The 115,343-nt window shown below is 70.4% G+C and carries 84 protein-coding genes (1 of these 84 only partly in view); 52 read left to right on the forward strand and 32 right to left on the reverse strand.

Annotated features, from left to right (window positions below; translation table 11 throughout):
• The first annotated feature begins 7 nt into the window (after positions 1–7).
• The 4 genes from AB0L91_RS15850 (at position 8) to AB0L91_RS15865 (ending at position 26,679) form a co-directional block, all read left to right on the forward strand.
• Positions 8–7,330, forward strand: coding sequence for an amino acid adenylation domain-containing protein (locus AB0L91_RS15850; RefSeq protein WP_365010502.1), 7,323 nt, complete (start codon positions 8–10; stop codon positions 7,328–7,330).
• Positions 7,331–7,389: 59 nt separating this feature from the next.
• Positions 7,390–24,063 (forward strand): amino acid adenylation domain-containing protein, encoded by a 16,674-nt coding sequence (locus AB0L91_RS15855; protein ID WP_365010505.1) that lies wholly within the window; start codon positions 7,390–7,392, stop codon positions 24,061–24,063.
• 172 nt (positions 24,064–24,235) lie between these two features.
• Positions 24,236–25,258 carry an alpha/beta hydrolase family protein gene (locus AB0L91_RS15860; protein WP_355271732.1) on the forward strand — a complete coding sequence of 341 codons (1,023 nt, stop codon included), beginning with the start codon at positions 24,236–24,238 and terminating at the stop codon, positions 25,256–25,258.
• 173 nt (positions 25,259–25,431) lie between these two features.
• The gene (locus tag AB0L91_RS15865; RefSeq protein WP_365010508.1) at positions 25,432–26,679 is read left to right on the forward strand and encodes a TetR/AcrR family transcriptional regulator; all 1,248 of its coding nucleotides are present in this window, start codon (positions 25,432–25,434) and stop codon (positions 26,677–26,679) included.
• Here AB0L91_RS15865 and AB0L91_RS15870 read toward each other — a convergent pair.
• Complete coding sequence (locus AB0L91_RS15870) at positions 26,676–28,190, reverse strand: aldehyde dehydrogenase family protein (RefSeq protein WP_365010511.1); 1,515 nt, start codon at positions 28,188–28,190, stop codon at positions 26,676–26,678. The genes AB0L91_RS15865 and AB0L91_RS15870 overlap by 4 nt on opposite strands.
• A 295-nt stretch (positions 28,191–28,485) precedes the next feature.
• Between AB0L91_RS15870 and AB0L91_RS15875 the strand changes: the two genes are divergently transcribed.
• Genes AB0L91_RS15875 through AB0L91_RS15885 form a run of 3 tightly spaced genes read left to right on the forward strand, consistent with a single transcriptional unit; the run spans position 28,486 to position 31,150 of the window.
• On the forward strand, positions 28,486–29,487 hold the full coding sequence (locus AB0L91_RS15875) for an ATP-binding cassette domain-containing protein (RefSeq protein WP_355271213.1): 1,002 nt from the start codon (positions 28,486–28,488) through the stop codon (positions 29,485–29,487).
• Positions 29,487–30,296 (forward strand): ABC transporter permease, encoded by an 810-nt coding sequence (locus AB0L91_RS15880; protein WP_019045009.1) that lies wholly within the window; start codon positions 29,487–29,489, stop codon positions 30,294–30,296. The genes AB0L91_RS15875 and AB0L91_RS15880 overlap by 1 nt, the downstream gene beginning before the upstream one ends.
• Positions 30,293–31,150 (forward strand): ABC transporter permease, encoded by an 858-nt coding sequence (locus AB0L91_RS15885; RefSeq protein WP_365010515.1) that lies wholly within the window; start codon positions 30,293–30,295, stop codon positions 31,148–31,150. Before AB0L91_RS15880 ends, AB0L91_RS15885 begins: the two co-directional genes overlap by 4 nt.
• Before the next feature lie 49 nt (positions 31,151–31,199).
• Here AB0L91_RS15885 and AB0L91_RS15890 read toward each other — a convergent pair whose 3' ends face one another.
• The 4 genes from AB0L91_RS15890 to AB0L91_RS15905 form a co-directional block, all read right to left on the reverse strand.
• The gene (locus tag AB0L91_RS15890; protein ID WP_365010518.1) at positions 31,200–32,378 is read right to left on the reverse strand and encodes a lycopene cyclase family protein; all 1,179 of its coding nucleotides are present in this window, start codon (positions 32,376–32,378) and stop codon (positions 31,200–31,202) included.
• A gap of 51 nt (positions 32,379–32,429) precedes the next feature.
• The gene (locus tag AB0L91_RS15895; protein ID WP_365010521.1) at positions 32,430–33,611 is read right to left on the reverse strand and encodes an ABC transporter permease; all 1,182 of its coding nucleotides are present in this window, start codon (positions 33,609–33,611) and stop codon (positions 32,430–32,432) included.
• Positions 33,608–34,486: an ATP-binding cassette domain-containing protein gene (locus tag AB0L91_RS15900; RefSeq protein WP_365010524.1), complete on the reverse strand. Its 879-nt coding sequence runs from the start codon at positions 34,484–34,486 to the stop codon at positions 33,608–33,610. The genes AB0L91_RS15895 and AB0L91_RS15900 overlap by 4 nt, the downstream gene beginning before the upstream one ends.
• Positions 34,487–34,557: 71 nt before the next feature.
• Positions 34,558–35,034, reverse strand: coding sequence for a hotdog fold domain-containing protein (locus AB0L91_RS15905; protein ID WP_357346431.1), 477 nt, complete (start codon positions 35,032–35,034; stop codon positions 34,558–34,560).
• A 520-nt stretch (positions 35,035–35,554) separates the two neighbouring features.
• Here AB0L91_RS15905 and rpsJ point away from each other — a divergent pair.
• From rpsJ to AB0L91_RS15970, 13 genes are all read left to right on the forward strand, one after another.
• Positions 35,555–35,860 carry a 30S ribosomal protein S10 gene (gene rpsJ / locus AB0L91_RS15910; RefSeq protein WP_003938093.1) on the forward strand — a complete coding sequence of 102 codons (306 nt, stop codon included), beginning with the start codon at positions 35,555–35,557 and terminating at the stop codon, positions 35,858–35,860.
• A 14-nt stretch (positions 35,861–35,874) separates the two neighbouring features.
• Positions 35,875–36,540 carry a 50S ribosomal protein L3 gene (rplC, locus tag AB0L91_RS15915; RefSeq protein ID WP_019045016.1) on the forward strand — a complete coding sequence of 222 codons (666 nt, stop codon included), beginning with the start codon at positions 35,875–35,877 and terminating at the stop codon, positions 36,538–36,540.
• Positions 36,537–37,211, forward strand: a complete 675-nt coding sequence (gene rplD, locus AB0L91_RS15920; protein ID WP_019045017.1) for a 50S ribosomal protein L4 — start codon at positions 36,537–36,539, stop codon at positions 37,209–37,211. The genes rplC and rplD overlap by 4 nt, the downstream gene beginning before the upstream one ends.
• Positions 37,208–37,513: a 50S ribosomal protein L23 gene (rplW, locus tag AB0L91_RS15925; RefSeq protein WP_019045018.1), complete on the forward strand. Its 306-nt coding sequence runs from the start codon at positions 37,208–37,210 to the stop codon at positions 37,511–37,513. The genes rplD and rplW overlap by 4 nt, the downstream gene beginning before the upstream one ends.
• Positions 37,514–37,546: 33 nt before the next feature.
• Positions 37,547–38,383 carry a 50S ribosomal protein L2 gene (rplB, locus tag AB0L91_RS15930; protein ID WP_019045019.1) on the forward strand — a complete coding sequence of 279 codons (837 nt, stop codon included), beginning with the start codon at positions 37,547–37,549 and terminating at the stop codon, positions 38,381–38,383.
• 14 nt (positions 38,384–38,397) lie between these two features.
• The gene (rpsS, locus tag AB0L91_RS15935; RefSeq protein WP_019045020.1) at positions 38,398–38,679 is read left to right on the forward strand and encodes a 30S ribosomal protein S19; all 282 of its coding nucleotides are present in this window, start codon (positions 38,398–38,400) and stop codon (positions 38,677–38,679) included.
• Positions 38,676–39,089 (forward strand): 50S ribosomal protein L22, encoded by a 414-nt coding sequence (rplV, locus tag AB0L91_RS15940; RefSeq protein WP_019045021.1) that lies wholly within the window; start codon positions 38,676–38,678, stop codon positions 39,087–39,089. Before rpsS ends, rplV begins: the two co-directional genes overlap by 4 nt.
• Entirely contained in the window at positions 39,090–39,884 is a 795-nt protein-coding gene (gene rpsC / locus AB0L91_RS15945) for a 30S ribosomal protein S3 (RefSeq protein WP_019045022.1), read from the forward strand.
• A gap of 3 nt (positions 39,885–39,887) precedes the next feature.
• Complete coding sequence (gene rplP / locus AB0L91_RS15950; RefSeq protein ID WP_019045023.1) at positions 39,888–40,304, forward strand: 50S ribosomal protein L16; 417 nt, start codon at positions 39,888–39,890, stop codon at positions 40,302–40,304.
• The gene (rpmC, locus tag AB0L91_RS15955) at positions 40,304–40,543 is read left to right on the forward strand and encodes a 50S ribosomal protein L29 (RefSeq protein ID WP_071926410.1); all 240 of its coding nucleotides are present in this window, start codon (positions 40,304–40,306) and stop codon (positions 40,541–40,543) included. The genes rplP and rpmC overlap by 1 nt, the downstream gene beginning before the upstream one ends.
• Positions 40,540–40,809, forward strand: a complete 270-nt coding sequence (rpsQ, locus tag AB0L91_RS15960; protein WP_110037226.1) for a 30S ribosomal protein S17 — start codon at positions 40,540–40,542, stop codon at positions 40,807–40,809. Before rpmC ends, rpsQ begins: the two co-directional genes overlap by 4 nt.
• A gap of 98 nt (positions 40,810–40,907) precedes the next feature.
• Entirely contained in the window at positions 40,908–41,297 is a 390-nt protein-coding gene (locus AB0L91_RS15965; protein ID WP_365010534.1) for a HEAT repeat domain-containing protein, read from the forward strand.
• A gap of 62 nt (positions 41,298–41,359) precedes the next feature.
• Positions 41,360–42,544, forward strand: coding sequence for an MFS transporter (locus AB0L91_RS15970; RefSeq protein ID WP_365010537.1), 1,185 nt, complete (start codon positions 41,360–41,362; stop codon positions 42,542–42,544).
• Between the two features lie 48 nt (positions 42,545–42,592).
• On the opposite strand, the gene AB0L91_RS15975 is transcribed toward AB0L91_RS15970, so the two are convergent.
• Positions 42,593–45,079, reverse strand: a complete 2,487-nt coding sequence (locus tag AB0L91_RS15975) for a hypothetical protein (protein WP_365010539.1) — start codon at positions 45,077–45,079, stop codon at positions 42,593–42,595.
• A 113-nt stretch (positions 45,080–45,192) separates the two neighbouring features.
• The gene (locus AB0L91_RS15980) at positions 45,193–46,014 is read right to left on the reverse strand and encodes an SDR family oxidoreductase (RefSeq protein WP_365010543.1); all 822 of its coding nucleotides are present in this window, start codon (positions 46,012–46,014) and stop codon (positions 45,193–45,195) included.
• 103 nt (positions 46,015–46,117) lie between these two features.
• On the opposite strand from AB0L91_RS15980, the gene AB0L91_RS15985 reads away from it, so the two are divergent.
• Positions 46,118–46,774, forward strand: coding sequence for a TetR/AcrR family transcriptional regulator (locus AB0L91_RS15985; RefSeq protein ID WP_365010545.1), 657 nt, complete (start codon positions 46,118–46,120; stop codon positions 46,772–46,774).
• Between the two features lies 1 nt (position 46,775).
• Here the strand turns inward: AB0L91_RS15985 and AB0L91_RS15990 are convergent, their stop codons facing one another.
• From AB0L91_RS15990 to AB0L91_RS16000, 3 genes are read right to left on the reverse strand one after another with little or no spacing between them, the layout of a single operon-like run.
• On the reverse strand, positions 46,776–47,513 hold the full coding sequence (locus tag AB0L91_RS15990) for a CPBP family intramembrane glutamic endopeptidase (protein ID WP_365010547.1): 738 nt from the start codon (positions 47,511–47,513) through the stop codon (positions 46,776–46,778).
• 58 nt (positions 47,514–47,571) lie between these two features.
• Entirely contained in the window at positions 47,572–48,513 is a 942-nt protein-coding gene (locus AB0L91_RS15995; protein ID WP_365010550.1) for an RluA family pseudouridine synthase, read from the reverse strand.
• Between the two features lie 20 nt (positions 48,514–48,533).
• On the reverse strand, positions 48,534–49,109 hold the full coding sequence (locus AB0L91_RS16000; protein WP_365010553.1) for a putative glycolipid-binding domain-containing protein: 576 nt from the start codon (positions 49,107–49,109) through the stop codon (positions 48,534–48,536).
• 405 nt (positions 49,110–49,514) lie between these two features.
• Between AB0L91_RS16000 and AB0L91_RS16005 the strand changes: the two genes are divergently transcribed.
• Complete coding sequence (locus tag AB0L91_RS16005) at positions 49,515–51,356, forward strand: ABC transporter ATP-binding protein (protein WP_365010555.1); 1,842 nt, start codon at positions 49,515–49,517, stop codon at positions 51,354–51,356.
• Positions 51,353–53,089: an ABC transporter ATP-binding protein gene (locus AB0L91_RS16010; protein WP_365010558.1), complete on the forward strand. Its 1,737-nt coding sequence runs from the start codon at positions 51,353–51,355 to the stop codon at positions 53,087–53,089. Before AB0L91_RS16005 ends, AB0L91_RS16010 begins: the two co-directional genes overlap by 4 nt.
• Positions 53,090–53,140: 51 nt before the next feature.
• On the opposite strand, the gene AB0L91_RS16015 is transcribed toward AB0L91_RS16010, so the two are convergent.
• The 3 genes from AB0L91_RS16015 to AB0L91_RS16025 all read right to left on the reverse strand — a co-directional run bounded on the left by AB0L91_RS16015 (position 53,141) and on the right by AB0L91_RS16025 (position 55,831).
• Positions 53,141–53,560, reverse strand: a complete 420-nt coding sequence (locus AB0L91_RS16015) for a TIGR03667 family PPOX class F420-dependent oxidoreductase (RefSeq protein ID WP_365010559.1) — start codon at positions 53,558–53,560, stop codon at positions 53,141–53,143.
• A gap of 85 nt (positions 53,561–53,645) precedes the next feature.
• Positions 53,646–55,004 carry a hypothetical protein gene (locus tag AB0L91_RS16020; protein ID WP_365010561.1) on the reverse strand — a complete coding sequence of 453 codons (1,359 nt, stop codon included), beginning with the start codon at positions 55,002–55,004 and terminating at the stop codon, positions 53,646–53,648.
• A gap of 119 nt (positions 55,005–55,123) precedes the next feature.
• On the reverse strand, positions 55,124–55,831 hold the full coding sequence (locus tag AB0L91_RS16025) for a siderophore-interacting protein (RefSeq protein ID WP_365010563.1): 708 nt from the start codon (positions 55,829–55,831) through the stop codon (positions 55,124–55,126).
• A gap of 160 nt (positions 55,832–55,991) precedes the next feature.
• Here AB0L91_RS16025 and AB0L91_RS16030 point away from each other — a divergent pair, with 160 nt between their 5' ends.
• Entirely contained in the window at positions 55,992–57,281 is a 1,290-nt protein-coding gene (locus AB0L91_RS16030; RefSeq protein ID WP_355271734.1) for a SidA/IucD/PvdA family monooxygenase, read from the forward strand.
• Positions 57,282–57,339: 58 nt separating this feature from the next.
• Here AB0L91_RS16030 and AB0L91_RS16035 read toward each other — a convergent pair whose 3' ends face one another.
• Positions 57,340–58,005, reverse strand: coding sequence for a GNAT family N-acetyltransferase (locus tag AB0L91_RS16035; protein WP_365010566.1), 666 nt, complete (start codon positions 58,003–58,005; stop codon positions 57,340–57,342).
• Between the two features lie 254 nt (positions 58,006–58,259).
• On the opposite strand from AB0L91_RS16035, the gene AB0L91_RS16040 reads away from it, so the two are divergent.
• The 6 genes from AB0L91_RS16040 to AB0L91_RS16065 all read left to right on the forward strand — a co-directional run bounded on the left by AB0L91_RS16040 (position 58,260) and on the right by AB0L91_RS16065 (position 73,596).
• Entirely contained in the window at positions 58,260–59,012 is a 753-nt protein-coding gene (locus AB0L91_RS16040) for an alpha/beta fold hydrolase (RefSeq protein ID WP_365010569.1), read from the forward strand.
• On the forward strand, positions 59,009–60,334 hold the full coding sequence (locus AB0L91_RS16045) for a polyketide synthase (protein WP_365010572.1): 1,326 nt from the start codon (positions 59,009–59,011) through the stop codon (positions 60,332–60,334). The genes AB0L91_RS16040 and AB0L91_RS16045 overlap by 4 nt, the downstream gene beginning before the upstream one ends.
• Positions 60,327–63,470, forward strand: a complete 3,144-nt coding sequence (nbtC, locus tag AB0L91_RS16050) for a nocobactin polyketide synthase NbtC (RefSeq protein ID WP_365010574.1) — start codon at positions 60,327–60,329, stop codon at positions 63,468–63,470. Before AB0L91_RS16045 ends, nbtC begins: the two co-directional genes overlap by 8 nt.
• Positions 63,471–63,484: 14 nt before the next feature.
• Entirely contained in the window at positions 63,485–68,548 is a 5,064-nt protein-coding gene (locus tag AB0L91_RS16055; protein ID WP_365010577.1) for an amino acid adenylation domain-containing protein, read from the forward strand.
• 28 nt (positions 68,549–68,576) lie between these two features.
• The gene (locus AB0L91_RS16060; RefSeq protein ID WP_365010580.1) at positions 68,577–73,148 is read left to right on the forward strand and encodes an amino acid adenylation domain-containing protein; all 4,572 of its coding nucleotides are present in this window, start codon (positions 68,577–68,579) and stop codon (positions 73,146–73,148) included.
• 115 nt (positions 73,149–73,263) lie between these two features.
• Complete coding sequence (locus AB0L91_RS16065) at positions 73,264–73,596, forward strand: VOC family protein (RefSeq protein ID WP_355271262.1); 333 nt, start codon at positions 73,264–73,266, stop codon at positions 73,594–73,596.
• A 150-nt stretch (positions 73,597–73,746) separates the two neighbouring features.
• Here AB0L91_RS16065 and AB0L91_RS16070 read toward each other — a convergent pair whose 3' ends face one another.
• The 7 genes from AB0L91_RS16070 to AB0L91_RS16100 form a co-directional block, all read right to left on the reverse strand.
• Positions 73,747–73,980, reverse strand: a complete 234-nt coding sequence (locus AB0L91_RS16070) for a hypothetical protein (protein ID WP_365010583.1) — start codon at positions 73,978–73,980, stop codon at positions 73,747–73,749.
• A gap of 203 nt (positions 73,981–74,183) precedes the next feature.
• Entirely contained in the window at positions 74,184–74,372 is a 189-nt protein-coding gene (locus AB0L91_RS16075) for a hypothetical protein (RefSeq protein WP_365010585.1), read from the reverse strand.
• Positions 74,369–74,875, reverse strand: coding sequence for a YbaB/EbfC family nucleoid-associated protein (locus AB0L91_RS16080; RefSeq protein WP_365010587.1), 507 nt, complete (start codon positions 74,873–74,875; stop codon positions 74,369–74,371). The genes AB0L91_RS16075 and AB0L91_RS16080 overlap by 4 nt, the downstream gene beginning before the upstream one ends.
• 92 nt (positions 74,876–74,967) lie before the next feature.
• On the reverse strand, positions 74,968–76,317 hold the full coding sequence (locus AB0L91_RS16085) for a SagB family peptide dehydrogenase (protein ID WP_365010589.1): 1,350 nt from the start codon (positions 76,315–76,317) through the stop codon (positions 74,968–74,970).
• 39 nt (positions 76,318–76,356) lie between these two features.
• Positions 76,357–77,334, reverse strand: a complete 978-nt coding sequence (locus AB0L91_RS16090) for an ABC transporter substrate-binding protein (protein WP_365010591.1) — start codon at positions 77,332–77,334, stop codon at positions 76,357–76,359.
• A 108-nt stretch (positions 77,335–77,442) separates the two neighbouring features.
• The gene (locus AB0L91_RS16095; RefSeq protein WP_365010594.1) at positions 77,443–79,479 is read right to left on the reverse strand and encodes a M13 family metallopeptidase; all 2,037 of its coding nucleotides are present in this window, start codon (positions 79,477–79,479) and stop codon (positions 77,443–77,445) included.
• A gap of 100 nt (positions 79,480–79,579) precedes the next feature.
• Entirely contained in the window at positions 79,580–80,026 is a 447-nt protein-coding gene (locus tag AB0L91_RS16100) for a hypothetical protein (RefSeq protein ID WP_355271284.1), read from the reverse strand.
• A 303-nt stretch (positions 80,027–80,329) separates the two neighbouring features.
• On the opposite strand from AB0L91_RS16100, the gene rplN reads away from it, so the two are divergent.
• From rplN to AB0L91_RS16120, 4 genes are read left to right on the forward strand one after another with little or no spacing between them, the layout of a single operon-like run.
• Positions 80,330–80,698: a 50S ribosomal protein L14 gene (gene rplN / locus AB0L91_RS16105; protein ID WP_043647623.1), complete on the forward strand. Its 369-nt coding sequence runs from the start codon at positions 80,330–80,332 to the stop codon at positions 80,696–80,698.
• Positions 80,699–80,700: 2 nt separating this feature from the next.
• Positions 80,701–81,018 carry a 50S ribosomal protein L24 gene (gene rplX / locus AB0L91_RS16110; protein WP_019045061.1) on the forward strand — a complete coding sequence of 106 codons (318 nt, stop codon included), beginning with the start codon at positions 80,701–80,703 and terminating at the stop codon, positions 81,016–81,018.
• Between the two features lies 1 nt (position 81,019).
• The gene (rplE, locus tag AB0L91_RS16115; RefSeq protein WP_019045062.1) at positions 81,020–81,583 is read left to right on the forward strand and encodes a 50S ribosomal protein L5; all 564 of its coding nucleotides are present in this window, start codon (positions 81,020–81,022) and stop codon (positions 81,581–81,583) included.
• Between the two features lie 4 nt (positions 81,584–81,587).
• On the forward strand, positions 81,588–81,773 hold the full coding sequence (locus tag AB0L91_RS16120) for a type Z 30S ribosomal protein S14 (RefSeq protein WP_014981705.1): 186 nt from the start codon (positions 81,588–81,590) through the stop codon (positions 81,771–81,773).
• 97 nt (positions 81,774–81,870) lie between these two features.
• Here AB0L91_RS16120 and AB0L91_RS16125 read toward each other — a convergent pair whose 3' ends face one another.
• Positions 81,871–82,308: a hypothetical protein gene (locus tag AB0L91_RS16125; RefSeq protein ID WP_365010598.1), complete on the reverse strand. Its 438-nt coding sequence runs from the start codon at positions 82,306–82,308 to the stop codon at positions 81,871–81,873.
• A 145-nt stretch (positions 82,309–82,453) separates the two neighbouring features.
• Between AB0L91_RS16125 and AB0L91_RS16130 the strand changes: the two genes are divergently transcribed.
• Positions 82,454–82,708 carry a hypothetical protein gene (locus AB0L91_RS16130; RefSeq protein ID WP_365010601.1) on the forward strand — a complete coding sequence of 85 codons (255 nt, stop codon included), beginning with the start codon at positions 82,454–82,456 and terminating at the stop codon, positions 82,706–82,708.
• On the opposite strand, the gene AB0L91_RS16135 is transcribed toward AB0L91_RS16130, so the two are convergent.
• A complete protein-coding gene (locus AB0L91_RS16135) occupies positions 82,709–84,247 on the reverse strand; it encodes a protein kinase (protein ID WP_365010603.1) in 1,539 nt (512 codons plus the stop codon).
• Positions 84,244–86,076 carry an ATP-binding protein gene (locus AB0L91_RS16140; RefSeq protein WP_365010606.1) on the reverse strand — a complete coding sequence of 611 codons (1,833 nt, stop codon included), beginning with the start codon at positions 86,074–86,076 and terminating at the stop codon, positions 84,244–84,246. Before AB0L91_RS16140 ends, AB0L91_RS16135 begins: the two co-directional genes overlap by 4 nt.
• Positions 86,077–86,284: 208 nt before the next feature.
• Between AB0L91_RS16140 and AB0L91_RS16145 the strand changes: the two genes are divergently transcribed.
• Both AB0L91_RS16145 and AB0L91_RS16150 read left to right on the forward strand, forming a co-directional pair.
• Entirely contained in the window at positions 86,285–86,593 is a 309-nt protein-coding gene (locus tag AB0L91_RS16145) for a hypothetical protein (protein ID WP_365010608.1), read from the forward strand.
• A gap of 110 nt (positions 86,594–86,703) precedes the next feature.
• On the forward strand, positions 86,704–86,916 hold the full coding sequence (locus tag AB0L91_RS16150) for a hypothetical protein (protein WP_365010611.1): 213 nt from the start codon (positions 86,704–86,706) through the stop codon (positions 86,914–86,916).
• A 16-nt stretch (positions 86,917–86,932) separates the two neighbouring features.
• Here AB0L91_RS16150 and AB0L91_RS16155 read toward each other — a convergent pair whose 3' ends face one another.
• Positions 86,933–88,507 (reverse strand): alpha/beta hydrolase, encoded by a 1,575-nt coding sequence (locus AB0L91_RS16155; protein ID WP_365010613.1) that lies wholly within the window; start codon positions 88,505–88,507, stop codon positions 86,933–86,935.
• A 418-nt stretch (positions 88,508–88,925) separates the two neighbouring features.
• Between AB0L91_RS16155 and AB0L91_RS16160 the strand changes: the two genes are divergently transcribed.
• From AB0L91_RS16160 to AB0L91_RS16210, 11 genes are all read left to right on the forward strand, one after another.
• Positions 88,926–89,573, forward strand: a complete 648-nt coding sequence (locus AB0L91_RS16160) for a YoaK family protein (RefSeq protein WP_365011317.1) — start codon at positions 88,926–88,928, stop codon at positions 89,571–89,573.
• Between the two features lie 234 nt (positions 89,574–89,807).
• Positions 89,808–90,206, forward strand: a complete 399-nt coding sequence (gene rpsH / locus AB0L91_RS16165) for a 30S ribosomal protein S8 (RefSeq protein ID WP_014981717.1) — start codon at positions 89,808–89,810, stop codon at positions 90,204–90,206.
• 15 nt (positions 90,207–90,221) lie between these two features.
• Entirely contained in the window at positions 90,222–90,761 is a 540-nt protein-coding gene (gene rplF, locus AB0L91_RS16170; RefSeq protein ID WP_019045067.1) for a 50S ribosomal protein L6, read from the forward strand.
• A gap of 2 nt (positions 90,762–90,763) precedes the next feature.
• On the forward strand, positions 90,764–91,171 hold the full coding sequence (rplR, locus tag AB0L91_RS16175) for a 50S ribosomal protein L18 (protein ID WP_218719431.1): 408 nt from the start codon (positions 90,764–90,766) through the stop codon (positions 91,169–91,171).
• A 31-nt stretch (positions 91,172–91,202) separates the two neighbouring features.
• Positions 91,203–91,853, forward strand: a complete 651-nt coding sequence (gene rpsE, locus AB0L91_RS16180; protein ID WP_110037186.1) for a 30S ribosomal protein S5 — start codon at positions 91,203–91,205, stop codon at positions 91,851–91,853.
• A 2-nt stretch (positions 91,854–91,855) separates the two neighbouring features.
• On the forward strand, positions 91,856–92,035 hold the full coding sequence (gene rpmD, locus AB0L91_RS16185; protein ID WP_019045070.1) for a 50S ribosomal protein L30: 180 nt from the start codon (positions 91,856–91,858) through the stop codon (positions 92,033–92,035).
• Position 92,036: 1 nt separating this feature from the next.
• The gene (gene rplO / locus AB0L91_RS16190; RefSeq protein ID WP_355271302.1) at positions 92,037–92,480 is read left to right on the forward strand and encodes a 50S ribosomal protein L15; all 444 of its coding nucleotides are present in this window, start codon (positions 92,037–92,039) and stop codon (positions 92,478–92,480) included.
• Between the two features lie 155 nt (positions 92,481–92,635).
• Positions 92,636–93,958, forward strand: a complete 1,323-nt coding sequence (gene secY, locus AB0L91_RS16195; protein ID WP_365010619.1) for a preprotein translocase subunit SecY — start codon at positions 92,636–92,638, stop codon at positions 93,956–93,958.
• Positions 93,955–94,500 carry an adenylate kinase gene (locus AB0L91_RS16200; RefSeq protein ID WP_355271306.1) on the forward strand — a complete coding sequence of 182 codons (546 nt, stop codon included), beginning with the start codon at positions 93,955–93,957 and terminating at the stop codon, positions 94,498–94,500. Before secY ends, AB0L91_RS16200 begins: the two co-directional genes overlap by 4 nt.
• A 25-nt stretch (positions 94,501–94,525) precedes the next feature.
• Positions 94,526–95,323, forward strand: a complete 798-nt coding sequence (gene map, locus AB0L91_RS16205) for a type I methionyl aminopeptidase (RefSeq protein WP_355271307.1) — start codon at positions 94,526–94,528, stop codon at positions 95,321–95,323.
• 134 nt (positions 95,324–95,457) lie between these two features.
• A complete protein-coding gene (locus tag AB0L91_RS16210) occupies positions 95,458–95,754 on the forward strand; it encodes a WXG100 family type VII secretion target (RefSeq protein ID WP_365010622.1) in 297 nt (98 codons plus the stop codon).
• A 183-nt stretch (positions 95,755–95,937) separates the two neighbouring features.
• Here the strand turns inward: AB0L91_RS16210 and AB0L91_RS16215 are convergent, their stop codons facing one another.
• The 3 genes from AB0L91_RS16215 to AB0L91_RS16225 all read right to left on the reverse strand — a co-directional run bounded on the left by AB0L91_RS16215 (position 95,938) and on the right by AB0L91_RS16225 (position 100,789).
• Positions 95,938–96,210 carry a hypothetical protein gene (locus tag AB0L91_RS16215; RefSeq protein WP_365010625.1) on the reverse strand — a complete coding sequence of 91 codons (273 nt, stop codon included), beginning with the start codon at positions 96,208–96,210 and terminating at the stop codon, positions 95,938–95,940.
• A gap of 2,555 nt (positions 96,211–98,765) precedes the next feature.
• Positions 98,766–99,209: a D-aminoacyl-tRNA deacylase gene (dtd, locus tag AB0L91_RS16220; RefSeq protein ID WP_365010628.1), complete on the reverse strand. Its 444-nt coding sequence runs from the start codon at positions 99,207–99,209 to the stop codon at positions 98,766–98,768.
• Positions 99,210–99,289: 80 nt separating this feature from the next.
• Positions 99,290–100,789: a hypothetical protein gene (locus AB0L91_RS16225; RefSeq protein WP_355271310.1), complete on the reverse strand. Its 1,500-nt coding sequence runs from the start codon at positions 100,787–100,789 to the stop codon at positions 99,290–99,292.
• A gap of 256 nt (positions 100,790–101,045) precedes the next feature.
• Between AB0L91_RS16225 and AB0L91_RS16230 the strand changes: the two genes are divergently transcribed.
• From AB0L91_RS16230 to AB0L91_RS16240, 3 genes are all read left to right on the forward strand, one after another.
• On the forward strand, positions 101,046–103,037 hold the full coding sequence (locus AB0L91_RS16230) for a hypothetical protein (RefSeq protein WP_365010632.1): 1,992 nt from the start codon (positions 101,046–101,048) through the stop codon (positions 103,035–103,037).
• A complete protein-coding gene (locus AB0L91_RS16235) occupies positions 103,034–103,825 on the forward strand; it encodes an ESX secretion-associated protein EspG (RefSeq protein WP_365010634.1) in 792 nt (263 codons plus the stop codon). The genes AB0L91_RS16230 and AB0L91_RS16235 overlap by 4 nt, the downstream gene beginning before the upstream one ends.
• 114 nt (positions 103,826–103,939) lie before the next feature.
• Complete coding sequence (locus AB0L91_RS16240) at positions 103,940–104,257, forward strand: hypothetical protein (RefSeq protein WP_365010636.1); 318 nt, start codon at positions 103,940–103,942, stop codon at positions 104,255–104,257.
• Between the two features lie 4 nt (positions 104,258–104,261).
• Here the strand turns inward: AB0L91_RS16240 and AB0L91_RS16245 are convergent, their stop codons facing one another.
• From AB0L91_RS16245 to AB0L91_RS16260, 4 genes are read right to left on the reverse strand one after another with little or no spacing between them, the layout of a single operon-like run.
• Entirely contained in the window at positions 104,262–104,747 is a 486-nt protein-coding gene (locus tag AB0L91_RS16245) for a DUF6301 family protein (RefSeq protein WP_365010639.1), read from the reverse strand.
• 15 nt (positions 104,748–104,762) lie between these two features.
• The gene (locus AB0L91_RS16250) at positions 104,763–105,215 is read right to left on the reverse strand and encodes a hypothetical protein (RefSeq protein ID WP_365010641.1); all 453 of its coding nucleotides are present in this window, start codon (positions 105,213–105,215) and stop codon (positions 104,763–104,765) included.
• Positions 105,212–105,709, reverse strand: coding sequence for a DUF6301 family protein (locus tag AB0L91_RS16255; protein WP_365010643.1), 498 nt, complete (start codon positions 105,707–105,709; stop codon positions 105,212–105,214). The genes AB0L91_RS16250 and AB0L91_RS16255 overlap by 4 nt, the downstream gene beginning before the upstream one ends.
• Before the next feature lie 41 nt (positions 105,710–105,750).
• Positions 105,751–106,134, reverse strand: coding sequence for a hypothetical protein (locus tag AB0L91_RS16260; protein ID WP_365010645.1), 384 nt, complete (start codon positions 106,132–106,134; stop codon positions 105,751–105,753).
• A gap of 375 nt (positions 106,135–106,509) precedes the next feature.
• Here AB0L91_RS16260 and AB0L91_RS16265 point away from each other — a divergent pair, with 375 nt between their 5' ends.
• A protein-coding gene (locus tag AB0L91_RS16265) for a hypothetical protein (RefSeq protein ID WP_365010647.1) crosses the window boundary here: on the forward strand, positions 106,510–115,343 show its beginning. The gene runs 11,044 nt beyond the window's last position; the window shows 8,834 of its 19,878 coding nt (coding positions 1–8,834); its start codon is at positions 106,510–106,512; its stop codon lies off the right edge, out of view.

Raw genomic sequence — 115,343 nt, forward strand, 5'->3', positions numbered from 1 at the left:
TTGGTCTGTGGAAACCCCCCGCCGCACTGGCCGTGCCGGTCGCCGACGAACGACCGGCGCACCGCTGTTCGGTCAACTGCTCACGGCCGCGGTCGAATCCGCGGCCGGGTCGATAGCTGTTCGCTACAACCCGACCGGAATGCCGGGTGGTGAGCGGCAGCTCACCTACTCCGAGCTGGACGCGGAATCCTCGCGACTGGCACGTGAACTCATCGACCGGGGCATCGGCGCCGGCGACGTGGTCGCGATCGCGATCGCGCGCTCGATCGAGTCGGTCCTCGCGGTCTGGGCCATCGCCAAGACGGGCGCCGCCTACGTGCCGGTCGATCCGGCCTATCCGAGCGACCGGATCGCGCACATCGTCGCCGATTCCGGCGCGACGCTCGGCCTCACCACCGCCACCCACCGGGCCGCGCTCGGCACCGGCCTGTACTGGATCGAACTCGACGATCCGGTGGTCGCCGAGCGGATCGGCGCGCGCCCGGCACACGCCGTGAGCTACGCCGACCGGGTCCGGCAGATCGACGATCGCCACCCGGCCTATGTCATCTACACCTCCGGTTCCACCGGCAAGCCCAAGGGCGTCGTCGTGACCCACGCCGGGCTCGGCGCGCTGGTCGCCGCCGAGCGCGAACACTTCGGCGTCGAACCGGATTCGCGGGTGCTGCACGTTTGCTCGCCGAACTTCGACGTGTCGGTGCTCGAGTTGCTGCTGACCTTCGCGACCGGCGCGACCCTGGTGATCTCGCCGCCGCGGATCTTCGGCGGCTTCGAGCTGTCGGATCTGCTTCGGCGCGAACGCATCACGCATGTGCTGATCACGCCGGGCGCGCTGGAGTCGGTCGATCCGGCCGGGCTGCCCGACCTGCGGACGGTGGTCGTGGCCGGTGACCGGTTCGGCCCGGAGCTGGTCGGCCGCTGGGCGAGCGGCGGGCGCGCCTTCTACAACGGTTACGGCCCGACCGAGGCGACCATCCTCGCCACCAGCACCGCGCCGCTGCATCCGCGCGCGCCGATCACCATCGGCAACGCGGTGCCCGGCATGGGCCTCTATGTCCTCGACGCCCGGCTGCGTCCGGTGCCCGCTGGTGTCGTCGGTGAGCTGTATCTGTCGGGTCCCGCGCTGGCCCAGGGGTATCTGGGCAGGCCGGGGCTCACCGCCGAGCGGTTCGTCGCCTCGCCGTTCGGGCCGGGCAGGCTCTATCGCACCGGCGACCTGGTGCGCAGGCTGGAGCCCGACGGCACGCTGGAATACCTGGGCCGCACCGACTTCCAGGTCAAGGTGCGCGGCTTCCGGATCGAGCTGGGCGAGATCGACAACGCGCTCACCGCGCATCCCGATCTCGACTACGCGGTGACCCTCGGCAAGACCATGCCCTCGGGCGCGACCGCGCTGGTGTCGTACGTGCTGCCGCGCGTCGGGCGCACGGTCGACACCGGGGCGCTCGCGGAATTCCTGGCCACCTCGTTGCCCGCGTACATGATTCCGGCCGTCATCATGGTGCTCGACGCGCTGCCGCTGACCTCGGTCGGCAAGCTCGACCGGGCCGCGCTGCCGACGCCGGTGTTCACCGCGCGCGGGTTCCGCGCCCCGGCGACGCCCGCCGAACAGGTCGTCGCCGATGTGTTCGCCGCGCTGTTGCTGCGCGACGGCTCCGGGCGCGTTGGCGCCGACGACGACTTCTTCGAGCTCGGCGGTGACTCGTTGCTCGCCGCGCAGGCCGTCGCCCGGATCGGCGCCGCCCTCGACGTGCGGGTGCCGGTGCAGGCCGTCTTCGAGGCGCCGACCGTGGCCGCGCTGGCGAACAAGGCCGAACAGCAGCGGGTCTCGGCGCACGCGTTGCCGCTGACCAGGCAGCAGCGGCCCGCGCGGATCCCGCTGTCCTACGCCCAGCAGCGGATGTGGTTCCTCAACCGTTTCGATCCCGCCTCGGCGGTCGACAACATCCCGGTCGCGGTGCGGCTGTCGGGCCGGCTCGATCTGCCCGCCCTGCGCGCGGCCGTCGCCGACCTGATCGCCCGGCACGAAGTGCTGCGCACCGTGTACCCGGTGTCGGACGGCCTGGCCGCCGATGGCCTGGTGCTCGACGGTGAGGGCCATCAGGTGGTGCTCGCCCCGGGTGATCCGGCGGCGGCGCCGGAGTTCGAGGTCGTCGAGATCGCGGAGGACGAGCTGGGCGACGCCATCGCCGCGGCCGCGCTGACCGGTTTCGACGTCACCGCCGCCCCGCCGGTGCGGGTGCGGGTGCTGGCCCTGTCGGAATCCGAGCACGTCGTGGTCTGCGTGGTGCACCACATCGCCGCCGACGGCTTCTCCTTCGCGCCGCTGACCAGGGACCTGCTGACCGCCTACGCCGAGCGTCGCGGTGGCGGCGCGCCGCACTGGCCGCCGCTGCCGGTGCAGTACGTGGACTACACGCTGTGGCAGCGCGCGCTGCTCGGCGTCGAGACCGACCCGTCGTCGCTGCTGGCCGCGCAGGTCGCGTTCTGGCGGCGGACCCTGGCCGGGCTGCCCGAACAGCTGGAACTGCCCACCGACCGGCCGCGTCCCGCCGTCGCCAGCCGCTCGGGCGGCACGCTGACCGTGCAGATACCCGCCTCCGTGCACGCCGGCCTGTCCGGGCTGGCCCGCGACCACAACGCCACCCTGTTCATGGTGGTGCACACCGCGCTGGCGCTGCTGCTGGCCCGGCTCTCCGGCACCCGCGACATCGCCATCGGCACCCCGGTCGCCGGGCGCGGCGAGCAGGCGCTCGACGAGCTGATCGGCATGTTCGTCAACACCCTGGTACTGCGCACCCAGGTCGACCCGGCGGCGAGCTTCGGCGCGCTGCTCAGCGAGGTCAGGGCCGACGACCTGGCGGCCTTCGGCCACGCCGACGTGCCGTTCGAGCGTCTGGTGGAACTGCTGGAGCCGGTGCGCTCCACCGCGCGGCACCCGCTGTTCCAGGTGATGCTGACCTTCCAGAACCTGGCCCGCTCCGATCTGGCGCTGCCCGGCCTCGCCGTCTCGGCGGCCGACTTCGCGGTGCCGCTGGCGAAGTTCGATCTCCAGGTGGAACTGGCCGAGCGGATCGGCGCCGACGGCGCGCCGCAGGGCCTGACCGCCGCGTTCGTCTACGCCACCGATCTGTTCGACCACGCCACCGTCGCCGATTTCGCCGACCGCTGGTCGCGGGTGCTCGCCGCGGTGGTCGCCGATCCGTCGGTGCCGGTGGGCGATATCGACGTGCTCGCCCCCGGTGAACGCGAACTCGTGCTGCGCGAAGGGGATTCGCCCGGCATCGCGGTGCCCGAGGTGACCCTGGCCGACCTGATCTGCATGCAGGCCCAGCAGCGCCCGGACGCGATCGCGGTCAGGGCGGGCGGGTATTCGCTGACCTTCGCCGACCTGCTCGGCCGCGCCTCGGCGCTGGCCCGCGCGCTGATCGCCAACGGCGCAGGCCCGGAAACCCTGGTGGCTGTGGCGGTTCCGCGCACCGAGGAGCTGCCGGTCGCCCTGCTGGCGGTGCTGCTCGCCGGCGCGGGGTACCTGCCGATCGATTCCGGCTATCCCGCGCAGCGACTCGAGTACGTGCTCGCCGACGCGAAACCCACTGTGCTGCTGACGACCTCGGCTGAGCGCGGGCTGGTGCCCGCCGATCTGCCGGTCGTGCTGCTCGACGCGCAGCTGGGGTATTCGACCGCGCCGCTGCGTCCGGCCGAACGGCGCGCGCCGCTGCGGCCCGACCACCTCGCCTACGTCATCTACACCTCCGGCTCCACCGGCTTGCCCAAGGGCGTCGGCGTCAGCCACCGCAATGTGCTGGAGCTGTTCGCCAACACTCATCGGCTCTTCGAGTTCGACGTCGACGACGTGTGGACGGTGTTCCACTCCTTCGCCTTCGACTTCTCGATCTGGGAACTGTGGTGCGCGCTGGCCGGTGGCGCGTCGGTGGTCGTGGTCGACCATCTCACCTCGCGCTCGCCGATCGAGTTCCGGGAACTGCTCGCCCGCGAACAGGTGACGGTGCTGAGCCAGACCCCCACCGCGTTCGCCCAGCTCGACGAGGCCGACCGGGCCGCCCAGGCCGCCGGTGCCGCGCCGCTGCCGCTGCGCTACGTCGTGTTCGGCGGCGAGGCGCTCGACCCGCGCAAGCTCAACCGCTGGTACGCGCGCTACGGAACCGGGCCCGGCGCACCGCGACTGGTGAACATGTACGGCATCACCGAGACCACGGTGCACGTCTCGCATCTGACCATGGACGCGGGCGCCGCCGAGCTGCCGAGCAGCCTGATCGGGCGGGCGCTGCCCGGCCTGTCGGTGGCGGTGCTCGACGACCGGCTGCGGCCGGTGCCCTTCGGTGTCGCCGGTGAGCTCTACATCGCCGGTGGCCAGGTCTCGCGCGGATACCTCGGCAAGCCGGGGCTCACCGCGACGCGCTTCGTCGCCGACCCGTTCGGCCCGCCCGGCGCCCGCCGCTACCGCTCCGGTGACCTCGGCCGCTGGATCGGCTTCCGCGGCACGCCCGCACTGGAATACGGCGGCCGCGGCGATCAGCAGGTGCAGCTGCGCGGGTTCCGGATCGAGCCGGGCGAGATCGAGGCCGCGCTGCTCGGCGTGCCCGGGGTCGGCCAGGCCACGGTCGTCGTGCGGGCCGACGAGCACGCGGGCGACCGGCTGATCGGCTACGTCGTCCCGATCGACGGCGCCGCCCTCGACCCGGTGGCCGTGCGCGCCGCCGTGGCCGAATTCCTCACCGGCTACATGGTTCCCGACGCCGTCGTGGTGCTGGTGGCACTGCCGCTGACCGCCAACGGCAAGCTCGACCGGGCCGCGCTGCCCGAGCCCGAGTTCACCGCGGCCGCGGCGTTCCGGGCACCGACGACGCCGATCGAACTGAGCGTCGCCGAGGTGTTCGCCACGTTGCTCGGCGTCCCCGAGGTCGGCCTGGACGACGACTTCTTCGACCGTGGCGGCAACTCGCTGCTGGCCACCAGGGCCATCGCCCGCATCGATCAGGCGCTCGGCGCCGATCTGGTGGTCCGCGACCTGTTCGAGGCGCCGACCGTGGCCGCGCTGGCCGCCCGGGTGCGCCCCGGCGCGGTGACCGCGCCGCGCCCGCCGCTGATCCCGGCGCAGGATCGGGGTGTCATCCCGCTCTCGCCCGCCCAGCAGCGGATGTGGCTGCTCAACCGCATCGACCCGGACTCGCCCGCCTACAACATCCCGCTGGTGCTGCGGCTGCGCGGCGCGCTGGACACCTCGGCGCTGCGCTACGCGGTCGCCGACGTGCTGGAACGGCACGAGGCGTTGCGCACCCGGTTCCCCGCCGACGCGAACGGCGCTCCGTACCAGGAGATCCTGCCGGTCAGCGCGGTGCTGCCGACCGGGCTGGTGATCGAGGAGTGCGCCGATCCGCGCGATCGCGTGATGTGGCTGCTCGCGGGCGGATTCGACGTCGCCGAGCGAGTTCCGTTGCGGGCCGGGCTGTTCACCGTCCCGGATACCGATCCGCTGGCCGAGGAAGAGCACGTGCTCGCCGTGGTGGTGCAGCACATCATCGCCGACGGTGCCTCGCTCGCGCCACTGGCCCGCGACCTGGTGATCGCCTACCGGGCCAGGGTCGAGGGCCGCTCGCCGAGCTGGGCGCCGCTGCCGGTGCAGTACGCCGACTACGCGCTGTGGCAGCGCGCGGTGCTGGGCGAGGAGTCCGACGAGACCTCCACCGCCGCACGGCAACTCGACTTCTGGCGGCACACGCTGGCCGGCCAGGCGGGGACCGTCGACCTGCCGCACGATCATCCGCGGCCGCCGCACGCCTCGCTGCGCGGCGCCGATGTGACCACCATCCTGCCCGCCGACGTGCACGCGCGGCTGGCCGAGATCGCCCGCGCGCACAACGCGTCGCTGTTCATGGTCGTGCACGCGGCGCTGGCGGTGCTGCTGGCGCGCATCTCCGGCAGCACCGACATCGCGATCGGCACGCCGATCGCGGGGCGCGGTGAACCCGAACTCGACGACCTGGTCGGCATGTTCGTCAACACCCTGACCCTGCGCACCGAGGTCTCGCCGCTGCGCGGCTTCGACGAGCTGGTCACCCTGGCCCGCGAGGTCGACCTGGCCGCGTTCGCCAACGCCGACCTGCCGTTCGAGCGGATCGTCGACGAGGTGGCGCCCAGCGGCGCCGTCTCGCACAACCCGCTGTTCCAGGTGGTGCTGTCGTTCCACAACACCGAGGCGCCGGTGCTGCGGCTGCCCGGGCTCACCGTCGAGGCGATGGACCTGGCGGCCCGGCCCGCCAAGTTCGACCTCCAGGTCAATGTGGAGCCGCGCCTCACCGCGTCCGGGGAGCCCGACGAGCTCGGCGTGGTGTTCACCTACGCCACCGACCTGTTCGACGAGCACACCGTCGCGGCGTTCGCGCGCGGACTCGTCGAGATCGTCGCCGCGGTGGCGGCCGACCCGAAGGTCCGGATCGGCGACATCGACCTGCGCGACGCCAGGGAACGCGAACGCGAGCTGACCGCGGCGGCGTACGCCCCGGCCCCGTCGGCCAACGGCGCCGCACTGGCTCAGGAACTGGCCGCCGCGGTGGAGGAGGACCCGGAGGCGCCCGCGCTCGACCTGGGCGACGCCGAGCTGACCTACCACGAATTCGACGCCCGCTCCTCGCAGCTGGCGCGGTCGCTGATCGCGCGCGGCGCCGGTCCCGGCACCGGTGTCGCGGTGCGCCTCGATCGGGGCGTCGACGCGGCGATCGCCACCTGGGCGGTGCTCAAGGCCGGTGCCGCGGTGGTGCCGCTGATGACGCTGGACGCGAGCCTGCCCGACCGGCTCGAGGTGAAACTGGGCCTGACCATCGATATCCTCGACGCGCCCGACGGCCTGGACTGGTACGACCTGGCCGATCCGGCGCTGATCGCGGAGCTGGCGGCCGAATCGCCGCGCCCGATCGGCTACGCGCACCGCACCAGGGCGCTGCGCGGTGACGATGTCGCCTTCATCGGCGGCGGCCGCACGCTCAGCTACGACGAGCTGGCCGGTGCCGCCGAGCGGGTGGCCCAGCGCACCGGGCTCAATTTCGAGTCGCGGACCAGGGCGGCGGGCAGGCCGGATTCGGTGGCCGGGGTGCTGGAGATCGTCGCGGCCGGAATTGCCGGCGCGACGCTGGAGCTGGCGCCGGATGACGGCGGTGGGGACGAGGTGAGCCATGTGTTCACCGAGTCGGCGGTCGCGGTGGCCGCGCCGGGCGACGGCACCGGTGCGACGATCGTGGCTTTGAGTGAGATGATCGGCAACGCCGGGGTGCCGCAGCAGCGGCGAGCGGCGGTCGGGATGGATGGATAGGTGCAGGTGCGCATGACCGGGGAACGGCTAGTCGACTCCGTCGAGCGGAGGGAACGGGCGTGACCCGGGCCAGCAGGGCGTCCGGCGCCCGTGCCAGGCAGCGGGGGAAGTCGCTGCCGCAACTGCTGTCCGTCGCCGTGGAATCCAACCCCGGCGGCGTCGCGCTGTCCTGGGACGACGGCGTGTCCGCTCCCGTCCGCTGGAGCTACGCCGAGCTCGACGAACGCGCCAACCGGCTGGCCCGGCTGCTGATCGCGCGCGGGGTCGGCCCGGAGGACATCGTCGCCATCGGCATCCCGCGTTCGGCCGATTCCGTGCTGGCCATGTGGGCGGTCACCAAGGCGGGCGCCGCGTTCCTGCCCGTCGACCCGAACTATCCGCCCGCCCGGGTGACCCACATGCTCGCCGATTCCGGCGCGGTCCTCGGCCTCGCCGTCGGCGCCGCGCTGGACCGGTTGCCCGGCACCGTCGACTGGCTGTGCCTCGACGATCCGGCCGTGCGCCGCGCCGCCGAGGAGCAGCCCGGCGACCCGGTGACCTTCGCCGACCGGGTGCGCCCGCTGCGGCTGACGCACCCGGCCTACATCACCTACACCTCGGGCTCCACCGGCCTGCCCAAGGGCGTCGTGGTGACCCACGCCGGCCTGGCCGGATTCAGCGCCGAACAGCGCGCGCTCTACAGCGTCGAGCCGACCTCGCGGACCCTGCACTTCGCCTCGCCCTCCTTCGACGGCGCCGTGCTCGAACTGCTGATGGCGGTCGGCGCCGCGGCGACCATGGTGGTCGCGCCCGCCGGGATGCTCGGCGGCGCCGAGCTGGCCGAGGTGCTGCGCCGCGAGTCGGTGACGCACATGTTCATCACGGCCGCCGCGCTCGCCTCGCTCGACCCGGCCGGGCTGGACGACCTGGTCGTGATCGCCAGCGGCGGCGAGGACGTCCCGCCCGCCATGGTTCGCCGCTGGGCCATCGAACTACCCTCGGGCACACGGCGTTTCCACAACGGCTACGGGCCGACCGAGACCACCATCATGACCAACATCAGCGCCGCGCTGGCGCCGGGTGCGGCCGTGAACTTCGGCCCGCCGCTGCGCGGGGTCACCGAGTACGTGCTCGACGAACGCCTGGTCCGGGTGCCGGACGGGATGATCGGCGAGCTCTACATCGCGGGCAACGAGCTGGCCCGCGGCTATCACGGGCGACCGGCGCTGACGGCGGCCCGTTTCGTCACCGACCCGTTCGATCCCGCCGGTGGACGCATGTACCGCACGGGCGATCTGGTGCGCAGGCGCGCCGACGGTGCGGTGGAATTCGTGGGCCGCAACGACTTCCAGGTGAAGGTCCGCGGCTTCCGGATCGAGCTGGGCGAGATCGACGCGGTGCTCTCCGCACACGACAGCGTCGACTTCGCGGTGACCGTGGGGCACCAGCTCGACAACGGCACCACCATCCTCGCCGCCTACGTCCACGCCGCGCCGGGCGCGCGGGTCGACTCCGACGAGCTGCTCGCCCACGCCAGGGCCGGACTGCCCGCGCACATGGTGCCGACCGCGCTGACCGTGCTCGACACCATCCCGCTGACGCCGGTCGGCAAACTGGACCGGGCCGCGCTGCCCGCACCGACCCTGCGTACCGAGGAATTCCGCGCGCCGTCGGGCGCGATGGAGGAGCTGGTCGCGCAGATCTTCACCGAGCTGCTCGCCCCCGAGCGGGCGATCGGCGCCGACGACGACTTCTTCGCGCTCGGTGGCAACTCGCTGCTGGCCACCAGGGCGGCGGCCCGGCTCGGCGCCGAGCTGTCGGCCCGGGTGCCCACCGGTCATGTCTTCGAACGGCCGACGGTGGCCGGTCTGGCCGAGCTGCTCGAGCCGCTCAAAGGCGCGGGCGGCCAGTCCGCCCCGACGCGCCGTGAGCGGCCGGAGCTGATCCCGCTCTCGCCCGCTCAGCAGCGGATGTGGTTCCTCAACCAGTTCGACCCGGCCTCGGTCGCCGAGACGATCCCGTTCGCGCTGCGGCTGTCCGGCCCGTTCGACGCGCGTGCCCTGCACTCCGCGCTGACCGACCTGGTGCAGCGGCACGAGTCGCTGCGCACCTACTACCCGGCGATCGACGGTGTCGGCCACCAGGTGGTGCTGCCGATGGCCGACGCCGTGCCCGATGTGCTCGTCGACGAGCTCACCGAGGACGAATTGCCGCTGTGGCTAGGCGAATTCGCCACCACCGGCTTCGACGTGGCCGAGGGCGTCCCGCTGCGGGTGGCGCTGGCCGAGCTCGGCCAGCGCGACCATGTGCTCGCGGTGGCGCTGCACCACATCACCGCCGACGGCGCCTCGGTCGCGCCGCTGCTGCGCGACCTGCTCGGCGCCTACCTGGCCCGGCGCAACCGCTCGCGGCCGAGCTGGCAGCCGCTGCCGGTGCAGTACGCCGACTACACGCTGTGGCACCGGGAACTGCTCGGCGCCGAGGACGATCCCGACTCGGTCGCCACCGCCCAGATCGGTTTCTGGCGCGACACGCTGGCCGGGCTGCCCGACCGGCTCGACCTGCCCACCGATCGCCCGCGCCCGCCGGTGTTCACCGGCCGTGGCGCCGAATTCGGCTTCCGGATCCCGGCCGAGGTGCACACCGCGATCGCCGCGCTGGCCCAGCGCAGCGGCGCCTCGGAGTTCATGGTCGTGCACGCCGCGTTCGCAGTGCTGCTGAGCAGGCTCGCGCACACCGACGACATCGCCATCGGCACCCCGGTGGCCGGTCGCGGCGCCCGCGAACTCGACGACCTGATCGGCATGTTCGTCAACACCCTGGTGCTGCGGTCGCGCGTCGACGAGCACGCGAGCTTCGCCGAGCTGTTGCGCGAGACCAAGCGCGCCGACATCGCCGCCTTCGCCCAGGCCGACCTGCCGTTCGAGCGCCTGGTCGAGCTGCTCGACCCGGTCCGCTCGCAGGCGCACCACCCGCTGTTCCAGGTGGCGCTGTTCTTCCAGAACCTCGATCTGCCGAACCTGCGGCTGCCCGGCCTCGACGCGACGCCGGTCGAATTCGGCGGCGCTGTGGCCCGTTTCGACCTCCAGCTGACCGTCGTGCCGGGCACCGACCCGGCCGAGCCGATGGCCGCGTCGTTCAACTACGCCACCGATCTGTTCGACGCCGACTCGATCGAGACCATGGCGGCGCGCTTCACCCACCTGCTCGCCGCCGTCACGGCCGACGCCGACCTGACGATCGCCGAGATCGATCTGCTCACCGCCGCCGAGCGCGAACTGACCCTGACCGCGTGGAACGGGACCGGCCACCCGGTGGCGCCCGAGCTGATGCTCGACGCGTATCGCCGTGCGGTGCAGGCGCATCCGGACGCCACCGCGCTCGTCTACGAGGGCACCGACCTGACCTACCGGCAGTTCGACGAGCGGGTCAACGCGCTGGCCCGGCTGCTGATCCAGGCCGGGGTCGGCCCGGAAGGCCTGGTCGGCCTGGCGATCCGGCGTTCGCCGGACCTCGTCGTCGCCATGTACGCGGTACTCACCGCCGGTGGCGCCTATGTGCCGCTGGACCCGGACCATCCGGCCGAGCGCATCGCCTACATCCTCGACACCGCGCGCCCGGCCGCCGTGCTGAGTACCGAGGCGCTGCCGGTACCCGACGGCACCGAACTGCTCCGGCTAGACGAGCTCGATACGCGGGGCGTACCGGTCGATCCGGTGCGCCCGGCCGAACTGCGCGCGCCGCTGCGCGCCGACCACCCGGCCTACGTCATCTTCACCTCCGGTTCCACCGGAAAGCCCAAGGGCGTGGCGATCTCGCACGCGGCCATCCACAACCAGCTGGTGTGGATGCTCGCGAAATACCCACTGGCCCTGGGCGATGTCTACCTGCAGAAGACCGCGACGACCTTCGACGTGTCGCTGTGGGGCTACTTCATGCCGCTGCGGGTCGGCGCGACGCTGGTGCTCGCCACCCCGGACGGGCACCGCGACCCGGCCTATCTGATCGATCTGATCGCCCGGCACAACGTCACGGTGACCGACTTCGTCCCGTCGATGCTCACCGTCTTCGCCGCCCAGGCCGGGTCCGCCGGCGCGATGCCGTCGCTGCGCGAGGTATTCGTCATCGGTGAGGCGCTGCCGCCGGAGACGGTCGACGCCATGGCGGAGATCAGCTCGGCCCGGCTGCACAACCTCTACGGTCCCACCGAGGCCGCGGTCTCGGTGACCTACTGGCCCGCCCGCGCCGGCGAGCGGACCGTGCCGATCGGCCTGCCGCAGTGGAACACCCGGGTCTACGTGCTGGATTCGCAACTGCGACCGGTGCCGCCCGGGATCGCGGGTGAGCTCTATCTCGCGGGCGATCAGCTCGCGCGCGGCTACGTCGCCCGGCCCGGCCTGACCGCCGACCGCTTCGTCGCCGACCCGTTCGACGCGGGCAAGCGCATGTATCGCACCGGTGACCTGGTGGTGTGGCGCCGTCCCACCGCGACCGCGCCGCATCGGCTGGACTACCTGGGCCGCATCGACTTCCAGGTGAAGTTCCGCGGCCAGCGCATCGAGCTCGGCGAGATCGAGACCGCGCTGCTCGCGCACGAATCCGTCAGCCAGGCGGTGGCGCTGGTCGCGCCCACCGAACTCGGTGATCAGCTCGTCGCCTATGTCGTGCCCGCGCCCGGCCGCGCCGCCGATCCGGACCGGCTGCGGACCGTCGCGTCGAAGACCTTGCCCGCGTACATGGTTCCCGCGTCGGTGACCGTGCTCGACGCGCTGCCGCTCAACGCCAGCGGCAAGCTCGACCGCAAAGCCCTGCCCGCGCCGCACTTCTCGGCCCGCGCCTTCCGGGCGCCGGGCACCGAGCAGGAGAAGCTCGTCGCCGGGCTGTTCGGGGAAGTGCTCGGCCGCACCGATATCGGCGCCGACGACGACTTCTTCGCCCTCGGCGGCAACTCCCTCGTCGCGACCCGGCTCGTCGCCCGTCTCGGCGCGGCCACCGGGGATCGGGTCGCCGTGCGCGCCCTGTTCGAGACCCCGACCGTCGCCGGTCTCGCCGCGACCCTGGGGACCGGCGGCGACACCGCGGCGACCAGTGGCCTCGGCACCCTCACCCGGCCCGCCGACCTGCCGCTCTCGCCCGCGCAGCGGCGCATGTGGTTCCTCAACCGGTTCGACCAGGGCGCGGCCGCCGGTGACGGCGCCGCCGCCTACAACCTGCCGTTCGCGCTGCGCCTGACCGGCAGCCTGGACGTGGCCGCGCTCGGCACCGCGCTGCGCGATGTGCTGGCCAGGCACGAAGTGCTGCGCACCGTCTACCCCGACACCGGCGACGGCCCGATCCAGCGGGTACTGCCGGTCGAGCAGGTCGACCTCGATGTCACCGTGCGCCGCGTCGATCCGGCCACGCTGATCGAGCAGGTCGGCGCGCTCGCCGCGACCGCCTTCGACGTGACGGCCGAGGTCCCGCTGCGGGTCCGGCTGCTCGACATCACCGGCGACGGCCCCGACGCGCCCACCGAGTACGTGCTCGCGGTGGTCGTGCACCACATCGCCGCCGACGCGTCCTCGATGGCGCCGCTGGTGCGTGACGTGACCACCGCCTATCTGGCCCGGACGGCCGGGCACGCCCCCGGGTGGCCCGCGCTGCCGGTGCAGTACGCCGACTACGCGCTGTGGCAGCTGGATCGCCTCGGTGACGAGACCGACGCGGAATCCGCCGCCGCCGCGCAGATCTCGTTCTGGCGCGACGAGCTGTCCGGCCTGCCGGACCTGCTCGAACTGCCCGCCGACCGCCCGCGTCCCGCCGTCGCCTCGCTGGCGGGCAGCCGGGTGCCGGTGCGCATCGACGCCGAGACCCACGCCGGGCTCGCGCAGCTCGCCAAGGACAGCGGCGCCACCGTGTTCATGGTGCTGCACACCGCCTTCGCGGTGCTGCTGGCCCGCACGGCGAGCACCGCCGACGTCGCGGTCGGCACCCCGTTCGCCGGTCGGGGCGAGCGCGAGCTCGACGACCTGATCGGCATGTTCGTCAACACCGTCGTGCTGCGCACCCACTACGACGGCGGCGCGTCGTTCACCGACCTGCTCGCCGCGCAGCGCACCCGCGACCTGGCCGCCTTCGCTGCCGCCGACATCCCGTTCGAGCGGCTCGTCGAGGTGCTCGACCCGCCGCGCTCGACCGCGCGGCATCCGCTGTTCCAGGTGGGCCTGTCGTTCCAGAACGTCGACCGCGCCGCGCTGGAACTGCCCGGTCTGCGGATCGCCCCCGTGTCGGCGGAACTGGCCGTGTCCCAGTTCGATCTGCACCTGATCGTCGGTGACGGCTACGCCGCCGACGGCACGCCGACCGGCATCGAGGGCTTCTTCACCTACGCCACCGACCTGTTCGACGCGGAGACCGTGCTGGCCTTCGCCGACCGGCTCGGTCTGCTGCTCGACGCGGTGGTGCGCGAGCCGGGCGTCGTCGTCGGCGATGCCGACCTGCGCACGTCGGCCGAGCGCGCGACCGAGATCACCGCGGGCGCCGCCGATCTCGCGATCCCGGGTGGCACGCTGGCCGACCTGCCCGCGCTGGCGCGCCCCGAAACCGTCGCGCTGGTGGCCGATCTGCCCGAGGGCAGGCTCGAACTCACCTACGCCGAGTTCGAGGCACGGGTCAATCGCCTTGCCCGGCATCTGATCTCGCTGGGCGTCGGACCCGAGTCGCTGGTGGCGCTCGCGCTGCCGCGCTCGATCGATCTCGTCGTCGCCATGTTCGCGGTGACCCGCGCGGGCGGCGCCTACGTGCCGATCGATCCGGACCAGCCCGCCGATCGCACCGATTACATCCTCGGCACCGCGGCCCCGATCTGCGTGCTCAGCAACGGTTTCCGGACCGACGCGGCGCCGGTCGTGCGGGTCGACCATCCGGTGATCGCCTCGGCCGACCCGGCGCCGATCACCGACGCCGACCGGCGCGCGCCGTTGCGGCCGGAGAACACGGCCTACGTCATCTTCACCTCCGGTTCCACCGGCCGCCCCAAGGGCGTGGCCGTGCCGCACGCCGCCGTGGTCAACCAGTTGCAGTGGCTGCGTGGTGAATTCGGCACCGGTGCCGACGACGTGTTCCTGCTGAAGACCCCGGCCACCTTCGACCTGTCGGTGTGGGAGTTCTGGTCCGCCGCGGTCTGCGGCGGCAAGCTGGTGATCGCCGCGCCCGACGGGCACCGCGATCCCGCCTACCTGGACCGGCTCATCACCGACGCCGGGGTCACCACACTCACGGCGGTGCCGTCGCTGCTGGACGCGCTGGCCGGCTACTGGGAGGCGCGGCCGCAGCCGCTCACCCGCATCCTCGCCATCGGCGAGGCGCTGCCCGCCGCGCTGGCCCAGCGCCTGCTGACCGCGCTGCCGGACACCAGGATCGACAACCTGTACGGCCCCACCGAGGCGGCCGTGTCGATCACCGACCACCGGGTGACCTCGGCCGACGTGCTGAGCGTGCCGATCGGCACCCCCGAATGGAACTCCCGGGTGTACGTCCTCGACGAGCGCCTGCGCCCCGTCGCGCCGGGCGTGCGGGGTGAGCTCTACCTCGCGGGCGCCCAGCTGGCGCGCGGCTATCTGCGCAAGGCGGCGCTGAGCGCCGAACGCTTCGTGGCCGACCCGTTCGAGCCCGGTGCGCGGATGTACCGCACCGGCGACCTCGTCGCCCGTGACCGGACCGGCTCGCTGAACTACCTGGGCCGCACGGACTTCCAGGTGAAGATCCGCGGCTTCCGGGTCGAGCCGGGCGAAGTCGAGGCCGTGCTGCTCGGGCTGCCCGGGATCGCCCAGGCCGCCGTGCTCGCGCGCACCGACGCGCACTTCGGGGACCGGCTGGTCGCCTATGTTGTCGGCGGGGAAGTCGAGGTGGCACAGCTGAAGTCGGCGCTGCGCGACAAGCTGCCCGCGTACCTGGTGCCCGAGGCGTTCGTCGTGCTCGACACACTGCCGCGCACCGTCAACGGCAAGCTGGACCGGGCCGCGCTGCCCGCCCCGGTGTTCGAGGCCGCGGCCTTCCGCGCGCCCGCGACGCCGACCGAACAGCTGGTCGCCGAGGTCTACGCCGAGATCCTCGGGGTCGACGCGGTCGGCGCCGACGACGACTTCTTCGCCCTCGGCGGCAACTCGCTGCTCGCCACCAGGGCCGCCGCCCGGATCAGCGCGGCGCTGGACCGCGCGGTCGGGGTCCGCCTGCTGTTCGAGGCGCCGACCGTCACCGATCTCGCCCTGCGCGTACACCGGTCCGCCGAGCTCGCCGCGCTGCCGCTGGTGGCCGGACCGCGCCCGGACCGGCTGCCGCTGTCGCTGGCCCAGCAGCGGATGTGGCTGCTCAACCGGCTCGACCCCGAGGCCACCGTCTACAACATCCCGGCCGCCATCCGGCTCACCGGCACGCTCGACCTCGCGGCGCTGGCCGTCGCCGTCGGTGACCTGTTCGCCCGGCACGAGGTGCTGCGCACCCGTTATCCCGAGCACGGCGACGGTCCGGTCCAGGAGGTGCTCGCGCCCGGCGCGGTGCGGGTCGACCTGACGCCGATGCTGGTCACCGCCGACGACCTGGTCGACGAGGTGCGCCGGACCGTGGCCGAGGGCTTCGACGTCACCGCCGCGCCGCCGGTGCGGCTGCGACTACTGCGGCTGGGCGCCGACGACCACGTCCTGGTGTTCGTTGCCCACCACATCGCCGCCGACGGCTTCTCGATGGGCCCGCTCACCCGTGACCTGGTGCTGGCCTACACCGCCCGCACCGAAGGCGCCGCGCCCGCGTGGTCGCCGCTGCCGCTGCAATACGCGGATTACGCGGTGTGGCAGCGGGAATCGCTCGGCGACGAGGCCGATTCCGCGTCCACCGCCGCCGCGCAGCTGAGCTACTGGACCGAAGAACTCGCCGGGCTTCCCGAGGAGATCGCGCTGCCCGCCGACCGGCCGCGGCCGCCGGTGCAGTCCTTCGCCGGCGCCATCGGCACCGTCGAGATCGACGCGGCGCTGCACGCGGGTCTGGCCGGGCTCGCGCGCGCACAGGGCGTCACCGTGTTCATGGTGGTGCAGGCCGCCCTCGCGGTACTGCTCGCCCGGACCGGCGGCACCGACGACGTCGCCATCGGCACCCCGATCGCCGGTCGTGGCGCCCGCGAACTCGACGACCTCGTCGGCATGTTCGTCAACACCCTGGTGCTGCGCAGCCACGTGTCGGACGCCGAGCCGTTCACGGCGCTGCTGCGGCAGACCCGCGACACCGACCTGCGGGCCTTCGCGCACGCCGATATCCCGTTCGAGCGGGTCGTCGAGGCGGTGCAGCCGGTCCGGTCGGCGGGCAGGCACCCGCTGTTCCAGGTGGCGCTGTCGTTCGAGAACCTCGCCCCGGTCGCGTTCGAACTGCCCGGCATCACGGTGGGCGCGCTCGACGCGCGCACCGCCGAGGCCAAGTTCGACCTGCTGCTCACCGTCCGCGAGCTGCCCGACCACGGCGGCATGCACGCCGAATTCACCTACGCGACAGATCTGTTCGACGAAGCCACCATCGTGGCCTTCGGTGCCAGGTTCGCCCGGCTGCTCGGCGAGCTCGTCGCCGATCCCGAGATCGCCGTCGGTGCTGTCGAGCTGCTCGACGACGCCGAGTTCACCGCGCAGACCACCTTCACCGGTCCGCCCGCCGAGCCGGAGCGCACGCTGGCGCAGCTGATGGACGCCGCCGTGCTGGCCAACCCGACGGGGGTGGCCGTGCGCGGTGACGGGCGCGGCTTCACCTACGCCGACCTCGACGCGGCGGCCAACCAGCTGGCCAGGGGTCTCATCGCCCGTGGCGCCGGACCGGAAGTCGCGGTGGCCGTGGCGATCCGGCGGTCGGTCGAATCGGTGCTCGCGGTGTGGGCCATCGCCCGCACCGGCGCGATGATCGTGCCGATCGACCCCGGCTACCCGGCCGAGCGGATCACCCACATGGCCGCCGACTCCGGCGCGGTCTTCGGCGTCACCCTCGCCGCCGAGCTGACCGGGCTGCCCACCCTGCCCGGCGACGCGGGCTGGGTCGCCCTCGACGATCGCGAATTCACCGCCGAGGTCGCCGGTTACGCCTCGGTGGCGCTGCGCGAGATCGAACTGCGGGCCCAGCCGAGCACCGCCAACGGCGCGTACATGATCTACACCTCGGGGTCGACGGGTCTGCCCAAGGGCGTCGTCGTCACCCACGCCGGCCTGGCCAACTTCTGCGCGGAGCAGAAGCAGCGCTACCGGCTCGATTCCGGTTCGCGGGCACTGGCTTTCGCCTCGCCGTCGTTCGACGCCTCGATGCTGGAGCTGCTGCTCGCCCTCGGTGGCGCGGGCACGCTGGTGGTGGCGCCCGCCGGGTCCGTCGGCGGTACCGAACTCGCCGAGCTGATCCGCACCGAAGGCGTGACCCACACTTTCCTCACGCCCACCGTCCTGGCCACCCTCGACCCGGCGGGCGTGCCGGGGCTGCGGCATCTGGTCGTCGGCGGCGAGCACGTGCCCGCCGACCTGGTCGCGCGCTGGAACACGCTGGCACAGCGCAAGTTCCACAACGGCTACGGTCCCACCGAGACCACCATCATGGCCGCCATCAGCGATCCGCTGACCCCCGGCGCCGACGCGCACATGGGCGGTCCGATCCGGGGCACCACGGCGCTGGTCCTCGACGGGCGGCTGCGTCCGGTGCCCGAGGGTGTCACCGGTGAGCTGTACCTGGGCGGCATCCAGCTCGCCCGCGGCTACCACCGCCGCGCGAGCCTGACCGCGGCGCGCTTCGTCGCCGATCCGTACGGGGCGCTGGGCACCCGGCTCTACCGCACCGGCGACCTCGTGCGCCGCCGGGGCGACGTGCTGGAGTTCGTGGGCCGCAACGACTTCCAGGTGAAGATCCGCGGCCTGCGGATCGAACTCGGCGAGATCGACGCGGTGCTGGCCGCCGCGCCCGGCGTCTCCTGGGTCACCACGCTGGGCCGCGACAACGGCACCGGCGCCACCATGCTGGTGTCCTACGTGCTGGCCGAACCGGGGGAGCGGCTCGACCCGGCCGAACTCACCGCGCTGGCAGGCCGCGTGCTGCCCGACTACATGGTGCCCGCGGCGATCGTCGTCCTCGACGAGCTGCCGCTCACGCCGGTCGGCAAGCTGGACCGGCGCGCGCTGCCCGATCCGGTCACCGTGCGCCGCGAGCACCGTCCGCCGCGCACCGCGGCCGAACGCGCGCTCGCTCGGGTGATCGGCGAGGTCCTCGGCCACGACCGGGTCGGCCTCGACGACGACTTCTTCGCCCTCGGCGGCGACAGCATCACCGCCATCCAGGTGGTCTCGCGGGCCGCCGCGGCCGGGGTGGGGCTGCGGCCGCGCGACCTCTTCGACGCGCGGACCGTCGGCGCGCTCGCCGGGCGCGCCGAGATCACCCTCGACGCGGGCTCGCGGCCCGCCGCCCTGCCGCTGACCGCCACCGCGGCCCAGCTGATGGAGACCGGGGACAACGCCGTCGAACCCAGGGCCGTGCTGCTCGACGTGCCCGTCGACTGTTCCGACGACGCCGTCGCCGAGGTCGTGCACGCCGTGATGAACCAGCACCCGATGCTGTGGGCGGTGCTCGACCGCAGCGGCAGGGCCCCGGCGCTGGTGATCCCGTCGCAGGAGGAGCGCACCGGCGACGCCTTCCGCAGGCTCGACGCCACCGACGGTGAATCCTCGCTGCCGGTCGACGACATCGTCGCCGCGGCCGCCGCCGCGCTCGACCCGGACGAGGGCCGCAATATCCACTTCGTGCTCACCGGCGACGGGGAGCACAGCTCCACGCTGGTCGTGGTCGCCAACAGCCTGGTCCTGGACGAGCCGTCCTGGCGCTCGATCGTCGACCAGCTGACCACGGCGTGGAGCCGGGGCCGCCACGCGGCGCCCGCCGCACCCGACGCCGGACTCGGCGACCTGGTGCGCAGGCTCGCCGAATACCCGTCCTCGGGCCGGGCCCGCGCCGAGCGCGAGTACTGGCACCGCGCGATCCGGTCCAGGGCAGGCGAATCCGCCGATCTGCGGCAGCGCAACCGGGTCTCGCTGAGCATCACCGGCGAGGGCACCGCCGCGGTCACCACCGTCGCCGACGCCTACCGCGCCACCGTGGACGAGGTCCTGCTCACCGCCGCCGCGCTGGCTCTGCACACCGCCGCCGACACCGCCGTCGCGCGGGTCATCGGCACCGTGGTCCGGCTGCGCGCCGACCAGCGCGTGCTGGGCAGGCCCGACGCCGAGAGCGTGGTCGGCGGTTTCACCACCGATTACCCGCTGGTGTTGCGCCTGGAGGGCGTCGACATCGCCGACGCGCTGGTCGGCGGGCCCGCCGCCGGGACCGCGCTGGCCCAGATCAAGGAACTGCGCCGGACGGTGCCCGCGCACGGCGCCGGTTTCGGCCTGCTGCGCTATCTCGACGCCGAGGCCGCCGACAGCGTGCGCTCGCTGGATCGGGGCCGGTTCGCGGTGCGCTTCCGCGACCTGCGCCCGGCCAAGGTGCACACCGACGTCGCCGCCGACGATCTGGCGCTCGTGCTCACCGTCGACGCCACCGACGACGGCATGGTCGCCCGCTTCGACTACGCCACCGCGGCGCTCACCGCCGACGCGGTCAAGACCTTCGCCGAACACTGGATCCGCGCCCTGGGCGGCCTCGCCGAACACGGATTGCGGCCCGGCGCGGGCGGATTCACCCCGTCGGACTTCCCGCTGGTGCGCCTCGGCCAGACCGAACTGAGCCGGCTGGTGCGGCGCTACCCGCTGCTCAGCGATGTCTGGCCGGTGACCCCGCTGCAGTCGGGCATGCTGTTCCACGCGCTGCTCGCGGAGAACTCGGTCGACCCCTACATCACCCAGTTCGCGCTCGACCTCGATCCGGCCGTGGACGACGAGCGGCTGCACCAGGCCGCGCAGGCCGTGCTCGACCGGCACGACAACCTGCGCGTCGCCTTCGCCGCCGACGCGGCGGGCACCCCGCTGCAGGTGGTGCTCGACGACATCGACGTGCCGTGGCAGGTCATCGACGCCGACGCCGCCACCTACCAGCGGATCAAAACGGCCGACCTGACCACGCACTTCGACATGGCGGCCGCGCCGCTGCTGCGCTTCACCCTGGTGCGCACGCCCGAGACCGCGCACCTGCTGGTCACCAGCCACCACATCCTGATCGACGGCTGGTCGACCCCGCTGCTGCTGCAGGAACTGCTCACCGCCTACGCGGTCGGCGGCCGCTCGCGCCGCCTGCCGAAGATCGCGCCCTACCGGGACTACCTGGCCTGGCTGGCCGAACAGGACCTCGACGCCGCGCGCCAGGCCTGGCGCGGCGCGCTCACCGGCCTGGCCGAGCCGACGCCGCTGGCACCGGTCGACCAGGGCCGCGAGATCGCCACCGGGACCGGCGAAACCGGCTTCGAGCTGTCCACCGCCGACACCGCCGCGCTGAGCACGCTCGCGGCGGGGCTCGGCGTCACGGTGAACACCGTGGTCCAGGCCGCGTGGGGCCTGCTCATCGCGCGCCTGGTCGACCGCGACGACGTGGTGTTCGGCGCCACCGTCTCCGGCAGGCCCGCCACCCTCGACGGCGTGGAACGCATGGTCGGCCTGTTCCTCAACGCCATCCCGGTCCGGGTGCGGCTGCACCCCGGCGACACCGTCGCCGAACTGCTGCGCAGGCTGCAGGACGACCAGGCGGCCCTGCTCGAGCACCACTACCTGGGTCTCGGCGAGATCCAAGAGATCGCGGGCATCGACGCGCTGTTCGACACGCTGGTGGTGTTCGAGTCGTTCCCGGTCGACCGGGAGGGTCTGGCGCAGGCCGCGTCCGGCTCCGCCGCGGTCACCGGGATGGACGCCGCCAACGGCACCCACTACCCGCTGACCGTGCAGGTCGTCGCCGACGGCCAACTGCGGGTGTCGGTCAAGTACCTGCGCGACGTCTTCGGCGAGGCCACCGCGACCGCACTGGCGCAACGACTCTCGATGCTGCTGGCCCGGTTCACCGCCGCGCCGGAGAGCAGGCTCGCCGAGATCGATGTGCTGCTGGCCGAGGAGCGGGCCGTGCTGTCGGCGGCCAATGCCACCGACGCGCCGGAACTGCTCGACGACGCGACACTGCTGGCGCTGTTCGACGCGCAGGTGGCCGAGACACCCGACGCCATCGCCCTCGTCGACGGCGAGACCTCACTCACCTACGGCGAATTCGACGCGAAGGCCCGCGCGCTCGCCGCGGCGCTCGGCGCACGGGGCGCCGGTCCCGACGCGCTGGTCGCCGTCGCCATGCGGCGCAGCGTCGACCTGGTGACCGCGATCTACGCGGTGCTGCGCACCGGCGCCGCCTACGTGCCCGTCGATCCGGACCATCCGGCCGAGCGCACCGACCGGGTGCTGGCCGCGGCCGCGCCCGTCTGCGTGCTCACCACCACGGGCACCGGATTCACCACCGCCGCCGAGGTTTCCGTCGTCACCGTCGACACGCTCGAGCCCGGCGCGGCGCCGGTGGCGCGCGCGGCGGTCCAGGCGGACAACCTGGCCTACGTCATCCACACCTCCGGCTCCACCGGCACGCCCAAGGGGGTCATGCTCACTCACCGGCAGCTGGTCGCCCAGTTCCGCTGGGCGCAGCGCGCCTACCCGCACGGCCCGGGTGACGTGGTCCTGCACAAGACGCCGGTCACCTTCGACATCTCCACCTGGGAACTGTTGTGGCCGTTGCAGACCGGCGCGACCGTGGTGATCGCGGCGCCCGACGGGCACCGCGACCCGGCCTACCTGGCCGAGGTGCTGGCCGAACGCGCCGTCACCACGGTGCACTTCGTGCCGTCGATGCTCGACGCGTTCCTCGCCGACCGCGCCGACGGCGGCTTCCCGGCGCTGCGCCGGGTGTTCGCCGCCGGTGAGGCGCTGTCGGCCTCGACCGCGCGGCGCTTCGCGCGGGCGCTGCCCGGCGTCGACCTGATCAACTGGTACGGCCCGGCCGAGGCGACTGTCGTCACCGCGGCGCGAGCCGAAGTGGGTGCCGCCGTGAGCATTCCGATCGGCACCCCGGTCGCCAACACGCGCGTGCATGTGCTGGACCGGCAGCTGCGGCCGGTGCCGCCCGGCACCGCGGGCGAGCTGTATCTGGAAGGCGTGCAGCTGGCCCGCGGCTACCTCGGTGCCGCGGCGCTGACCGCCGAACGATTCGTCGCCGAGGCCGGCGGCGGCAGGCTCTACCGCACCGGCGACGTGGTCCGCTGGACCGAGGAACGCGAGCTGGAATACCTGGGGCGCAGCGACTTCCAGGTGAAGCTGCGCGGTCAGCGGATCGAGCTCGGCGAGGTCGAGGCCGTGCTGCTGGATCACCCCGAGGTCAGGCACGCCGCCGTGGCGCTCGTACACGGCCCGACCGGGGATCGGCTGGTCGGTTACGTCGTCCCGGTCGACGCGGCCGAACCCGCCGAGACCGAGACCGCGCCGCCGGCGGCCGGCTACTCGATCGAGAGCGGCGCGAGCGCGGACGGGCTGGACGAGGCGGCGCTGCTGGCGCACGCCAGGGCCGCGCTGCCGTCGTACATGGTCCCGTCGACCCTGGTGACCCTGAAGTCGTTGCCGCTCAACGCCAGCGGCAAGCTCGACCGCAAGGCGCTGCCGGTGCCCGCGGTCACCACCCGGCCCTACCGTCCGCCGACGACCCCGCTGCAGCGCGCGGTCGCCGAGGTGTACGCGGAGGTGCTCGGCGCGGGCAAGGTCGGCCTCGACGACGACTTCTTCGAGCTCGGCGGCAACTCGCTGGTCGCCACCAAGGCGATCAGCAGGCTGCGGACCAGGGTCGGCGCCGAGGTGCGGGTGCAGTGGTTCTTCACCGACGCCACGGTCGCCGCGCTCGCCGCCCGCATCGACGCCACCCAGTCCGACGCGGGCGACTACGACGTCGACTCCGACGACGCGCTCGGCGTGCTGCTGCCCATCCGCAACCGGGTGCCGCACGGCACCGAGGCGGGCGGACCGCTGTTCTGCGTCCATCCGATGTACGGCCTGTCCTGGTGCTATGCCGGGCTCGCCCAGTACATCCCGGCGCGGCGGCCGATCTTCGGCCTGCAGTCGCCCGCGCTGAGCGAGGCGGGCTACCTGCCCGGCACGCTCACCGAGATGGCCCGCCGCTACGTCGCCGAGATCAAGGCCGCCCAGCCGCACGGCCCGTACCGGCTGATGGGCTGGTCGCTGGGCGGTGTGCTGGCGCACGCGGTCGCCACCGAACTACAGGCGCAGGGGGAGCGGGTGGCGCTGCTGGCGATGCTCGACTCGCATCCCGACATCGATGTGCCCGATTTCCACACCGCGGTCCGGGACGCGCTCGCCGAACTCGGCGTCGACCTCGGCGCGGCGCTGCCCGCCTCCGGGGTGCGCGAACTCAGCGAGGACGCGCTGGCCGCGCTGCACGCGATCGTCCCGGCCAACATGGCCGTGCTCACCCCCGAGCGGTTGCGCCGGATCTATCGCAGCGCGGTGCGCTCGGCCGAGCTGATCGCCGAGCACCAGCCCGCGAGGTACCGGGGCAGGCTGGAGTACTTCAGCGCGCTCGGACACGAGACGGCAGCACGGAATTGGGCGCCGTATGTCGAGGGCGAGGTCCGCGATCGGCCGGTCGCGGTGGTGCATGATCAGATGACCTCACCGGAGGCGCTGGCCGAGATCGGCCCGCGCCTGGCGGAGTTGCTGGATGTCGGCGACCGGGAGTCCGGGGCACGATGACATCGGTGATGCTGGTGAGGCATGATGTGACCGCGCTGTTGTAACGATTCCTACTGTTGTATCGCCTGGGTAACCCGTAGGGTTCTGGCGTGGTGCAACCCATTCGAAACGAAGCGAAGGTGCGAAATTGATTCGTCGGCACTCCCGGCGTCGTGGCTCCCGCGCCGCGGCGATGATCGCGGCGACCGCAGTGGCCGCCGGACTGCTGTCCGGCATCGGCGCGAGCCCGGCCTCGGCTGATCCGATCATCGATTCCAAGAGCCTGCTCGCCAACCCCGTTTCCGAGGACGGCTCCAAGATCGTCAAGGCCGAGGTGAAGGACTCGCGCAGCCTGCGGCTGCACGTGTACTCCGCGGCGATGGACTCCAACATCATCGTCGACGTCCAGCGCCCCGCCGACGCCTCCGTGCCGCGCCCCACCCTGTACCTGCTCAACGGTGCCGGTGGTGGCGAGGACTCCGCGTCCTGGGTCGCCAAGACCGACGCGCTGGAGTTCCTCAGCGACAAGAACGTCAACGTCATCCAGCCGATCGGTGGCGCCTGGAGCTACTACACCGACTGGATCGCCGACGACCCGGTCGTCGGCCGCAACAAGTGGAAGACGTTCTTCACCGAGGAGCTGCCCCCGCTGGTCGACGGCGCGCTGGGCACCAACGGCGTGAACGCCATCGCGGGTCTGTCCACCTCGGGCACCACCGTGCTCGCGCTGCCGATCGCCAAGCCCGGCCTGTACAAGGCGGCCGCGGCCTACTCCGGGTGCGCGCAGACCTCCGACCCGGTCGGCTCGGAGTTCGTCAAGCTCACGGTCGAGACCTGGGGTGGCGGCGACACCATGAACATGTGGGGCCCGCAGGGCTCGGCGGAGTGGGTCGCGAACGACCCGTACGTCCACGCCGAGGGACTGCGCGGGCTGGATCTCTACATCTCCACCGGCAACGGCCTGCCCGGCCCGTACGACACCCTCGACGGCCCGTACGCCCTGCCCGGCGCCTACGGCCTGGCCAACCAGATCGTCATCGGCGGCGTCATCGAGGCGGGCACCAACTTCTGCACGCACAACCTGGCCAACCGGCTGAACGAGCTGGGCATCCCGGCGACCTTCAACTTCCGTCCCAACGGCACCCACTCGTGGGGCTACTGGAAGGATGAGCTGAAGCTGTCGTGGCCGGTGCTGGCCCGCGGCCTCGGCCTGTAAGCGCGTCGCGTTCCACGAAGGCCGCCCCGGTATCGCCGGGGCGGTTTTCGTTTCCCGGACTGCCTCTCGACGTTTGCGAATTGTGGTTAACTTAGGTTGACTGGTCCGGCGCCGCCCGGTGGGTGCGCAGCCAGTCGTCGCATAGCCCGGTTCGCGGAACGGAAAGTGAGTGCATGGTCGCCGATCGCAGTGAGGCCGAACGCGCCTGCGAGCCGACCACCGCACCGGCGCGGGTCGTGCGCCGCAGGCCCAAGGACCGCAAGATCCAGATCATGCGGGCCGCCGCGCGCGCGTTCAGCGCCCGTGGCTACTACCCGGTCGGCGTGGACGAGATCGCCGCCGAGGTCGGCATCTCCGGGCCCGCCCTGTACCGCCACTTCGCCAACAAGTACGCCCTGCTCGTGGCCGCCGCCGAAGAGGGCGCGCGCGGGTTGCGCGATTGCGCCGCGGCCGCCGACGACCCGTCGCTGCCCGCGGAGGCCCGGCTCGACGCGCTGCTCACGGCCGTCGCCGAGCAGAACATCGACTTCCGGCGCGAGGCCGGTCTCTACCGCTGGGAACGCCGCTATCTCGAGCGCGAGGACCGCGTGCGTATCCGCGCGTTCTATCGCGAACTCGAGGCCATGGTCGCGGCGCCGATCGCCGAACTGCACCCCGGCGAGAGCCCCGACAACGTCACCCTGCGGGCGGTCGGCGCGCTGAGTTCGCTGGCCAGTATCGCCGCGCACCGCACCACGCTGTCGCACTCGCGCATCCTCGCCCTCCAGCTCGACATGTCCTGGGCGATCGTGCGCGCCGACCTGCCGCCCGCCCCCGCCGCGGCGGAACCGGACCGGCAGAATCGCGGCCTGCCGGTGACATCGAAACGTGAACAGCTGCTCACCGAGGCGATCAGGATCTTCGGCCGCAACGGCTACCACGAGTCGGGCATCGAGGAGATCGGCGCCGCCGTCGGGATCAACGCCTCCAGCGTCTATCGGCACTTCGACAGCAAGGCCGACCTGCTCGCCGCCGCCTTCCACCGCACCGGCGACCGGCTCGCCGTGGCGATCGGCGAGGCACTGGCCGAGTCGGAGAGCCGGGCCGACGCCGCCCGCCGCATCGCCGACCGCTATGCCCGGCTCACCTTCGCGACGCCGGAGATCATGCCGGTGTACTACGCGGAGTTCAGCAACCTCCCGCAGGCCGAACAGCACCGGCTGCGCGCCATCCAGCGCCAGAACGTCCTCGAATGGGCCAACCTGCTCGACGGCGACCCGATCGAGGCCAGGTTCCGGGTGCACGCCGCGATCGGTCAGATCATCGATGTCGGCCGGCTGCTGCGCTTCGACTCCAGGCCCGAACAGCTCGCCCGGCTGGCCGCGCTCACCGGCGCGGTCCTGCTCGGCGACAAGGCCGAGCCGGACGACGCCCAGGGCTAGGCCCGGCCGTGGCGCAGCCGGAACAGGGCGCGCGCCGTGTGCAGATGCCGGGGATGCCGGTCGAAGGTCGAGAGCCGGACCGGGGCCCGATAGCGCCTGCGGGCGATCGACATGGTCCGGCTGAATTCGCGCAGGCCCTGCTGACCGTGGCTGTGGCCCTGCCCGTACTCGCCGACGCCGCCGAACGGCAGCGCCGGGATCCCGGTGAAGGCGGTCGACGAGTTCACCGTCACCACGCCGACCCTGAGCTGCTCGGCGATGAACTCCGCGCTGGGGATGTCGCGCGTGAAGACGGTGACGGCGATGCCGTTGCCCGCCGCGTTCACCCTGGTCACCGCGTCGGCCAGGTCGGCGACGCGATTCACCACCAGCACCGGGCCGGTGCCCTCGCCGGTGATCGCGATGCTCTCCTCCGGCACCTCGGCCAGCACGATGGGCTCCACGTACGGATCGCGGAAGGAATCGAGGCCGCCGAGCACCGCGTGCCCGCCGCGCGCGATGGCGTCGCGGACCTGCTTGCGCACCACATCGACCTGGGCCGCGTTGATCATCGGGCCGTAGGCGGCGCGGTTGTCGGCGCCGGGGCGCAGCTTCGCCGCGCGCTCGGCCACCCTGGCCAGGAAGTCGTCGAAGACCGAATCGGCGACATAGCAGCGCTGGATGCCCGAGGCGTTCTGCCCGGCGTTGGCCATCGCGCCGAAGACCGCGGCCTCGGCCGCCGCGTCGAGGACGGCGTCGACGTGCACGATCATGCTGCCCTTGCCGCTGTGCTCGACCACGACCGGCGTCAGCGTCTGCGCGCACCGGGCGATCACGTCACGCCCGGCCGCCTCCGGCCCGGCGTAGGCGATCTTGTCCACGCCGGACTTGCACAGCGCGGTCGCGGTGCGTGAGTCACCGGTGACGGCCTGCAGCACCGTTTGATCGGGCGCCACCGCGGCCCAGCTCTCGGCCAGCCAGGTGCCGACGCCGGTGGTCAGCTCGTGCGGATTGAACACGACCGCGTTGCCGGCGGCCATCGCGTAGGCGATCGAGCTCATCGGCGTGAAGACCGGGTTGTTCCAGGCGCCGAGCACCCCGACCACACCCAGCGGCAGATACCCGACCGAGGCGTGCTGATTGCGGGTGAACCAGCCGGTGGCCAGGCGCTTTCGGCCCAGCGTCCGCTCCGCGTTGCGGGCGGCCCAGTCCAGGTTCTCCACCGCCAGCATCACCTCGAGTGCGGCGTCGGCCTCCGGCTTGCCGGTCTCGGCGCGCAGCAGCTCCACCAATTCACCGGTGCGCCTGGCGATCTGCGTGCGCCAGTCCAGCAACAGCCGCTTGCGGCCCGCGAATCCCAGTTCGCTCCACCAGTTCTGGGTGGCGCGCGCGGTGCGCACCGCACGGGTGACCTCGGCCTGCCCGTGCACGGGATACTGCGCGAGCTGTTCGCCGGTGCGCGGGTCGAACGACGTCAGCACGTCGGATCGCCCCGTCGGCACGGCGGCGCCTGCCGGTGCTGAGTCGCCCATTGTCACCTCTCACGAGATCGAACACGCCCGCGCGCGGGCCGGTGAGACGAGTGTTTCCCCGTCGCCAGCGTATGGGCGCCCGAGCGCGCCGACAAGGTCGGCGCACTGCCCTTCCACTGCCCTGGTGAGCAAGACCACAGCCGCGCGGGAAACCGGCCGGGTGCGCGCAGACGCGACCCGGAAAACCGCCGGACCGGTAACATCGCGCCGAACGGTATGGATCACCTACCGAGAAGCAAATTCCGTGTGCGCTCGTCCGGTCAGGGCGCCGCACCCGGCTGATGGTGGAGAGTTGATGCCGAGTTCGATCTCAGTGGATTCGCCGGCGGGTGGCGTCGCGTCGCCCGGCGGTGAGCCCGCGGTGCTGGTGTCCGATGTGCGCAAATCCTTCGGCGATGTGCACGCGTTGCAGGGCATCAGTTTCCAGGCCGAGAAGGCCAGCGTATTGGGCATCCTCGGCCCCAACGGCGCGGGCAAGACCACCACGGTCAAGATCCTGTCGACGCTGCTGCGCCCCGACTCCGGCACCGCGATCGTCGCCGGGCACGACGTGCGCACCGACGCGGCGGGCGTGCGCAGGGCGATCATGATGACCGGCCAGTACGCCGCGCTCGACGAGAACCTGACCGGTCGCGAGAACCTGGAACTGTTCGGGCGGCTGATGGGTCTGTCCAAGTCGGCCGCCCGCAAGCGCGCGGAAGTGCTGCTCGAGGAGTTCGACCTGGTCAGCGCGGGCAAGCGCGCCGTGCGCAACTACTCCGGTGGCATGCGCCGCCGCGTCGACATCGCCTGCGGGCTGGTCGTGCGGCCCGAGGTCGTCTTCCTCGACGAGCCGACCACCGGCCTGGACCCGCGCAGCCGTCAGGGCGTGTGGGACCTGGTCACCGCGCTCAAGAACCAGGGCATCACGGTCCTGCTGACCACGCAGTACCTCGAAGAGGCCGACGTCCTCAGCGACAACATCATCGTCATCGACAAGGGCACGGTCATCGCCGAGGGCACCGCCGATCAGCTCAAGGCCAAGACCGGCGGCAGCTTCTGCGAGATCGTCCCGCTCGACCCGAGCCGCCTGGCCGCGACGGTCGAGGCGCTCGGCGACCTGGTCCCCGCCGCCGTGGCCGCCGACATCGCCGGCGCGGACAAGCTGTCGGTGCCCGCTCCCGACGGCGCCGCCACCCTCGCCGAGGCGCTGCGCAGGCTCGACAGCGCTGGCATCGACCTGGCCGACATCGCACTGCGCAGGCCCTCGCTCGACGACGTGTTCCTGTCGATCACCGGTCATTCGGGCGGCCACTAGTGAGCGCTCCCACGGTCGCGCAAACGACCCTGTTCGACGACCTACCCCAGGCCCGGCCGAGCAGCTTCGCGCAATGGCGCGCGCTGACCGGCCGCGTCGTGTGGACCATGGTCACCAAGGGCGAGCTGATCGTCGCGGTGCTCTTCCCGCTGGTGATCACCGTGGCCTTCTATCTGCCGCTGCGCTACGTGATGAAGGTCCAGGGCATCGACTACGCGCAGTACGTCATGCCGATCATCGTGCTCCAGACGATGGCGATGACGATGATGTCCAACGCCCAGCTCGCGGCGTTCGAGGCGCTCACCGGGCTGAGTTCGCGGCTGCAGACCATGCCGATCGGTTCGCTGGTGCCGCTGGTCTCGCGGATCAGCGCCGGTCTGGTGCGCTCGGTGATCTCGCTGATCGCCACCATCGGCTACGGCTACCTGATCGGCTTCCGGTTCTCCGGCGGCTGGCTGCAGGCGCTGGCCTTCTGTGGTTTCGCGCTGGCGGTCGGCCTGGTGCTGACGCTCGGCGCCGACGCGCTCGGCAGCCTCACCAAGAACCCCGAGTCGCTGAGCCAGGCGCTCACCCTGCCGATCCTGATCTTCGGGATGCTGTCCACCGGGTTCGTTCCCGAGCAGGCGTTCCCGAGCTGGGCGCGGGGCTTCGCCCGCAATCAGCCGATCTCGCAGGCCGCCCAGACCCTCAGCGACATGGCCGCGGGCCACCTGAGCTGGGCGGGCACCTGGGTGTCGCTGGTGTGGCTCGCCGGTCTGACCATTTTCTTCCTCCCACTGGCTGTGTGGGCGAGTGTGAGGCGATCATGACGACGACAACGCCCGACCAGCACACGCTGCCGGTCGACGAGACCGCGGCGTTGTTGCCGGTGGTGCACGCCAAGCCGGAAGGCTCGGTGTCGATGTGGGCGACGCACAGCGTGCTCCAGTGCAAGCGGTTGCTGATGGTGTGGCTGCGCGATCCGGCGACGACGATCCAGACCATCGTCTACCCGGCGGTGACGCTGCTGATGTTCCGCATCGTGCTCGGCGACTACATCACCGCCTACGGCGGCATGCCCGCGATCTACGGACAGGCCGCGCTGCTCACCCTGGTGGCGGCCATGACGGGCGCGGTGGTCAGTGCCCTCGGCTTCAAGCGGGAAAAAGCGGCCGGGCTGCTCAGCCGGTTCTACACGATGCCGCTGAACAAGGCCTCGTTGCTGACCGGCCGCCTGCTGGCCGAGGCGGTGCGCATCCTGATCACCACCGTGATCGTGCTGCTGGTCGCGGTGCCGCTGGGGTTCCTGTTCATGGAGGACCCGCTCACCAATATCGCGCTGGTCAGCGTGCCGGTGCTGTTCGGCCTCGGCTTCGCGGTGATGGTGACCGCGCTGGCCACCGTCACCGAGGGCGTCATGCTGATCAGCTTGATCAGCATCGTCAACACGCTGCTGATGTTCTTCAACACCGGCTTCGTCCCGATCTTCGCCTATCCGACCTGGCTGCAGACCATCGTGGAGAACCAGCCGATGAGCTGCGCGATCAACGCGATGATCGGCCTGTCCTACGGCGGGCCGGTCGCCGAGCCGCTGCTGAAGACGCTGGCCTGGACGATCGGAATGATCGCGGTCTTCGCCTACCCGGCGATCGTCGGCTACAAGCGCGCCGCGCAGTCCTCGTAAGCTACGGCAGTCGCCCCGGAGTCCGTGTGACTCCGGGGCGATTGCTGTGTCAGTGGGTCGGCGCCTCGGCCGGCGCGAACGGGTAGTCGACCCACCGATCGCGGTTGGTCCAGCCGACCAGGTCGTAGCGCCAGCGGAACGGCCAGGTGTGCGCGACGGTGTTGAACAGCACCGCGCCGAGCGCGGCATAGTCGTCGTGGGCGGTCAGCAGCGCCCGCTGACCGCGTTCGGACTCGGTGAAGAACGCCTCGAACATCGCGATCGACTGGTCGGTGGTGAGTCGGCCGAGGCCCCACAGCCCGCGCATCCGCATCCAGTACACCGCTCGGGCCCGCCATGGCCACAGCGCGGCGATCGGGTCGCGACCAGCCCGGACGGCGTCGATCGCGGTATCGATGAGGGCGAGCGAATCGGCCACCGAGTACCCGGTGCACGGGTGCATCATCCCGCCGCGCGAACCGAACGGCACGGCCACGGCGGTGCCCTTCTTCGGCGGCGGCTGATCCAGCGGATAGTGGGCGGCCTCGTGCGGCTCGTCCCCGGTGAGCCGGATGCCGTGCGCCGCGAGCCTGCTCAGCGTCCGCTTGCGTAGCTCGTGCTGCGGCATCCCGCCGCGTAAGCCGAGGCTGGTCTCCTCGAAGATCACCGTCCCGTCGCCCAGCGGCACGGCGTAGAGGAACGACGGCGGCTCGTCCGGACCGGCCCCGTTCTCCGGCCGCCAGTCCAGCAGCAGGCCCTCGCCGTCGGCCACCATCGGCGCCGCGGTCTCGGCGTCGACGAAGATCCCGTGCGCCGACGCCGCTCGGCGCTGCCCCAGCACGGGCAGGCCCCTGGTGTCGAACACCACCGCCGCCGAGATCACCGTCCCGTCCGCGAGCTCCACTTCGTGCTGGTCGACCCGGCGCGCCCGATCCGCGAACACCGTCGCGTCGTCGAGCGCCAGCGCCGCGTGCAACCCCGCCTTGGACAGCACGCAGTAGGGCCGCGCGATCCGGTGCTCGGTCTTCGTCCACACCGTCGGGGCCTCGATCCGCTGCGCGATCACGCTCGCGGGCAGCCATTCCGGCAGCTCGTCGACCCAGCACGAGAACGTCGGCGGGAACAGCCGCTCCGGCCGCGGATCCACCGCCGCCACCCGCAACCCGGCCACCGCGGCGCGATGCGCCAACCCCCGCCCGGTCGGCCCCAACCCGACCACGCAGATATCGAATTCCCGCACAACGCTCACGCCCGCATTCAAACCGCACCGGCCGTCACGGCGCAAGCACCGCTGTTCGGCTCAGTCCTCCAGGGCCAGCGCCTGGCGGAAGGTGAGCCGGCCCTGGGTCTGCATGAGGGAGCGGCGGTAGACGCGTTCGGCCACGACCACGATGCCGTAGGTGGCCACGGCCATCAGGGCGAGCGAGACGAACGGTTCCCACCAGGCGGCGGTGCCGTCGGCGAGGCGGCCCGGCATGGCGACGATGGACATGATCGGGACATAGGACGCGACGACGCGGGCGCCGCCGGTGAGGAAGATCCCGGCGAACAGCACGATCATGATCAGCATCGACAGGGGAGTGGCGGTGGACTGGAGGTCTTCGCTGCGGGTCGCCAGCGAGCCCGCGACGGCCCAGAGACTGGCCAGCGCCAGGAAACCGACCAGGAAGAAGACGATGAACCACCCCGCCGCGCCGGCGATCCGGCCCAGCTGATCGGCCTGCCCGGTCGCGGCCAAGCCGATCAGACCCGCGCCGACGAATAGGCTGAGCTGCGCGAACGCCAGCACCGCGTTGCCGGCCACCTTGCCGATCAGCAACTGCCGCAACGGCATCGCGCTGGCCAGGATCTCGACGATCCGGTTCTGCTTCTCCTCCACCACACTCTGCGCGATGGACATGCCGAACAGCACCGACGCCAGATAGAAGAGGAACGCGAACACGAACGCCACGATCCTGGCGAGCCCCGGATCGACCCCGCCCTGCTCCAGCAGCGCGTAGCTCACCCCGGCGCCGCGCGCGAGCTCCTCGAGCGACACCCCGGCGGCCTCGGCATTGCGCTGTAGGGCCAGCTGCGCGGCGGCGGCGGAGATGTAGGTGGTGGCGTCGTCGTTCTCGGCGGTCTTGCCGATGAGCTGCCAGCCGCCGTCCACCGGCACCAAGCCGACCTCGACCGTCCCGTCGCGCACCTGCTGCTCGACAGCGGCCCGATCCGGGTAGGGATAGGCGGTGAAGGAGATGTCGGTATCGGCCGCCGCGGCCAGTCCACCCGCCGCCTGGACCACCGCCACCGTCTCCGGCCCGGTGACGGCGACCTCGATCTTGTCCGGCCTGCTGCTGACGAACCCGCTCACGGCCAGCGAGGCGACGATGGCCACGATGGTGATCACCGTCGAGATGACGAAGTTGCGATCACGCAGCTTCACCACGATCTCCCTGGCGGCGACGATCCGCCACACGCCACGCGAAGCCGGAGCGGTCACGCCGTCACCTCCCGGTAGATCTCGGCGACGGTCGGCCGCAGTTCGGCGAACTCGCGCACCGACCCCCGCGCCAGCGCCTCGGCGAGCACCGCGTCGGTACTGGTGTCCGCCAGCTCGATCACCGCCGCCGACCCGTTCGTCTCGAGCACCCGCACCCCGGCGAACTCTCGCAACCAGCCCGGATCGCTGCCGACGACCAGCCGGTACCGCGCCGCGCTCGTCGCCCGCAGCGCCGCCACCGTGCCCTGCCCGACCACCCGACCCGCGGCGAGGATCACCAGCTGATCGCACAGCCGCTCGACCAGATCCAGCTGATGCGAGGAGAACAGCACCGGCACGCCTTGCCCGGCGTATTCGCGCAGCAGCTCGGCCATGGAATCGACCGCGACCGGATCGAGCCCGGAGAACGGCTCGTCCAGGATCAGCGCCGTCGGCTGCGCGATCACCGCGGCCGCGATCTGCACCCGCTGCTGATTACCCAGCGACAGCGACTCGAGCTTGTCCTTGCTCCGGTCGCCGAGCCCGAACCGCTCGAGCAGTTCGGCGGCCCGCGCCTTCGCCTCGGCCGCGCTCAGTCCGCGCAGCCTGGCCAGATAGACGAGCTGATCGAGCACCGGCTGTTTCGGATACAGCCCGCGCTCCTCCGGCATGTACCCGAACGAGCGGCGATCGAGCGCGGTCACCGCCCGTCCGTCCCACCTGACCTCGCCCCCGTGCACCGCCAGCACCCCCATGATCATCCGCATGGTGGTGGTCTTGCCCGCCCCGTTCCCCCCGACGAACCCGGTCAGCGCCCCCGGCGGCACGGTGAAGGACACCTCGTCGACCGCCACGTTGTCGCCGAAGCGCCGGATGAGTTGCGCGACTTCCAACATCGAACTCCCCGTCTGTTGTCGTCTCGCCCCAACGGTACCGATCCGACGCCGCACCGGGCTCGACGTTCAGCTCAGCGCGGCGTGACCCAGGTGGTGATGTCGGCGTGCACGACCTCGATGCCGTCCTTGTCGTAGATCGACACGGGGACGGTGAGTTCGGTGCCCTCGGTGATGGCGTCGAAGTCGGGGATCTCGGTCAGCCTGGCCACCGCGCGCAGCCCGGACTCGGCCTTGGCCAGGTACTGCACGTTCATCGACTTGGGAATCCAGCGATGCGTGGTCGGCACGGTGGCCTCGCTGAGCATGCCCATCGCGACCTCGGCCAGATTGCAGGCCGCGATCGCGTGGAAGGTGCCCAGGTGGTTGTGGATGCCGAACCACTTGGGCGAGGTCACCTCGCAGATGCCGGGCTCGAGCCGCACCACCTGCGGCAGCACCGTGCCGAAGTAGGGCACCCGGGCGACCATGCCGAGCGAGAACAGCGTGTGCCCGAGGCGGTTGTCGGGCAATTTCTTCCAGCCGCGGTACGTCGCGGTTTCCTGTGCCATGCCCGTATCTTACTCAAAAGTAAGGTAGCGCGGAACCCTCGGCGACCGGTGCGAGCGTCGCGCCAGCTACCATGGTCCGGTACAGCCCAGCCGGCGATGCGGTCCAGGTAGATGGCCCCGCAGGGGCGTGATCGATACCTCACGACCCCCGATTTGAAGAGCGTCGTCGGCATGGTGCATACTGTTCGGGTTGCCTTGCACAGGATCATGTCTTTTCCACGGAGAAGACGGGTCGAGCGAGGCGAGCAGTAGTTTGTATCCCGCCGGTTCGCCGGTGTGGATACGTCCGGGACCACGTTCCAGGCCAACGGTGAGCAAGTGACCAGGGCTGAAGAATGAGCGAAAAGGCGACACGCCCGACCGCGTGGACCGGAGAACCATGACAGATGAACAGCGGCGAAGACTGGGCGGTGCCCGGTGGCGTTCTGGCGTCTTTCGTGTGTTCGGGCTGTGCAAATGAGGGTGGTGCAGGAGCCAGCTCCTGTGACCACGAAGGAAAGCGGAGAAAAGGACACTTAGCGTGGCGGGACAAAAGATCCGCATCAGGCTCAAGGCCTATGACCACGAGGCGATCGACGCGTCTGCGCGCAAGATCGTGGAGACGGTGACCCGCACTGGCGCCCGTGTGGTCGGGCCTGTGCCGTTGCCCACCGAGAAGAACGTGTACTGCGTCATCCGTTCGCCGCACAAGTACAAGGACTCGCGCGAACACTTCGAGATGCGTACGCACAAGCGCCTCATCGACATCCTCGACCCGACGCCGAAGACGGTCGACGCGCTCATGCGCATCGACCTGCCGGCCAGCGTCGACGTCAACATTCAGTGACGGGGACTCGAGATATGACTGACAACAAGAACCGGCCCGCAGCCGGCATCCTGGGCACCAAGCTCGGCATGACCCAGGTCTTCGACGAGAAGAACCGCGTCGTCCCGGTCACCGTCATCAAGGCGGGCCCGAACGTGGTCACCCAGATCCGCACCGTGGAGCGCGACGGCTACTCGGCCGTCCAGATCGCTTTCGGCGCCATCGACCCGCGCAAGGTGAACAAGCCGACTTCCGGCCAGTTCGCCAAGGCCGGTGTCACCCCGCGCCGCCACGTCACCGAGATCCGCGTCGCGGATGCCTCCACCTTCGAGGTCGGCCAGGAGCTCTCCGCCGACGTCTTCGAAGAGGGCACCTACGTCGACGTGACCGGCATCAGCAAGGGCAAGGGCTTCGCCGGCACCATGAAGCGCCACGGCTTCAAGGGCCAGGGCGCCTCGCACGGTGCGCAGGCTGTGCACCGTCGCCCGGGCTCCATCGGTGGCTGCGCCACTCCCGGCCGCGTGTTCAAGGGCATGCGCATGTCGGGCCGTATGGGTAACGACCGCGTCACCACGCAGAACCTCTCGGTTCACAAGGTCGACGCCGAGAACGGCCTGCTCCTGGTCAAGGGTGCCATCCCTGGCCGCAAGGGCAACGTCGTGATCGTCAAGAGCGCCGTGAAGGGTGGTGCGCACGCATGACCAGCCTCGACAAGAAGGCCAACCTGACGCTGACCGTTAAGGCCGCAGGCGGCAAGACCGAAGGCACCGTCGAACTCCCCGCGGAGATCTTCGACGTGACCGCCAACGTCGCGCTGATGCACCAGGTCGTCATCGCGCAGCTGGCCGCCGCTCGCCAGGGCACCCACGCCACGAAGACTCGTGGTCAGGTCTCCGGTGGTGGCAAGAAGCCGTACCGCCAGAAGGGCACCGGCCGCGCCCGCCAGGGTTCGACCCGTGCGCCGCAGTTCGCCGGCGGTGGCACCGTCCACGGCCCGCAGCCGCGTGACTACAGCCAGCGGACCCCCAAGAAGATGAAGGCCGCCGCCCTGCGTGGCGCCCTGTCCGACCGGGCCCGCAACGAGCGCATCCACGTGATCACCGAGCTGGTCGCGGGTCAGACCCCGTCGACCAAGGCCGCCAAGAGCTTCCTGTCCGAGCTGTCGGACCGCAAGAAGTTCCTGGTCGTCGTCGGTCGCGAGGACGTCGCCGCGTGGAAGAGCGTGGCGAACCTGCAGAACGTGCTGCCGATCGCCCCGGATCAGCTCAACACCTACGACGTCCTCAACAGCGACGAACTGGTGTTCAGCGTCGAGGCCCTGAACGCGTTCGTTCACGGTCCCGCCGAGGCGGCCCAGGAGGAGAGCAAGTGAGCACCATCGCCGACCCCCGCGACATCCTGCTCGCACCGGTCATCTCGGAGAAGTCCTACGGACTGATCGAGGAAGGCACCTACACCTTCCTGGTGCACCCGGATTCGAACAAGACGCAGATCAAGATCGCCGTCGAGAAGGTTTTCGGCGTCAAGGTCACCAGCGTCAACACCGCCAACCGTCAGGGCAAGCGCAAGCGGACCCGCTTCGGTTACGGCAAGCGCAAGGACACCAAGCGCGCGCTCGTGACCATCTCGGCCGACAGCAAGCCCATCGAGATCTTCGGAGGCCCGGTCGCGTAAGCGGCTGGTCATCCAGAAAGTAGAGAAGAACTCATGGCAATCCGTAAGTACAAGCCGACAACGCCGGGCCGTCGTGGCTCCAGCGTCTCGGACTTCGCCGAGATCACCCGGTCGACGCCGGAGAAGTCGCTGCTGCGCCCGCTCACCAAGTCCGGTGGTCGTAACGCGCACGGTCGCATCACCACTCGTCACCGCGGTGGCGGTCACAAGCGTGCCTACCGTGTCATCGACTTCCGTCGCCTGGACAAGGACGGCATCCCGGCCAAGGTCGCTCACATCGAGTACGACCCCAACCGCACCGCCAACATCGCACTGCTGCACTTCGCCGACGGCGAGAAGCGCTACATCATCGCGCCGAAGGGCATCCAGCAGGGCAGCCCGATCGAGTCCGGCCCCACGGCCGACATCAAGCCGGGCAACAACCTGCCGCTGCGCAACATCCCGACCGGTACCACGATCCACAACGTGGAGCTGCGTCCGGGCGGCGGCGCCAAGATGGCCCGTGCCGCAGGCATGAGCATCCAGCTGCTGGGCAAGGAAGGGCCGTACGCGACCCTGCGTATGCCCTCCGGTGAAATCCGCCGTGTCGACGTGCGCTGCCGCGCCACCGTCGGCGAGGTCGGTAACGCCGAGCAGTCGAACATCAACTGGGGCAAGGCCGGCCGTATGCGCTGGAAGGGCCGTCGTCCTACCGTCCGTGGTGTCGTCATGAACCCGGTCGACCACCCGCACGGTGGTGGTGAGGGTAAGACCTCCGGTGGTCGCCACCCGGTCTCCCCGTGGGGTCAGCCTGAGGGCCGCACCCGCAAGCCCAACCGCCCGAGCGACAAGCTCATCGTTCGCCGCCGCAAGACCGGCAAGAAGCGCTAAGGAGGAGGTAAGAAATGCCACGCAGCCTCAAGAAGGGCCCGTTCGTCGACGACCACCTCCTCGCGAAGGTGGACGTGCAGAACGAAAAGGGCACGAAGCAGGTCATCAAGACCTGGTCGCGTCGCTCGACCATCATCCCCGATTTCATCGGCCACACTTTCGCCGTCCACGACGGTCGCAAGCATGTCCCGGTGTTCGTGTCGGACAACATGGTCGGCCACAAGCTCGGTGAGTTCGCGCCGACCAGGACGTTCAAGAGCCACGTCAAGGACGACCGGAAGAGCAAGCGGCGATGACTGAAACCAACACCGAAACGGTTCAGAACCCGACTGCCCGCGCTACCGCTAAGCACGTGCGGGTCACCCCGATGAAGGCGCGTCGCGTCGTGGACCTGGTCCGCGGCAAGCGTGTCGAGGACGCCCTGGCGATCCTGAAGTTCGCGCCGCAGGCCGCGAGCGAGCCGGTTGCCAAGGTCGTGGCCAGTGCCGCGGCGAACGCCGAGAACAACCTCGGCCTCAACCCGGCCACCCTGGTCATCTCGACGGCTTTCGTCGACGAGGGTGCCACCATGAAGCGTTTCCAGCCGCGGGCCCAGGGCCGTGCGTTCCGGATCCGCAAGCGCACCAGCCACATCACCATCGAGGTCGAGAGCGTGCCCACTGCCGGCGCTGCCACTCGTAGCCGCCGGAAGGGAGGGGCAAAGTAAATGGGACAGAAAATCAACCCCCATGGCTTCCGCCTCGGTATCACCACCGACTGGAAGTCGCGTTGGTACGCGGACAAGCAGTACGCGGAATACGTGAAGGAAGACGTTCAGATCCGCAAGCTCCTCGCCACCGGCATGGAGCGGGCTGGTATCTCGAAGGTCGAGATCGAGCGCACCCGTGACCGCGTGCGTGTGGACATCCACACCGCGCGTCCCGGCATCGTGATCGGTCGCCGTGGCGCGGAGGCCGACCGCATCCGCGCCGAGCTGGAGAAGCTCACCAAGAAGCAGGTTCAGCTGAACATCCTCGAGGTCAAGAACCCCGAGTCGGATGCGCAGCTGGTCGCTCAGGGTGTCGCCGAGCAGCTCAGCAACCGTGTGGCGTTCCGTCGCGCGATGCGTAAGGCCATTCAGTCGGCCATGCGTTCGCCGAACGTCAAGGGCATCCGCGTGCAGTGCTCGGGCCGCCTCGGTGGCGCCGAAATGTCGCGCTCGGAGTTCTACCGCGAGGGTCGCGTCCCGCTGCACACGCTGCGCGCGGACATCGACTACGGCCTCTACGAGGCCAAGACCACCTTCGGTCGCATCGGCGTGAAGGTCTGGATCTACAAGGGTGACATCGTCGGTGGTCGTCGTGAGCTGACCGCCGCCGCTGCTGCTCCGGAGCGCCCGCGCCGCGAGCGTCCGAGCCGCCCGCGTCGTTCCGGTTCCGCCGGCACCACCGCGACCTCGACCGAGGTCGGTCGCGCCGCCACCGCTGTGGCGGACGCACCGGCAGAGAACCAGGAGGGCTGACGCATGCTGATGCCCCGTCGCGTCAAGCACCGCAAGCAGCACCACCCGTCCCGCTCCGGCATGTCCAAGGGCGGCACCGCGGTGGCGTTCGGTGAGTACGGCATCCAGGCTCTCGAGCCCGCCTACGTCACCAACCGTCAGATCGAGTCGGCGCGTATCGCGATGACCCGCCACATCAAGCGTGGCGGCAAGATCTGGATCAACATCTACCCCGACCGCCCGCTCACCAAGAAGCCTGCCGAGACCCGCATGGGTTCCGGTAAGGGTTCGCCGGAGTGGTGGGTCGCGAACGTGAAGCCCGGTCGGGTCATGTTCGAGATGTCTTACCCGAACGAGGAGATCGCTCGCGAGGCCCTGCGTCGCGCGATGCACAAGCTCCCGATGAAGTGCAGGATCGTGACCAGGGAGGAGCAGTTCTGATGGCTACCGGAACACCGGCCGCAGAGCTCCGCGAGCTCAACGAAGAGGAGCTCGTCGCCCGCCTGCGCGAGTCGAAGGAAGAGCTGTTCAACCTGCGCTTCCAGATGGCGACGGGTCAGCTCGACAACAACCGACGTCTGCGCGTCGTCCGTCATGAGATCGCGCGGATCTACACGGTCATGCGTGAGCGCGAGCTCGGCCTGGCCACGGCACCCGCTGGCAAGGGAGATGCGGCATGAGCGAGAACAAGGAAGAGCGCAACAGCCGCAAGGTACGCAGCGGCTACGTCGTCTCGGACAAGATGAACAAGACGATCGTCGTCGAGCTGGAAGACCGTCACCGGCACAAGCTCTACGGCAAGATCATTCGCACCACCTCCAAGGTGAAGGCGCATGACGAGAACGAGATCGCCGGCGTCGGCGACCGCGTTCAGCTGATGGAGACCCGCCCGCTGTCGGCCACCAAGCGCTGGCGTCTGGTCGAGGTCCTGGAGAAGGCCAAGTAAGGTCCCTCCTCGATCCATCGAGATCGTTGCCACGAAGGCCCGTTTCCCCTGGGAAGCGGGCCTTCGTCGTGTCTGTCCTGGGAAGAGATGGGGAGAAGTTGGATCGCGATCAGGCGTTGGCTCGGATTCAAGCGTCGGACTGGGACGTGCGGCGCGATGCGGTGGTGGCACTGGGTCGGTGGCTGCCGGCGGAGGACGCCTTCGCGGCTCTGGTCGCCGCATTGAACGATGCGGATACTGCCGTGCAGCAGGACGCTGCCGAGCAATTGGTGCGATTCGGTCGGGGTGCGGGGCTGGAAGCGGTGTTGGCCGACTTCGGGCGGCGAAGTGATGACCCGGACGTCGACTACATCGAGTATCGGTTGAGAGAGTTGCAGCTGCTCGAGCAGGTGCCACTGGTGAAATCCGCGAGGGCGCTGGGATCCGGATTGTCGGCCGACGCCCTGGCCGGGCTCGAACAGTTCGAAGAGCTGCTCGACGAGTCGTAGCCGTGGCGTCGTTGCCCGGGAAAATCGGTGGCGGGTGGGGAAGGGGCTGTCACGCTCTGACGATGCGGGCCTATCGGGACGTGCTGTCGATCGGGGCGGTGCGCAATATCGTGTTGCTCGGGGTGCTGGTGCGGGTGCCGCACTTCGCCGGGGCGGTGCTGCTCGCGGTGCATGTGGTGGAGACGTTGGGCGGGTCGTTTCTGCAGGCGGGGACGCTCGCGATGGTGGTGACCGTGTGTGTCGCGACCAGTGGGCCGTGGCGGGGGCGGCTGGTGGATCGGTTCGGGTTGCGGGCGACCATCGCGCCGGCGATCGTGTTGGGGGCCGTGTGCTGGTCGGTGGCGCCGTTCGTCGGGTATCTGCCGCTGCTGCTGCTCGCGGGTCTCGCGGGGCTGTACGACATTCCGGTGTTCAGCGTGGTGCGGTTGGCGATCATCGCGGCGACGACGGAGGAGCAGCGTCAGCCCGCGCTCGCGTTGGAGGCGGTCTCGGTCGAGGCGGCGTTCATGGTGGGGCCGGTGCTCGGGGTGGCGGCGGCGCTGCACTGGTCGACGACGGCGGCGCTGTTCGCCAATCAGATGTGCATGGTGTTCGCCGGGATCGTGCTGTGGTGGTGGAACCCCGCGCTGCGTGCCGAGGAATCGGCGGACGGCACGGGGCCGGTGGCCCGGCGCAGCTGGTTCCGCGTCGAGTTCGTCGCCCTGTGTGGAGTCGCGGCGGCGGCGGTCTGCGTGGTGTCGGCCTCCGAACTCACCTTCGTCTCGGCGGTGCGCGGTTTCGGTGCCGATCGCTGGCTCGGTGTGATCCTGGCGATCTGGGGGTTGGGCTCGCTGGTCGGCGGTCTGCTCTACGGCGCGCTGCGGCGGCCGATTCCGGCCGATGTGCTGCTGATCGCGCTCGGCGTGGTGACGGTCCCGATGGCGATCGCGATCGGTCCGCTGACACTCGGCGTCACCGGCTTCGTCGCCGGATTGCTGTGTGCCCCCGCGCTCACCGCGGCGATCGACCAGCTGAGCCGGATCGTCCCCGAGGGTGGACGTGGCGAGGCCATCGGTTGGCACGGCGCGGCGATGACGCTGGGTGGCGCTCTCGGCAGCGTGCTGGGCGGATCGATGATCGAGATCGGCGGTGCGCGCGCCGGATTCGGAGTCGCCGGTGTCTTCGGGATCGCGGCGGGTGTCGGGCTGGCGCTGCTGGTCGGGATGCGGTCCGCGCCGAAAGCGGTCGTCGGTCCGGCACCGGGGTGAAGCGTCCCCGGCCCCGATCGAGCCGGGGCCGGGGCGCGGTCGGTGGGGTCAGCCGGTGAAGGCGTACGGCTGGCGGATCTTGCGGGCGAATTCGACGATATTGGTGACGGTGCTGCCCGAGACGCCGACCTCGGCGCCGATGCTGCGCGCCGACCACGACTGATCGGTGAGTTCGAGGATCTCCTCGATCTGATCGAGGGTCAGCCGCAGGGGGCTGCGGTGCGCGATCTGCCGGGCCAGGGCACGGACCTCGGTGTCGTCGTCGAAGTCGTAGTCGTCGGTGCGGTCGTCCTCGTCCTGGTCCTCGTCGTCGAGCTCGATCAGTTCGGGGGACTGCGCGCTAATGGGAGCCGCAGCCACCACCGCGGCCTTCGTCAGCTGCTTCTCGGCGATGGCGCTCGGCGCCGGCTGCGAAGACGATTCCGCGTCGGAAGTAACGGATTCCGGCTCAGCGAGCTGCTGATTCCCACCAGCGGCGGCCTTCGTGATCTGCTGCCGCGCAACGCTTGCCACCGCGGACTTCGTAGCCTGGTCCGCTGTCTGCTCATCGGCAGAATCCTGCACTGCGACGGGAGCCGGGTCGGTCATTGCCCTCCGCTGGTTCTTCGCCACGGTGAGGTCCTCGGTCGGCTTCCGCTCAGCCGCGGGAGCCGAAGCGGACTGCCGCGGCTCGGACTTCGACGGCTGCCGGTCCACAGCAGTGGTCGACTCACGCTCCGCGAGCTGCTGATTCGTGCCGCGCCCCGAACCGGTGCTCGGCTGCTGCTCGAGGTCTGCCGTCAGGGTGAGCTGTTCGGGCTCGGCCGGAGGCTGTGGATCGTTGTGCACCACCGATGCGGTGGGTGCCGCGGTGTCGCCGTTGCGGTCACGGGCGACGGAGCCGGCGTGCGCCGTCGCCTCGGGAACCGGGTCGGTACCGGTGGCCTCGCCGGCAGTCGCCTGCGCGGCGGCGGTGACGGGTATTCGCCGCAGGGTCGGGGTGGCACCGTTGACGCGGGCGTGATCACCGTTGCGCCGGTGCTCGGCGGCGGCCTTGTGGATCAGTTCGAGGGTGCCGGGCGCGGCGATCTTGTCGGTCGACGGCCGATGGACGCCATGCGTGAGCTGGCCACGACCCGCGAAGGTCTCGATGGGAGTGGAGTCGACCCGCGCGGCGGGACGCTCCCGCGCTGCATCCCGCGAGATCTGAGCGTCGGGATCGGCATCGATCAGGACGGTCTCCACCTCCGTGGCGGCCTGCGCAGCGGAATGGCCGAGCGCCGCATTCTGCGAGGCCCGAGCGTCGGAGTCAGCTTCGCCCAGGGTGGTCGCCGCCACCGTGGTGGCCTGCGCAGCGGAACCGCCGAGCGCGGCATCCTGCGAGGCCTGGGCGGCGGAATCGCCTTCGCCCAGGGCTGTCGCCGCCACTGTGGCGGCATGCGCGTGGTGCTCCCGCGCGGCATCCTGCGAAGCCCTAACCTCGGAGTCGGCGGCGTTCATTGCGGTTCCCAACGCCGCGGCTACCCACGCGGCGGAGTTCTCTTGCGATTCAGACGCACTGGTCTGCATGGCACCGATGACGGCGCGCTCCTTGTCGACGGCAGATCCCGCCACCGACGTCTCCGCGACATCGCGCGCGGCCGCGACGTTCTCGCGCTCGACCGCCCGCATCCGGGAGTCACCCTGCACCGCAACCTGTTCCGACGTGCTCGCGGGCACGGAGGCGACCCCGGCCATCGACATGACTCGCTCGGCGGGGGAGTAGCTCGCCTCCCCGGGCAGCTCGACCGAAGCCCCTTCGATCAACAGCGCGTACCGCGCCGACACCCACGCGTGCAGCCAGATCACCACACCCACCATCACCGGCGCGATGGCGTATTCGGCGGCGCGCCCGTACGACCCGGAGGCCAGGTGGGGTCCGGCGTTGAGGGCGACGGTGGTGCCGAGCAGGGCCAGCTCGAACAGCAGCACCTTGCCGCGCTCGAGTTCGCGACCCCAGCGGGCGGCGGTGGTGGCGGCGACCATGATGGTGATGATCGGGATCGAGATCATCGCCTCGATGCCGAAGCTGAGCCAGTACAGCGGGTCGCTCATGTCCCCGCTGGGCACCAGATTGTGCTGCACGTTCACCCCGGCCCAGACCATGCCCAGGATGACGACGCCGATCAGCGCGCGCGAGGACCACTCGGCCCGCCGGTACAGCTGGGCCAGCCGCGCGTCGGCGCTGGAGACCCGCCGCCGGGCGGCCAGGGCCTTGCGATGCCAGCGGGCGTCGGCTTCGTCGGCGCGGCGGATCAGGGCGCCGGTGCGGCGGTCGCGCTGTTCGGCGGCGAGTTCGTCGGCGACGGCGTGGCGGCGCTGTTTGCGGCGTTGCGCGCGGATCCATTCGGCGAGTTCGCGTTCGGCCCTGATCTCGGCGTCGGAGAGTGCGTCGTAGAGCGCCGTGTCGTGCTGCAGCGGCAGCTTGCCGCGCGCGGTCGCGACCTGCTGTGCGAGTGCCGTGATCTCGGTGTTCGGCGAGCTGACGGCATCCTCCATCGACCGATCGTCGGACATCTGGCGCCTTCCGGTCACTCGAACATATGGACTATCGAACATATGTGTGATTGCCAGAGAGCGTAAACGCCGTCCGCGTCGTGGTCAACGACAACCGGGCGATAGGAGCGGATCTAGGAGAGCGTGCGCTTCTCGTATTTCCCGCGCGCGGAAGATCCCGCGACCGCCGCCACCTGGTCGGGGACCGCGCGGCGCAGCACGATATCGCGCAGCCGTTGCGGCAGCAGTCCGGCCAGATGCGTGAGCGGGCCGATGTAGCCGGGAAGGGAGACCTCGAATCGCGGCCGCTCGACCACGCCGAGCACCGCCTTCGCGACATCGGCGGGTTGCAGGAGTTCGGCTGCGCCCGTTGCCGTTCCGGCCGCCAGTTCGGTGTCGACGACACCCGGCATGATCACCGAGATCCGCACGCCGGAGCCCCGAAGTTCTTCGCGCACACCGGTCAGATAGCCGAGCACGCCGTGTTTGGTTGCCGCGTAGGTGGATTCGCCGGGCGGGGACAGCCGGGACGCGGCCGAGGCGATCGTGACGATGTGTCCGCGCCGACGCGTGCGCATCGCGGGCGCGGCCAGCCGCACGCCACGGATGACGCCGTGCAGATTCACCGCGATCATCCGGGTGGTGGCGGTATCGGGTTCGGTGTCGAACGCGCCGACCCACATCACGCCCGCGTTGTTGACGAGCACGTCGATCGGCCCGAGCAGGGCCTCGGTGGTGGCGAGGAAATTGTGGAACGACCGCTCGTCGGTGACGTCGAGTTCGCACCCGTGCACGGTGCCGGGGAGCTCCCTGGCCGTGGTGCGGGCCGCCGTGCCGGACAGGTCACCGATGCAGACGCGCGCGCCCGCGACCGCGAACTGCCGGGCGATCTCGCGGCCGATGCCCGCGGCGCCGCCGGTCACCGCGACGACCGAGCCGGCATGGGTGCGTTTCATCGGCGAAGCCTTTCGATCCAGCGGAAACAGCGCTTCTGACATGTCGTCATGTCAGAAATTGTGGCCTAGTATTCCACGCAGTCGCACAGAAGGACAGACTTCGATGACAGAGCAGTCCGCCGATCGACCGGCGGGTCGGCGGTACTCGGGACGGACCTCTGCGGAGCGAGTCCAGCAGCGCCGAACCGCGTTGCTCGACGCCGCGCTCGAACTCTTCGGCACCCAGGGGTACGCGGCGGGCACGGTCAAGCAGCTGTGCGGGATCGCCGGTCTCACCGAGCGCTATTTCTACGAATCGTTCCGCGACCGCGAAGCCTGCCTGGCCACGCTCTACGACGAGACGACCGCCCAGCTCCGCGAGCGCACGGTCGCGGCACTGGGAACGGCCGGGTCCCGCCTGGACGACGTGATCACCGCGGGCCTGGCCGCCTTCATCGGCTATCTCACCGAGGACCCGCGCCGCGCCAGGGTGGTGCTGATCGAGGTGGTCGGCGTCTCCGCGCGGATGGAGCAGCGCAGGCACGGCGTGCTGCGTGACTACGCGGAGCTGGTCGCGGGCCTGTGGGCCGCCGCGCGGGCCCAGCCGCTGCCCGAACGCAGCCGCCTGACGTGTGTGACGGTGGTCGGCGGCGTGAACCACCTGCTGGTCGACTGGCTGATGGACGGCCGCACCACCCACCCCGACGACCTGGTGACGGTCTGCGCGAATGTGTTCGCCGCCGTCCGGGCCACCGACCCGGCCCTGGCCGACGAGATCTGACTCAGCTCAGCGCGGTGTGCCAGACGACGGCAGCGGCTAGGGCGCCCGCGCCGTTGAGCGACCAGTGCAGGGCGATCGGGGCGAGCAGGCTGCCGCTGCGCCTGCGCAGCCAGGTGAACACCACGCCCGCGCCCGCGGTGGCCGCGACGGCGAGGGCGATGCCGACGACCTGACCGACGAGTCCGCCGCCGACGATCCCGGACAGGCCCTTGTTGCCGCTGGTCAGCCCGAGCGAGGAGGCGATGTGCCAGAAGCCGAACAGCAGCGAGCCCGCCGCGAACAGCCCGCGGACGCCGAGCACCCGGTCGAGCGTGCCGTGCAGCACACCGCGGAAGGCGAGTTCCTCGGGGATCACCGTCTGCAACGGGATGACGATCATCGACGCGATCAGCGCGCCGGAGATGGTCGCGTACCGGTCGGCGAGGAAGAACGGCCGGGTGATCGGCAGGATCGCGCCGATCGCGACGGCGGTGAGCACGATGCCGACCGCGCCGAGCGCGTAGATCGTGCCGCGGCGCCAGTGCCGGGGCGACAGGCCGAGTTCGGCCCAGCCGAGCCCGCGCTTGCGCATCAGCGCCAGCAGTGCGAACGCCGCGACCGGCACGGTGACGATATTGGCCCACGCCGTGGTGAAGTGCGCGATCAGATTGGTGCAGGCCAGCACCACGACGACCACGGCGATATCGACGTAGGCGTGCAGCTTGGGCCGGGGATCGGCGACGGTGGCGGGTACGGGCACCCGACCGAGTGTACGGAAATATCACAGAATGGAAACGGTGCGATGAATCTCCTGTGAGCTACTCGACAGCCGATCCGGACCATCCGGACAGGTCCGTCCACGCTTGCAGACTGCGCGCTGTCTCGAAGCGCCGCGGCTGCCCGCTGATCGGATCGGTGAATTCGAGCGACGCGGCCAGCAATTGCAGCGGCCGGGTGTAGTCGTCGACGGATTTGTCGGTGACCACCGGATAGAAATCGTCGCCGAGAATCGGCACGCCGAGGCTGTTCATGTGCAGCCGCAGCTGATGGGTCCGGCCGGTGTGCGGCCGCAGCCGGTAGCGGCCGAGCCCGTCGCGGTGCTCGACCAGCTCCACCTCGGTCTCGGCATTGGGCTCGCCGGGCACCTCCTGCGCGGCGAGTACCTGCTTCTCCTTGATGATCCGGCTGCGCACGGTCCTCGGCAGCGCCAGCGCCGGATCGTAGGGCGCGACGGCCTCGTACTCCTTGCGCACGGTGCGGCGGTGGAACATCGTCTGGTACGCCCCGCGCGCCGCCGGGTTCACCACGAACAGGATCAGGCCCGCGGTCACCCGGTCGAGCCGGTGGGCCGGAATCAGCTCGGGCAGGTCGAGGTCACGGCGCAGGCGGACCAGCGCGGTCTGCAGGATGTGCTGACCGCGCGGAATGGTCGCCAGGAAGTGCGGCTTGTCGACGACCAGGATGTCGTCGTCGCGATGCACGATCCCGATCTCGAAGGGCACCTCGGTCTCCACCGGCAGATCCCGGTGGAACCACACCGCCCCACCCGGCACGAACGGCGCGTCCGGCGCCAGCGGCCCGTCCAGATCGACGATCTCGCCCGCCCTCAGCATCTCGTCGATGCGCGCCGGATCGACCCGCGGCAGCCGCTCGACCAGGTGATCGCGCACGGTCGGCCAGTGCCCGTCCTCCGGGAGCCGGAGCCGGGCGGGATCGAGGCCGTGCCGCTTGGGCAGCGGCGGCTGCTGCCTGCGTCGCATACCGCCAGTCTCGTCGGCGCTCAGGCGTGACGGCGCGCCAGCCCCGGATAGTCGACGATCAGCCCGGCCTCGTCGTAGTCCAGCGTGGCCTGGAAATCTAGCGTCGGCGCCCGATAGTCATAGCGCTGACCTGCGCCATCGGTGATCCGCCGATAGTGCTGGGGCAGCCGGATGACCTCGAGGTCGGCGGCGCGAACGTAGACCGCCGGCGCGTCGGCCGCGTCGCCGACCGTCAGCCCCAGCCGGTGCACCGGCAGCGCGTTCGTGCACGCCGACGCCTCGAGGTCGACGTCGAGACACCCGTCGAGCTCGGGGGCAGGCGTTCCGTCGAGCTGCCAGCGCCCGAGCCCGTCGGACTGCAGGGTGAGCGAGCGCCGGGTATCGGGGTAGCGGCCGGTGATCTGCGCCGACCTGGTGTGCCAGCTGCCGTCGACCCGCAGGCGGTAGTCGATCGCCCAGGTGAGACCGTCCTCGACGGCGGTCGCGCAGCCCTCGATGAGCACGCCGCGATCGCCGTCGCGGAAATAGGTCACTTCGAATCCGGTGCGCGCCTCGTGATGCGTCCAGGCGGCCGCGGAGGGCAGTGGAGTGAACACGAGAAAAGGTTTCCCGGAATTCTCCCGGCCAATCAGCCCGCGCGCTGGTCGAGGACCATCAATTTCGCCTCGACGAGGGTGTGCCGCGCGCGTCTGCGGACCCGGCACAGATCGACGCTGCATTCGAGATGAATCTGCATGGCCCGATGCGCTTGGTCGGGTGTCAGATGACCGGGGTCGATATGGCAGTCCGCAGTCGCCGAAATTATTGACGTGACAAACATTTTCGCTCTCCCGCCGCGAGAAAGGATTCGGAGGTAGAGGAGAAATTACGCCCGGAATGTCGAATTGCCGAGGGGGTTGACCGCCAGTTCACACAAGCTTCCCCGGTCGGCCACAACCGCTCAACTTAGGCTAACCTACCCTTGGCACGTTGCCGTGGACAGGTCGAGAGGGCGAGAAGTTATGACGGTGCAGGTAGCGCCGCCGCCGGGGGCGGAGTCGGGGAACCGGCTGCCCAAGGCGGCCGCGAAAGCGCAGAAACAACAGGAAGCGCAGGCGCGCAAGGAGATCCTGGCACCGGTGTCGGGGATGCTGACGGTGGCGAGCCTGCTCGTCGCGGTCGCCTCGGTCTGCACCGTCGTGCCGTTCCTGCTGATCGTGGCCGCCTGCCGGGAACTGCTGGAGTCCCCGGTCGACACCGATCGGGTGTGGTGGCTGTTCGGCGCGGCCGTGGTCGTGCTGGTCGTGCGCGCGCTGCTGCAGGCCGCCGCCCTCACCTGGTCGCACGCGCTGGACGCCGGCTACCAGCTGACGCTGCGCCGGGCCCTGGCCGACAAGCTCACCCGGGTCCCGCTGGGCTGGTTCGGTGAGCGCAGCTCCGGCGAGGTCAAGACCTATCTGCGCGACGACGTGGAGGCACTGCACTACCTCGTCGCCCATGCCCGGCTGGAGTTCGTCGGCGCGCTGGTGGTCCCGCTGGTCACCCTCGGCTATCTGTTCACCGTCGACTGGCGGCTCACCCTGGTGCTGCTGATTCCGCTGATCGCCTACTTCTTCCTGTTCGGCAAGATCATGGACCGCGACGGCCGCGACCGTCTCGCCGTCTACACCCGCTGGGAACGCCGGACCGCCGAAGCCACCATCGAATTCGTCGACGGCATCCAGGTGGTGCGGGCATTCGGCCAGGCGGGCAAGGCGCACACCGAGTTCCAGCACGCCGTGGACGGTCAGGTGCAGGCCGCGCATCGGATGAAGATGCCGATCCTGCGCGTGCAGTCGGCCTCCGACATCGTGGTCATGCCGGTCTTCGTCATGCTGATCGTGGTCGTCGGCGGGTTGGCGTTCGTCGGCCTCGACTGGGTGAATCCGCTCGACCTGCTGCCGTTCCTGCTGGTGGGCCTGGGTATCGGCAGCTCGCTGCTCGGCCTCGGCTACGGGTCGCAGGCACTGCGGGCCGGTGGCGCCGCGGCGCTGCGCCTGCACGAACTGCAGCAGACGCCCGAACTCGACATCGTCGCGGCGACCGCCGCCCCGGCGGCGGGCCAGGACGGCGTCGTGCGCTTCGATGGCGTCGAATTCGCCTACCGCACCGGCCATGACGTGCTGCGCGGCCTCGACCTCGAGCTGACCCCCGGCACCATCACCGCTCTGGTCGGCCCGAGCGGCTCCGGCAAATCGACGCTGGCCAAACTGCTGCCCCGCTTCTACGACGTGGGCGCGGGCCGGATCACCATCGACGGCCGCGACATTCGCGAGTTCACCAGCGAAGAGCTGTACCGCACCGTCGGATTCGTGTTCCAGGATGTGCGCTTGATCCGCGGCTCGATCCGGGAGAACCTGCTGCTCGCGCGGCCCGACGCCGACGAAGCGGCGATCGAGCGGGCGAGCCGGGCCGCGCAGATCCACGACCGGATCATGGCGCTGCCGCGCGGCTACGACTCCGAGATCGGCGTCGACGCGACCCTGTCCGGCGGTGAGGCCCAGCGTCTTTCGATCGCTCGCGCGCTGCTGGCCGACACCCCGATCCTGGTCCTCGACGAGGCGACCGCCTTCGCCGACCCGGAGTCCGAGGCCGCCGTCCAGGACGCGCTGGCCGCGCTGGTGGCGGGCCGCACCGTCTTGGTGATCGCGCACCGGCTGCACACCATCACCGGCGTCGACCGGATCCTGGTGCTGGAGAACGGAACGCTCGTCGAACAGGGCACGCACACCGAGCTGCGCGCCGCGGGCGGGCTGTATCAGCGGCTCTGGGAGATCAACGAGGCCGCGCTCGGCACGCTCGCCCTGGTGGAGGAAACACGATGATTCGCAAGGTTTTCCGCCTCGTCCCCGACGAGCTCGCCCCGCTGATCCCGCGCCTGCTCGCCGCCATCGTGGTGCAGGCACTGTGCCAGGCCATCGCGTATCTGCTGCTGGTCCCGGTGCTGGAAGCGCTCTTCGGCGACGACCTGCGCGGCGCCTGGGTGTGGGCGCTCGGCATGGGCGCGGCCGTGGCGGGCGTGGTCGTCTTCGGTTACCTGCAGGCCGTCATCGGTCTGCGGATCGGCCTCGGTATGCAGCGTGGCCTGCAGACCCGGCTCGGCGATCAGCTCAACGCGCTGCCGCTGGGCTGGTTCTCCGACCGCGACGCGGGCCCGCTCTCGCGGGTCATGGTCGAGCAGGTCCGCGAGATGCAGGGCCTGATCGCCTACCTGCTCACCAAGGTGCTCACCGGCATCATCGTGCCGCTGGTGGTGGCCGTCGGCATGCTGTTCATCGACTGGCGGATCGGGCTGGCCATGCTGCTCGCCGCGCCCGTGCTGTACCTGGTGAACAACCTCGCCAACCGCGCCTACACCGGCGCCGACGCCCGGCTGCACACCGCCGCGGCCGAGGCCGACTCGCGGGTGGTGGAATTCGCCCAGGCGCAGCCGGTGCTGCGCGCGTTCGGCGCGGTCGGCGCGGGCAACAAGGCGCTCGACGCCGCGCTGGTCGGCCAGCGGTCGGCGGTGCGCAAGATGATGGTCGCGACCGTGCCGGGTCTGATCGTCTTCGCGCTGTTCGTGCAGGCCGTGTTCCTGGTCCTGGCTTACATCGCGGTGGTGCAGGTGACCGACGGCTCGATCTCGGCGGCCGCGGCGATCGCGCTGATCGCGGTGAGCTCGCGCTTCATCGAACCGGTGAACCAGGCCGCCCAGCTCGGCGCCGCGCTGCGCTCGGCCGCCGCGGCCGCGGACCGGATCACCGATCTGCTGGCCGAGCCGACGCTGCCCGCGCCCACCGAGCCGGTGACACCGGGCGCGCCCGCCGTGGTCTTCGATGACGTGAGCTTCGGCTACCGGCCCGGTGAACCCGTCCTCTCGGAGTTGAGCTTCACCGTGCCCGCCGGGACCACCACGGCCATCGTCGGGCCGAGCGGCGCGGGCAAGACCACGCTGCTGCGGCTGGCCGCGCGCTTCTACGACGTGAGCTCCGGCGCGGTCTCGGTCGGCGAACACGATGTGCGCGAACAGCCCTCGGACACGCTGCTCGACCAGCTCTCGCTGGTCTTCCAGAACGTCTACCTGTTCAACCGCTCGGTCGCCGACAACATCCGCATCGGCAAGCCGGACGCCACCGACGCCGAACTCGACCGCGCGGCCGTCGCGGCCAGGGTCGACGAGATCGTCGAGCGGCTGCCCGACGGTTTCGACACCATGGTCGGCGAGGGCGGCGCGTCGCTGTCCGGTGGTGAGCGCCAGCGCGTGTCGATCGCCAGGGCCCTGCTCAAGGACGCCCCGATCGTGCTGCTCGACGAGGCGACCAGCGCGCTGGACCCGCACAGCGAGGCCGTCGTCGTCCGTGGCATCCACGAACTGACCAGGGACAAGACGGTGCTGGTGGTGGCGCACCGGCTCTCGACGATCGCGCACGCCGACCAGATCCTGTTCCTCGACGGCGGCCGCATCGCCGAGCGCGGCACCCACCAGGAGCTGCTGGAACTCGGCGGCCGCTACGCCGCGTTCTGGAACGAGCGCGAGCGGGCCACCGGCTGGCGCCTGGAGCCCGTCGCCGTCTGATCGGTGCGCCGAAAGGGCCGTCTCGCTCGACGAGACGGCCCTTTCGTGTGCTCAGAAGCCGCGCAGGTGATCCGGGGTGATGTGGATCGGGACCGAGTAGGTGTCGAAGAACTCGGCCTCGGTCATCTTGATGTCCACGAAGCCCTGCGTGTACTTGCGGCTGTAGTCGGCGACCGTGGCGGCGGACACCGCCTCGCCGACGCGCGCCGCGCCGGCGAACACGACCACGTCGCCACCGGAGGCGGAGCTGTTGAAGTTCAGCGCGACCCGCGGATTGCGGGCGAGATGGTGCAGCCGCTTGGCCTCGGGCATGGTGTAGATCAGGAAGGTGCCGTCCTGCCACAGGAACCACACGGGGTTCGGCTGCGGGGTGCCGTCGGCGCCGATCGTGGTCAGCCAGAGGACGTGCTCGTCGGCCAGGCGCTGGGCGACCGTGGCGCCGAAGGGGGTGCTTTCGTCGAGAACGGACACGGCGTACTCCTCGCGGGTGTGGGATCGGTACTGCGTTCCGCTGTCCACCTTGGCCGAAATCGCCCGTGCCCGCCAGCACGCCTCGTCAGCGCGGCACCGGTCCGCCCGTGACCCCGGCATGATCCGCCGCGGCGGCGGCGACCTCGGTGGTCCGGCCGAGCAGGAACGGGGTCAGGATGTCGTTGGCGGTGCGCTGGGTGTCGGCGGCGGGGCGCGATCCGCCCGCGAACCTGGTCACCACGAAACGCACCGGGGCGGCGAGGAATCGGGGGACGTCGGTGAATCCGAAGTGGTCGGCGTCGCCGAACTCGTAGCGGAAGCCGGGGGCGCGCAAGCGTTCCAGCACACCGCGATTGCCGTCGAGGTAGCGCTGGGAGTGGCCGGTCACCTCGTGGTCGCTCTCCAGGAGCAGGACCGGGCGATCCAGCGCGCGCTCGGGCAGATCGCCGTAGAGGGTGCCGTCGAGATTGGCCGCGGCGGTGAGCCGGGGGTCGGCGGCCAGAGCCGACAGGGCGGCGGCGCCACCGAGGGAATGCCCGATCGCGGTCGCATTACCGAGGTCGACGTGGCCCGCCAGCGGGCCGATGACCTCGGGCCGGGCGAGCTGGTCGAGGACGAATCGCAGGTCGGCCGTGCGGGTTTCGAGGCGCTCGGTCATATAGCGGATGGCGTCGGGATCGTCCGCGGCGATGTTCTCGACGGTGGTGGCGACGGTGCCGTCGGCGAGCTCGGTCACCGCCGACTCGTAGGGGTGGTCGATCGCCAGGACGACGAATCCGCGACTGGCCAGATCGGCGATCAGCCCCGAGTAGAACGCGCGCGGCGCGCCGTAGCCGGGGGAGAACAGCACCACCGGCCAGTGTTCCCGCGCTGGCGACACCGGAACGTCGGCGGTCGCGTGTGTGTCGATGATGGTGTCCGACAGCAGAAATCCCGGAATCCCGGACACTCGCGACGGCAGACTGTCCTGCCCGTCGAGGTACACCCACTGCCTGCCGGAGGTCAGCTCGGTCGGATACCACGCCTGGACAACGACATTGCGCCGGTCCTCCGCCGCGGTCACCGGCTCGGGCCGCCGCTCGTCGACCCAGCGGAAGATCTCCGACCCGACCGCGTACGGGCCGGTGGGTGCGGGGAGCTCGGGCGACGGCGGCACCGTCCACGGCAGGATCGACACCGCCGCCAGCACGCCGATGCCTGCGCGAAACCACGCGCGGCGGCGCGTTCCGGCGACATCGGTCACCACGAACGCGAACATCAGCGCGAGCAGCGGGTAGAGCGGCCACCAGTGCCAGTAGCCCTCGAGCACCCACAGCAGCAGCGCGCCGATGATCAGCACCGGCAGCGCGAACGGCGCCACCCGCCTGCCGATCCGTGGCGCGGCGACCAGTGTGATCGCGAGCGCCACGGAGGCGAACAGCACAACGGCATCGATGACGGACACGGCGGCTCGATTCGCTCCGGACGGCTCGGGTGTTCCCGACTTGTCCGATCAGCTTGCCGCAGTGCTCACCACGCCCGCATCAGCACCGAGACCGACCCGCGGTCGGCCTCGGGGATGACCTACTTCCAGTACGCCTGCGACTTGATTGCGGTCTTGGGCAGCGCGTGCTGGCCCTTGAGGGTCTTCACGATCGAGCGGGTGGTCTGCCCGCAGCAGGCCACCCAGGCGAAGGCGTCCGCGGCGCACTCGATCTCCAGCGCGGCCTCGCGCATCAGGCGGCCGTCGTCGACGCGCTGCAGCCAGGTGAGCTGGTGGTGCGGCTTGTTGCGCACCGGGATGGTCTGGTCGGACTCGTACTGCCACTCCAGCCAGACCCGCGCCGGGGTGTCGCCGATGGCGTCGAGCAGCGAGTTGATGGCGGGCAGCGAGGCGGTGTCACCGAAGACGACGTACTCGCTCGGGGTCTGCTCCGGCAGCTGGAAGTCCGAGCCGAGGACGGTGGCGTCGAGCGGGTCGCCCGGCTTGGCGCGCCGGGCCCAGTCGGCGGCGGGGCCGTTGTGCAGCGCGAAGTCGATGTAGGCGGTGTCGGTCTCCGGGTCCGGGTCGACGAGGGTGTAGCCGCGGTGGTGCAGCTTGTCGCTCTCGGCGTCCGGAATCCACAGGCGGATCCACTGGGTGGGGTGCACCGGGTGATCGGCGAGCAGGCCGCCGAGATCGACACCGATCCGGAGGAACTTGTCGGTGATCTGCTCGTTGGATGTCACCGTCAGCTTGTAGTCGGCGCCGCCCCAGGCCTTGGTGATCAGGCCGTTCAATCCCTTACCCATGCCGTTAGGTTAGCCTAAGGTCACTAATTTGTCTGCATAGGCACGCGGGGGTCACACTGGCCAGATAAGGTAAGCCTATGCAAATATGGGGATCGTGTCCGGGCAATCGCCCTGTGGACGATCCCGGCGCGCAATGCGTGAGAGAGTGGAGAACGAACCGGTGGAAACCCTCCTGGTAGTCGGCGCGGGGCCGAAAGCCCTTGCGGTGGCTGCGAAATCGCATGTCCTGCGCACCCTCGGCCTGCCCGCGCCCCGCGTGGTCGTCGTCGAATCGCACGCGGTCGGCGGCAACTGGCTGCCCACCGGCGGCTGGACCGACGGTCAGCATCGCCTGGGCACCAGCCCCGAAAAGGACATCGGCTTCCCGTACCACTCCACCTGGGCGCGCGGCCGCAACCGCGACATCGATCAGGCGATGGCCGCGTTCAGCTGGACCTCGTTCCTGATCGAGCACGGCACCTACGCCGAGTGGATCGACCGCGGCAGGCCGAGCCCGCAGCATCATGTGTGGGCCAAGTACCTGCAGTGGGTGGCCAAGTCCATCGACCTCGAGCTCGTGCTCGGCCGGGTCGAGCGGATCCGCAACGACGGCAACGGCATCGGTGACCAGTGGCAGGTCGACGTGGTCGACGCCGACGGCGCCCGCACCGAGCTCACCGCCGACGGCCTGATGATCACCGGCCCCGGCCGCAGCAGCCGCGCGCTGGCCGAACACCCGCGCGTGCTCAGCATCGCCGAGTTCTGGGACCTCGCGGGCAAGCGCAGCCTGCCCGCCGCCTCCCGCGCCGCGGTGATCGGCGGCGGCGAGACCGCGGGCTCGGCCCTGGACGAGCTCGTCCGGCACGAGATGCTCACCATCTCGGTGATCTCGCCGATGGCCACCCTCTACACCCGCGGCGAGAGCTTCTTCGAGAACTCGCTGTTCAGCGATCCGGTGAAGTGGAACGCGCTGAGCATCCAGGAGCGCCGGGATGTCATCCGGCGCACCGACCGCGGCGTGTTCTCGGTGCGTGTGCAGGAGAGCCTGCTCGGCGACAACCGGGTGCACCACCTGCAGGGCCGGGTCACCAAGATCGCGCCGCAGGGCGAGGCGCTGGCGCTCACGCTGTCCAACGAGCTGCGCGCCGATCAGGTGCACAACTTCGACCTGGTGGTCGACGCCACCGGCGGTCAGCCGCTGTGGTTCCTCGACCTGTTCGACCAGCAGAGCACCGACCTGCTCGAGCTCGCCGTCGGCGGCCCGCTGACCCAGCAGCGGATCGAGTCCTCGATCGGCTATGACCTGGCCGTCACCGGGCTGGCGGGCAAGCTGTACCTGCCGAACATGGCCGCGATGGCCCAGGGCCCCGGGTTCCCCAATCTCAGCTGCCTCGGCGAGCTCTCGGACCGCGTGCTGCGCACCGAGCCCGCCCGGGCACGCGCCGGTGCGAACCACCTCGCCGCGCGCTGAGGCACCGAACGAACAACAGCCCCGCACCGGAAGGCGCGGGGCTGTTGCCGTCGGCTGCTCAGGCGCGCGGGATCGGGAGGTCGTCCGGGGTGCGCGGGGTCGCGTAGAGCGCGATGCGGCGGGTCGGGCGGACGTCGAACTCGCCGACGAGGTGCCAGCCGATCTTGTCGAAGCTGCGGCAGATGGCCCGGTTGCGGTGGTCCGGGTCGCCGAGCATCCGGCGGCACTCGGGATTGGCGGCGAAGACGGCCGCGGCCATGGTCGAGATCCAGGCGGACATGATGCCCTTGCCGATCACCCTGGTGTCGGCGGTGGCGATGTGGAAGCCGATGTCGCCGGGTGCGGCGTCGTAGAGCCTGCCGATCTCGTCCTTGGCCGCGCGGTAGAGCTCGATGTAGGCAATGTCGCGGACGCCGAGTTCCGGCTCGCCGAGCACGGCGAAGTCGAGGCTGAGAATGCAGGGCCGCGAATAGGTTCCGGCCAGCTGGGTCTGGAAATCGGCGCGGCGGCGCTCGACGTCCCAGTCCTGTTCCCACGATTCGACCAGGTGCGGGCGGGCCATCCACTCGGCGAGCAGTTCGGGGTCGGTGCCGTCCGGGTCGGCGACGCGCAGGGCGAAGGGTGCCGCGAAGATCGGCAGTGCCGGCGCCGGCGTGGCGGCCACCTCGGCGGGCAGATCGGTCTGCTCGCGGGGTAGCGCGTAGGGGGTCCCGGCGGGGGTCATCTCCTGGGTGCTCCGTTCAATCGTAACCTTGGTCACCTGGATTGGTAAGGCTAGCCTATACTAATGCCCGGGTGTTACTGTTGCCCGACCGATCGCCCGGTGGTTGCCGGGTGCGACCGAACAGGTCGGCCTCGGGCGCAACAGGATTCGCCCCGGTCCCGGACGACCGCGCCGGGCGGGCCCGTGCGTAGGCACGGCGTTGGACAGTGCGAAACGGCCGCGCAGCGTGTGCGCGACCGGTGAGGGAGAACGACATGGCAAGAGAACTCGGCTGGATCCGGCAATTCCAGGCTCCCAGGACCGACTCCCTACCGCCGCTGATCGTCTTCCCGCACGCGGGCGCCGGTGCCTCCGCCTACCGGGTGTTCACCAAGCGTATGGCCCAGGACTTCGACACCGTGGTGATCCAGTACCCCGGCCGCCAGGATCGCGTGCGTGACGCCGCCGCCGAGACCCTGCCCGAGCTCGCCGCCGGCGCCTTCGAGGCCTTCCGCGGCTCCGCCCACGACACCGGCGCCCCGCTGACCGTCTTCGGCCACAGCATGGGCTCCATCGTCGCGTTCGAGTTCGTCCGGCTGGCCGAGGCCGCCGGGTTGCCCGTGCGTTTGCTGGTGGCCTCCGCGGCGGCCGCACCGCACCGGATCGCCGAGCTCCCCGGGCATCCCACCGAGGACGAGGAATTGCTCGACCACATGGCCGCCCTCAACGGCACCGGCGCCGACGTGATGGCCAGCCGTGAGGTCATGCGGATGGCGTTGCCGGTGCTCAAGGCCGACTACCGCGCCTTCGACGCCTACTCCTGCGGCACCGACGTCCAGGTCGCCGCGCCCCTGCTGGTGCTCGGCGGCGACGACGATCCCTTCGTCGGCCCCCGCGATCTCTACGCGTGGCAGACCAGCACCAGCGCCGAGCTCGAGGTGAACCTGTTCGCCGGCGGCCACTTCTACATCGACGAGAACATCGATGGCATCGCCGAGGTACTCGCCGGTCAGGCGCTCGCCCGATGAGTGAGCCGAGCAACGACCCCATCGTCATCGTCGGCATGGGCGTCGAGGCGCCCGGCGGCGTGGACACCCTGCCCGCGTTCTGGTCGGCGCTGGCCGAGGGCCGCGAACTGATCGGCCCGTTCCCGCGTGACCGCGAGTGGCCGCTCGACGAGCTGCTCGCCCTCGGCAGGCTCGACGGCTGGGCCGCCGTGCGCGACGCGGGCGGCTTCCTCGACGGCGCCACCGAATTCGACGCACAGTACTTCGGCATCACCCCGCGCGAGGCGGTCGCCATGGACCCGCAGCAGCGGGTGGCCATGCGGGTGGCCTGGCGGGCGCTCGAGCACGCCGGCATCAATCCCGGTGCGCTCGACGGTGATTCGGCGGGCGTCTGGATGGGCGTCTCGGCGACCGAGTACGGGCCGCGCGTGGCCGGGGTCAACGACTACAGCGGCTACCGGGCCACCGGTACCGCGCTCGGCGCGGTCGCCGGGCGCATCTCGCACGGGCTCGGCCTGGTCGGCCCGTCGATCAGCGTGGACACCGCCTGCGCCTCGTCGCTGACGGCCGTGCATCAGGCCGCGTCGGCCATTCGCGCGGGCGAATGCGACTGGGCGCTGGCCGGTGGCGTCTGCGTGATGGGCTCGCCCGGCGCGTTCTACGAGTTCTCCAAGAACAACGCCCTGGCCACCGACGGCCACTGCCGCTCCTACGCCGCCGACCCGACCGGGACGCTGTGGGGCGAGGGCGCCGGCGTCGTCGTGCTGGAACGGGAATCGCGGGCCAGGGCGCTCGGGCACCGGATCTACGGTCGGCTGCTCGGCTCGCGGGTCAACCACAACGGCGCGGGCGCGCCGATCGCGGTGCCGAGCGCGCAGGCGCAGCAGCGGCTCATCGAGGCCACCGTCGCCGCCGCCGGGATCAGCGCGCACGACATCGGCCTGATCGAGGGGCACGGCACCGGTACCGCCGTCGGCGATCCGCTCGAATTGACCGCGCTGGCCGCCACGTACGGCGATCCCGAGCGCGGCGCCGACGGACCGCTGCTCGGCTCGGTGAAGTCCAACGCGGGGCATGCCCAGGCAGCCTCGGGCATGCTCGGCCTGATCAAGGTGCTGCTGTGCGGCGCGCACGGCGCGATCGCGCCGAGCCTGTGGGCCGACGCCCCGACCACCGACCTCGACTGGGACACGACCAGTCTGCGGCTCGCCGCCGAACTCACCGACTGGGCGCCGCGCGCGGACGGCATGCGCTACGGCGCGGTGTCCTCGTTCGGCGTCGCGGGAACCAACGCGCACGCCATCGTCGGCCTGCCGGTGCTGGAGGAGACCAACCATGGCTGAGTACCGTCTGCCCGACGGCACCGTTCCCGTCCTGCTGTCCTCCGACAGCGTCGACGGCCTGCGCGCCGAGGCCGCCGGCCTGCGCGCCTATGTCGCGGCGCATGCCGAGGTGACCCCGGAACGCCTGGCGGACATGCTGTTCCGCACCCGGGTGGCCCGTCGTCGCCGCGCCCTGGTGCTGGCGTCGCCGTCGACCACCGGCGACGCGCGGACCGACCTGCTGGCCGCGCTCGACGCGATCGCCACCGACACCGACCATCCCGCGGTGGTCCGGGCCGACGCGCCCGCCGGGCCCCGCCGCATCGGCTTCGTCTTCCCCGGTCAGGGCAGCCAGCGTCCCGGTATGGGCGCGGTGTTCTACGAGCTCTCGCCGGCCTACCGCGCCGTCGTCGACGAGTGCGCCGCCATCCACGCCGAACGGTTCGGCCACTCCAAGCCGCTGCACTACCTGCTCGGCCACGAGGGGCAGTACGAGGACGAGGTGTGGGAAGTGCAGCCCGCGTTGATGTTCCACATGACCGGACTGGCCGCCGCGTGGCGGGCCGCCGGTGTGGAACCGCACGCGACCATCGGCCACAGCCAGGGCGAGCTCGCCGCGGGCGCGGTGTCCGGGGTGATGACGCTGCGCGACTCGGTGCTCGCGGTGACCCATCGCGCCCTGCTCGCGGACCGGCTGTCCCCGCGCGGCTATTCGATGGCGGTCTTCGGCATGGACCGCGAGAGCGTGGAAGCGCTGATGGCGCGCAACTCCGGCTGGGCCGAGCTGGCGGTCGTCAACTCGCCGCACATCATCGCGATCTCCGGCGAACGCGGTGCCGTCGTCGAACTGGTGGCGGCGGCCACCGCACGCGGTCAGTTCGCGCGGGAGATCCGGGTCGCCTTCCCCGCGCACACCTCCATCGTCGCCGAGGTACGGGCGGATTTCGAAGGCTTCCTCGGTGACGAGATGAGCGCGCCGACCTTCACCGCCTCCGAGATCCCCTGCTACGGCGCGACCCTGGGCGAGGTGATCACGCCGGACCTCAAGCAGGAGGAGTACTGGTTCTGGAACCTGCGTAACCGCGTCCGGTTCGATCGCGCCGTGATCGGCGCCGGCCGTGACGGTGTCGATCTGATGATCGAGGTCGCCGAGCACCCGGTGCTGCAACTGGCGCTGCAGGAGAACCTGAGCCTGGTCCCGAACCGGCCCGGCCTGCCCCCGCGTGACTTCCGCGTGCTCGGCACCTCGCTGCGCTCGGCCGACGGGCTCTCGGAATTCACCCGCAACCTGGCCCAGGTCGCCGTCCTCGACGCCGACTACCGTTGGGACGCCCTGCGCGTCGACGACACCGTCACCCTGCCGCTGCGCGATTTCCCGCACACCGTCACCGCGCCCAAGCGGCTGTGGGCGCCGCTCGGCGTCAACGAGACCCCGGCCGAGCTGGTCGTCAGCACGCCGAAACCGCAACGGCTGGTGGAACAGTGGAGCCCGCTGCAGCGCCGCTCGCTCACCGCGCCGCGCAACCTGCTGCTGGTCGACCACACCGGCGAATGCGCCGACCTCGCCACCGCGCTGCTCGCGGCCGCCGACCGGCACGGCGCCGGTGCGCGCGTCCTCGGACCGGCCGATCTGGCCTCCGGCACAACGGCTTTCACCCTGGGTGACGGCTCGGCCGCCGATACCGTGGTCGTCCTGCTGCCCGAGACCGCCGCCGACGACACCGCCGCCGCCATCGACGCGCTGACCGGCTTCTACGCCGACCGCGCCTGGGCTACGGCGCTGTCCGCGCTGCGTCCCGGCGGCGAGTGCTGGCTGCTGACCGTCGGCGGTGAGTCCGTGCACGACGGAGATCCGATTCCCGCGCTGTTCCAGTCGGGCGTCACCGCGGGCTTCCGCAGTGTCGGCATCGAGCACCCCGGCATCCTGTTCCGGCATCTCGACCTCGCCGCCTCCGAACCCGCGGCCGCGCAGGCCGCCAAGATCGTCGCCGCCGTGCACTCCACGGGGGAAGCCGAGCTGGCGCTGCGCGCGGGCAAGGTGTTCGTGAAGCGGCTGGTGCTCGACACCGCCACCGACACCGGCGCGCTCGGTACCGATCTCGACCATGTGGTCATCGTCGGTGGGACCGGTCAGCTCGGGCTGCGGTTCACCGATCACCTGGCGCGCACCGGCGCCGGTCGCGTCACCCTGCTCAGCCGCAGCGGTGAGACCGAGGCGCTGGCGGGCGAACTGGCGCGGCTGCGCGGTCTGGGCAGCACCGAGATCGTGGTGCGGGCCTGCGACGTCAGCGACCCGGCGGCCGCGGCCGCCTTCGGCGCCGAGATCGCCGATCGCCCGGTCGACCTGGTGATCCACGCCGCCGTCAACTACGTCGACGCCGAACTCGAGAAGATCACCGCCGAGGACGTGCGCACCGCCGCTGGCGCCAAGCTGCGCGGCCTGGACAACCTCGTCGACGCCGCGCCGCTGGCGGACGGCGTGCGCGTGCTGCTGTGCTCGTCCATGGCCGCGACCCTGGGCGGACGCGGACAGATCCTGTACGCGGTGACCAACCGCATGCTCGACGTGGCCGCCCGCAGGCTGCGGGCCCGCGGCATCGACGCGGCCAGCCTCCAGTGGGGCCTGTGGAGCGTGGCCGGTCCGCTGGACGACGCGGGCTTCGCGCGCGTCGAAGAGGCCGGCGTGTTCCCGATGGTGCCCGCCGACGCGATCGAGGCCGGGCTCGCGCTGCCCGCCCGCGACGGCATGATCATCGCCGCCGACTGGGACTTCCTGCGCGAGGTGCTCGGCGCGTTCGGGCTGTCCTCGGTGCTCACCGGACTCGAGTCGACCGTGCCGACGGTCGACCCGGCACCGGTCGCGGTCGAGCCCGTCGTCGTGGCGCAGGCCGCGCCGGTCGGCGCACCGGCCGACGGGGTCGCGCTGGACCTGCGCATGCGCACCGAACTGCTGAAGGTCATCGGCGGCGACAGCGCCGACGCCATCGACGCCACCATGCCGCTGGTCGCCCTCGGCCTGGACTCGTTGCAGGCCTTGGACTTCCGCAAGCGGGTCAAGGCGGAGCTGGATCGCGATCTGCCGGTCGCGGCGATTCTCGGCGGCGCGTCGCTCGACGACGTCGTGCTGCTGATGGCACAGAACACCAACCAGGGCTGAGGGGCCGAACGAACATGTCTGACACCGAAGCCACCCTGTCCGTCGCGGAGCGCCGCAAGCTGCTGCTCCAGCAGAAGCTGCGCGCGAGCGGCATGGCCGCCGCCACCCCCGAACCCGTCGCCGTGCCGCGCATCGCGGCGGGGGAGCACCGTCCGCTCACCCCCGGCCAGCGCCGGATGTGGTTCCTGCAGACCCGCGACGCCGACGACACCGCCCTGTCCATCTGTGTCGCCTACCGGCTCACCGGCCCGCTCGACGGCGAGCGCCTGCACGCCGCGTTCGACACCGTGGTGGCCCGCCACGACATCTTGCGCACCACCTACGGCGCGGACGCCGAGGGCGAGCCGTTCCAGGTGTTCACCGACGACGCCCGCGCGCCGTGGCAGACCCACGACCTGACCGACCTCGCCGAATCCGGCCGTGACCTGCGGGTGGAGGTGCTGGCCCGGCGCGAGTTCGGCCGCCCCTTCGCCCTCGGCACCGAACTGCCGGTGCGCGCCACCCTGATCCGGACCGGCGCCGACGAGCACGTCGTGCTGTTCGCCATCCACCACATCTGCTGGGACGACGACTCCTGGTCGGTGTTCTTCGCCGAGCTCAACGCCGCCTACCGCGCCGGGTCCGGCGCGGGCGCCACAGTCCAGTTCGCCGCGATCGCGTCCACCGCCGAGGCGGCCGAGGCCGATGTCGACTACTGGCGCGCGGCCCTGCGCCCGCTGCCCGAGCCGCTGGAACTGCCCGGCTCGCCCGCCGCGGCCCCCGGCAGGCAGGCCCAGCGCCGCACCCACCGCCTGTCGGCCGACCTGGTCGCCCGCACCGAGCAGTTCGCGCGCGAGCACGCCGCGACCCCGTTCATGGTGCTGCTGGCCGGTTTCGACGCCCTGGTGCACCGCTACACCGCCGCCGACGACTTCCTCGTCTCAATCCCGGTCACCGATCGCCCGGCGGGCACCGAGCAGCTCATCGGCTACTTCGGCAACACCCTGCTGCTGCGCGCCACCTTCGGCGACCGGGACGACTTCGCCCAGCTCGTCGCCGCCGTGCGCGACACCTGCGCCGGCGGGTTCGCCCGGCGCGGCGTCGGCATCGATCGCGTGGTGCGCGAGGCGAATCCGGACCGCGTGGCCGGCCGGGACGGCATGGACCAGCTGGTCCGCCTCGGCTTCAGCGTGCGCAAGAGCGCCGACGGGTTCGCGATCGACGGCGTCACCTCCACCCAGCTCGAACTGGGCGCGGTGAGCGCGCAGGTGCCGCTGTCGCTGGCGATCGTGCTCGAAGACGACGGCACCGCCGTGGTCGAGGCCGAGTACCAGACCGACGTGCTCGCCGAATCCCTCGTCGAGCAGCTGCTCGCGCACTTCGGCAGGCTCCTCGACGCCGCCCTGCGCGACCCGCGGCGCAGGCTCGCCGACCTCGACATGCTCGGCGCCGACGACCGCGCCGCGCTACTGGAGCGCTCGCACGGCGTGCTCGTCGACCAGCCGCCGACCACTCTCATCGCGCTGTTCGAGGCCGCGGCGGCCGCCACCCCCGACGCGCCCGCGCTCGCCTCCGACGACATCGAGCTCAGCTACGGCGAGCTGCACGCGCGCGCGAACCGGCTGGCGCACTGGCTGATCGGGCAGGGCATCGGCACCGAGGACATCGTCGGGCTGCGCCTGGGCACCTCGGTGGAGTTCATCGTCGCCGTGCTCGCCGTGCTGAAGGCGGGCGGCGCGTACCTGCCGATCGACCCGGCCTACCCCGAGGACCGGATCGAGTACCTGGTCGAGGACGCGCGTCCCCGGCTGCTGCTCGGTGCCGTGGAGCTGGCGGCCGCGGAGTCGATCGCGGCCGAACTGCCCGCGACCACGCCGACCGACGCGGACCGGCTGCGCCCGCTGCTGCCCGCCAACCTCGCCTACGTCATCTACACCTCCGGCTCCACCGGCAAGCCCAAGGGCGTCCCGGTGCCGCACGCCGCGATCGCCGAGCACATCGTGTGCTTCACCGCCGACTGGAGCATGTCCGCCGAGGACCGGCTGATGCAGTCGTCCTCGGTGAGCTTCGACGCCTCGCTGGTCGACATCGCCATCACCCTCACGGTCGGCGCGCAGCTGATCGTGCCCATGCCCAACGCTTTCCGCGATATCCGCTATGTCGCCGACCTGATCACCCAGCGCCAGGTCACCGTGCTGCACATGGTGCCTTCGATGCTGAGCACCTTCCTGCTGCTGCCCGAAGTGAGCGAGTGGCAGTCGCTGCGGCAGGTCCCGGTCGGCGGTGAGGCGCTGCCCGGCGAGGTCGCCGACCGCTTCGCCAACACCCTCGACGCCGAACTGCGCAACCACTACGGCCCGACCGAGGCCGTGGTCTGCTCGACCCACATGCCGGTCGCAGGCCCGCAGGGCACCGGCGTGGTGCCGATCGGCATCCCCAACCGCAACGTCTACACCTATGTCCTCGACGAGGCCCTGCACCTGGTGCCCGACGGCGTGGTCGGCGAGCTCTACCTCGGCGGCGACCAGCTGGCCCGCGGCTACCTGGACCGTCCCGCGCTGAGCGCGCAGCGCTTCGTCGCCGACCCGTTCACCCCGGGCGCGCGGCTCTACCGCTCCGGTGACCTGGTGCGCCGCAACAGCTTCGGTGAGCTGGAGTTCGTCGGCCGCGCCGACGAGCAGGTGAAGGTGCGTGGCTTCCGGATCGAACTCGGCGAGGTCGAGGCCGCGATCGCCGCGCATCCCGCCGTCGCGCACTGCGTCGTCGTCGTCACCGATGACCCCGCCGTCGGCGCCATGCTGGCCGCCTACGTGGTGCCCGCCGACGCGTCGATCGACCTCGAGCAGGTGCACGCCTTCGCCGCGACCGGGCTGCCGGAATACATGGTGCCCAGCGCCTTCGCGATGATCCCGGAGATCCCGCTGACCGTCAACGGCAAGCTCGACAAGCGCGCGCTGCCCACCGCGACCCCCGCCGTCGTGCGCGCCCACCGCGCGCCCGCCACCGCGACCGAGCGCAAGATGTGCGCCCTGTTCGGCACGCTGTTCGGGCTCGACGAGGTCAGCGCGGAGGACTCGTTCTTCGAGCTGGGCGGGCATTCGCTGCTCGCCGCCCGGCTGGTCGCCCAGGTGCGCGCGGAGTTCGGCGTCGAGCTCGACGTTCGCGTCGTCTTCGACAGCCCGACCCCGGCCGCGCTGGCCGCGAACCTGGTGGCCCGCTTCCTGGCCGAGTTCGACCTCGACCTCGACGCCGTCGACGCCGACGACGAGATCGTCGAGGAGCAGGTGGTGGTGGTCGATACCGCTGCCCCGCAGGCGAATCCGGGCCGTCCGGCGATCGGCGGCAGGCCGCGCGGCGAGCGCGTCCCGCTGTCGTACTCGCAGCTGGCCATGTGGTTCCAGTACCGGATGGAGGGTGCCGGCTCGGTCGGCAATCTGCCGCTGGCCCTGCGGTTCGACGGCGCGCTCGACATCGCGGCGCTGCGTTCGGCGCTCGACGACGTCGTCGCCCGGCACGAGTCGCTGCGCACCACCTTCCCCGAGCACGACGGCATCCCGTACCAGGTGGTGCACCCCGCCACCGCCGTGCCGCTGCCGATCCGCGAGATCGCGCCCGCCGACCTCACCGCGGAACTCGCGGCCATCGCCGGATACGCGTTCACCCTCGACGGTGAGCCGCTGATCCGCGCCGAACTGCTCGTCCTGGACGCCGACACCCACGTGCTCTCGCTGCTGGTGCACCACATCGTCGCCGACCACGCGTCCTTCGGCGTGCTGCTCGACGACCTGACCGTCGCCTACCGGGCCCGCGGTGAGCAGGGCGGCGCCCCGGGCTGGAGCCCGCTGCCGATCCAGTTCGCCGACTACGCCCTGTGGCAGCGCGAGCTGTTCGACCAGGCCGCGCCGAGCGAGTTCGCGCTGGCCCAGATCGACTACTGGAAGACGAAGCTGGCCGACGTGCCCGAGGAGATCTCGGTCGCGCACGACCGGCAGCGTCCGCCGGTGCTCGGCAAGCGCGGTGAGGTGGTCACCTTCTCGCTGCCCGCGAGCGTGCGCTCCGGGCTGGAGGCGCTGGCGCTGCGCAGCGGCGCCACCGAGTTCATGGTGTGCGAGGCGGCCGTCGCCACGCTCCTGCACGCGCTCGGCGGCGGCACCGACATCTCGCTCGGCACCCCCGTCGCGGCCCGCACCGATTCGGCGACCACCGCCCTGATCGGCCTGTTCGCCAACATGGTGGTGCTGCGCAACGACCTGTCGGGCACACCCACCCTGCGTGACACCGTGCGCGCGGCCCGCGATGTCGTCCTCGACGCCAACGCGCACCAGGAGCTGCCGATCGAGCGGCTCGTGGAGGCGCTCAACCCGCGCCGCTCGCGCTCGCGGAACCCGTTGTTCCAGAGCATGATCCACTTCCGTGGTGCGGACTGGGCACCGGCCACGCTGCCGTTCGCGTCCTCGGGCGCCTCGACGGTGACCGTGCTGCCCGCCGACTTCGACGTCTCGTTCCTCGATCTGAACCTGAGCCTGAACGTGACCGCCGACGGCGGCATGGACGTGCGCGTCGTCGTCAACGCCGACCTCTACGACCCGGCCACCGCCGCCCTGATCGCGGACGCGCTGGCCGCCACCCTGCGCGCCTTCGCCGAGACGCCGGACCTGCCGGTCGCCGAGCTGCGGGTGCTGCCGCAGGCCGACCTGGACCGGCTGCTCGCCGCACCGGCCCCGATCGCCGCGGCCACCACCGCGGGTGCGGGCGCGGCCGACTCCGAGACCGAGCGTCAGCTCATCGCGCTGATCGAGGAACTGCTCGAGATCGACGACGTCACCGGTGAGGACGGCTTCTTCGCCCTCGGCGGCGACAGCGTCATCTCGATCCAGTGGTCGGCCCGCGCCGCCGCCCTCGGCCTGCCGCTGACCCCGCAGATGGTGTTCGAGCACTTCACGATCACCGAACTGGCCGCCGCCGTCGACGCGGCCGCCGCCGCGGAGCAGCCGAATGCCGAGGAACCCGAACAGGTCTCGCACGCGCCGATGAGCGCCTCGGGCCTGGAAGCCGACGCGCTGTCGGCGCTGACGGCGGCCTGGCAGGCGCAGGGTTAGTGAACACGCAGGTACGGAAGGACATCGCATGAGTGCCCCGCAGATCGAGGACGTGCTGGCGCTGAGCCCGCTGCAGGAGGGGCTCTTCTCGCTGTCGCGTCTGGCGGGCACCGAGATCGACCTGTACACGATGCAATTCGTGGTCGACATCGATGGCCCGCTCGATCCCGACCTGCTGCGCCGCAGCGCGCAGGCGATGCTCGACCGGCATCCGAACCTGCGCGCCGCGTTCTGGGACACCGATGTGCCCAAGCCGGTGCAGATCATCCCGTCGCGCGCCGAGCTGCCCTGGGCCGAGCGTGACGCGCGGACAGCGGAATTCGACGCGATCGCCGAATCCGAGCGCCGGGTGCCGTTCGCGCTGAGTCGCGGTCCGGCCCTGCGGGTGCTGCTGCTGAACGTCACCGACGCGCCCGAGCCGCGCAGGCGGATGATCCTCACCGCGCACCACATCCTGATGGACGGCTGGGCGGTGGCGGTGTTCTTCACCGAACTGCTCGCCGTCTACCAGGCGGGCGGCAGCCTCGCCGGGCTGCCCGCCCCGCGCCCGTACCGCGACTACATCGGCTGGCTCGGCGCCCAGGACCACGACGCCGCCGCCCGCCGATGGGCCGAGTACCTGGGGCAGGTCAGCGCGCCGCTGGTCCTGGCCGACGGCACCGGCGAGCGCGGCTCCGCCGTGCCCCAGACCACGCGGCTTCGCCTGTCCGCCACCGAGACCGCGCGGTTGCAGCAGTGGGCGCGCGCCAACGGCATGACGCTCAATACCGCCGTCCAGTTCGCCTGGACGCTGCTGCTCGGCCGGATCACCGATCGGCGCGACGTCGTGTACGGCACCACCATCTCCGGCCGCCCCGAGAAGCTCGCGGGCGTGGAGGGCATGGTCGGGCTGTTCATCAACACCGTCCCGGTCGTGCACCGGCTCGACCCGGCCGAGCCGGTCGTCGCGCAGTGCGCACGCCTGCAACGGGATTCGGCCGCCATGCGCGACATCGGCTACCTCAGCCTGTCGGCATTGCAGCGCGCGGCCGGGCACGGCTCGCTGTTCGACACCCTGTTCGTCTTCGAGAACGCCCCCATCGACGACGCCATCCAGACCGTCACCGCCCCCGACGGCGCGCGGTTCCGGCCGATCGAGATGGAGAGTCTGGCGCACTACCCGCTCACTGTCGTCTCGCACCTGAGCGACGGCGATCTGCTCGTTCTCGTCGAGGCGATCCCGGCCCTGCTCGGCCACCTCGATCCCGCCGATCTCGGCGCCCGCCTGGTCGCGGTGCTGCGCGCGCTGCCCGAGCTCGACGCCGCGGCCACGCTCGACGCGATCGATCTGCTCACCGCCGACGAACACGCCGAACTGCGCGCGGCGGCAACCGATCTCGTGCCAGCGCCGACTTCGACGCCGTGGGAGCTGTTCGAGCGCCAGGCCGCCGAGACGCCCGACGCGACCGCGCTGACCACCACCGCTGGTGAGGTCTTCACCTACGGCGAGCTGCGCGATCAGGCCTGCCGGCTGGCGGGGGAGTTCGCCGCCAACGGTGTCGGCCCGGAAACCGTTGTCGCGCTGATGCTCCCGCGCGGCACCGCGTCGATCGTCGCCATCTTGGCGACCTTCGCCGCTGGCGCCGCGTACGTGCCGGTCGACATCACCCTGCCCGCGAGTCGCATCGCATCGATTCTGCGCCAGTCGAACCCGGCGCTCGCCGTCGTCCTCGGCGAGGACCGCGCGCTGCTCGACGGCGTCGCTCCCTCGGGGCCTGCCGGGGAGGACTCGGCACAGGCCGATCGGCTATCGATTGCGGTACTGCTGGTCGACGACCCCGCCGTCGTCGACCGCGTCGCCGCGCGCCCCGCCCAGGCCCCCGCCGTGCGCCGCGAGCTCGAGCACAGCGCCTACATCATCTTCACCTCCGGCTCGACCGGCGAGCCCAAGGGCGTCGTCGGCACCAATGCCGCCCTGGCCGGCTACTTCGCCGACCATCTGGAACGCTTCTACCGCCCCGCGATGGCGAAACTCGGCCGCCCGCTGCGGGTCGCGCACGCGTGGTCGCTCGGGTTCGACGCGTCCTGGCAGCCGATGGTCGGCTTCTTCGCCGGTCAGGCCCTGCACCTGTTCGACGCCGAGGAGATGCGCGACGCGCACCGGATCGTCGCAGGCATGGCCGAATTCGGCATCGACATGATCGACACCACCCCGTCCATGCTGGCGCAGCTGGCGGCGGCGGGCCTGCTCGACCGGGAACTGCCGGTGCTCGCCCTCGGCGGCGAGGCCATCGACACCGCCCTCTGGGCCCGCCTGCGCGCCCTGCCCGGCACCGCCGTCTACAACTGCTACGGCCCCACCGAGACCACCGTCGAGGCGGTCGTCGCCCCGGTCGCCACCTCGGCGATCCCGACCATCGGCACCGCCAACGGCGGCATGGTCGGCTACGTCCTGGACTCGCGGCTGCGCCCGGTGCCGCCCGGCATCGTCGGCGAGCTCTACCTGTCCGGCACGCAGCTGGCCCGCGGCTACCTCGGCAAGCCCGCCATCACCGCCGACCGCTTCTGCGCCGACCCGCATCGCCCCGGTCAGCGCATGTACCGCACCGGCGACCTCGTGCGCAGGCTGCCCGGCGGCCGCTTCGGCTACCTGGGCCGCGCCGACGCGCAGGTCAAGGTGCGCGGCTACCGCATCGAGGTCGGCGAGATCGAGACCGCGCTGCGCCGCTCGGCCGATATCGACACCGCCGCGGTCACCGTGGTGCGCCGCGCCGGTGGCGCGTCGCTGGTCGGTTTCGTGGTCGGCAAGGCGGGGCGCGCGGTGGTCGTGAGCCGGGTGCGCGCGGATCTGGCGCAGCGCCTGCCCGCGTACATGATTCCCGCGCGGATCGTCGTCCTCGAACAGCTGCCGGTGAACGTCAACGGCAAGCTCGACGGTCACGCCCTGCACGAACTCGCCGAACAGACCCTCGCGGCCGTCGACGGCAGCGCCGCCGCCGAGACCCCCACCGAGATCGCGCTCAGCGAGGTCTTCGCCGAACTGTTCGACGGCCGCGCCCCCGGCGTCGACGCCGACTTCTACGAGCTCGGCGTCGACAGCATCGTCGCGATCTCGCTGGTCAACAAGGCCAGACGGCGCGGCATCGCGCTCAACCCGCGCATGGTGCTGGCCTGCCCGACGATTCGCGAACTCGCCGCCGCTGCCGACGACGGCCCGGCCGTCGCCGCCCAGTCCGGTGCCGACGCCTACGGCGTGGTGCCGCCGCTGCCGGTGGTGTCGTGGATGTACGAGTACGGCAACTACCGCCGCTTCACCCAGACCGCCCTGCTCCGCCTGCCCGCGGGCATCGACCGCGCCGGACTGGACGCCACGCTGCAAGCCCTGCTCGACGCGCACGACACCCTGCGCGCCGTGCTCACCGACACCCCCGACGGACCGCGCCTGGTCACCAGGGCGCCCGGCGCGGTGCGGGCCGCCGATGTCGTCATCGAGGCGCCGCGTGGCCTCGCCGGTGCCGAACTCGACTCGGCCATCACCGAATTCGCGCGCACCGCCAACGACGCGATCGACCCGCGCGCCGGCGAACTGGTGCGCGCGGTGTGGTTCCCCGCCGACGCCGAAGGTGTCCTGCTGCTGGCGATCCACCACCTCGCCGTCGATGTCGTGTCGTGGCACATCATGATCGACGGCCTGGCCGCCGCCTGGCAGCAGGTCCAGTCCGGCGTGACACCGAAGATGCTGCCCGAGTTCACCTCCTACCGGCAGTGGTCCGAGACCATGTGGCAGCGCGCCACCGAACCGGAAGTGCTCGCCCAGCGCGACTATTGGGCCGCCCAGGTGAGCGCGCCCGACGCCGCGCTCGGCGCTCGGCTGCCCGCCCCGGCCACCGACACCTGGTCCACTCTGCGCGTCAGCACGGTCGCGACACCGGTCGCCCTGACCGAACGCCTGCTGGCCCATGTCGGCAAGGACGAGGGTGTGCGCGAACTGCTGCTGACCGCCCTCACCATGACCATGGCCTCGGTGCACGCCGACAACGGAAACGACCCAGCCGCAGGCGCGTTGATCGCGCTGGAGGGCCACGGCCGCGCCGACGCCGAACTCGGCACCGACACCGCCAACACCCTCGGCTGGTTCACCAGCGTCTTCCCCGTCCGCCTCGGCGTCGGCGACGACGCGGTGGATGTCGCTCGCGCGCAAGCGGATCCGGCCGCCGCCCGCGCCCTGCTGGACGGCGTCACGACCCACCTGCGCGAAATCCCCAACCAGGGCCTCGATTACGGCCTGCTCCGCTACGTCGACCGCGTCCCCGAACTCCACGCCGCGGCCGAACCCCAGGTCGAGTTCAACTACCTGGGCCGCATCGACCTGTCCGGCACCGAGGGCAACCCCTGGTCCCTGCTGGTCGGCGCGCACGACACGGCCCTGCCGCTCGACCCCGAGCCCGATCTGCCGCTGCGCTACGCGGTCGACGTCATCGCCGGCATCGGCACCACCCCCGACGGCCCGGCCCTGACCACCAACTTCCGCTGGAGCACGGCCCTGTTCTCCGAAGCCGAGGCAGCACGCTTCGCCGCACACTGGACCGCCGCGCTGGCCGCCCTGGCCGACGCCATCTGACCGAGACACCGACGACAGCGGGCAGCCCACGCTGCCCGCTTTCGTCGTTTCCGGTGGTTAGGCTGGCTGACGGAGCATCACGATCTTCACCGACACCCTTCGGAAGGAAGCCAAGATGAGCCCAGCCATCGGCGCCGTCGTCATCCCCGTCGCCAACCTGGAATCCGCCAAGAAGGTCTACACCGCCCTCTACGGCACCCCGCACACCGACGAGCCCTACTACGTCGGCTACAACGTCGAAGGCTTCGAGGTGAGCCTCAACCCCCAGGGCGACGTGGCGGAAGGCCCGGTCGCCATGACCGACGTCGAAGACCTCGACGCCACCCGCACCGCCCTGCTCGCCAACGGCGCCACCGACCGCTCCGCCCCCCGCGAAGTGGCCCCCGGCCTGCGGATCTGTGTCCTTGCCGACCCCGACGGCAACCCTTTCGGCTTGCGCGGGAAGTAGCCCGGAGATCTGACTTGTCGGCGCGCACAGCGGCCGACACGTCAGAGATCGGCGGGCAGAACGCGAAAGGAGTGGTGCGCCGTCAGTGGTGTGAACGCCACCCCAGTCCTGATGACCACCGGCGGCGGTGCTTCGGACGGAGCCGATGGCTCATGACTGTCTGCTGACGAATCGCGCCCACACCCCTTCAGCGCGGTGGCGGCTGATCACCAGACCGGCCGCCAGCACCCCGAGGTGATCTTCCTTCCCGTCCGCGAACACCACCGAATAGTCCGTCTTGCCGATCGTCAGCTCACGCTCGAACCGATGCTCGACCCCGCCGAATTGATACGTCACCGCACTCTCGGTCTCCGCAGCAAGTCGAACAACCAGGTAGATGGCCACTAGTGTCCTTATCCCGAGATCCGCGCAGGTCACGACCCGATGATGGTTGTGGGCCGTAGCCCACCGACGGCTCACCTGGATCCGGTACGTCAACACTCGCCCGTGCCATGGACGTCCAGGCTTCGGCGACGAGGCGCATCGCGGTCTCGTCGCCCTCGGGCCGATCACCCACGCCGAGAATCCATTTCGCTACCCATTGCAGCTCATCTGGAATCGACCCCGGGGGTGTAGTTCTTGGCGAAGGCCTGGCCGATCTCGTCGGTGCCCCAGCATTCGCCTTCGCCGGTGATCACGCTCGCCAGCGCGGCGGCCGCGGTGGTGATGGTGTCGGCGACAGAGGTGAACGACGGTTGGGTGGCGCGCAGTGCCTGCGGGTCGACTTCCAGCGTCACCGCAGGTAGCTCTGGTTGCGGAAGTAGTCGCCCTCGTCGTCGTCGGAGTCCTCGACCAGACGGCGCGGAGCCTCGGGCTCCGCCTCGGCGGGCGGCGAAGTCAGCTGGGCGATCAGGTCTTTCACGCTGACGGCGCCAGGGACCAGATCGGGCAGGTCGGGGAGCTGGCCGGTCAGATTCGCGATGGGCGCCATCGCCTGCTCCTGGAGCTGGGTCACCGCGATCCGCATGGCGGTGATGGCCTCGGTGACCGAGCGGCCGAGGGAGTCCGGGGTCGACCGTTTGAAGGCGTCGGGCTCGATGTGCACCTCGCTGACACCGGCGATGGTGCCGGTGACCCGGACCAGGTTGTCCTCCGACCAGACACTGACCGGTTCGGTCGCGCGCCGCTGCGCGTCGAGCAGGGCGGACTTGTCGGCGGTGAACGAGTCGAGCATCGCGTCGACCTGCGCGCGCAACGCGTCGTTGGCCGCACGGGTCGGCGCCGACCAGTCCTCGTTCATGAACCCCTCGATCCGATAGGAAGCACGTCGAAAGGTTGGACGCGCGAAACGCGCCGATGGTTCCGCGAGGTGATGTTGATCTCGTGCGGGTTTCAGACGCTCCGCGAGCCCACGATGATGCTGCCGACATTGCATTCCTCGAGTTCGTCGAGGCCGGTGGCGGTGGCGAAGGCGGTGGTGTCGCTGAAGCCCTGGGCGACGACGCCGAGGTTCATGGCGGTGGCGGTGAGGTAGAAGGTCTGCATGAGGACGCCGACGTGCTTGAGGATATTGGCGTAGGCGACCTGCTCGTAGCTCCACATGACCCGGCCCGCGCGGGCCGAGACCAGCAGCAGGACCTGGGGTTCGGCGCCGCCGGCCAGGGTGGCCGAGGTGGCCTTCAGCAGCTTCTGGACCGCGGGGGAGTCGGCGGGGGCGACCGGACGCAGGACGTGGTCGACCGAGTCGTAGTGGTACATCCCGGTGGCCAGGCCTGCGACATTGCGGATCACCGGGTAGATCTCGAGCTCGTAGGCGCCGCCGCCGGAGGGGTAGGGGCGGGAGCCGTCGGCGCGGGTGCGGGCGCTGCGGAACAGCAGTTCGCCCAGCTGGTCGGCGGTGATCGGGGCCGCGTCGTCGAAGGCGCGGGTGGACACGCGATCCTCGAGCGTGGCGGTCAGGCTGGGGTCGGCGGCGCGCAGGCCGTCGAGGTCGGGGCGGGCCAGGGCGATCGGCTCGCCGGCGAACGGCGCGCGGCGGGCGGGCAATTCGGGGAAGCGGCCGTCGGCCCAGCGGGTCGGGCCGAAGTCGTCCCAGGTCACCGTGCGGGCGCCGAGGGTGCTGCGGCGGTGGAACCACAGGTCGGGGGCGCTCCAGGAGCGGGTGCTGAACTCGTGCTCCTCCTCGTCGCCGTCGACGAGGAAACCGCACCACTGCAGATCGGCCATGAACTGCGACTTCACCGCGGCGGGCACCGGCGAGTCGGCCGCCATCGGGCCGTCGAGCAGTGCGAGCAGCCGCGGATCGTGGATGCGCAGATCGCACCACGCCCGCGGGTGCTCGAGCACGAAACCCTGGGCGTCGCGGTGCAGTACGGCGAACTTCGACAGCGTCGCCGACCAGCTCGGCAGGGCCACCTCGGGACGCGGCGCCGGTTCGGCGAACGGGCGGATGCTGTAGAGGTCGCGGCCGCCGTCGCGCACCGTGACGGCCAGCCAGCCGCCGTCGGTGAGCTTGCGCATGAGCCCGGTGATGTCGTCACCGGCGGCGGCGGTCGACATCTCGGCCGCCGTCGCCGGGCCCTGGTTCAGCGTCTTCAACGCCTGCAGCGCACCCGCGCCCAGCCCGGTCAGCTTCACATTGCGCGGCGGATTCAGCAGCACCGCCCCGGCCGGGGTGGTGAGGCAGGTGACTCCGGCGCGCAGCGAGAATCGGGTCTGGGCGGGATACGTGGAGGCGAGCACGGCGCAGTCCTTGCTGGGTCGAACGTGGTGGGGGAGGTGCTACTTCGCCGCGGCGGCGAAGGCGGGGCCCAGCTTGTCGAGGATGTAGGGCACCGACAGCGCGGAAGGCTGGTTGATGGCGCTGATCTCCTGCGTGGTCAGGAAGACCACCGAGCCCTTCCGCACCGACGGCAGCTCGTTGTAGCCGGGCAGCTGGCGGTACTTCTCGTCCAGGCCGGGGGAGTAGCCGGCCAGCAGCAGGTCGGCGGACAGCTCGTCGACGCGCTCCGGCGAGAGCGCAAGGCGGCCCTGGTTGGACGGCTGCGCGGTGAGGTTGGCCGGGATGCCCATGCCCAGCTGGGTGAAGACCTTGGCCGAGCCGTCGTTGGGGTCGGTCAGCACCATCAGCTGCGCGGGGCTGGCCAGCCAGGTGCTGGCGAAGGTCTTGCCCTTCAGGCCCGGGTTGGCGGCGCTGATCGCGGCGAGCTTGTCGTCGACCTTCTTGATCACCGCGGTCGCGTCGGATTCCTTGTGCAGCACCTTGCCCAGCGCGGTGACCTGGTCCTGCCACGGGCTGACGGCGTCCTTGGTCAGCGCGGGCAGCGTCGGCGCGATCTTGGACAGCTCGTCGTAGGTCTTCTGGTCGGCGATGAACGGATCGGCCAGGATCAGGTCCGGCTCCAGCGCGGCGACCTGCTCGGCGATGCTGCCCGTGGTGTTGAGGGCCTTGGCCGACTTCAGGCTCTCCGGCTCCCACGGCGGGGTGCTCTTGGAGACCGCGGAGACATTGTCGATGTAGCCGACGGGGACCACGCCGAGCGCCAGCGTGGTGTCGAGCCACTGGTTGCCCAGGGCGACGATCTTCGTCGGCGTCCCGGTGACGGTGGTCTCGCCCCTGGCATGGGTGACGGTGACCGGCTCGCCCGAGCCCGCGGCATCGTCGCTGGAACCGCAGGCGGCGACGCCGAAGGCGAGCGCACCGGCGAGTGCGGCCACGGCCGCGCGCCGCCAGCCGCGCGAAGTCCGAACAGACGTCATCGTTGCATCCTCCTTCATCGAGGAAGGTCCTCGATCGGCTCGCGTGAGCCGGTTCCAGCGTAGGTCAGCCTAGGCTAACCTACGTCGGTTTCGGAGGGGGAATCGTCCCTAGAGTGTCACTCGCTGATCCTGCGGCATGAACAGCTTGTCGCCGTCCTTCACCTCGAAGGTGGTGTAGAACTCGCCGATATTGCGGACGACCTGGTTGCAGCGGAACTCGTTGGGCGAGTGGGTGTCCTGCAGCGACTGCAGGGTCGCCTCCTCGGTCTGCTTGTCGCGCCACTGCCGCGCCCAGGAGAAGAACATGGTGCGGAAATCGGGCTGCGCGCCGGTGCGCTGGGCGACCTTCTGGTACGCCGCCAGCGCGATCTGCAGGCCGCGCAGGTCGGCCAGGTTCTCGCCGACGGTGAGGGCGCCGTTGACGTGCTGTCCTTCGGGCGCGCCCTCGGGGACCAGGACGTCGTACTGCTCGATGAGCTGCTGGGTCTTGGCGTCGAAGGCGGCGCGATCCTCCGGGGTCCACCAGTCGCGGCGGTTGCCGTCGCCGTCGTACTTGGAGCCCTGGTCGTCGAAGCCGTGCCCGATCTCGTGGCCGATCGTCGAGCCGACGGCGCCGTAGTTGACCGCGTCCTGGGCGTCCTTGTCGAAGAACGGCGGCTGCAGGTAGGCGGCGGGGAAGACGATCTGGTTGGTGGTCGGGCTGTAGTAGGCGTTCACCGTCTGCGGCGACATGCTCCACTCCGACTTGTCCACCTCGGTGCCGAGCCGGGCGAACGCGCGCTTGGACTCGAACGCGTTGATGGCGATGAGGGACTCGATCAGCTTGCCGCGGGTCACCCGCACCGACGAGTAGTCGACCCACTTGTCGGGGTAGCCGATCTGGGCGACGATCTTGTCCAGCTTGGCGATCGAGGCCTCGCGGGTGGGCTGCGACATCCACGTCGAGTTGGTGAAGTTGTCGCGGTAGGCGGCGCGCAGGTCGTCGACCATCACCATGGCGCGTTCCTTGGCCGCGGGCGGGAAGTGCTTGTCCACGTACAGCTTGCCCAGCGGTTCGCCGAGATTGTCGTCGACGACGCCCACCGCGGAGCGCCACATCTCCGGCTTCTCCTCCAGGCCGCTGAGCACCCGGCCGACGAAGTCGAAGCGCGCGTCGGCGATCGCCTTGGGCAGGAAGCGCGCGTAGGTGTTGGCGATCTGCAGCTTGAGGTAGTCGCGCCACTGGGCGACGTCGACCTCGCTCCACAGCTGCGCGGCCGCGGTGACGAACGACGGCTGGCCGACGACCATCTTGTCGAACAGCGACTTGGGCCGGTCGGTCATGCCCGCCAGCCACGGATCCCAGTCGAACTGCGGGCCGAGCGCGGTCAGCTCCTGCCAGCTCATCAGGTTGTAGGTGGCGTCGGTGTTGCGCAGGCGCACGCTGTCCCAGTGGTTGGCGGCGATCCGCTTCTCCAGGTCGACGGTGCGCTGCGCGACCCCGGCCGGGTCGGCCATGCCGAGGCCCTTGGCCAGCTGCTCGAGGTAGGTCTGGTAGCCCGCCAGCTGTGTCGCGAACTCGGGCTTGCGGTAGTACTGCTCGCCCAGGGTGAGCCCGGCCTGGCTGACGCTCGGGATGTAGGCCTTGGAGTTCTTGCGGTCGATGCCGATGCCCATGCCGATCAGCCCGGAGATCGGCGCCTCGGCCATGATCCTGGCCAGCTCGGGCTTGCCCGCCGCCTGGTCGAGCGCGGTGAACAGGCCGTTGAGCGGCGTGATGCCGAGGCGCTCGATCTCGTCGAGGTCGAGGCGGGCGTCGTAGAGGTCCTTGATCTGCTGGGCCTCGGTCCCCGGCTTCGGGTTCTCGATGCCCTCGATGATCTCGCGCAGCTGGGCGAGGGTGCGGTCGTTGGCGTCGGTGATCGCGCCGACCGAGGCCTTGTCCGGGGGCAGCTGGTAGTCGCGCAGCCAGGCGCCGTTGACGTGGCGGTACAGGTCGTCCTGCGGGCGGATCGCCGGATCGCCGCCACCCATGTCCACGCCGGTGAGCTGCACTTCGGGGGAATCCGAGGTGCAGGAGGCCAGCGCGGCGGCCACGGGCACCAGGCCCATGGCGATCAGGAATGCGCGCCGATCCACGACCGACGGACGACCGGACGATGTCACTGGTTTTCCTTCCCCGATGCGGCAGCCGCACCCCTGCTCGTTGCGATCCGCCCAGGCTACCGGCGGGCGGGCCGATCGGGGGAGGTAGCGGTGGTGCGGGCTAGTCCGAGGAGAGGCCGGCGCTGCCGGTGGCCAGGTCGCAGGCCAGGCCGCTGCCCGCGTTCAGGATCTTCGCGACGGTGGGCACCCGCTTGGTGACCAGCGGCGCGCCGGTGGCGTGCAGCAGCAGCGAGAGCTGCACCTCGACCTCGGTCTCCACGTGGTAGTAGGCGGTAGCCTTGGCCACGGTGGCGCCGCCGACGGTCACCTCCAGGTCGACGGTGTCGCTGGCGAAGAACTTGCCGTTGGCGACGAAGTCCACCTGCGCGCCGACGTAGTCGTCGAGGCCGACGACATCGATCTTGGAGGTGCAGCCGACGGTGAGGGTGTCGGTGAGCATGTCGATGATCGGGCCCGCGGCGGCGTGCGGCGTGGCCAGGGCGAGCACGGCGGCGAAGGCGCTCGCGGTGGTCGCGATCCGGCGGGTGGTCGGCAGGGTGATGTGCATGTGCGACTCCTCATCCGCTCGTACCTCGACGAGCAGGGCGACCGTAGCAACGGCGTGACCGCGCCCACAGAGGTTTGAAACATATCTGCTTCAGATTCGCGGGAGCGACCCCCGATTTGGGTCGACCTGGGGATTCACCTACACTAGACCGGTTGCCTGCGGGAGCTCTGCGCCCGCAATCCGGCAGTGAACCCCCAGTGGTAGGTATTTCCGCTGGCAGGCGCGCGTCCGGAGGGCGACTGACCATGTGCGTCGGGTCGGCAATCCGGCGTACGTATACATCCAGGTCCAGGAGGTGCTGAAGTGATTCAGCAGGAGTCGCGACTGCGCGTCGCCGACAACACCGGGGCGAAGGAAATCCTTTGCATCCGCGTGCTCGGTGGCTCGTCGCGTCGCTATGCCGGTATCGGTGACATCATCGTCGCCACCGTCAAGGACGCCATCCCCGGCGCGAACGTCAAGAAGGGCGACGTCGTCAAGGCCGTCGTCGTGCGCACCGTCAAGGAGCGCCGCCGTCCGGACGGTTCCTACATCAAGTTCGACGAGAACGCTGCCGTGCTGATCAAGCCGGACAACGATCCTCGCGGCACCCGCATCTTCGGCCCCGTCGGCCGTGAGCTGCGCGACAAGCGCTTCATGAAGATCGTTTCGCTGGCCCCGGAGGTGCTCTGACCATGAAGGTGCACAAGGGTGACACCGTCCTCGTCATCTCGGGCAAGGACAAGGGCGCCAAGGGCAAGGTCATCCAGGCCTACCCGGCGACCGGCAAGGTTCTCGTCGAAGGCGTGAACCGCATCAAGAAGCACGTCGCGGATTCCGCGAACCAGCGTGGCGCCTCCTCGGGTGGCATCGTGACCCAGGAAGCCCCCATCCAGGTTTCCAACGTGATGGTCGTCGACTCCGACGGTAACCCGACCCGCGTCGGCTACCGCACCGACGAAGAGACCGGCAAGCGGGTTCGGATCTCCCGTAAGAACGGGAAGGACATCTGACATGACCACCTCTGAGCAGACTCAGCCCCGGCTGAAGGCGCGCTACCGCGCCGAGATCAAGGACGCGCTGAACAGCGAGTTCGAGTACGCCAACGTGATGCAGATCCCGGGCGTCGTCAAGGTCGTCGTGAACATGGGTGTCGGTGACGCCGCCCGTGACGCGAAGCTGATCAACGGTGCCATCAAGGACCTCGAGCTGATCACCGGTCAGAAGCCGGAGGTCCGCAAGGCGACCAAGTCGATCGCGCAGTTCAAGCTCCGTGAGGGCATGCCGATCGGCGCCAAGGTCACCCTCCGTGGCGACCGCATGTGGGAGTTCCTGGATCGCCTGGTCTCCATCGCGCTGCCGCGTATCCGCGACTTCCGCGGTCTGTCGCCGAAGCAGTTCGACGGCAACGGCAACTACACGTTCGGCCTCAGCGAGCAGTCGATGTTCCACGAGATCGACGTGGATTCCATCGACCGCCCGCGCGGTATGGACATCACCGTGGTGACCACTGCGACCAACAACGAAGAAGGCCGTGCGCTGCTCAAGCACCTCGGCTTCCCGTTCAAGGAGAACTGAGCACATGGCCAAGAAAGCACTGGTCAACAAGGCCAACGCCAAGCCGAAGTTCGCGGTCCGCGCCTACACCCGCTGCCAGCGTTGCGGCCGCCCCCACGCGGTGTACCGCAAGTTCGGCCTGTGCCGCGTGTGCCTGCGCGAGATGGCCCACCGTGGCGAGCTCCCGGGCGTGCACAAGAGCTCCTGGTGAGCCCGCGCTCCTCGTGAGCGCAGCCACCTAGGCGAATAACGAACGAAGGCACGGACTTCCCTCGGGAGTCCGTGCCTTCGCGCGTTCGTGGCACGGGTCAGCCGGTGTGCGCCTGCCATTCCGCCCAGGCTTCGTCGAGCAGGGCCGCGACGGCGTCGTAGGTTTCCCAGGTGTCGGGGACGTGGTAGGTGGTCTCGTACCGCGCGACCTCCGGGATGAAGTCGTAGGCGCGCAGGTACTGGCGGTAGGCGGCCGCGGCGAACGCCTGGCCGCGGGCGTTGAGGTCGCCCTCGTTCAGTTCTCCGCAGCAGTGGTCGAGTAGATAGCGGCCGGGTGTCTTCGTGCGTTCGCGCAGCGCCGCCAGCTCCGGCCGCGGCCGGGGTTCCGGTTCGCCCCAGACGAGCACGGTCGGCGAATGCAGGTCGTGGGCGACCGCCCACGCGTAGAACATCCCGATATGGGTCGCGCCCGCCTCGCTGTCCAGGCCGAGTTCCGTGGTGGTGTCCGAGTGCCAGCCGCAGTCGTCGTAGGTCATTGATCCGTCCCCCCGTGGTCGATGGATCCCCAGGATCGCAGGCCGCACCGACAATTCGGCCGGTGGGCGCGCGCGGTCGCCGGAAGATGGGTGAAATATGTGGATTTCACTCTTGTGGGGTGGCGGTGTCGTGTTCCCTTGGCGCATGAAGAAGATCGCTACCGCCGCCGTCCTGTCCTGTGCGCTGCTGTCCGCGCCCGCCGTCGCCTCCGCCGCTCCCGTCGCGCCCACGCCGGTCGCCGAGTCCGGGTCGTCGCAGGGCGGTACGGGGTCCGCGCAGGGCGGATCGGGATCGTCGGAGACCGCGCTGATCTGCTCGCCGATCGCGCAGGTGCTGTTCGCCACCGGCAGCGTCGAGAAGCCGCCGCTCTACGACCTGATGTGCATGATCGTCGGCTAGTCAGGTCTCGACCCGGAGGTGGGTCAGGACCGCGAGGACGCGGCGGTGGTCGTCGGGTTCGGGCTGGAGGCCGAGCTTGGCGAAGATGCTGCGGACATGGGTTTCGATCGTGCGCTCGCCCAGGAACAGCGCGGCGCCGATCGCCCGGTTGGACCGTCCTTCGGCCATCAGCCGCAGCACCTCGCGCTCGCGCGGGGAGAGTTCGTCCAGCGGCAGGGCGCCGTGGTGCGGTCGCGAGACCAGGCGGCCGACCAGGTCGGGGTCGATCGCCGAGCCGCCCGCGGCGACCCGCTCCAGCGCCGTTACGAACTCGTCGATATCGGAGACCCGGTCCTTGAGCAGGTAGCCGAGGCTGCGGGCGCCGCCGGACAGCAGATCGAGCACGTTCTCGGTCTCGATGTACTGCGAGAGCAGCAGCACCGCCGTCTCGGGATAGTCGCGGCGGATGGCGACCGCGGCGTCGATGCCCTCGGTGGTGCAGGTCGGCGGCATCCTGATGTCGACCACGGCGACATCGGGCCGGTGCGCCCGGACCAGCCGCAGCAGGGCCACCGCGTCGGCCGCCTGGCCCGCCACCTCCATGCCCTCGTCCTCGAGCAGCCGGGCGATGCCCTGGCGCAGCAGTGCGGAGTCGTCGGCGAGCACGACCCGCAGGCGCGGCTCGGCGGCCGGGTGTTCGGTGGTGGTGTCGGCGGCCGCGGTGAGCACCGCTCCAGCCGCGGCGGCGAACTCGCCGCAGCTCGGATACCGGTCGGCCGGGCTCTTCGCCATCGCCCTGGCGAGCACCGCGTCGAAGGCTTTCGGCAGGGCGGGCAGCAGGGCGCTCGGCTGCGGAATCGGTCCGTTGAGATGACCGTTCATGATGGCGGCCTGGCTCGGTCCCGGATAGGGCGGACTGCCGGTGAGCAGGTGGAACAGCGTGCAGCCCAGCGAGTATTCGTCGGCGCGGTGATCGATGGTCCGGCCCTCGATCTGTTCGGGCGCCGCGTAGCGGAGGGTGGCCACCAGCATCCCGGCGGCGGTCAGATTCACGGTGTCGTCGAGCGCCTTGGCGATGCCGAAGTCCGTCAGCAGCACCCGTTCGGCCGCGTTCGGCTCGGTGGCCGCGGCCAGCAGGATGTTCGCCGGGTTGACGTCGCGGTGGAACACCCCGGCCCGATGCGCGTAGTCGAGTCCCGCCGCGACCGTTTCGACGATGTGCACCGCCCGCTCCGGCGCGACCGGCCCGTCGCGCAGCAGCCGCGCCGCATCGGTGCCCGCCACCAGCTGCATCGCGATCCAGAGCCGATCACCCTCGCGGCCACGGTCGTAGACCGCCACGATGGCGGGATGGTCGAGGCGGGCGGCGTGGTCGGCTTCGAATTCGAAGCGGGTGCGGACGTAGTCGTCACCGGTGAGCGCGGGATGCAGCACCTTGAGTGCGACGGTGCGGGGCAGGGTCGGGTGCCGGGCCGCGTAGACCGTGCCCATGCCACCCGACCCGAGCGTCCGCTCGATCGTGTAGCCGGCGAAGACCGTCCCGGGTTCGAGGTCGCTCATGTCGTGTTCTCCGGGTGCAGGGGCAGCGTCGCGGTGAGGACCGTGCCCGCGCCGGGCGGGCTGTCGACCAGCAGACTGCCGCCGAGCGCCGCCGCGCGATCATCGAGGCCGCTGAGCCCGCCGCCGGGGCCGAGGCAGGCGCCGCCCCGGCCGTCGTCGGCGATCACCAGCCGCACGGCGTTGTCGACGACCTCCACGTCGATATCGACGTGCGTTCCGCCGGAATGCTTGGCCGCGTTGGTGACCGCCTCGGCGGCGATGAAATACGCGGCCAATTCCACCCCGGGCGGCGGCCGCGGGGCCAGCGTGCCGCGGATGCGCACGGGGATGGGGGAGCGTTCGGCGAGCGAGGTCAGCGCGGCCGTGAGACCGCGTTCGGCCAGGATCGGCGGGAACACGCCCCTGGCCAGCTCGCGCAGTTCGCCGAGCGCGGTATCGAGCTCGGCGGCGCCGCGGGTGACCAGGTCGCCTCGGGTCGCGGTGTCGGGGGCGCGCTGGGCCCGGCGCAGCAGCAGTGCCGCGGCGACCAGCCGTTGCTGCGCGCCGTCGTGCAGATCGCGTTCGACGCGGCGGCGTTCGGCGTCGCCCGCGGCCACGATGCGCTCCCTGGAGCGGCGGACCTCGGCGAGCTGGGTCTGCAGATCGTTGCGCAGGCGTTCGTGGTCGAGCGCGAGTTCGGTCGCGCCGCGCACGGCGGCCAGCAGTTCGGGTTCGTTCCGCAATTGCCGGTCGTAGACGAGGGCGGCCGCCGCGGCGCCGTCGCGTTCGAGGACGGTCGCCACCCGGTGGCCGGGCCCACGCGGCAGTTCGCGGAGTTTGCCCTGGTCGTCGACGTAACCGCCGCGCTCGGCGTCGAAGGTCCACAGGGCGAGGGTGGGGTCGTGCAGTGCGCGGCGCAGTGCCTCGGCGAAGCCGGAACTGATCGGGGCCGCGCCGATCTCGACCATGGCGGCACCCACGGCGGCGCGCGCCATCCGGTACCGCACCTGTCCGAACGCGATGGCCATCGGCAGCAGCACCATCGGGATGTAGCGCAGATTCAGGGTCCAGCCGTGCAGCGAGCCGGGGAACCGGACGGCGGTCAGCATCATCCACAGGATGGCCACGCCGGCGACCGTCGCCAGCATCATGATGGGCGCGAAGCCCGACCGATACGCCGCGGTGCCGGATCGCCAGCGCCGGATCACGACGACGATCGCGGTCACGGCGACGACGAAGGCGATCGCGCCGACGGTGAGCTGGATCCGATCGGCCAGCGCCGCGTCATGGCGGATCAGCAACAGGTTGACCGAGGTCGACGGGTGCGGCGCGGGCACCTCCCGCGGATCGAAGAACAGCCACTCGGCCGACACCCCGACCACGGCCAGCACCCAGCACACCGCCACATACCAGCGTTCCCAGGATTGCCGCAGCCGCCCCGACGGGAAGCCGAGCAGCACCGGAATCATCACCGGCAGATAGATATTCGTCAGTACCGCGCCCGCGGTGAACAGCGCGGGGTCGCTGGATCGGCGGACACCGCAGGCCAGCCAGACCAGACCGGCGAGCACGAACAGCGGCCCGGCGAGATCGTGCGGCCGGTTCGTCCAGGTGAACAGCCCCGACGCCACGAACGACGCCCCGGTCAGCAGGAACAGCGTGAGCTCCAGCTTGCCGAACTTCGGCGAATGCTGCGCCGCCGCGAAGGCCTCGCGCGGACCGAGCAGCAGAATCCGGGCCGGGTCGTAGAGCGCCGCCTCCGACCAGTCGACCGACAGCACCACGGCGACACTCAACGCGGCGGCGCAGGCCGTCACGCCACTGATGAGCGCGATCGTGCGAGGTGTCATCGAACAGCCTCCGACTACCCGATCTACTCAGGATCCTCCGCCGGAAACAGGGGCACAACCGCCAGCGGAATCCGTGCTGCCACGGAGCCGATTCCGTGCCTTCACGGAAGTGATAGGTGCAGGTCAAGCCGTACTTTTGGGGTGTGCCGCCGACCGGTGGCCGACCCCACCGCCCGCCGTTGTCCGGCGGCCACATCAAGGCGATCCGATGAGAATCCACACCGGCCGAATGGCCGTCGCACTCGGCACGCTGGCAGCTGCTCTCGCCCTCGGCGCCGGCGTCGCTTCCGCGGCACCGATCACTTTGGCTCCCGACGGCGGAGCTGGGTACAACGTCACCATCACAGACGGCGGTGCGCCGCCGACCGCGCACAGTTGCTCCGTCTTCGGGCTCGGCTATGCGTGGGGTCCCGCCTCGAATCCGGGAACAACCGCGCTCGGCGGCTTCTTGCTGCCCAACAGTCCTGTTCTCGCGATCTGCACCGACGGTTCGGTGGCCACCGGCCTCGCGAACTGACCGAGTCGCTGCTCCGAGGGCATGACCCGCGACGGAGTTCGTGCCCTCGGAGGCAATGCCCCGGCAACTCGGGGCGTGCGCACAGCCGGGGCGGACGGCACGGTAGACCCATGAAGAAGTTTGCCGTGTCCTCCGCCATCGCACTGTCCCTGCTCGCCCCCGCCGTCACCGCGGCCACCGCCACCGCCGAGGCGCCCGTCGCGGCCAGCGGCTCGTCGAGCCTGGATGTGCTGTGCAGCCCGGTCGGTGGACTGCTCGTCCTCGCGGGCAGCGCGGAGAATCCCTACGGCCCGCTGCTCACCGCGGTGTGTGTGAGCCGCTGATCGGCATGCCCCCGGGTCAGCGGAAGGGGGACCGGTCGATCCCGCAGCGGAGGTCGGCCGGGGGCAGCTGACCGGTGAACAGATAGTCGCGCTTGACATGTTCGGCGCAGGTGCTGGGCACGTACATGCTGCTGTGCCCGGCACCTTCCACCACGACCACCCGGGCGTTGGCGAGCTGCGCGGCGCCCGCGACGGCGCCACGCAGCGGCGTCGCCGGGTCGTACCTGCTGTTCAGGACCAGGATCGGCGCGGCGGTGTCGCGATTCCACGGACCGGTGTAGCGGTCGGCGTCGCGCGCGGGCCAGAAGGCGCACGGCGTGGCGTTGAAGACGGCGGTGCGGCCGAAATACGGGACCCGCAGGTCTTCGATGGCGCCGACCCGGCTGTACACGGCGGGGTCAGCCGGGACGGCGCTGTCGGCGCACTGGATCGAGTAGAACGCCTCGACGCGATTGCCGGGCTGCTCCTTCGCGAAGATCGCGTCGTGCGTCACCGCGGGGAGCAGCGCGGTACCGGCGTCGAACAGCTGCTGTAGCAGGATCGCCAGGTCGGGGTAGGTCTCCGGGCGCGCGAGGCTGCCCGCGGCGGCCACGATCTGACCGTAGGTCCACGCGGTGCCGTCGACGACGATGGGCGCCAGACGCGCGCGTTCGGCGAGCGCGATCCACTTGAGTTTCGGCTCGCCCGCCGCGAACGCGCAATCCGGGCCAGCGGCCGAGCAGGCGCGCAGGAACGCGTCGAAGGTCTCGGCGACGGCATCGGCCACGCCCTGCCTGGTGTCCAGCGGGAGGTTCGCGCCGTCGCCGCCGTGCCCGTTCGCGTTGCCCTCGAAATCCAGCGACCCGTCCAGCGCCATCGCCCGCACCCGGCCGGGGAACATGTTGGCGTAGACCGCGCCGACCTGCGTCCCGTACGAGATGCCGTGATAGGTCAGCGCCGCGTCGCCCACCGCGCGGCGCAGCAACTCCAGGTCACGGACGGTGTTCGCGGTCGAGGCGTGCGCCAGGATCGGGCCCGCGGACGCGCCGCAGCGGCTCGCGATATCGGCGGAGCGATCGAAGAACTCCACCTCCTCGGCCGGGCTCTCCGGCGTGCCGGGGAACGTCGCGAAGTAGGCCTGTTGCTCGTCGTGTGAGGGAAAACAGCTGGTCGGCGCGCTGCGTGCGACCGAACGCGGGTCCCACGACACCAGATCGAAGCGGGCCCGCAGTTCCTCGGAGAACAGCCACGGCCACCGCGCCCGCTCGCGAAGCCGGTCGACACCCGACGGTCCCGGCCCGCCGAAGTTCACGAACAGCGTTCCGATGCGCCGACCGGGATCGGTCGCCGGCAGCTTGATCACCGCCAGCTCGATCTGCTCGCCCCGCGGACTGTGATAGTCCAGCGGCACCTGCGCCCAGGTGCAGGAGAAGCCGTCCTCGCAGTCCGACCACTGCAGGCCGGGGGTGCTGGCGGCCTCGGCCAGCGGGTCGACGTACGGGTCGGCCGCGTGCGCGGGAGCCGGGACGGTGAGAGCGCCGAGACCGAGCAGAACAGCGAGTACGCGAGTCCAGCTACGGCGAGTTCCACGGCGCCCAGAGCGCGAATACAACTGCCGAGCCTCCTGCACAGATCGGACGAACCTCGCGAAGCTATCACATGCTTACTTCAGGAAACTAGTTGGCGGCGAACAGAATTCGCCGTACCGGTCTCGTGCGGCAGCGTCGCCCGGCTGCTCGGTGTCCGCCGCTTCGGAATATGTTTCGAATTGTTCAGTGAACGTGAGGTTAAATATCTCGCGGCCAATTCTGTGTTTTTCCCGATAATCGCGAAATCGCACTGGCCGGGTCCCGGTGCCGTCGCTACGCTCGGGATGATCGCGCGGAAATGCGGCGCGACGGGTGTCAAAGACGATCCCTGATTCCAGGACAAGCGGAGGATGTGGGATTGTGACGGCAACCACAGAGAAAACCGGGCGTGACCTGGGCCACCGGCGTCCGCTACGAGGGATGCCCGCGGGTGCGATGCCGATGGTCGCCTTTCTTTCGATATTGGCCGGATTTATCGGCGCGGCCGCGTATACGCATTCCGCCGGATATTTCGTGACATTCATGACCGGAAATACCGAGCGGGCCGTTCTCGGCTGGTTCGACAATGACGCGGTGCTGGCCACCGGCGCGATCACCCTGCTGTTCGCGTTCGGTCTCGGCGTGTTCGTCGCCTCGATGCTGCGACGGCGGGTGTGGCGCGACAGCAGGCACGGCGCGGCCGTGGTGACCACGACGGCGCTGGCCGTGGCGGCCGTCGTCGACTGGGTGCTCGACCGCACGGGCGGGCAGGAGGTGGGGTTCATTCCCATCGCCTTCGTCGCGTTCGCGGTCGGCGCGCTCAACACCGCCTTCGTCAAGGACGGCGAGACCAGCGTGCCGCTCAGCTACGCCACCGGGACGGTGGTGAAGCTGAGTCAGGGCATCGAGAGCCATGTCAGCGGCGGTAGCGCCCGGGATTGGCTCGGCTACGCGACGCAGTACGGCGCCTTCGCCGTCGGCGCCTTCCTCGGCGGCATCATGAGCGTGCTGGTCGGTGGCGAGATGATGCTGATCGTGGCCACCGCGGTCTCGGGCGCGGCGATCCTGCTCACAGCCAAGGCCGCGACCCGGCCCCAGATTTTGTCCTGACCACGGCATTGCCTACACTAGAGCGGTTGCCTGGGCACCTCTGTGTCCGCTGGCGCCTCGCCGACTGTGGGTGAGGCGGGCGGACGGTCCAGGCGCCGAGAGCTCGTAAAGAGAACTCATCCGGTCGGTAAGTGCCGTCCGGACCAGCCGAATTGTTGTAGGCCCACGGTCGGCGTGCGAGAGCGCGCCGATGCTGCATGGGAACCGCAGCGAGAAAGGTGTCGAGGTCTAACCATGACCATGACTGATCCGATCGCAGACTTCTTGACGCGTCTGCGCAACGCCAACTCGGCGTACCACGATCAGGTGAAGGCGCCCCACTCCAAGCTCAAGGCGAACATCGCCGAGATCTTGAAGCGCGAGGGCTACATCGCCGATTACCGCACCGAAGACGCGACCGTGGGCAAGTCCCTCGTCGTCGATCTGAAGTACGGCCCCAGCCGTGAGCGCAGCCTGCAGGGCCTGCGTCGCGTCTCGAAGCCGGGTCTGCGTGTGTACGCGAAGTCCACCAACCTGCCCAAGGTCCTCGGCGGCCTCGGCGTGGCGATCATTTCCACGTCGACCGGTCTGCTCACCGACCGTCAGGCGGCCAAGCAGGGCGTGGGCGGCGAAGTCCTCGCCTACGTCTGGTAAGGGAGGTCAGGACTAATGTCGCGTATTGGTAAGAAGCCCATCGAGATTCCGGCCGGCGTCGACGTCACCATCGACGGCCAGGTCGTCACGGTGAAGGGGCCCAAGGGCACCCTGTCGCACACCGTGGCCGAGCCGATCACCGTCACCAAGGGTGAGGGTAACGAGCTCGAGGTCGCCCGTCCCAACGACGAGCGCGCCAACCGTTCGCTGCACGGCCTTTCCCGCACCCTGATCGCCAACATGATCGAGGGTGTCACCAAGGGCTACGAGAAGAAGATGGAAATCTTCGGTGTCGGTTACCGTGTGGCCGCCAAGGGCTCGAACCTCGAGTTCGCCCTGGGCTACAGCCACCCGGTGCCGATCGAGGCCCCGGAGGGCATCACCTTCGCGGTGGAATCGCCCACCAAGTTCTCTGTGTCCGGCATCGACAAGCAGAAGGTCGGCCAGATCTCCGCTGTCATCCACGGACTGCGTAAGCCCGACCCGTACAAGGGCAAGGGCATCCGCTACGCCGGCGAGGTCGTTCGCCGCAAGGTCGGAAAGACGGGTAAGTGATCATGGCGCAAACTGCTAACCAGAAGGCCAAGCGGATTCCGCTGGGCAAGGACAACTCGACCAAGCGTCGTCTGTCCAAGACCCGCCGTCACTTCCGTCTGCGCAAGAAGGTCGTCGGCACCACCGAGCGTCCGCGCCTGGTGGTCAACCGCTCCTCGCGGCACCTGCACGCCCAGCTCGTCGACGACTCGGTGGGCAAGACCATCGCCGCCGCGTCCTCGATCGAGGCCGACGTGCGCGCGCTGGAGGGCGACAAGTCCGCCAAGGGCGCCAAGGTCGGTCAGCTGATCGCCGAGCGTGCCAAGGCTGCCGGTATCGAGTCGGTCGTGTTCGACCGTGGTGGTCACGACTACCACGGCCGCATCGCGGCGCTGGCCGATGCCGCTCGTGAAGGCGGGTTGAAGTTCTGATGACTGTTATTTCGAACGGAAGGAACGTCTGATGCCGGGACGTCAGCGGCGTGACGGCGGCAACGGACCCGCCGGACAGAACAGCAATGGCCCCGAGGGCAACCGTGGCGACCGCCGCGGTGGTGGCGATCGTCGCGGTGGCGGCGACCGTCGGGACAACGCTGCCGAGAAGAACCAGCTCGAGCGCGTGGTCGCGATCAACCGCGTCTCCAAGGTCGTGAAGGGTGGTCGTCGCTTCAGCTTCACCGCCCTCGTGATCGTCGGTGACGGCAACGGTCTGGTCGGCGTCGGTTACGGCAAGGCCAAGGAAGTTCCCGCGGCCATCCAGAAGGGTGTCGAGGAGGCTCGCAAGGGCTTCTTCCGCGTCCCGATGATCGGCTCGACCATCACCCACCCGGTTCAGGGTGAGGCGGCGGCCGGTGTCGTCATGCTGCGTCCGGCTTCGCCCGGTACCGGTGTGATCGCCGGTGGCGCGGCGCGTGCCGTGCTCGAATGCGCTGGCATTCACGACATTCTGGCCAAGTCGCTCGGTAGCGACAATGCGATCAACGTCGTTCACGCGACGGTTGCCGCGCTCAAGATGCTCCAGCGTCCCGAAGAGGTTGCCGCGCGTCGCGGTCTGCCGATCGAGGATGTCGCTCCGGCGGGCATGCTGCGTGCGCGTGCGGGACAGGGAGCCTGACCATGGCTGATCTCAAGGTGACCCAGATCAAGAGCACCATCGGCGCCAAGGCGAATCAGAAGGACTCCCTGCGTACGCTGGGCCTTCGCAAGATCCGTCAGAGTGTTGTCCGCGAGGACAACGCTCAGAACCGCGGTCTGATCAACGTCGTGCGCCACCTCGTAACTGTTGAGGAGGTCTGACATGACCATCAAATTGCACCACCTGCGTCCTGCGCCGGGTTCCAAGACCGAGAAGACCCGTGTGGGTCGCGGTGAGGGCTCCAAGGGCAAGACCGCCGGTCGCGGTACCAAGGGCACGAAGGCCCGCAAGAACGTCTCCCCGGCGTTCGAGGGTGGCCAGATGCCGCTGCACATGCGCCTGCCGAAGCTGAAGGGCTTCACCAACCGCTTCCGCGTGGAGTACCAGGTTGTGAACGTGGGCCGCATCGCGGAGCTGTTCCCCGAGGGCGGCACGGTCGGTAAGGCCGAGCTCGTCGCGGCCGGCGCCGTTCGCAAGAACGAGCTGGTCAAGGTTCTCGGCGACGGTGAGATCGGCGTGGCGGTCCAGGTGACCGCCGACAAGGTGACCGGCTCCGCCAAGGAGAAGATCACCTCGGCCGGTGGCACTGTCACCGAACTGGCCTGACGGTACTGTTAGTCAGCAGTGGACACCGGACGAGTCGCGAGCTCGTCCGGTGTCACTGTTAGAGTTCAAGTGTTGTCTGCCAAGCTCGTCATCGGCTGACGTTTCCGTAGAACCGAAGTCGCATGGCATGACCATGTCGTTCGCCAGGAGGATCTGTGCTTTCCGCCTTCGTATCGGCCTTCCGGACTCCGGACTTACGGCGGAAGATTCTCTTCACGCTGGGGTTGATCGCGCTGTACCGGTTGGGTGCCGCGCTGCCGTCCCCCGGCGTCGACTATCGCGCGGTCCAGGACTGCGTGAAGCTGGTCTCCGGTGGTGATTCCGCCGGTATCTACCAGCTCATCAATCTCTTCTCCGGTGGTGCGCTGCTGCAGCTGTCGGTGTTCGCGATCGGCATCATGCCGTACATCACCGCGAGCATCATCATCCAGCTGCTGACCGTCGTCATCCCGCGGTTCGAGGAACTGCGCAAGGAAGGCCAAGCAGGCCAGACCAAGATGACGCAGTACACCCGGTACCTGTCGATCGCGCTGGCGATCCTGCAGGCCACCGGCCTCGTCGCCCTCGCGGCGCGCGGTCAGCTGCTGCAGGGCTGCCAGGAGGACATCCTCGCCGACACCAGTATCTTCGGCATGATCATCATCGTCCTGGTGATGACCGCCGGTGCCGCGCTGGTCATGTGGTTCGGTGAGCAGATCACCGAACGCGGTGTCGGCAACGGTATGTCGCTGCTGATCTTCGCCGGTATCGCCGCCCGCCTGCCGGTCGACGGCAAGAACATTCTCGACTCCGACGGTGGCCTGATCTTCGGCCTGGTGTGTCTCGCCGTGCTGGTGATCCTGGTGGCCGTGATCTTCGTCGAGCAGGGTCAGCGCCGGATCCCGGTGCAGTACGCCAAGCGCGTCGTGGGTCGCAAGATGTACGGCGGCTCCTCGACCTACCTGCCGTTGAAGGTCAACCAGGCCGGCGTCATCCCGGTGATCTTCGCGTCCTCGCTGCTCTACCTGCCGAACCTGGTCGCTCAGCTGACCGGCTCGAACACGGCGACCGACCCGAGCTGGTGGCAGGAGATCATCCAGAAATACCTGGTGAACCCGGGCAACCCGGTCTACATCGCGATCTACTTCGGTCTGATCGTGTTCTTCACCTACTTCTACGTCGCGATCACCTTCAACCCGGAGGAGCGCGCGGATGAGATGAAGAAGTTCGGCGGCTTCATTCCCGGTTACCGTCCGGGCAAGCCGACCGCCGACTATCTCAACTACGTTCTGAGCCGCATCACCCTGCCTGGCTCGATCTACCTCGGTCTGGTCGCCGTCCTCCCGAACCTGTTCCTGGACATGGGCGCGACCGGCGGAGCGGCGAACCTGCCGTTCGGCGGTACTGCGGTCCTCATCATGGTCAGCGTGGGTCTCGACACGGTCAAACAGATCGAGAGCCAGCTGATGAATCGAAATTACGAAGGGTTCCTCAAGTGAGAGTTGTTCTGCTCGGTCCGCCGGGTGCCGGCAAAGGTACTCAGGCCGTCCTGCTGTCGGAGAAGCTGGGCGTTCCGCACATCTCCACCGGAGACCTCTTCCGCGCGAATATCAGCCAGCAGACCGCCCTCGGTCGCGAAGCGCAGAAGTACATGGACGCGGGCGACCTCGTCCCCAGCGACGTCACCAACCGCATGGTCGAGGCCCGCGTCGGTGAGCCGGACGCGTCGAACGGCTTCGTTCTCGACGGGTACCCGCGCACGACCGACCAGGCCGACGCGCTGAAGAAGATCCTCGAGCACAACGGCACCCCGCTCGACGCGGTGCTGTGCTTCGTGGTCGCCGAGGACACCGTGGTCGAGCGCATGCTCGCCCGTGGACGCGCCGACGACACCGAGGACGTCATCCGCAACCGGCTGCGGGTCTACCGTGAGGAGACCGAGCCGCTGCTCGAGTACTACGACGGTCTGGTCGTGACCGTCGACGGAATCGGCGAGGTCGACGAAGTCAACACGCGGGCGCTGAAGGCGCTCGGTCAGTAACCACCGATCGGAGTACTGAGGCCGGATGGTCTTCAACCGTAAGAAGAAGGTCGTGCCGTTTCGTTCGGCGGGCGAGCTGGACGCCATGGCGGCAGCGGGCGCGATCGTCGGGCAGGCGCTCGTCGCCGTGCGCGCCGCGGCCAAGCCCGGCGTCTCGACGCTGGAGCTGGACGAGGTCGCCGAGCAGGTCATCCGTGACGCGGGCGCCGTCCCGTCGTTCAAGGGTTATCACGGCTTTCCCGGCTCGATCTGTTCTTCGGTCAACGACCGTGTGGTCCATGGGATCCCCTCGGCGAAGGACATCCTCACCGAGGGCGATCTCGTCTCCATCGACTGCGGTGCCATCCTCGACGGCTGGCACGGCGACTCGGCGTGGACGTTCGGCGTCGGCACTATCATCGAGGCCGACGCCCTGCTGAGCGAGGCGACCAGGCTGTCGATGGAGGCGGGCATCGCCGCCATGGTGCCCGACAACCGCCTCACCGACGTCTCGCACGCCATCGAGCTCGGCACCCGCGCGGCCGAGCGCGAGCACGGCCGCGCGTACGGCATCGTCGACGGCTACGGCGGGCACGCCATCGGCCGCGAGATGCACATGGACCCGTTCCTGCCGAACGAGGGCGCCCCCGGCAAGGGCCCGCGCCTGGTCGTCGGTTCGGTGCTGGCAATCGAGCCGATGCTCACCCTCGGCACCACCGAGACCAAGACCCTCGACGACGAGTGGACCGTGGTCACCACCGACGGCACCCGCGCCGCGCACTGGGAGCACAGCGTCGCCGTCACCGAGGACGGCCCCCGCATCCTCACCCTGCGCCCGGAGTAGGTCCGCCGGGTCAACAACCCGTCAAGGATCGCCGCCCCGGCGTCAGTGCGGCGTAAAGAGATCGGCGTTCATCTCGAATTCGCCTTTCCTTCCCTGGCATCGTTCCAATTCTGGTTCGGTGAAAGGGATTTCGGATGGCGGGCAAGGTTGAGATCACCCCGGCGAAGCTGCGTTCTGCCGCCGGTCAGATGGCCGATCTGCGAAATGATGTGCAGGGCATCCTGACTCGCCTGCAGTCCTCGCTGGACACCCACGGATCCCCTTGGGGCGGTGACGGTTACGGAACGTCATTCGCCGCTGGGGACACCGGATATCTCGCCGCGCGGGAGAATATGTTCACCGCTGTCGGCAATATGGCGGCAACGATCGGCTCCTATGCCGACGGTCAGCGACAAGCGGCGACCCGGCTGGAAACGCAGGACCGGCTCTAGCCCGCCGATGTCCATCACCCTTCCGTCCGAGCTGCATTGGCTCGGCTGGGTCGCTGGTTCCGACTGGCCCGACGGCGACGAAGACAAGATGTGGGCGATCGGTGACGACTGGCAGCAGGCAGCCGAGGATCTGCGCCTGCTGCTACCGGAACTGAGCGCGGCCTGTCGAGCCACCTCCGATGCCTATCCGTGGGGTGAAGGACACGAGGCGATGGACGCCGCGCTGCGCGCCTTGCGCCACGGTGACCAGTCGCTGGAGCGGTTGGCGGAAGTGCTGGAGGCGGTCGCCGCCTCCGCCGACGCGACGGCGACCGAGATCGAGTACACCAAGATCCTCGTCATCAGTTCGCTCGCCATGCTCGCGGTGGAAATGGCTGCGGCACTTCTATTTCCGCCGACAGCGCCACTGGTCCAGTCCACCGCCATCGCGTTGACCAACGTCGCCGTGCGGATCATCGGCAGACGGGCGGTGACCGCGATCGCGAGTTACGCCGCGCGGTCGAGTATCACCGCGACGGTGAAGTTCGTCGCCAAACACGCGGTAATCGGCACGGTGCTCGGTGCGGGGCAGGACCTCGCCATCCAAGCGGGACAGGTCGCCGCGGGCCATCGTGACAATGTCGACTGGGAACGGGTGGGAACCACCGCCGTGACGGCCGCCGTCGCGAGCAAGGCGGGTGCGCATCTCGGCAAGGGGCTGAACAAGGTCGCCGACGCGCTGCCGTTGCCAACCAATGCGATCACCGGGGCAGCGAAGGGGGCTGCCGTCGGTGCCGGCGCGGGGATGGGCGGTGCTGTCGCGGCATGGGGCGCAGGGGGCCTCATCGACGGCAACGGCTGGACCTGGGATCCGCGAATGCTTACCGGCGGTGTGTCTTTCGGCGTCGGTACCGGGGGTGCACTCGGTGGGCGGGCCGGTCGCGCCGGGAGCGGACCGGGTCCCACCGCGGGGCTCGCTGCCGGGGCCGGGTATCCGACAGGCGGAAGCAACGGTGCCGGTGGCTCCGGCGCAGGCCTGTCCGCCACGTCGGGGTCCACGACGCCGGTCAGCGCTGCGGGCTCCGGCGGGAGTGCCACTACGACAACGGCTTCGAGCGGGCCGGGTGCCGGGACCGGAAGCGGACCGTTGACCAACCTGGGCTCTGTGAGCGGTAACGGGCCGTTGACCAACCTGGGCAGCGGCTCGCACGGAGCGGGATCGGGCAGTTCGCCCGCGCCGGCATCCAGCGCCAACTCCGCTGCGGCAAATGGTAATACGGCATCCGTAGGTGGTGCCGCACCGGCCGGGGCGAACGGGTCCAGTGGAGCGTCCACACCAGGTTCCGCCAGTGCATCCGGTTCGTCAGCGACTGCGAGTAGCTCGCCGTCGTCGAGTGGTGCGGGTGCCGCGCCTACGTCCACCTCCGCAGGTGGTCCGTCCGGCGGATCACCGTCATCGAGTTCCGCGGGCGGCGCTTCGTCGGCGGGGAGCGGCTCCACCTCCGCGTGTGGGGCCTCCCTGCCCGGCGGTGCGAATTCTGCTGGTGGCACCGGTACTTCGGGTGCTGGGCTGCCTTCGAGCGGCGGTGCGCATCCGGGTGGTGCGTCCGCTGGTGCGCAGTCGGCTGGTGGTGTGTCTGCCGGTGGTGGGAGTCCCGTCGGCGCGGGTGTCGCGCCGGGCGGGGGTTCGCCGTCGTCCGGCGGTCATGCCGTCAGCGGCGCCGCACCCGCGGGCCCACCTTCGTCAGGTGCTACCGCGGCTCAGGCCGGTGGTGCTGGTGCGTCGGGTACGCCGGTCACGAGCTCGCACAGCGCTGTTGGGCCCGGTGGCGCCGCGACCGGCGCCACGCCAGGATCGGCCGCGTCCGTGGGTACCGGAGGGAGCGGCGCCACGCCGCCGACTGTCGGCGGATCCACCACCGGTACGGGTTCCCCGAACCCCGGCACCGGATCGACCGGCACGGCAACGAGTTCCGTCGCCGCGAGCGGAACCCCCGCTACCGGTTCGACTCCCGGGCCGAGCTCCACCGTGACCCCGGCTACCGACAACGCGGCCCCCGGCTCGCAAATCCCCTACACCCCACGCTACTTCGACCCAGACGGCCCGGAAGGCCTCCCCACCTACACCGCACCCCCACCCTCCGACCCCACCCTGTGGGAACCGAAACAACCGACTGACCCGCCCCCGCCACCCGACCCGGAGCCACCGATCGATCCGGGTGACCCTGGTGATCCTGGTGGCCCAGGCGATCCGGGCGACCCTGGTGATCCGGGCGACCCTGGCGATCCTGGCGATCCTGGTGACCCTGGTGATCCTGGTGGCCCAGGCGATCCGGGCGACTCGGGTGATCCTGGTGGCCCAGGCGATCCGGGTGACCCGGGTGATCCGGGTGATCCGGGCGACCCGGGTGATCCTGGTGATCCGGGCGACCCTGGCGATCCTGGTGACCCCGGTGACCCCGGTGACCCGGGTGATCCTGGTGACCCCGGTGATCCGGGCGACCCGGGTGATCCTGGTGACCCCGGTGATCCGGGTGACCCGGGTGATCCTGGTGACCCCGGTGATCCGGGTGACCCGGGTGATCCTGGTGACCCCGGTGATCCGGGTGACCCGGGCGATCCTGGCGATCCTGGCGATCCTGGTGACCCCGGTGATCCTGGTGATCCGGGCGACCCCGGTGATCCGGGTGACCCGGGTGATCCTGGTGATCCGGGCGATCCTGGTGACCCCGGTGACCCTGGTGACCCAGGCGATCCGGGTGACCCGGGTGATCCTGGTGACCCAGGCGATCCGGGCGACCCTGGTGATCCGGGCGACCCTGGTGATCCTGGTGATCCGGGCGACCCTGGTGATCCTGGTGATCCGGGCGATCCTGGTGATCCTGGCGACCCCGGCAGCCCTGGAGACCCGTGCGACCCCGATGACGCCAAGTGACCCCGGTGACCGTCCGGGCAGGCCGAACTCGGCCGGTCGCGAGGTGTCCGGTATTCAGACAACCTGGGTGAACCAGGTGCCGGACACCCTGCGGCGGTCAGCCTTCGAGGAGGACGGTGACGGGGCCGTCGTTGGTGAGCTGGACTTCCATGTGGGCGCCGAAGTGGCCGGTGGCTACGGTGGCGCCGAGGGCGCGGAGGGCGTCGGCGAAGGTGTCGACGAGAGGTTCGGCGATCGGGCCGGGGGCCGCGGCGTTCCAGGACGGGCGGCGCCCCTTGGCCGTGTTGGCGTAGAGGGTGAACTGGCTGACGACCAGGACGGGGGCGTTGAGGTCGGCGGCCGAGCGTTCGCCGTCGAGGATGCGCAGTCGCCAGGTCTTGTCGGCGAGGGCCCGCGCGGTCGCTTCGGTGTCGGTGTGCGTGGCGCCGACCAGGGCGAGCAGGCCGTGGGGGACACCCGCGCCGATAGGGTCGATCCGGCCGACGACGGCACCGTCGACACTCACCTGGGCGCTGGTCACCCGCTGCAGCAGTACTCGCACAGCACCCGATCATGCCGGGTGTCCGACGTCGGCGCCGGACCGGCCCACACGCGGCGGACGCGGACAGCGCCCGCGACGGGTCAGGGTTTGCCGAAGAACAGGATGTCCGGCCCGTACTCGGTGAGCGGGCGCTGTTCGGCGGCCTGGCGGATGCCGCTGCCGGGGAGCTCGGTGACCTTGGCGAACATCGGCGCGTTGCCGAAGGCCGCGCGGACCTGCGTCTCGGAGGCGTAGTCGGCGCCGTAGTCGGCCAGGGTCGCGAAATCCAGGGGCGCCAGGGGTGCGTCGAGCGGCGCCTGTCCGGCCGGCCTGCCGAGCGCGGCGTACTGGGTGGCGACGCCGTTGTCGTAGAGGCACAGCTCGTAGGAGATCTTCTCGATGGTGGCGACGGTGAGGACCGGCCACTTCTCCGAGAGCCGAACGGCGAGCGGATGCTTGCCGAGCGCGCCGATCTCCCAGTTCAGGCTCTTCACCGAAATCCAGCTGCCGGAGGACTTCTCGACCAGCACCACATCGGCGGACAGCTCGACCGCCGGGTTCGTGACGGGTTCCTTCACTCCCCAGTGCTTTTCGTGCACGCCGGCGAACCGGCCCGCGTCGACCGGCTCGACCCCGTCACGCGCGAAGGCCGCGACGATCGCCGCCCGCACCTGCTCGAGCGCGTCCGGCGCCGAGCAGCGCACCGCGAGCGCGCCGTAGGTCGCCGAGATCTCCACCGGCCGCGACGGCGGTTCCGGCATCGCGCCCGCCGCCAGCGGCTTGAGCCCGACCAGCGCCAGCCGCCAGTTGATCTCGTCGATGGTGGCCAGGTCGCCACCCGACTGATAGAGGATCTGCTGCTGGGTGAGCCGCCCCGCCCGTTCCAGCGTCGGCGCGCCCAGCTTGATCAGCGCCTGCGTGGTCTTGAGGGTGAGATCGAGTTCCTCGACCCGGGTCTCGCGCAACCGCGCGGTACTCGCGGTCGAGGTGACCTCGGAGTACAGCGTGCGATAGCTCGCGATGGCCTGCTTGCGCGACCGGCCGACCATCATCGTGCGCAGCAGCGTGCTCAGGCTGGCCAGATATTTGCCCGGCTGCTCGGAGGTGCGCGCGTACATCGCGGCCCGGATCCGCACCGCGTCCTCGGTCGCCGCGACCGCCGCGTCGTGATCGAGCCGCATCAGCCACACGCCGCACTTGGACAGCCCGTCGGCGCACATCGGCTGCACATCCGGATAGTCCTGGGCGACCTGCCGGTACGCCTGACACGCGCTGCGAATGGTGTTGGTGGCCAGCTGCCGATGCCCGACCAGCCGGGTCGCCTGTTCGAACAGCCGCAGCGAATCCTGCAGCGCGCCGGCGTACTCGTAGCTGACATACCCGCCGACCAGCCAGTGCAGGCGGATGGCGACCGCTTCCTGCGCCGGTTCCAGCGCCTCGGCGGTGCGGTCGCGGCCGGACGGGTCGTCGCGGGTGGTGAGCAGGCCCTGGGCCAGCTCCGCGAGGGATCCGGCCAGGCGCAGGTAGTCGGCGGGGGCCTGGCTCCTGGTGGCAGTGCGGTCGGCCGCGACGCGCCGTTCGAGGCCGCTCAGGTCGGTCATGAGCAGTTCCATCGCGACGTCAATCCTGGCCTCATCCATCGTTCGAGCACGGCCGTTGGGCGGCCGTTCAGTGTGTCGTTCGAGTTTGGCACAGATCGGCGGTGGTTGCCGGTCCGTCCGGCGAACCAGGATGTTCATCCACGAGCGAGCCGGTGTTTCCCTGTGGCTGTGCATATTTCGCATTGCTTACTAGAATGCATGCGATCGAGCCGACTGCGCGAGGGTCGTCGGTGGGGCGCTGCGAGGAGCGGTTGGCGTGGGAGATTCTCCCTACGAGGGGTTGGCAAGCAAGGCCAAGATCAAGGTGGAGACGGGCGCCGCGCTCGAAGCCGCCAAGGCGTGTAGCTCGGCGATCGAGGTGTTCAAGGGCTGTCAGAACCTGATTCGCGACCACGATCTCAACAACTACGACGAGTCGAAGCTCGGCGGAAGCCAGGTCGACGCGGGTCCGCCGCTGCGAACCAAGTTCATCACCGAGGCCACCCAGGCCAAGGACCTCATCGGGCGCTACATCGATTCGCTCGAAGACCTGGTCACCATGTTCAAGGCGGCGGGCGAGTCCTACACCGAGACCGACAAGGGCTCGGGCGACAATATCGCCGCGCTCAAGGGGCAGCTCAAGGATGTGAAGTCCGCGCCCGGCGCGAAGGATCTCAAGGGCGAGGTCACCAAGGCCGGTGGCTACACGCCCGCGCACTGGGAAGTCGACGTCAAGATTCGCCAGGGCACCGGCATGGAAATCAAGAACGAGAAGCACAACTACGACATCGAGACCGCGAACGTGCCCAAGCACGCGGGCACCGCGACCGCGGAATCGGTGGGGGTGCGGATTCCGGTGCGGGCGGCGGACAACATGTCCTGGCGGGACATGTACGACCTGGGTCAGCGGATCGGCTGGATGGAAGTCGCCAACGACGCCCCGATCTGGGAGGCGATGGCCAGCGCGGTGCACGGCGCCGCCTACGACCTCGACCAGAAGCTCGCCGGGATCACCGCCGACCGGTGGCAGAGCCAGGGCGGCGACACCGCGCGGGCGGCGATCGCCACCTTCGGCCAGTCCGCGATGGTGGCCAGCGACTCCTTCAAGATGATGCAGCAGAACCTCGAGTACACGGCGAACTGGCTGTACGCGACCAAGGTGTGTATGCCGATCGAGACCGAGGACAAGTGCGACGACGATCTGCAGGAGAACCGCGATCGGTACGAGCGCCACTATGTCAACGGGGTGATGAATACCGAGAAGCTGTTCCCGGCGGCGGCGGAGCCCGCAGCCCCCAAGGGGCCGGTGACCACGCCGAACAATAACAACAATAACAACAACAATAATAACAATAACAACAACAATAACAACGGCGGCGGTAACAACAACGCTGGAAACAACGGCGGCGGAAGCAACAATTCCGGTGGCGGAAGCAACAATTCCGGTGGCGGCTCCCAGCAGACGGCTGCCAGCCAGGCCGCCCAGCAGGCGGCGCTGCAGGCGGCCCAGCAGGCGCAGTCCGCGCTGCAGCAGAACGGGACCAAGGGCTCGCAGACCGCCAACGGGCAGACCTGCTCGACCGGTCAGAACGGCTCGACCGGCTCGGTCGCCGGGTCGGGCGGTTCGACCGGCTCCAGCAGCGGTTCGGGCTCGGGCGATATGTCGAGCATCCTGTCCTCGGTGATGTCGGCGGTCACCTCCGCCGTCAGTTCCCTCACCCAGGCGCTGCCCTCGCTGGCCACCGCGCTGCAACAGATCTCGACGGACACGACCGGCTCGACCACCGCGTCGGGCCTGCCCGACTTCACCCAGCTCGGCAACCTGCTCGGCCAGTTCCCGGATCTGAAGGAGATGCTCGCGCAGTCGCCCGAGCTCACCGGACTGATCGCGGGCAACCCCATGCTGACGCCGCTGGCCGAATTGCTCGGCGTCGACACCGCGACCACGAACCCCGACGGTGCCGGTGTCCCCGGGGAGACGACCGAAAGCGCCTCGGCGTCGCGCGCCTCGCTGCCCGACTTCTCCAACCTGCTGTCCGGTCTGGACGATTTCGTCGCGCCCCTCACCGGTCTGGTCGCGGAGTCGCTGTCGACCGAGGCACCCGCGCAGGTCGAGGCGGCCGAGGGCGCCGAGGCGTCCGCCCCGGTGCTCGAGATCCCCGACCAGGCCTTCTCGATGCCCGATCAGGAGTTCCACGCGCCGATAGCACCACTCGACGCCACTGATCCCGGAACGATCACGCGCGCGCGGCCGGAGGTCGGCGCGTGAGCCAGCGTTGGGAACTCACCGACATCGAATTCCGGGTGCTGTGGCAGCGCTTCGTCGGTACCGATCTGCCACGTCCGCTGACCTTCCAGGCCACGACCCGGCTGCACGAGGACTACGAGGCCGAGAAGTACCAGGTCTGGCAGCGCCTGCAGCACACCGCCGACCCGGCGCTGCGCACCGTCTTCGATGTGCTCGAACGGCCGGAAGCGTATGTGCGCCTGCGTGGCTGGAAGGACGACGCGCGCGGCGACGCCGAGTACTGGCTCAAGGCACGGGCCGCCCGCGCCGGCGCCAACGGCTATCTGGTCTACCAGCTGCCCGGTGAAACCCCCACCCACAGTGGCGGTTACGTCGTCGTCGACATCGGGCCGTACGGGCTCGCCGACGCGATCGTCGACCTCATGCCCGCCGCCGGCACGGGTCGCGGGGGCATCATCCCACTGGTCACCGGTGCCGACCAGGACGACCATCAGCGGCCGTCCTCGATGTTCTTCGAGGAGGCCGACACCTCGATCGTCGATCGCAGTGCCGAATTCCTGAATCGGCCCGCCGAGCGCACCGGCACGATCAACATCCTGCAGAACCAGTCGATGTTCGGATCCCGCGGCATGCATCGCGACATCCTGGTCTGGCGCGACCTGCCCGACGACGGTCGCTACGTCATCGGCCTGCCGAACGAGAACCCGGTCGCCACACCGATGTCCAGGGCGGATCTGGTCGACGCGGTCAACACCTCGATCGAGCGGATGATGTCGCGGGTGGAGTCCCACTGGGAGGCGAACGCCTAGGTACCGGCCGTTCACGGCGGTGTCATACCGGGTTCGCTCCGCCATGCCAAGCTGTTGCGCAGGCGAAGGACTTGTGGTGTGCTCGGTGCTACCACTCGTGGAGGGATGAGGGCGATGACGTTCGAATACGACGCCGACGACTTCCGAACCGCGGCAGGCAAGTCGCGCAATGTCGGAACCCAACTCACCAACATCATCAACACCCTGAACGGCTCGCTCAACGGGCGCGGAAACGTCTGGGGCAACGACAAACTCGGCCAGAGCTTCAACGACGGCCCCGGCGGCAACGACGGTTACGACTCCTCCTGGACCAACACCAGCGACAACGTCAAGACCATGGCCAAGTCCATGGGCGACTTCGCCGACGGCCAGACGGAGAGCGCCGACTACATCGACAAGATGGAACAGGGCAACCGGAAGGGTTTGACGTAGGCGCTCACAGCAGCCCCTGCTCTTCGAGCTCGATGTTGCGGTCGTCGGCGGCAAGTCGCGGATTGGTGATCAGGTACAGCCACACCGAAGCGGCGGAGCGTTCGAGCAGAAGCGTGGCCTTGGGCCCGGGCCACCGGAGTTGCGGGGGCGGACCGGCGACGCGCGCGGACGGCTCGCCGAGCTCGGCGGTGATCGCCGCGGCGATACCTTCGAACGCCGCGGAGACCTCGACATTCTGATCCGCGTCGGCGAAGTCGGTGAGCTGCAGTTCGATCCCAGTGACCTGGCCGTTCTTGGCATGGATCGTGCCGCTGCCCTCGCCGAAGCCGACGTCGAGCATGATCCAGCGCGGACGGCTGGAGATAGTCTGCCAACCGAATCGTTCGACAATCGTGGACGCGTCGTCGAGAGCCCACGACCAATCCAGGCTGTGCAGTCCGCCCGCGAGTTCGGCTGCCTCGTCGATCGGAAGGGTCCGCCACGTGCTCACTCGTCGGCCTGACCGCTACTGCATCGGCTGACGGCTCAGTCCGAGGGTGGGCAGGTCGAGGTTCGGATGACCGGCGCGGTCCGTCCAGGCGTCGTAGACGAGTTCGGCGGGGGTGGTGATGCCGTACCCGTCGCGGAGTCCGGTGACGGCGAGGTCGGCGGCGCGGTGGCAGTCCGCGGCCGTGATCGGTGCGTCGAAGTCTTCCCACCACAGATGGGCGTTGTCCACGTCGGGCTGGTTCCAGCCGGCATCGGTGATCGCCCGGTACCCGGCAGGGTCGGGTCGCCGGTTCTCGTCGAGGAACCGATCACCGATCAGCTGAGCGGACAGCACGTCTTCGTCGCGGGCGAACTGAACGAAGCGGCGGGTGCGGGCCGGTTCGGGTTCGAAGACGATCACCCGTCCGCCGAGCGGAAGGTTCTCGAGCTCGGACGCCAGGTGCTCGGCGAACGTGGTCCAGTCGGTCACAGCTGCCCCTGCCGGGAGAGCTCGACGCCTTCGTCGAAGAGTTCCAGCCATTCGTTGGAGGCCAGGGTGAGGGTGATCGAGCGGGGGAGTGCCGCGAGGATCAGGGTCGAGGCGGAGCCGGTCCAGCGCAGCTGGGGATTGTCGTCGGCGATCCGGGCGCTGGGGGCGCCCAAGGTCGCCTCCAGTTGTGCGCCCATCGCGGTGTAGGCCTGCTGGACGAGGGTGTGGGTTTCGGTGCTGTCGGGGCCGATGGTGCTGGCGCTGACCTCGATCTGTTCGACGTCACCGTCGTCGGCGAAGACCTTTCCGCTGGCCAGGCCCATTCCGGTGTCGAGCATGGCCCAGTCGTCGTCCTCGGAGGTGGAGACCACGCGCCAGCCGAATTGTTCGGCGATCTCGGGTATGTCGGCGAGCTGCCAGGACCAGTCGAGTGCGCGCAGTCGACTGCCCAGCTCGGCGACCTCGTCGGGGGTCCGGGTGCGGAAGTCGGTCAACGGTTTCTCCTCTTGGCTCGAGACAGGCAAGGACGGCACGGTCAGAAGTACGACAGGAACGCGGCGTCGAAATCGGGGTCGCGCGTGTCGAAGTTCTGCGGGGTGTAGTCGAGTGCGCGGACGTGGTCGACGAACCCCGGTGGGAGGACGAGAGGCTGGTCGGCCAGGTACTTCAGTGAGTCCTCGCGCCAGATCCAGACGCCGTCCGAGTAGAGCGAAGGGCCGCCCTCGATGTCGTCGCCGGGCGTGAACAGGTCGGGCGCCTCGCCCATGACGTCGAAGATGGCGCGGGCCTTGCGCATGTAGTCCAGGATTCGCTCGCGGTCGGCCTCGACGGTGCCGGTGGGCGCGTCGTGGACCGAGGGCAGCTCGTCGTGCGCGCCCTCGTACATCTCGCGGTACATGGCCACGGGCTTCAATTCCATTGCGTGCGTCCTGCTCTCGGTGTTCTGGAGTTTGTGCCCGGCTCTCGTGCTCGTCGGTCCGTGCTCATCGGTCGAGCCCGAGCCGCCGACTCGATCCTTCGCGTGCACCGCCGGGTCGTCAAGTTCATCGGTATCGACAGGTGGATGACGGCGCCGAGGGTGTGCTCCGGCCTTCTCGCGTTCATTTTGTCGTCACCGGTGATTCGCCGGTGCCTGCGACTCTGTTGCGCAGGCGAACGAGTTGTGGTGTGCTCGATCCGGCACCACTGCGGAGGGATGAGGGGCGATGGCGACGTTCACGGACTCGAGCTGGTGACGTAGCCCTCCATGATCGATCTGCCGTCCGGGCTGCACTGGCTCTCGATTCTCGCTGGCATGGAATGGCCAGAAGGCAATGAAGACGAGATGTGGGCCATGGCCGAGGACTGGCGCACGGCCGCCGACAGTCTTCGTGGTCTCGTCGACGACATCGATGCCGCCAAAGACGCTGCGTTCAAGGCGTATCCGCAAGGCGAGGGTGTCGACGACATGCTCAAGGCCTTCGAGGGGATGGCCCGCGGCGATCAGTCGGTGACCAAGCTCGCCGAATTGTTCGACATCCTCGGTGATTCGGTCTATCAGACCGGCACCGAGATCGAATACACGAAGATCATGTTCCTGTCCTCGCTGGGCTTGCTGGCGCTGGAAATCGCTGCGGCGTGGATCTTTCCGCCGACGGCGCCCGCGGTGGAGGCGGCCGCGATCGCGGCGACCCGCGTGGTGGCACGGACGATCTTCGGCCGCGTGCTCGCGGCGATTCTGCGCCACGGCGCGAAGGCGGTCATCACCCGCGTCCTGAAGTTCATCGGCCAGCACGTGGCGATCGACACCGCGCTCGGCACCCTGCAGGAACTCGGTGTGCAGCAGTGGCAGGTGGATCAGGGCCACCGCAAGGAGATCGACTGGAACCAGGTGAAGGCCGCGGCGGTCAGCTCCGCCGCGGGTGGTCTGGCGGCCGGTCCGTTCGGCAATTTCCTCGGCAAGCGGCTCGGCGACGGTATGGCGCCGTGGCTCAAGGGCGCGATCACCGGTACCGGCGCCGGTCTGGTCGGCGCGGGCGGCGGCATGCTCGGCCAGTTCGCCTACGACGGCTTCACCCAGGGCTGGGACAAGGCCTGGGACAACCTCAAGACCGCGGCCGCCGACCCGCTCATGTGGAGCGCGGGCGCGACCAACGGCGGTATCTCCGGCCTGAACAAGGCGGGCGCCAACGCCGCGTGGTCCAAGATGAACCCCGGCCTGTTCGAGCGTCCGAGCTTCAGTTCCCGGATCCGCGAGGCCATGGGACCCGGCTACGACCTCGGGACGTTCGGCCAGGACAGCAACACCGCGGGCGGGGACGGCTCGACCAACCGTCCCGGCGCCGACGGCGAGAACCGCGCCGGTGCCGACGACGGTGCGACCGGTGCGGGCGGCGACGACGGCGTGCGCGCCGGTGCGGGCGACGACACCATGGACGGCGAAGGCGCGGGCGAGACCAGGGCGGGCGCGGGCGACGACAGCCAGTCCATGCGCCCGGCGGGCGGGACCACGCCGGAGGCCGAGGGCGACGGTCCGACGAATACCGGTGCGGGACAGGCGAATCAGCACGCCGGTGAAGACGGGCAGACCGCCTCGGACGGTGGCAATGCCGGAAGCGGTCGCCAGGAGTCCAAGCCGGAGGTGCAGACCGGGGACACGCAGGCCGGGGACGGCGGGCGTCAGGACGGTGGCAGCCAGGACAGTGGCGCCCGTGCCGAAGGCCCAGAGGCGCAGTCGGATTCGGGACGCGACAGCTCGCGCGCCGGGGAGGCCGACGCGGACGCCGACGGGGCGGGCGTCAACGACGGGACCCGCACCGACGCGCAGTCCGGCGGTCAGCCGGTCACTCAGGCCAACGACACCCACACGGTCAACCGGGACACCACCTCCCAGGTCGGCGCGGCCCCTGCGGCGGGGATGGCCGGGGCTGGCCCGGCGGCCACCGGCGGACCGACCCCGGGGGCGACCGGTCAGGCGCCCGTCACGGGCCAAGCCGCGACGCCCGCGACCGGTCAGCCCGCTGCGACCCCGGCGCAATCACCCTCCACCCCAGCGCAATCCACGCCGGGCCAGCAGGCAACGCCCGGTCAGCAGGCGACCCAGGGGCAGGGTGGGCAGCCCGCGGCCCGACCCGGTGCGCCGGATGTCCGCACCGGACTGCCCGACGGGACCCAGTCGACTCCGGAAAGTCGTTCCGCCACACCGGAAGTCCTCGGAGACGGTGGGACCAGCGAGTCGCGAGCCGACACCGACGGTGCGGGCGACACCCGTGCCGACACCGAAAGCCGCGCGGGCGCAGCCGAACCGCGCGGCGGTGCCGGTCTCGCCGACACCCCGCTCCAGGGTCTGCACGCCGCGCCCGGGGAGGCGCCGCCGGTCCGATCGGAAGCGGAGACGACCGCCGAGCCGGTCCGCGCCGGGGAATCCGAGGTGCGGGCGGATCCGCTCGCCGATGTTCCGCCGGTCGTGCCGATCGTCGGCGCCGATTCGGCAGCGAGCCCGGCCCGACCGGACGCGAGCCGCCCCGGCCGCGCGGGCACCGACGACACCGCGCGCGACCGCGCCGACGGAGCCGACGACCGCAGGCAGCCGCAGCCCGACGACAACGACAGCGGCCCGGTCTACGACGCCCGGCTGCCCAATGGCCAGGGCGTCGTCCACCACCCCGACGGGACCGCGATCGGCGAGGACGCGCGCACCCACCGCGTGAGCAACAACGTCCGCAACGACGGCGCCCACGACGTGGTGGTGCACGGGCGCCGCGACGGCTCGGTCACCCCGAGCAACGGCGACGCCGTCCACCCACAGGACATCGTCGACGCGATCCGCTCGAACCCGAATTACGTGCCGGGCACCCCCATTCGACTGCTGTCCTGCCACGCGGGCAATGCCAACGGCTGGGCCCAGTACATCGCAGATCAGCTCGGCGTCGACGTCACCGCGCCCACCGACCGGGTAGGCGTGAAGAACGAGCCCGACTCCGTTCCGGTGATCGATCGCGGCGGCAAGTGGCGCACCTTCAGCCCGGAATCGGCCACCGTGCCCGACGACATCTCCTCGCTGCGCCCGGATTCCGACCCGAGCGATCCGAGCGACCTCGACACCCTCGACGGTGACGGGCCACCGCTGGATCGCGACCTGGTCGACTTCATGAGCGACGACGACCCGTCGACCCGTCCCTCCGCCATGTCGTTCCTGACTCCCGAGGTCGGGACCGTCAACGCGCCGTTCAGCCGCACACCCGGCGTGGACGCGCATCTGCTCGGCGTGCTGGACATGAACGATCCGATGGTGCAGACCGCGGGTGACCCGCCCCGGATCACCCATGTGGGTGGGGAACCGATCGACGAGTTCTCGCACCGGCTCAGCGAGGAGCGGGGCCGAGCGTTCGTCGACGCGTCTACCCAGGACGCGGCCCTGGTCGCCGAGTACGAGCAGCACAAAGCCCAGCAGAAGGCGCTGGAAGCCGAGAAGGCCGCGGCGGGCCGTGCGGTGCGCGATGCGGCCATCGCGCTCAAGGAAGCCCAGAACGCGCGAGACCGCGGTGCCGAGGACGGCGAGCAGCTGGTCCGCAGCGCGCAGGAGGACTTGGCGGCGGCCAAGGACAATGCCAAGGCGGCCAAGACCGCCCTGGACAACTTCATCGCCGCCGACAAGGCCGAAGCCGAGGCAGGCAATTCGCCCGCCAAGCGCTTGGAGAAGGCCGAGGCCAACCGGCTACCCGCCGCCCGGCGCGGCCACGTCTCGTCCATCACCATCGACCGCCTCACCGGTCGCGTGTACGAGGCCGCCAACGGCACCTCCGACCAGCGCATCCACCCGTCCGAGCTGCATCCGACATTGCACGACAACGTCTCCCGATACCAGGACCCCACGGACGTCTACCACAACGGCGGCGACCCGAGGTTCTTCCCGCACACGGACAATCCGCTCGGCCATGCCGAGATCCGCGGCACCAATGCCGCGCTGCACGATCGGGAACTGCTCAACCAGCAACGCGATCCGAGCGACCAGCTGCCGACCGACTTCGACGGCCTGGCCTCCATCCTCAACTCGCCCTACGTTCCGAGCCGGGACGCCGAGGCGCCCTGCTGCGCCAACTGCACCCGGGTGGTGCAGGGCACCGAGAGCACCGCGGGCCACATCATCGACGAGGGCGCTCCGCGCGTCGACCCGATCCGGCACGTCGACATCGAACGGGCCGCCGGCGAGGGCAACATCATCGAGCCACGGCTCGTGTCGCCGGAGTACCCCCCGGATACGGACTTCATGGGCGACGACGACGATGCGGGCCCGACTCCCGCCGCCGGTGATCCGGTGCCGCCCGGGATGGTCCGTGGGGACGACGGGCTGCTGCATCGGCCGGGGGACCGGACGGACAGCTACCGCGAACCGGACGGCACCTGGCACCACGTCGATGATCCGGCGGATACCTTCCGGGACAAGCGCTTCCGGCTACAGAACGACACCGGTGGCTTCTACCGAGGCGACGACGACCCGCTCGCCGGCGTCGACTACGAGTACAAGGTGCAGAAGGGCGACACCGATCCGCACACCATGCAGGATCCCGACCGTGCCGACGAGCTGAAGGAAGCGTCGGACAAGCGGCTCGAGCTGCAGACGCAGCGGGACAAACAACGGGTGAAGCTCGACCGTCTGATGGCCGAGTTCGGCGTCACTGCCCGCAACGATCTGGCGCCGGACAAGGTGGCGAGCAAGATCGCCGAGCTGTCCGACGCGGTCGACAACGATGCGACGCTGTCCCAGGCCGAGAAGGACGCCAAGGCGGCGAAGCTGCTTGCCCTGCAGTCGACGGCGAACAAGTACTTCACGATGGGCGTGAAGATGGTCGCCCTGTCCAAGCTGCTCGGGGAGACCGCCGGACTCGACTACGCACTGAGCCGGCCCGGCGCGATCCTGCTCACTCCGTTCATCGGCGCCTTCGACGGGGCGGGTGTCGTCGACATGGCCTCGATCGTGCCGCCGACCCGTCCCGGTGACCCGCCGACCCTGCTCGTGGTGGAGGCCAAGGGTGTCGGTGCCACGCTCGGTGGGTCGAAAATCGCTCGGGCGGAGCAGGGTTCGCCGGAGTACCTGCGACGGACGCTCGACATGGATCAGAATCTGCGGCGCATTCTCAACGAGACGCCCGAGCAGATGCGCGCGCGGGGGATCGACCCCGACACTCCTGAGGGCCGGGCGTTCCGCCGAGCGGTGGCGGAGCTGCTCGCGGCCCGCGAGAACGGGACACTGAAGGTCGAGTACAAGTTGGTGCACGCCACGGCGAAGGGCGAGGTGAGCGTCACCGACCTGCGGCTGGTCCGCGACGGCATCGATGTGCTGGCCGACGTGCCGCTGCCTGTCGACCCGGACACGCTCACTCGCCTCGCCGCCGACGACTCGATCGACTACATGGGCGACGAGGACGGCGAAACACGGAACCGCACACCTGATTTCGCCGACCCCGAACCGCCGCAGCGGGAGGTGCGGGTCGAGCTCGGGGACAACGGGGACGTCGTCGCGCTGCATGTGCGGCTGGACGACGGGCAGTGGGTGGTCGCGCGCACCGACGGTGACGAGGGGACGCAGCACGCCCCGGCGCGGCGCGACGACATTCCGGAGGTCGATACCCGGAGTACCCTGCGGCGCTTGGTCAATCAGCTCAATGCCGGCTACGAAGGGCTGAATCTCAAGTACCCGTCGGGGTCGGGGCTCGACGGCCGGGGCCAGACCGCGATTCGCGACGGTGTGGCCGGTGGCGTGCACCTGGTGACCGATCCGCCCGCGCCGACGCCGGCCCCCGCGCCGCCCCCGGTCGACGGTCCGGTGGCCAGCGCGCCGCCCGCTGGTGCGGGCGATCCCGCGCTGAATGTGGCCAGGATCGGCAAGGAAGGCCTGACGATTTGGCACAACCGGGAGCATCTGCCGGTCATCGGCGGGATGCTGGGCCGCCAGGCGGACGTGGCCGGTGACTATCGCCCGGTGTACTTCCCCGACGGCACCGAGTACCGGCCGTGGATCAGCGACGCCGATCCGAACGCCGTGCGCGAGACCGTCGTCAGCGAGCTGCGGGCGAACCGGATGGAGCCCGACGAGGTCCGCGATGTCCTGAAGGAGCTGTTCGACGCCGCCCGGGATCCGCAGCTGCGCCAGGACCTGATCGACGATCTGGAATTCAACGGCCTCATCGATGCCGACGAAGCGCGGGTCATGGAGGAGACGCCGCCGAGCGCGCCCGACCCGACGCCGGAGCAGCAGGGGCCACCGCCCGAGGGCGAGACGCTGGCCGAGATGGCCGAGCGGCTCGGTATCGAGCTCGACGGCGACGGACCGGAAGACCTGCGCCGGGCGATCGACCGCCAGAGCCACCGGCTGCTGCGGGAGGTCGGCGCGATCGAGGGGCTGGCCGACGCGGCCCGGCGGGCCGACGAGGAGCAGAGCAGGCCCTACCGGCGGGCCGACCATCCCGCCGACCCCGCGCCCGCGCCCGACGACCGGTCGGTCGCCGGCCCGGATCGGCTGCGCGAAGTGGAGTCGGGCGAGCCGCGCGAGGACACCGACGACTTCGACGACTTCGACGACGAGCCCACCGGGGCGGAACCGCGGAGTCACTGGGGCGACACCAGCGCGCCGCGTCCGGTGCCGTTCTCGCGGGAGGTCAGCTTCCTCGACAAGGATCCGCTCGGCCGGTTCCTGCGCGACCTGATCGTCGCCTTCGAGGGTGTCACCGCGCTGCGGGACTACGACCGGGTCGGCAACGGCGCCGACCGGCTGCCCGAATGGGCCAGCTTCTCCGACGACCGGGAACCGGGGCGCGACGAGGCGCGGGCCCGCGAGTTCTTCGAGCACGCGCTGCGCCGCGACCAGCTGCGCGACGAATTGTCCAGCTGGGCAGCGATGTTCGGCCGCGATCTGAGCGATCTGTCCGGCGACCGGATGGAACCGACGCTGAACGAGCTGCGCGACTCCGCGCGGCAGCGGGCCCAGAACCTCGCCGATTTCATCGCGGCCGCGCAGCCGGTCCTGCAGGGTGACGGCGCGGAACCGGTCGGCAGGTCCTACGGCGACCAGGTCGCCCGGGTGCCCGACGCCGACGGCGGACCCGACCGGCTGCTCGTGGTCGACGGCGCGCTCGACCGCGAGGAGGCGCTGGCCCGCGCGCTGCGGGACAACCCGGAGCTGGCCGTCGACATCGACAACGGGCGGCTGAAGCCGGACTTCCGGGCGGTGCACGCCGACGGCACGGGCAGGCAGTTCCTCGATCCGGTGGCGACCCCGGAGGTGCAGCACATCCGCCGCACCGTGGACGGCGCCGAACTGCAGGTGACGATGCTGCGCGACGAGGACGGGCAGTGGCGGCCGGTGCAGCCGGCGCCCGAACCGCCGCCCGCCCCGCGCGACCGCGCCGACATGGTGCGCGAGATCGTCGACCTGGCCCGGCAGCTGAACCTCGGCCCGGCCGCGCTGCACCCGGACAATATCGACGCCACCATCCGCGCACTGCACCTGGACAACGCGGTGCGCGCCGGGCAGACCGAGGCACTGGCCGACTACGCCCGCACGATGGCCGACATCGAGACGTTCCATCTGATCGGGGACGCGCGCGGACAGCTGGCCACGCGCCTCGGGATCCCGGAAGGCGAGCTCACGCCGCGCCGGATCGCCGAGGCGCTGACCAACCCGAAGCAGCGGCGCGGTATCCGCCAGCAGCAGTTCGAGGACTTGCTCGACGGGCAGCAGCGCGATCCGAGCAAGACCGCCGGCTACTCGCAGCAGCTGCGCAATGTCGACGCGGCCACGGTGAAAGCCGCGCAGGAAGCCCTGATCCGGGCGCTGAGCCCGGACAACCCGGACCGGCTGCGGCCGGTTGTCGCGACGATCGACCGCTTCGGCAGGCCGACGTACGGGCCCGCCGACAGCGGGATCGATCCGACCAAGCTGCGCAAGCTCGTCACGCGGCTGAACCGGTTGGGCGCGGGCGATTTCGCGCGGGACGCGCTCGCCGCGTACGCCGACGCGCTGCTGCGTATCGATCCTTACACCGACCACCCGGCGGGCACCATGGCTCGCGATCCGCGCACCACCGGTGATCCGCACATCTACGATCTCGACGCGATCCACGGTCTGCGCGCGGCGGCCGACGCGGCCGAGCCGGGTGCCGGCCCGGTCGATCTCGCCGCACAGATCGCCGACAATGTCGCCCGCTCCTATGGCGCCGACGAGCCCGTCGGCCCGGATGATCCACGGCCGCAGCCGAATCGGGATTGGGCCCGATTGGTCGGCGTGGACGTGTCCACCGCCGACGACGCGAAGTTCGTCGAGATCTACGAGGCCTACCGCGACGGCAAGATCGAAAAGCACGAGGGCCTCAGCCCGGAGAAGCTGGCGGCCGAGATCGCCGCGATCCGCGAGGAGATCCGCCTCAGGACCGAGCAGCTCGAGCGGCTGAAGGCACTGACCGACGAGTTCTACCGGCCGGTCGCCGATCTGCCGCCCGCCGATTCCCCCTCGGCCAGGCCGCACGGGGGCACCGACCCCGACGCGCTGCCGGGTGGGCCGCGTGAGCTGCCCGCAGGGGCCCCGCCAGTGGATGGTTCGCAACCGCCTGGGAGGCAACCGGATTCGGGTGCCGATCCGGACGCCGGGCTGCCGCCGGAACGGGGTACCGACCTCGACGACCGGGCCGACGCGAAGCTCGACCAGACCATGCGCAAGCTGGATGAGGTCGCCGACGAACTGGCCGAACCGATCGCGACGCTGGACGATCTGGTCGGGCCCGGTGAGCCCGTCGACCCGCTGGCGCGGATCGACGAAGCCGTCGAGCGCCAGAACCGGCTCGCCGACCAGGCCGATCGGCGGCGGGCCGACCAGGCCGACGCCGCGCTGGACGACTCGCTGCGCGAGCTCGACGCCGTCGATGAGGACCTGGCCGCGCTCCAGTCGTATCTGCGCGCCCAGCGGGAGTTCGACGCCGTGCAGGCCGAGATCGCGTCCCGGTTCGAGGAACTGGCCGCCCAGGACGCCCAGGCCGCCGTGCGGCGGGGCGAGGACACCGACCCCGACTTCGCGATGCGCGCCGCCGATCTGGCCGCGCTCGAGTCCTACCTGGCAGCCCAGCAGCAGTTCGACGCGTTGCGCGCCGAGCTGGC

This window comes from Nocardia sp. NPDC051833, assembly GCF_040681225.1.
Classification (GTDB): domain Bacteria; phylum Actinomycetota; class Actinomycetes; order Mycobacteriales; family Mycobacteriaceae; genus Nocardia.

Bases quoted from the DNA above. Each gene is read 5' to 3' on its own strand.
- AB0L91_RS16005 (WP_365010555.1), top strand. From the start codon at position 49,515: ATGACGGTGCAGGTAGCGCCGCCGCCGGGGGCGGAGTCGGGGAACCGG.
- AB0L91_RS15885 (WP_365010515.1), top strand. From the start codon at position 30,293: ATGACGACGACAACGCCCGACCAGCACACGCTGCCGGTCGACGAGACC.
- AB0L91_RS15905 (WP_357346431.1), bottom strand. From the start codon at position 35,034: ATGGCACAGGAAACCGCGACGTACCGCGGCTGGAAGAAATTGCCCGAC.
- rplC (WP_019045016.1), top strand. From the start codon at position 35,875: ATGACTGACAACAAGAACCGGCCCGCAGCCGGCATCCTGGGCACCAAG.
- AB0L91_RS16045 (WP_365010572.1), top strand. From the start codon at position 59,009: ATGAGTGAGCCGAGCAACGACCCCATCGTCATCGTCGGCATGGGCGTC.
- AB0L91_RS16150 (WP_365010611.1), top strand. From the start codon at position 86,704: ATGAAGAAGTTTGCCGTGTCCTCCGCCATCGCACTGTCCCTGCTCGCC.
- rplO (WP_355271302.1), top strand. From the start codon at position 92,037: ATGACCATCAAATTGCACCACCTGCGTCCTGCGCCGGGTTCCAAGACC.
- AB0L91_RS16025 (WP_365010563.1), bottom strand. From the start codon at position 55,831: ATGGGTAAGGGATTGAACGGCCTGATCACCAAGGCCTGGGGCGGCGCC.
- AB0L91_RS15980 (WP_365010543.1), bottom strand. From the start codon at position 46,014: ATGAAACGCACCCATGCCGGCTCGGTCGTCGCGGTGACCGGCGGCGCC.
- nbtC (WP_365010574.1), top strand. From the start codon at position 60,327: ATGGCTGAGTACCGTCTGCCCGACGGCACCGTTCCCGTCCTGCTGTCC.
- rplV (WP_019045021.1), top strand. From the start codon at position 38,676: ATGACTGAAACCAACACCGAAACGGTTCAGAACCCGACTGCCCGCGCT.
- AB0L91_RS16125 (WP_365010598.1), bottom strand. From the start codon at position 82,308: ATGACCTACGACGACTGCGGCTGGCACTCGGACACCACCACGGAACTC.
- AB0L91_RS16135 (WP_365010603.1), bottom strand. From the start codon at position 84,247: ATGAGCGACCTCGAACCCGGGACGGTCTTCGCCGGCTACACGATCGAG.
- AB0L91_RS15870 (WP_365010511.1), bottom strand. From the start codon at position 28,190: ATGGGCGACTCAGCACCGGCAGGCGCCGCCGTGCCGACGGGGCGATCC.
- AB0L91_RS15985 (WP_365010545.1), top strand. From the start codon at position 46,118: ATGACAGAGCAGTCCGCCGATCGACCGGCGGGTCGGCGGTACTCGGGA.
- AB0L91_RS16130 (WP_365010601.1), top strand. From the start codon at position 82,454: ATGAAGAAGATCGCTACCGCCGCCGTCCTGTCCTGTGCGCTGCTGTCC.
- rpsS (WP_019045020.1), top strand. From the start codon at position 38,398: ATGCCACGCAGCCTCAAGAAGGGCCCGTTCGTCGACGACCACCTCCTC.
- AB0L91_RS16065 (WP_355271262.1), top strand. From the start codon at position 73,264: ATGAGCCCAGCCATCGGCGCCGTCGTCATCCCCGTCGCCAACCTGGAA.
- AB0L91_RS16080 (WP_365010587.1), bottom strand. From the start codon at position 74,875: ATGAACGAGGACTGGTCGGCGCCGACCCGTGCGGCCAACGACGCGTTG.
- rplR (WP_218719431.1), top strand. From the start codon at position 90,764: ATGGCGCAAACTGCTAACCAGAAGGCCAAGCGGATTCCGCTGGGCAAG.
- rpmD (WP_019045070.1), top strand. From the start codon at position 91,856: ATGGCTGATCTCAAGGTGACCCAGATCAAGAGCACCATCGGCGCCAAG.
- AB0L91_RS15975 (WP_365010539.1), bottom strand. From the start codon at position 45,079: ATGTCCGACGATCGGTCGATGGAGGATGCCGTCAGCTCGCCGAACACC.
- AB0L91_RS16260 (WP_365010645.1), bottom strand. From the start codon at position 106,134: ATGGAATTGAAGCCCGTGGCCATGTACCGCGAGATGTACGAGGGCGCG.
- rpsH (WP_014981717.1), top strand. From the start codon at position 89,808: ATGACCATGACTGATCCGATCGCAGACTTCTTGACGCGTCTGCGCAAC.
- AB0L91_RS15970 (WP_365010537.1), top strand. From the start codon at position 41,360: ATGCGGGCCTATCGGGACGTGCTGTCGATCGGGGCGGTGCGCAATATC.
- AB0L91_RS15865 (WP_365010508.1), top strand. From the start codon at position 25,432: ATGGTCGCCGATCGCAGTGAGGCCGAACGCGCCTGCGAGCCGACCACC.
- rplP (WP_019045023.1), top strand. From the start codon at position 39,888: ATGCTGATGCCCCGTCGCGTCAAGCACCGCAAGCAGCACCACCCGTCC.
- rpsC (WP_019045022.1), top strand. From the start codon at position 39,090: ATGGGACAGAAAATCAACCCCCATGGCTTCCGCCTCGGTATCACCACC.
- map (WP_355271307.1), top strand. From the start codon at position 94,526: ATGGTCTTCAACCGTAAGAAGAAGGTCGTGCCGTTTCGTTCGGCGGGC.
- rplD (WP_019045017.1), top strand. From the start codon at position 36,537: ATGACCAGCCTCGACAAGAAGGCCAACCTGACGCTGACCGTTAAGGCC.
- AB0L91_RS16040 (WP_365010569.1), top strand. From the start codon at position 58,260: ATGGCAAGAGAACTCGGCTGGATCCGGCAATTCCAGGCTCCCAGGACC.
- AB0L91_RS16140 (WP_365010606.1), bottom strand. From the start codon at position 86,076: ATGACACCTCGCACGATCGCGCTCATCAGTGGCGTGACGGCCTGCGCC.
- AB0L91_RS15875 (WP_355271213.1), top strand. From the start codon at position 28,486: ATGCCGAGTTCGATCTCAGTGGATTCGCCGGCGGGTGGCGTCGCGTCG.
- AB0L91_RS15995 (WP_365010550.1), bottom strand. From the start codon at position 48,513: ATGCGACGCAGGCAGCAGCCGCCGCTGCCCAAGCGGCACGGCCTCGAT.
- AB0L91_RS15900 (WP_365010524.1), bottom strand. From the start codon at position 34,486: ATGTTGGAAGTCGCGCAACTCATCCGGCGCTTCGGCGACAACGTGGCG.
- rpmC (WP_071926410.1), top strand. From the start codon at position 40,304: ATGGCTACCGGAACACCGGCCGCAGAGCTCCGCGAGCTCAACGAAGAG.
- AB0L91_RS16100 (WP_355271284.1), bottom strand. From the start codon at position 80,026: ATGCACATCACCCTGCCGACCACCCGCCGGATCGCGACCACCGCGAGC.
- AB0L91_RS16145 (WP_365010608.1), top strand. From the start codon at position 86,285: ATGAGAATCCACACCGGCCGAATGGCCGTCGCACTCGGCACGCTGGCA.
- AB0L91_RS16240 (WP_365010636.1), top strand. From the start codon at position 103,940: ATGACGTTCGAATACGACGCCGACGACTTCCGAACCGCGGCAGGCAAG.
- rpsQ (WP_110037226.1), top strand. From the start codon at position 40,540: ATGAGCGAGAACAAGGAAGAGCGCAACAGCCGCAAGGTACGCAGCGGC.
- AB0L91_RS16035 (WP_365010566.1), bottom strand. From the start codon at position 58,005: ATGACCCCCGCCGGGACCCCCTACGCGCTACCCCGCGAGCAGACCGAT.
- AB0L91_RS16120 (WP_014981705.1), top strand. From the start codon at position 81,588: ATGGCCAAGAAAGCACTGGTCAACAAGGCCAACGCCAAGCCGAAGTTC.
- AB0L91_RS16010 (WP_365010558.1), top strand. From the start codon at position 51,353: ATGATTCGCAAGGTTTTCCGCCTCGTCCCCGACGAGCTCGCCCCGCTG.
- AB0L91_RS16210 (WP_365010622.1), top strand. From the start codon at position 95,458: ATGGCGGGCAAGGTTGAGATCACCCCGGCGAAGCTGCGTTCTGCCGCC.
- AB0L91_RS16055 (WP_365010577.1), top strand. From the start codon at position 63,485: ATGTCTGACACCGAAGCCACCCTGTCCGTCGCGGAGCGCCGCAAGCTG.
- rplF (WP_019045067.1), top strand. From the start codon at position 90,222: ATGTCGCGTATTGGTAAGAAGCCCATCGAGATTCCGGCCGGCGTCGAC.
- AB0L91_RS16215 (WP_365010625.1), bottom strand. From the start codon at position 96,210: ATGATCCGCACGGCGACGTTGGTCAACGCGATGGCGGTGGACTGGACC.
- rplB (WP_019045019.1), top strand. From the start codon at position 37,547: ATGGCAATCCGTAAGTACAAGCCGACAACGCCGGGCCGTCGTGGCTCC.
- AB0L91_RS16225 (WP_355271310.1), bottom strand. From the start codon at position 100,789: ATGACCGACCTGAGCGGCCTCGAACGGCGCGTCGCGGCCGACCGCACT.
- AB0L91_RS16060 (WP_365010580.1), top strand. From the start codon at position 68,577: ATGAGTGCCCCGCAGATCGAGGACGTGCTGGCGCTGAGCCCGCTGCAG.
- rpsE (WP_110037186.1), top strand. From the start codon at position 91,203: ATGCCGGGACGTCAGCGGCGTGACGGCGGCAACGGACCCGCCGGACAG.
- AB0L91_RS16160 (WP_365011317.1), top strand. From the start codon at position 88,926: ATGGTCGCCTTTCTTTCGATATTGGCCGGATTTATCGGCGCGGCCGCG.
- rplE (WP_019045062.1), top strand. From the start codon at position 81,020: ATGACCACCTCTGAGCAGACTCAGCCCCGGCTGAAGGCGCGCTACCGC.
- rplX (WP_019045061.1), top strand. From the start codon at position 80,701: ATGAAGGTGCACAAGGGTGACACCGTCCTCGTCATCTCGGGCAAGGAC.
- AB0L91_RS16090 (WP_365010591.1), bottom strand. From the start codon at position 77,334: ATGACGTCTGTTCGGACTTCGCGCGGCTGGCGGCGCGCGGCCGTGGCC.
- AB0L91_RS15860 (WP_355271732.1), top strand. From the start codon at position 24,236: ATGATCGCGGCGACCGCAGTGGCCGCCGGACTGCTGTCCGGCATCGGC.